Genomic DNA, 115,343 nt, shown 5'->3' with positions numbered 1-115,343 from the left:
TGGTGAACAAGCCGTACATGAACGTGCCAAACGTCAGAATCTTACGGCGACCGAACTTATCGGACAGCGGGCCTGCGGCGAACGAGCCGACCACGATGCCGATAGTGGACCAAGATGACAGAGCGCCCTTCAGTGCATCGTTTCCTGCGGGACCGAAGAACTCCTGCATGATCTGCGTGTTCGTATAGCTGATGATCATGTAGTCATAGCCATCGAACATCATTGCGATGCCCACGAGGAAAAAGATAGAGATCGTAAACTTACTAACTCCGAACGAATCGATAAACTGGGAAATGGTGAATTTCCTAGCCGCTTTGGAATCTGCACTCATAAACCGCTCCTTGTAACGTTCCACTTAAGCCTCAATCCCCTAGCTTCAGTGGAATCTTATAAGCGCGTCGCTTTGACGAAACGGTGCCGTCCGACGGCCTCCTGAAAACAACTGGAAAACGAGAGGCCGTCTCGCCATGCGCATCGATAAAAGTGCCGTGCGCTTCAATCCGTAGAGCCCTCTTATTCCCTTGGATCGAATTGCGCACCGCCTTGACGAGCGACATTGGAAAGGAAAAAGGGTCTCGGCCCCCTGGAGCCTGAGACCCTTTTCTGAAACAAGGCTACTAACCCTCGAGCTCCTTCAAGATCTTCTGATCCTGATTCAGGCGCTCAGACTCCGAAATGGGCTTGAACGTAGCGTTCTCGATGGACTCGTCGAGTGCTTTCTCCTTCTCGGCACCGCACTTCTTGCATACCGTTGCATCTGCGGCGTTAAAGGTGTTGCACTCGGTGCACTTCCACAAGATCTTCCCCAACGGAGGCGGACGGAATCCGCCTTTTTCCTGACGAGCCATAGCTCTCCTCCTTCAGTCCGGTTATTTCGTGAAAAGCACCATCTTGGGCTTTTCAGCCGCCTTAGCAGCCAGCTCTTCCACCATGCCGTAGTACATTACGCCAGCCTGGCAGTGATGTACGCAGTTGGGAAGGCGGCCTTCGGCCACACGGTCGGCGCACAGATCGCAAAGATCGGTCGGCAGGGGAAGATACGTCCACTCCCACTTGCCCGTCAGATTCTTCACGGGACCATACTCGAGCGTCTTGATACCGTACTGGCCAATCGGAAGATCATGCGTCTTCTTGCAGGCAACCTCACAGGTGTGACAGTTGGTGCAGAATTCGTAGTCGATCAACAGACCGTACTTAGTCTCCTTCGAATCGGGTGTAGTCATAGCCCCCGAAACCTCCTCCCTTGGTGACGATTGCGCTCGGCGAGCAATCGTTTTCAGGCGTTACCTTGTAGCACTTGCACAGCGTGCTCTTGTACGGAGCGCCGTAGTGCGTCGGACCGTAAACGCCCATCGTGGTCAGGTTATTGCCGTTGCAGTCGAACACGCCGTACAGGTTGGGCTCGGCAGCCTCCTGCTCGGGGAACCACCAGCCATGGCGAGCACGCACGAGGTTCGGCATCAGGCCAGGAGCGATATGCGCCTGCTGCTTGCACTTGCCGCGCTTGTTCTCGAACCATACCCAGTCGCCCTCTTTGATGCCCTGCTCCTTCGCGATCTCCGGAGAGATATCGGCGATAGCGGTGGGATGAACCTCGCGCATCGTCGGCAGCTGGCGATGCTCGGAGTGGAACAGGCCGATGTGACGGTGCCCGGAGGTGTAGATGTACGGGTACTCCTTGTACAGCTCGGGAGTACGGTACGGGCTCTCGTACGGCTCCATGTGATGCGGCAGAGGATCGAAGCCCCACACGTCGAACAGCGGAGAAGACACCTCGTACAGACCGGTCGCGGTAACGAAGCCCGGCTGACCGTCCTCGCGAAGCAGACCCTTCTTGTACTTCTCGTACGTCTCGTTCCAATCCCAGTAGTCGTAAACCTTGTGGGTAAGGTCCTCGAACGTGTAGTCAACGCCAAGGCCGTCGTCCTGAATCATCCACGTCAAGAAGTCGCGGGTGGTCTCGAACTGGTTGAAGAACTCAGGGTTGAAGCGCTTGCCAAGGTCGAGCACAAGTTCTTCGTCCATCTTGCACTCGAAGTAGCGGCCAGCCGAAGCAGTCAACGTACGCAGCGGCTGCCACCAAGAGCGGAAGGAATCGCGCTCAACCGACATGGCGACCGGAAGAACAAGGTCGGCGAACGCCACGGCGGTCGGGGTCAGGTAGTAGTCCACCACGACCGTGTAAGGAACGTTCTTCCACGCACGGTACAGACGCGGGGCATCGCCGGACATGTTGGCGATGGGGTTGGTGCCGTGCACCCACATCATCTGAGGCGGATACGGAACGCCGGTCTCCATGGCTTCGAGCAGCAGATCGGGCGGAATGAACGGCGTGTAGCCAGCCTTGTGAATCGGGGACTGGTCGGTGCCGATACGGCGATCAAGCATCTCCTGCGAGATGAACTCAAGGCCGCAGCCGTACTTCTTGGAGCTGTTGTAAGCGTAGCGAACGAGCACGTTGCCACCGGGAACGTCGAGGTTGCCGCACAGCGCCGTGATGTCGGAGATGGCGAACGAAGCCTCCATAGCGGAGATCTGCATGTCGATGGCAAGACCCCACTGGATTGCGCCGGGGCTTGCAGCAGCGAACATACGGGCTGCGTCGATAAGATCCTGCTCGTCGATCCAGCAGATCTCGGCGCACTTGTCGGTCGGGTAGTCCTGCAGACGCTCGACCAGGTCGTCGAAGCCGTAGCACCAATTCTCAACGAACTCGTGATCGTACAGATCCTCGTCGACGATGACGCGCAGCATGCCCATGGCAAGAGCGCAGTCGGTGCCGGGACGAACCTGCAACCAGATGTCGGCCTTCGAGGCAAGCCACGTCAGAGCAGGGTCGACAACGATGAACTTCGTGCCCATGCGCATGAGGTCGATCAGCCAGTGGCCGACGAAACCGTCAGGGTTGGACGCCAGAGGCTCGTTGCCCCAAACGATAACCACTTCAGGCTGCTTCCAATCAGGGTTGTCGTAGCGATCCGGGTGAAGCTGGGAAGCGTCGAGGATCCAGCAATCGCCGTCCTTCATGAGGTTGGCAGTCATACGAGGCTGATAGCAGGAGTCGGCAGAGAGGAAGCCGAACGACATGTTCGGGCTGCCGAAAACCGCACGCAGGCACATGGCGCCGTGCCACATGGCGTTACGACCCGTACCGGAAAGAGCCACGATGCCCTCGGGCCCGATACCGTTGTAGTCGTCGTGAATCGTCTTGCAAATCTTCTTGTACGTATCTTCCAACCAGTCGAACGCTTCTTCCCAAGTGATGCGCTTCCACTTGTTCTCGCCCTTTTCTCCGTCGCGGAGAAGAGGCCATTTCAGTCGGTCGTTGTTGTAGATAGCCTCAACCATGTCCAGGCAGCGCAGGCACAGACGTCCCTGGTTGTACCCGAAGTTGGGGTCACCTTCGATCTTCTCAAGCTTGCCATCCTTGACGTACGTAAGCACGCCGCAGCCGTTGTGACACCCAGGTCCGGTCCAGACCGAGGTGCGGGTCACTTCATAACCATTCTCAAACCAGCGCCAGTCTGTTTTGTACAGATCATGGTTGTATTCGTTGATCATGAAAATCCCCCTTTCATTAAGAGATGCCAACTGATAGATGAAACCCTTATTCTTCAGAAGCTCCTTTTGCCCTTCCCGCCCGTCCCGTCGACAGCCTCGTTCTATCTTGGAACGCGCATAAAGCCTTGTACGATTCTCCTCTTCACTCGTCATCGGAGCTTCTTAAAGACGATCAACGCTTCCCCTGCAAACCTGCGTTCTTGCAAGCAGCGGAAACCTTCAAGCCCGCTGCAACTACGCAGTAGGAGGCTTGGGAGCGCCAGGAGCCGCAGGGGCACCGGGAGCCTTCGGAGCACCGGGAGCCGCAGGGGCACCACCGGGAGCCGCGGGAGCGCCGGGAGCGGGCGCCTCGGTCGGAAGATCATTCCCGCACTTTTTGCACTTGTCATTCTCGGGCGGGTTGAACGTGCCGCACGACGGGCACTTCTTCATCATGTCATCGAACGATGGTGGTCTGAAACACATGGTCGTTCCTTCCTTTAGCGACTTCTTTTCTTTGGTTCTCAACGAAGCATTTCGCAAGTCCAAGTGAATGGCATGGGGTGCATCCACGAGACGAAATTTAGCAGCCCGAAGTTGCGGCTCCCTACCCAAATCGGTATGAAAAAGGGGCATCTAGTACCATGGGTTATACGTTCTAGTACAAAGATATTGATGCTTTGACCTGGCGTTTCGTCTTTACATCACCAAAGACCCCATCACGCTTCGTGCAGCAGGGAAAGAAAAGCCCGGCAGCAAGGACCATCGCTTTGACGCGTAAAAAAGGCGCCGGCGGCTCTCAGGCCACCGACGCCTTTTCTGCTTGGCGCCAACCCTGGCAATCAGCTCGAGCGTCGCTTGGGCAGACTCCAGGGGAACGGACGGATCGAAAGGACTAGCCTTCGTCGACGATGGCGGTATCGACGATCTGGCGCATAGCCTTCACGCGCGCGGCAGCTTGGCACGCTTCGTCGACCTTCCCGTTCCTCTCGATCTCCGCAAGGAACGCTTCGGGGTTGTCGGCGGAAAGGTACTCGGTCAAATCCTCTTTGGCAACGGCAAGCCCTTGCCGTTCAATCAGCTTGTCAAGAACGACGTTGAGCGACAGGTTGTACGCCACGTCGGCGCGAATCTTTTGCTCGTACTCCTCTTCGGTCAGCTTCTCTTGGCGAAGATACTGGACCTTGGTCATGCCGCTTGCGCGCAGACGGTCGTCGTACATGGAACGAGACGCCTCCATCGCCTCCGTCACAACGGCTTCGGGCACCTCTCCTTCCAGACGGGCGATCAGCGCATCGTTGCAGCATTGCAGCTTGTAGTTTTCAAGGCCCATGCGGGACGTTTTCTCAAGATCCTGCTTGATGGACGCCTTCAGGTCCTCCATGGTGGACATTCCCTCGAAATGATCCCGCACCCATGCGTCATCCAGATCGGCAAGCGACTTGATGCTAGACCCCTTATGAGCCGAAGCGACAACGAACGAAAACAGCTGGGCTTCAATATCCTCTTCCGTCACCGCGGGGATGGAGGGCAAGGAGATGCGAACCGGACCGTAGTCCGACAGTTCGAAATCCGCGGGATCAAGTTGAAACGTAGTGCTAGCCATCGTGTTCTCCTATCAATCGAGTGCAAGTTGCTTTACAAAAGCCGGCGCAGACGTACGGGATTTCCCTATGCCGCCTTCGCGTTCTTCTCAGTCTTTGACAGCTTTCCTTTCTCCGAGCTTCGCCCCCTGCTTTTCGATGTCTTCCCTTCGAAACGTCTCGATAAGCGTGAGCATTTCTTGCGACGAATGCACCCCGAGTTTGTGATAGATGTTCGCGATGTGGGTTTTAGCCGTATGCATGGATATGACCAGCTCCTGCTGAACGTATTCCGCATTGCGGCCCTTTGCGATAAAGAAGAATATTTCTGTTTCCCGCGGCGAGAGCTTGTACAGTTCAGCAATCCGCTGGCATGTGCGTCGCCAGGGGGAATCGACGTATCCGCCCTCGGGTTTGGCCGATTTGCCGCGCGAGGCCGGCTCGCCGTCTTCCGAGGACGCGGCTTTAACAGCCGGCGCCTGAGGCTTTTGAGACGAAGATGCACGAGCTGCGTCGTCGGCAGAGGTCGGCTCAGGCTGCGAAGCAGGCGCGGCAGCCTGCGCATCCGCTCCGTCGGAGGCAAGCTCCTCCCATTCATGGAAGGGCGTGAGCACGGTAGCCACCAGCATTGCGATCGCGACGCCGCCCACGCCGATGAGCACCAGCCATCCGTGCTGGTCCATGAAAAGCATCATCAGCTGATCGCCCACGATGCAGCCTACCGCCAAGCACAGGTAAGCCACCACGCGGCCGCCGTCGACAAGCAGCAGGGAATCGGAGCGCAGGCGCTGGGCGATCCCGATGCCGATGATCACGCCGCCGAAGTCGAACAAGTTGAAGCCCGCCAAGATGACGCATTCCGCGGTTAGGGCGCCGAAGCCTTCCCGGAAAAACGGCAGCAGCACGATGCCTACGACGAACAGCAAAAGGGAGTAGCGATGGATGGCGTCGATGGACCGGCTTTGCTTCGAATGGAGCGAGGAGGCTATGATGCACGCGCCCGCCAACGCGATGCCAACAAGAATCAGGGGGTCGTTGGCCATGAGCAGCAACGTGCCGTCAACAAGATACGCTCCTTGCAACAACCCGAACGCAAACGCATAGACCATCGTCGGAACCGATGTAAGCGCGAATTCTCGAATCGCTTTGCGCGAAAGAGGGGCGAACGCATCGGAGAAGCCAGTTGGCGGCAACGGTTCCGCCGTCCTCCAATTGGCCATCAGCGACGTAATGGCCACCAGAGGCAGCAGCACCGCCGCGATCAGGCCGATAGGTTCTTGCAGGCTGCAGACGAGCAGGGCCACCAATCCGCCGAAGATCATGTCGACGGCAAACGAGCGGGTCAGGTAGTTTGCAGCAGCTCGCACGTAATAATGCAGCCACAGGAACATCAACAGGGCTTCCGAGACGCCAAGCAGCACGACCGTGCCCAAACGAAGGGGCACGGGGAAATCCATTGTCGTGGCGGAGACGATAGTGGCAAGGGTGGCCAACGCGCCCGCAGACACCAAGAGGATCTTCGAAGGAGCGGTTCTGTTCTTGCGAAGCATGCGCTTTCCAACCAGAACCAAGATGCCGAACGTAACGGCTAGAGTCAGATACAACGTAACCTGTCGCTGAAAAAAGAGGGATGGCGCGTTGATTGCGGCGGTCCCAATGAAAAGAGGCGTGAATAAAACAAGATAGTGCCAACCGAGCAGAGCTTTGAAACCGATCATCTTGAGCGTTTTGGTATACGCCTCGTTCGCTTCCTCAACCATTTCAACTTGCTGCGAGCATGCTACACGATTATCCAACCCCATAAGCGCCCTCTTTCCCCGTGAAGCCAGCGACCCGAACCACCGGCCCATGTCATACACTTTATCCACCTACCCCTGAGGGATATATAGCCAGAAGTACTAAAACCCTCGTTTTAGTACCCTCGTCAGTACAAATGCGCCTATTCTGAGTGATACGTTTATTCGTGCGAAGCGGTGCGGTGACCGTATAGGAAAACCAATTTAGTCAATGATACCCCCCCCCCCCGCACGCACAAGGCCTATTCCAACGCGTTTCCTTGCTCGCGCGCGTGCGCACCAAAAAAATCAACAAGCACGGCGTTGTTGGATGGAGCCGCTTTCATCAGGTCTCGTCGATAGGAGAACGCACATGCCGGGAGGATGCTGGATATGCAATCCAATGTGCGGGAAATGCCAACCTGCACCCAAAAAGTCCGGAACGTGCCCGGATTGCGGCACATGCACCATCTTCGACAGGGTCGACATCGTCAACGGCGTCGATCTGCACTGCAAAAAGTGCGGCAAGGACATGAACGATCTTGTTCGGCCCCAGCCGGTTCGCTGCAACTACAGCGGCTTGATCTGCGCGTATCCCTGCGGCAAAAGCTCTTCGCCACGGCACGACCACGGCAACCAACCATGCAAGCGAAACACTCCGCCCAGCAAAGAATGGTTTGATGCGCACCCCGCCTAGTCAGCAGCATCGGGAATCGTGCGACGGCGCCGGCAAGTTCCATCGCACAGCGTTGAACGAAAAGGAAGCCGCCCTCACGGACGGCTTCCTTTTCGTTCAACGTACCGGGAAACGCGCTAGTCTTTCGCAAGCGCCTCTACGACGAAATCACGGGACAGCTCGGCGCCCGGCGTACCGGAATACTCCGTCATCAGATAGAACAGGGCTTTGCGAATCATGCTGGGAGGCTCCCCCAAACCGTGCGCAACGTAATCGATCGCTTCCTCGGAAAGCACGGGGCTTTTCCCTTCTTCGTAGTACATGGCAAGAAGGGTCCTCACGTAATCAACCAGGCCGGCACCATCGAGGGCTTCGATGCGGATTTCTTCGAAATCGTCCAAAACGCCTTCGAACTGGCTTAAATCGAATTCAGAAAGCGGTTTGTCAGACGAGATGACGGTATCCAAACCATGACGCTCGCGCTCTTGGAGCAACAACCTGCACAACATGGGTCCCACTTCTTCGTCCTCGAAGAAGCCCTCGAAGTCGTCCAAAAACAGGACTTCGTGTTTTCCCAGGTCATCGAAGTAGCCGTCATAGACATTTGCCCGCATGGCCTCCGGCAGTTCTTGACAGGGACGATACAGAACGCGCTTCGTGGAAAGAAGGTCCTTGTCCAGCTGCCGTGCGCGCAGCACCGTGGTCTTGCCCGATTCTTTCGGACCTACAAGGAAGAGCTTTTCCGGCTTCCCATGCGTTTGCGTGATATCGATGATCCGCTGGAAAGATTCGCGGTTACCATCTGAGAAGATAAGTTCGTCTAAGGGCGTTAACATGGGAGATCCTCTCTCAATCGCAGAATATGAAATGTAGCATCCCCATGCCAGCCGCATCGCGGTTGCTTACATACTAGCACAGAAACCGAAGGTGGGAAGAGCCGGGAACAAGGGCCCGAGCTCATCACGGGCGATCAGGAGCCCAGAACGCGCAGCGGAGAATAGGCAAGCGGAGCGGTTGCCGCTCGAGATTTCCTGGCAACGAAGCGCAGGCGCCGGTAATCCGCCACCCAACACCCACTGCTCTCATTCCACGACCGCTCCTCGCACGCTTTCTCGTAGTCCTCCAAAACAAGCTCTCTGTCTTCGGGGCGATACAAGGCCAGGCTCTTCGCGAAGCGGGACTCAGCCCACAAGCGCAAGCCGTCGCGACCGTTCTCCAAAGGCGTTGCTTTGTCGAAAGCGCTCATTGCCACAACCTCGAATCCGGCGATCTCCAAAGCACGTCGGTACGCTTTTTCTTTTGGGAAGCAGAACTGGCAAACGTAATCGCCGCTGTGCTTGCGTATCGCCTGCGCATAGCCGTCTTCAAGAGATTCCGCATTGCCGAACGCCCCCATCTCCCCCACCAGCAAACCGCCGGAAGGCAAGCAGCAAGCCACGTTCTTCAGAAGGGAGATCTGGTCGGTCACAAGGTCGAACGCTCCGTCCGAATAAACGACGTCCGCCAACTCCGGGCGCCGATCGCCCGAAGCGCGCGCAACCATCGAAATGCTTGCGACGGCAACGCAGCCGTACCGCTCCAACTCGGTCGAGCCCAAGCTCTCGTCGCATGCAACGTTCAGGATTCGAAGGGCTTCCGCCTTTTTCGCGGACAGGTTCGCAACGGCTTCCAAGACATCGATGAGGGGGCTTCCCTTCATATAGGGTGCCACCGATTCAGCAAGATTCCCGCTCCAGTCCATCTGCCCGCTCCTTACCGTCTTGCCTCGACCTCCCCTTTCAGCAAGGAGCATAGCGAAGCCCCGACAACGCCGCAAGGCAAATGGCGCAACGCAGCTCAAAGTGGTACCCCGAGTATGACCTCATTTTGAGAAAATACCCTGATTAGCCCATGCGTCATCGCGAGATGTTCTCTATAGTCAAATCAAGCCGCACGCTGCAGCCCGCGTCTCGCATGAAGAGCACGACCCTCTGATCATCCCCGTGGTCACCCGAGCATGCTCACCCCCATCGAGTTCGAGATCCCTGCATCGTGCGGCTCTCGTTTTACGGCGGCTCGATGCAGCCGATCCCGGACGAGCCGTGCTGTCACGATTGGGACTGGCGGGACGAGACCTCGCAGCCTTGCGTTCGCACTGGCTTCGAGGGGCCGGGGGCCTGCGGGGGCGGGGCCTGCGAAGCCGACGACCTTGCGGGGTCGGGGGCCTTGCGGGGTCGGGGGCCTTGCGGGGCCGGCAACCTTGCGGGACCGACGCCCTTCTGTCAAAACGGACGAGTTTTGCGGCGATTTTTCGCCTTGTCGGGGCTATGCCGCTACAAGTGTTTTACATCGTGCCTGATCAATGGGCTGTCACCTTGCATTATCCTTATCTGAGGACCAGCAAAACTCGTCCGTTTTGACACGGGCGCGCGAGGACGTGCGGAGGGTCGGCGCTACCGGCAGCAACAGGCGCGCGAGAGCGCCGCCGTATGCTTCGCGTGAATTTCCAGGCGAGCATCAGGAAATGATACAATCAGACTCTACTATCGATGCGATCTTCAACCTCGAATCTCAAAGGAGGACGCATGAACGAACCAGCCTCCATCCCCTACCTTGCCCTCGACAAGGACGTCGAGGCGATCATCCTGTCCGATCGAGCCGCCGGAAGGCGGAACCCGCATGCGTTCGACGACGCGGCCATCGCGCGCCGCGAGCCGAATCCGCATGACGAGGCAACCCTTACGCGCCCCGCCTTCGCGCGCGATATCGAGAAGATCATCAACGTGCCCGCCTACAACCGCTACGCGGACAAGACGCAGGTGTTCTCGTTCATCGAAAACGACGACATCTGCCGGCGCGGGCTGCACGTGCAGCTTGTCAGCCGCATCGCGCGAAACATCGGCAGCCTGCTGGGCCTGAACTGCGACCTCATCGAGGCCATCGCGCTCGGCCACGACGTCGGGCACACGCCGTTCGGCCATGCAGGCGAGCATTTCCTCAACAAGTGCTACCATGCGCAAACCGGTCGCTACTTCAACCACAACGTCCATTCCGTGCGCGTGCTCGACCAACTGTACCGGCGAAACGTCAGCCTGCAGACGCTCGACGGCGTGCTCTGCCACAATGGGGAATTCGCTCAGCAGGTGCTGCGCATGGGCGATACTGCTACGTTTTCCCAGTTAGACGAACTGGTGGAAGCCTGCAACGCCGACGAGTCCACCATCAAGACGCTGCGACCGTCCACGCTGGAAGGATGCGTCGTGCGCGTGAGCGACATGATCGCCTACGTGGGAAAGGATCGCGCGGATGCCATCGACATGGGCGTGATCGATTCCCTCGACGTATTCGACAGCACGGTCATCGGCCGCGACAACGCCCGCATCATCAACAACCTGACCGTAGACATCGTGAACAACAGCTACGGATCCGACCGCATCGCCATGAGCGAAAACGTGTTCGGCGACCTCAAACGCGCAAAGCGCCAGAATTACGAGATCATCTACGAACGCGAGGGCATGGTGCTCGGAGCGGGAAACGTGGTGGAGGAAATGTTCGCGGAGCTGTACGAGCGCCTGCTGAGCGACCTTAAGGCGGGCGACGAATCGTCGCCTGTGTTCAAGCATCACGTATCGAACCTCGTAGCGAAATCCCGCACGGTGTCGGCCGAGGAATACCTGGCCACGGAGCCCAATCAAATTGTCGTAGACTACATGGCCTCGATGACCGACAGCTATTTCACGGCTTTGCATGCGCACCTGTTCCCCAAAAGCAACAAGCAGGTCTTCGGACGCGGCTACTGCGCCGATTTGAGCTGAACCGAAAGGACGCCCATGAAACTTGTCATCGCATCCGATCTGCACGGCTCGGCCGCCGCCGTGCGAACGCTTGCCAGGAGCATTGAAGAAGAGACGCCGGACCGCATCGTCTTGCTGGGAGACCTTCTCTACCACGGGCCCCGCAACGACCTGCCGCAAGGCTACGCGCCCAAAGAGGCGCTTGCCGTACTGAACCAGATGGCGGATTTCATCGTGGCCGTGCGCGGGAACTGCGATGCGGAAGTCGACCAGATGGTGCTTGATTTTCCCTGCATGGCCGATTACGCGCTGATCGAAGCAGATGGACGCCTGCTGTATTGCACGCACGGCCACCTGCCCGGAAAATCCCCCGATGACGCTCCGGCGCTGCCGAAGGGGTCGGCGTTCCTATCGGGCCACACGCACGTCAAAACCCTTGAGGAGCGCAACGGCGTGCTGTTCGTCAATCCCGGCAGCACCTCGATCCCCAAAGACGGAAGCGCCAGCTACGCCGTATACAACCAGGGGGCGTTCACGCTCAAGAGCCTCGAAGGGGAAACGATCCGCGAGCAACGCTGGTAAACCGGCAAGACGCGAGGCGAAGCGAGAGGCGGCACGGGGCGCAACCCCGGCAGCGCCCGCATCCCGCTTCACCCCGAGCCCCGCCGCGCGCTACGACACCCGACCTCGATCCACCGTGTACGTCGCGTCGGCCACCGACGCCGTCGACGCACGGTGGCTTACCAGCACGATGGTCTTTCCCTCGCGGCCGTCAAGCAGCGCCTTGAGCACGGCCGCTTCGTTCAAGCTGTCGAGGTTCGACGTCGGCTCGTCCAACAGCACGAACGGCGCATCGTGCAAAAACACGCGCGCCAGGCCGATGCGCTGGCGCTCGCCTCCTGACAGCGTATCGCCCAATTCGCCTACCGGTGTGTCCAAACCCCGGGGAAGCCGCTCGACCAGGCTGGTCAACGACGCCTTGTCGCATGCCGCTTGCAGTTCGTCTTCCGTCGCATCCGGCTTCGCAAGCATGAGGTTGTCCCGCACGGAGCCTGCGAACAGGTGGGTTTCCTGGGTCATGTAGCCCTGCAGCGCGCGCAGGCTTTCCGTGTTCACGCGGCGCACGTCGGTGCCAGACACCTCCACTACGCCGCGGGTCGCATCCCAGAAGCGCATGAACAGCTTGCACAGGGTCGACTTGCCCGATCCGCTCCTGCCGGCCAAGTGCACGATCGATCCCGGCTCGATGCGCACGTCCACGTTGTCGAGCACCGCGACGTCTCCGTAGGAAAAGTCCACGCCACGCGCGCTTGCGCCCAAGAACTCCGACACGTCCGCACCGTCGAGCACGTCATCGGTCTGAGGACGCTCGTCCAGAAGATCGAGAACCCGCGCGCCGCTGGCCAGCGTCTGCTGCAGCGTCGAGCCCAGGTTCGCCACCGCGATCACCGGCCCGAACGACGACATGAGCGCCGACGAGGCGACGATGGCGGCACCCGGAGAGAGCTGGCCCTTCGCCACCAGCGTACCCGCAGCCAGCACCATGACAACGTCGAGCGCCAGCACAAGCGCGTTCACGCCCGCCAAAGCGACCGAAGCGCGCCCCTTGAGGCGAACCTCGTCGCACTCCAACAGCTTCGTGCGCTCAGCCAACTCGCGCACGCGATCGCCCGCCCGCCCGAACTGGAGCGTTTCACGCAGTCCGCGCAGGCTGTCCAACACGAACGCGTTCATCGACCCCAGCCCCTCGCGCACCGCCTGACCGCTTTCTCCGGCAGCGAGCGACGACACGAACGGAGCCACGACGCCCACCAGCGCATACGAAGCCAAAGCCAAAACGCCCAGCAACGGCGAGAACCAGCCGATGAACGCCGCCATGCCCAAGGACACCAGCAGCGCGATCAGCGCAGGCGACAGCGTATGCGCGTAGAAAACCTCCAGGAGCTCGATGTCCGACGTGACAAGCGACACAAGATCGCCTTTGTCGCGGCCCTCGAGCTTCGCCGGCGCCAGACGTCGCAGCGCAGCGAACACCTTGTCGCGCACGAGCGCAAGCAGCTTGAAAGCAAGATAATGGTTGCACAACTGCTCGCCGTAGCGCAAAGGGCCGCGCGCAACGCCGCACACCGCCACCAGGACCAACGCCGTCCCAAGCCCCACGCCCTGCGGCAGCCCCGCCGCATCGGCCAGCGCGAACGCAGCCAGAACCGTAAGGAAAATGGCAGCGCCGAAGCCCAGCACGCCCAGCACCGCCGCTAGCACCATCCACGGAAGCAGCGGTTTCACCAGGCCCACAAGCCGCATCATCACGGCCAGATGAGAGCGGCGCGGCGCAGTTGCGAACGAAGAAACGGCCAATGACGGCGCATCTTCCGCACTCGAGGGCGTTGCTTCCCCGCCTTCGGCATCGCCCGCACCGTCATCCCCGTTCGCACGCGAAGCTTCGCCTTCGCTCGCGCTGGCGAACCGCTCCAATGAAACCTGCTGGCGCCACAAACGTGCGAACGCGCCGTCACGCGCCAGCAGTTCGTCGCATGCGCCCGATTCGGCCACGCGGCCATCGTCGAGGACGTAGATGCGGTCGGCCGACGCCACGGCGGACAGCCGGTGCGTGATCATGATGACGGTTTTTTCGCGCGCAAGGGCATGCACCACGCGCACGATGGCGCGCTCGCTTTCGGCATCGACGTTCGACGTCGCCTCGTCGAACACGTACACGGGCGTATCGTGCAGAAGGGCGCGCGCCAAAGCCAAGCGCTGCCGCTGTCCGCCGGAGAGGTTCGATCCCTGCTCGGTTACAGGAGCATCGAGCCCGCCCGCCGCGCGCACGAACCCGTCCGCTCGACAGCGCTCGAGCACCGCCCACATTTCGGCATCGCTTGCCTGCGGGTCGGCCATGAGCAGGTTCGATCGCACGGATCCTTTGAACAGGTAGCTTGCATACGAAACCACGGTCACGGTGCGCGCCGCCGATGCTTGCGATACGCAGCCAAGCGGCACCCCGGCCAGCTCGACCTCCCCGGTGAATCCCGCGTTGCGTCCGCACAGAACGCCCGCGAGCGTCGACTTGCCCGACCCGCTTTCGCCCACGATGCCCGTGAACGACCCCGCCGGAGCGTCGAAATCCACGTCCGAGAGAACCGTTCGCTCGCCGTCGTACGAATACCCCACGCCACGGCACGTCACGCCCGCCTGTTCCGATTCGACGACCCGCGACCCTCGCGCCGTCTCCGGCGCGTCCAGAATCGAGAACATCTTGTCGGCGGCGGCCATGCCGTTCATCGCCGTATGGAAGAACGACCCCAAGGTGCGCAGCGGAATGAAGAACTCGGCCGACAGGAAGATCACCGCGAACGCCGCGAACAGCGGAATCTCCCCGTTCGCGAACTGCACGAGCGCAACCACGATGCCCACCGCCGCGCCGCCGTACGCGAACACGTCCATCACCGTAACCGAATTGAGCTGCATGCGCAGAAGGCGCATGGTAGCGCGGCGAAACGTCTCGGCTTCGTCGTTCATCAAGCGATGACGCTCCTCATCGGCCCGGTATATCTTGAGCGTGGTCAGCCCCTGCAAGTTCTCCAAGAACGATTCGCCCAAATCGGTGTACGCGCCCCAGTACTGGCGCATGGCACGCTTGGCGATCTTCTGCACCGCGACGATGGAAAGCGGGATCAGCGGCACGCACGCAAGCAAGGCCGATGCAGCGGGAAGGCTCAACGGCGCCAAGCAGGCGAACAGCGTGAGCGGCGCCAGCACGGCGTAGACCAGCTGGGGAACGTACTGTCCGAAGTAGCTTTCAAGCTGCTCGCAGCCCTCCACGCTCACCTGGACCGCTTCGGCAGTGGACACGCGCTCGGAGTACGCAGGCCCCATGCGCACCAGCTTCTCGTACACCTGCTGGCGCACCTCGCGCTTGGCGGCCTGCGCAGCGGCAAGCCCGCAACGCTGCGCGCCGGCCAAACACGCCATCCGCACCGCGATGGCGGCGGCTCCCGCGCATCCCAGGCCGATCAGCCAAGAACCCAGATCCTTCACGCCCTCGAACCACGCTTGCACGAACAAGCCGATGAACACCATGAGCGCCACGTTCGCGGCGAGAGCCGCCCACTGCAGCGCGACGTTGACAACAATGGGCCCGCGCGCGGCGGGCACCATACGCAAAAGACGCATGCTGAACACGAACATCTACCTTTCAGTCGACTCGACGGGTCGCGACGGCACATCGACGTTCGACGGCGCCGCAGGGGACGGCCGGTCGGTCTTGACCACAAACCCGAAATACACGATGTGCGCGATCCACACCGCAGCCACCACGATGCGGCCGACCGGCACGTTGGCCATGAGCGCGAACGAAACCCCCAGCACGACGGTAAGCGGGCCGAGCAGCAGGAGCTTCGCCTTGACGGTCATCGTGCGCTTGGTGGCGTACCCTTCGACAACCGAGCGGTAAAGCCTGGTCGAGCGGAACCACGCATTCACCCGCTCGGAGCTGCGAGCGAAGCAAAACGCCGCCAGAAGCAAAAACGGTGTCGTCGGCAGAATCGGAACCACGGCTCCAAGCGCGCCCAAGCCAAAGCTTGCAAGCCCCCCGAAAGCCCATAACCGTTGTCCGATCCTGCGTTTCTTCATAGACGAGCATCCTTCGCGTCGCACCAACCACGTCGCCCGAAGCCGGACGACCCTTTGTTATCCAAAACTAACATAGATAGGATACGAGACAACCGCCATATTGTAAACCTTGGCTAATTTCCTCAACGCGAAGGACCGTGCACCGGGCGACGTTGCCAGCCGACCGGAGAAGGCGGAACGAGGGAAAGCGGCGGCTGCGCACGTCATTGCGCAGCCGCCAAGCTCGTCAGAACCAGCCCGGCAGAGCGCGCGGCCACGAGTCTGAAACGCAAAAAAGCCGCGCCCTCCGAAGAGGGCGCGGCGTCAGGCACGTTTCACGAAGGTGAATCTTTACGCGTTGTCGACCTTTTTCTCAGGCACGAAAAAGATGAACACGAGCGAGCTGATCAGCAGCAGGAACGGGTAGAACAGAAACGGAATGATCTGGAACGCCGACAGCGCATATCCCAGCTCAGCCGTAGCCGAAACGGCCACGAGCATCTGCGCGCCGTACGGGATGACCCCTTGGAACACGCAGGAGAACGTGTCCAAAATGGACGCGGTCTTGCGCGGCGTGATGTCGTACGTCTTCGCCATGTCGGCCGCGATGGGGTTCGCCATAACGATGGCAACCGTGTTGTTCGCCGTGGCGATGTCCATAGCGCCTACCAGCAAGCCCATGCCCAGCTGACCGCCCTTCTTGCTCTTGAACAGGCTCTTGATGCCGTTCAGCAAAGCGGTGAAGCCGCCGTACTCGCGAATGAGGGCGCAAATCGCGCTTACCAGCACGGCCACCATGGTGGTCTCGAACATGCCGGCGGCGCCCGAGCCCATGTTGGCCAGCAGGTCGGTGGGAGCGGTCGCCCCGGTTGCCATCATGATGAGGGAGCCGGACACGATGCCCAGCAGCAGCACGATGAACACGTTGATGCCCACGATGCCGCCGATCAGCACGATCAGGTACGGAACAAGTTGGATCAGATCGTACTCATGATGCACGGTCCCGCTGATGTCGGCGCCCAGCGACAGCACCAAGATGATGACCAGCGTTGCAATGGCAGCCGGCAGGGCGATCTTGAAGTTCTCGCGAAACTTGTCCTTCATCTGGCAGCCCTGGCCCTGGCACGCCGCGATGGTCGTATCGGAAATGAACGAGAGGTTGTCGCCGAACATCGCGCCGCCCATGACGCTGGCCACGCACAGCGGCATGTCGAACCCCGACGCAGCGGACACGGCCACGGCGATGGGCGTGATAAGCGTGATGGTACCCACCGACGTTCCCATGGACAGCGACACGAAGCAGCTGACCACGAACAGAACAACCACCGAATACTCAGCAGGGATAACGGAAAGCAGCAGGTAGGCGACGCTTTCCGCGCTATCGCGTCCAACGGTGCCCACGAATATGCCGGCAGCCATGAAGATGAGGATCATGGTGACGATCGTCTTGTCCCCGATGCCGCGGCCCATGATGACAAGCTTGTCGTCGAAGGGAAGCTTGCGGTTTTGGAAGCAAGCCACCATCAGCGCGATCAGGAAGATCACCACGATGGGAATGTTGTAGAACCCCATGGATATGCCCAAAACGTACTCGAACAGCACGCCTAGGCCCAGATACAGCACGAGGAACACCCCGATGGGCAGAAGCGCCTTCACGTTCCCCTTTTCCATGCACGAACCCCTTTCCAATTGGAACAATCCGCTTATTGTACCCTAGCAACGCCGATTCAGGCCGTGCAATATCCCCAAACCGCGCAAGGTCAAGTGCTCGTCGGCGCAGGTCACGCGCTGCGAAAGCGCCGCCATCGTCTGCGCGTCCTCGCCCGTGGTAACAACGGTCGTCTGGTACCCCAGCTCGCGCCACACGGCGTCCACCAATCCGTCGATGCGAGCCACCTCCCCTATCACGACGCCCGACTGCATGGCTTCGCGCGTGTTCTTCCCGATCACCGACGCCGGCGTGCGAAGATCCACGACCGCCAGCTGAGCAGCCGCATCCGATACCGCCCGTGCAGAAAGCTTCAGACCCGGAGCGATGATGCCGCCCACGAACACGCCCTCGGCGTCGACCACCTCGAAGTTGGTCGTCGTGCCCAAATCGACCACCAGAAACGGCGGCTCGTACGCGGCCTTCGCGGCGGCAAGGTCGGCTACGCGGTCGGCCCCCAGCTCGCCCGGATCGTTGTAGCGCATCTTGACCCCCGTCTTCAAACCGGGGCCCACCACAACCGGACGTCTTCCCGTCAGGCTCTTCACGGCGGCAATCCACGCGTCCGTCAAACCGGGAACCACCGACGCCACGATGCCGTCGTCAACGGAAACGGGATTGTCGAGCGTCGCCAGAAACGAGGAAATGCGAACGCGGACCTCGTCGGCCGTCATGCGCTCGTACGTTGTAGCCGTCCAGGTAGCCGTCAGCTCGCCCGCTTCGAACAAGCCCAGATTGGTCACCGAATTCCCCACGTCAACAGCCAACACCGACTGAGGCGCGCGCGTACGCTGCCCGGCTCGACCCTCGCCCATAGAAGCCGCCTTCCTTCATGAATTACACAATCACGCGAATTTAACGATACTCGTCGCGCGCCGCACCGATTATACTGTACGCGTCCGATCAGTAACCCGACTTCCTAAAACGCAAGGGGAAGCGGATATACGAAAAGGAGAAGGATATGGACTCTGTCAAAGGGCAGCTGACGCTGCGCGGCGTTCTCATAGGCTGCGTAGGCTGCGTCATCATCACCGCGGCATCGGTGTACACGGCCCTCAAAATGGGGGCGCTCCCCTGGCCCATCGTGTTCGCGGCCATCATCTCGCTGTTTTTCCTGAAAGGCCTCGGCCGCGGAAAAGCCAGCCTCAACGAAGCGAACGTCACGCATACGGTTATGTCGGCCGGCGCCATGGTAGCGGGCGGCCTCGCGTTCACCATCCCCGGCATCTGGATGCTGGGCTATGCCGACGAAGTGGGATGGTTCGAAATGCTCCTGGTTGCGCTGTCCGGCGTGATCCTGGGCCTCATCTGCACCGTTATGCTGCGGCGGCACTTCATCGAAGACGCCGAGCTGGAATACCCCATCGGAGAAGCGGCTGCGCAAACGCTCATCGCCGGCAACGCGGGAGGCAAGGTGGGCCTCAAGCTGTTCGGCTCCATGGGCCTTGCCGGCGTCTACACCGCGCTGCGCGATTTCTTCGGCGTGATTCCGGCCATGCTGTTCGGCAACGTAGCCGTTCCCGGCGTTGCGTTCGGCATCTACAACTCGCCCATGCTCTTGGCCGTAGGATTTTTAGTGGGCACGGGCGCGGTGATCGTATGGTTCGCCGGCGCGCTGTTCGCGAACTTCGGCATCATCGTAGGCGGATCGGCAGCCGGACTGTGGGACGTCGCGTCCGGGCAGGGCATCGTGTCCAGCTTGGGCATGGGCGTGATGATGGGCGCCGGCTTGGGCGTCATCTTCAAGAACATCCTGCCTAAGGCATGGCAGATGATCAAGAACACGAAAGGCTCGTTCACCGTGGCCGCCAGCCCCGCGCCCTCGAACCTTTCAAGCGACGACCCGGCAGCACGGCGCCGCATCCGCCTAAGCGCGGGCATTGCCGCATGCGGCGTGGCGGCCGTGGCGCTGCTCATCTGCTTCGGGCTGCAGCTCGGCCCCGTGCCCGCCGTCATCGTAGTGACGCTTGCCTGGGTGGCTACGGCCATGAGCGCGCAAAGCGTCGGCCAAACGGGCATCGATCCCATGGAGATCTTCGGGCTTATCGTGCTTCTGGCCGTGGCGGCCGTATCGAGCGTGCCGCAGGTTCAGCTGTTCTTCGTCGCGGGCATCGTGGCCGTCGCGTGCGGCCTGGCCGGTGACGTGATGAACGATTTCCATGCCGGCCACGTGCTGGGAACCTCGCCGAAAGCGCAGTGGATCGGCCAGGCGATCGGCGCCGTGCTGGGCGCGATCGTGGCCGTGGCCGTCATGGCCGTGCTGGTGAGCGCCTACGGGCCGGAGTCGTTCGGGCCCACCGGATCGTTCGTGTCGGCGCAGGCTTCGGTCGTGGCCACCATGGTGTCGGGTATCCCGTCCGTACCGGCGTTCGCCCTTGGGCTTGCGGCGGGATTCGCGCTCTACCTGCTGAACTTCCCCGCCATGATGCTGGGCTTGGGCATCTACCTGCCTTTCTACATGTCGCTTACGGCGTTCATCGGCGCCATGGTCAAGGTGGTCTACGACGCCGTCTGCAAGCGTCGCCGCGCCAAGCTCTCCCCTGACGAGCGCGCCGCGAAAGAGAAGGAGCAGCAGGAGACCGGTCTTGTGGTGTCGAGCGGCGTTCTGGGCGGCGAGTCCATCGTAGGCGTGCTGGTGGCATTCGCCGCCGTGTTCGCCGGAATGGGCGCGTAACGCCGAGCGCGCAGCAACGACGCGACCTGCGGCATCGACATCGCCGCAGGTCGCGAACCGCCGGCTGCGACCTGCAACCGCAGCCGGCGGTCGCAGGTCGCGCTCGCGGGTCGCAGCCCGCATTGTCGCCCGAAACGTACGGTTTTCTCGCCGAAACCGTACGTTTCGGGCGACAATGTTCGTCTTGCGAACCGAATGTCCACCATCCGCCCGCGCTGATTCTGTGAAATGATAGGTCAAGGTCTCATAGGGCGAATGGTGGTGAGATGCGATGAAAGCCAATGATGCAGAACTTGCCGGGCTGCTCTTGCAAGCCGAGCGTGCGGGAAAATGCCTGGTTCCCTCTTGCGATCGCGTTCGGGCGATCTTGCGGAGGCGCGCCGAATGCTGCGCAGTCGTTCGTCCGATGCGAGGCGTGTATGCAAGCTCGGCGTGCTGGAATGGGCTTTCAAGGTTCGATCAGGCGCTCTACGTGCTTCGCACCGTGCAGGAGCTGCATCCGGATTGGGTTTTTTGCCACGAATCGGCTGCCGTTGCGTTCGGCCTGTCCGTTTCGTACAGCAGCCTGGACGTGGTTCACGTTGCAACGTCCCGGTCGAGGCGCAACGTCAGCTCGACGAACGTTCGATGGCATGTGATTTCGGGCGACGAGCCCGTGGTCGTTCGCGGGCTTCGGGTAACGTCGCTTTCACGGACCGTTTTCGACTGCATGCGCACTTCCGGCTTCGAGCAAGCGCTTGCCGTTGCCGATAGCGCGCTGCGCATGAGCGGAAAACCATCGAGCTGGTTCGTTTCCCGCTTCAAGCGCTTGGGAAGCGGCCATGCGCATGTTGCCGATGCCGTTCGCACGATGTACCACGCCGACCCTTTGAGCGAAAGCGGGGGCGAATCCATTGCGCGCGCCGTGATGATCAGGCAGGGCTTCGCGCTTCCCGAGCTTCAGGTCGCTCTGCCGCAGCCCTTGCATGCGGGACGGTTCTATCGCGTCGATTTCCTTTGGACTCGCCTGGATGGAGGCAGGGTCCTCGGAGAGTTCGATGGGATGCAGAAATACGAGAACGCGGAGCTGCTCGGCGGCCGGTCTTCGTTGCGGGCGCTTGCCGATGAGCGTCATAGAGAAGCCCAGATTACGCTGTACGGCATGCCCATCGTCCGATTTTCGTACAAGGACGTGATGGACCAGGCACTTTTCGTGAAGCCGCTCGAAAGGTACGGGATTCCTCGCAGCACCGAAACCGCTCTTGCCGAGCGGAAGCTCGAACGCTCTCGCTCGGATTCGGCGCAGGTTTTCACGGTGCGCAGCTTCGAGGACGGCCCTTTCGAGCCTTTTGGCGCCTAGCTCAGGAAATTGTCGCCCGAAACGTACGGTTTCGACGAGAAAACCGTACGTTTCGGGCGACAATAGGTCACGAGGATCGTGAGCAAGGACCGACGGACGCGAAACGGGGAGACGCGCACCTCGGGGTACGAGAACCGAACCAGAAAGCAGAAAGCGGGCCGAAGCCCGCTTTCACGTTAGTTGAACTTGAAGATCTTCTGGGCCATGCGATAGCCGGTGATGCCGATCTTGCGGCCCAAGCCGGTAGGCAGGTTCGTGCCCATGTTGAGCGCGCTGCGGCGGATGCGGCGGTACACGTCCGAATCCTGGCGTTTCAGGTAATCCCAGATGGCCTCGCGCTTGTCCTCCGCCTCATCGGTGTCGATCATGCGCAAGAAGATGGAGCAGATGCACATCATCATGGACAGGTAGTTCTCCATGTAGCGCTCAAGACGCTTCTCGGGCACATCGTCGGGCAGGCGCACGGCGTCTATCATGGTGCGCGTCACGCGCAGCTGCTGATCGATGCGCCCGATCATGACGCTTTCGTTCACGCTCTGGTCTTCGCGACCGATAAAGTACCGATACATGTCCAGATCGCGATAGTAGATGGTCTTGACATGCGGCAGCGGCACGTACACGAAGATATTGTCCACGTAGAACGTGTGCTTCGGCAGCTCCAGCCCGATATCTTTCAAAAGCTGGGTGCGGTAGATGACCGAATGCATGAGCAGGTACTGGCTGGGCAGGAAGTGACCCACGTCGGCCCAACCGAACACGCGTCCCTCGGGAAACACGTTGCGATAATGCATGACGGTGCGCGACCCCTCGTGCACCTTCTCGTACACGTAGTTGCCGATTACCAGGTCAACGGCGTTTTCCAGCTCGCACTGGAAGCGCAGGTAGCCCATGATCTCCGACATGGCGTGCTCGTCGAGCCAGTCGTCGGAATCGACCACCTTGAAGTAGCGCCCCGTCGCGTTCGCAAGCCCCGTGTTCACCGCCTGGCCATGGCCGCCGTTCTCCTGATGCACGGCACGGATGATATCCGGATACTTCGCCGCCCAGGCGTCGGCCTTGGCGGGCGTCTCGTCCTTGGTCGAACCGTCGTCCACGATGATGATCTCGATATCGTCGCCGCACTTCAGAATGGATTCTATGCACTTGTCCATATACGCCGCCGAGTTATAGCACGGAATGGCGAATGAAATGGTCTTCATGGTTCCTATCCCCGTCGTCTTGGTAGAGCGCGGCGGGAGCGTACCCGCCGCGCAATCGATGCCTGTTACCCCGCCAGCTGATCGGCCAGCGCAAGCGCGCGGCCGATGATGACGTCCATATTGTAGTAACGATACTCGGCCAAACGACCCAACGGGTAGAAGTTCGCAAGCGGCTTGGTCAGCGCAAGATAGCGCTCGTAGTGAGCGTTGTTTTGGTCGTTGATGATGGCGTAGTACGGAATCTGCTTCTTCGGATCGTCGTAGGAGTGACTGTACTCCTTCATGATGGTGGTCTTGGGAGCCGTCTGGCCCGTCAGATGCTTGAACTCGGTGATGCGCGTGTAGTCCTCGGTCACGGTGAAGTTCACCGTTCCGCACGGAAGGACCTGCTCTTTGTCGTGCGTTTCGTACACGAAGTCCAAGCTGCGGTACGGCAAGCGCCCGAAGCGCGAGAGGAACAGCTCGTCAAGCGGGCCCGTATAGACGATGGGACCCTCGAACGCCTGATCCTTGACGTTAATAGCCGTGAGCGGAGCGTTCTCGTCGCCGCTCTCGAACTCCAGGTCGAACACGCTTTCCGCTTCGGTGTTCAGGCATACCACGATGTTCTCGTGGTCGAGCATGCGCTCGAACAGCGGCGTATAGCCGTCTGCGGGCATGCCCTGGTACGCATCCTGGAAATAGCGGTTGTCGCGCGACACAAACACGGGCACGCGCGCGGTCACGCTGGGATCAACCTCTTCGGGCGTGAGGCCCCACTGCTTCTGCGTGTAGTAGAGAAAGACGTTCTTGTAGATGAAGTCGGCGATCTCGGTAAGCTCGGGATCGTCCTGCGCGCGCAGCTCGTTGATGGTGACCTTGCGCTCGTCGCCGAACGTCTCGATCAGCTTTTCGGTCAGCTTGGCAGCCTTCTCCTGACCGAACGCGATTTCCATCGAGTTCTTGTTGAACGGCACCGGCATGTACGTGCCGTACCAGTCCGCCAGAACCTCGTGCTGGTAATCGCGCCAATCGGTGAAGCGGCGCACGTAATCGAAGGCGCGCTTGTCGTTGGTGTGGAAGATATGCGGCCCGTAACGGTGCACCAGGATGCCCGCTTCGTCCGCCTCGTCGTACATATTGCCGCCTATGTGGCCGCGCTTCTCGATGATGAGGACGCGCTTGCCGGCGCGCTCCGCCAACTCGCGCGCCACCACGCTGCCGGCAAAACCGCTGCCCACAACGATGACGTCGAAATCAGACCTGTCCAGATCAGTGAACTTCCGGTACTGCACACCCATGAAGCTGCCTTCCTTGTCCTTCCCGCCGGCTCATCTGCGCCTGCGAGGGAATCCTATGGTTGAGACGCGCGCTTTGCCGCGCCAAATATGCCGCACGTTATTTTACCGGGAAGGGTCGGGGCTGCGTGGATTATCATATAAAGTGGATAAATTCGGAAACGAATGCGAGCGCGGCCGCAGCGCTGGAAGCGGCAATTTGATACTTGATCGTAAGGACGGTGCCATGAGTTCATTTCTCGATTCCATGCTCGCCCGAGCCACGGAGAACAAGCAAACCATCGTGCTCCCTGAAGGCGACGACGAGCGTACGCTGGCGGCTGCGGAGCGCATCCTGGCCGACGGCGTGGCCGACCTCGTCATCCTTGGCGACGCGGCCGCCATCGAAGCCTCCGCATACCGACTCGACGGTGCGCGGATCGTGGACCCGCGCACGTCCGAGCTGCGCGCCGAGCTTGCAAGCCAATTCTACGAGCTGCGCAAAGCGAAGGGCATGACCCCCGAAGCCGCCGACGAGAAGCTGAACGACGTGCTGTACTTCGGCGTCATGATGGTGAAGGCCGGCCTTGCCGACGGCATGGTGGCCGGCGCTTGCCACTCCACGGGCGACGTGCTGCGCCCCAGCCTGCAGATTCTCAAGACCGCACCGGGCGTGAAGCTGGTCAGCTCGTTCTTCATCATGGTGGTTCCCAACTGCGATTTGGGCCAGGAAGGAACCTTCCTGTTCAGCGACTGCGGCCTGGAAGTGCAGCCCGACGCCGAAAAGCTGGCGCATATCGCGGTGAACTCCGCGAAGTCGTGGAAAACGCTCATCGGCACCGAGCCCACCGTGGCGATGCTCTCGCATTCGTCGTACGGCTCGGCGAAGAACGACGACGCCGCCAAGGTGGTCGAAGCTACGGCCATCGCCAAGGAGCTGGCACCGGAATTGGCTCTTGACGGCGAGCTTCAGCTCGATGCTGCCATCGTTCCCTCCGTGGGCGCATCGAAGGCTCCGGACTCCCCCGTTGCGGGCCGCGCCAACGTGCTGATCTTCCCCGACCTGGACGCCGGCAACATCGGCTACAAGCTGGTGCAGCGCCTGGCGCGCGCCGAGGCGTACGGCCCGGTGACGCAGGGCATCGCAGCCCCGGTGAACGACCTGTCGCGCGGATGCACCGCCGACGACATCGTGGGCGTCATCGCCATCACCTGCGTGCAGGCCCAGGCGAAGAAAGCCGCCGAATAACCTACCGGAACGGCACCTGCAATCGACGGTAAAAAAAGGCGACCCGTAGGTCGCCTTTTTTATCGGGTGCTTGCACTGAACGCGCTAGATCAGCGGCTCGTTCGCCTTCTCGTGCACGATGTCGAAGGTGTCGCGAGCGATCATGTACTCCTCGTTCGTGGGAATGATGATGATCTTCACCAGCGAGCTGTCCGTCGAAATCTCGCGCTCGAAGCCGCGCTGGCGGTTGCGCTCCTCGTCCAGGACGATGCCAAGGGGCTGCAAGCCCGAGAAGATCATGCGGCGCATCTTCTCGCAGTTCTCGCCCACGCCCGCCGTCAACACGATGGCATCCACGCCGCCCATGACGGCGATGTACTGGCCAATGTACTTTTTCACCGAGTTCGAGTACATGTCGTAAGCCAACTGCGCGCGCTCGTCGCCCTGCTCGGAGGCGTCGCGCACACTGCGCAGGTCGTTCGAGATGCCGGAGATGCCCAGAAGACCCGACTTCTTGTTCATCAAGTCGTTCATCTCGGCGCCGGTCAGGTTCTCATGCTCCATGACGAACGGCACGATGGCAGGGTCGATCGCTCCGCAACGCGTGCCCATCATGAGGCCGTCGAGCGGCGTGAGCCCCATGGACGTGTCCACGGCCACGCCGTGGTCGATGGCGCTGATGGAGCAGCCGTTGCCCAGGTGGCACGTGATCAGCTTGAGGTCCTCGATCGGCTCGTCGAGCACCACTGCCGCGCGCTCGGAGATGTAACGATGGGAAGTGCCGTGCGCACCGTACTTGCGGATGGCGTACTTCTCGTACAGCTCGTAAGGCAAGGGGTACATGAACGCCTTCGGCGGCAGCGTCTGGAAGAACGACGTGTCGAACACAGCCACCATGGGCACGTTCGGCATGTGCTTTATGCACGCATGAATGCCCATGAGCGCGGCGCCGTTGTGCAAAGGAGCAAGCTCCGCCAACTCGTCGATCTTCGCGATCACCTCGTCGTCAATGAGGACGGACCGGTCGAAGTACTTCCCGCCCTGCACGATGCGATGCCCAACGGCGTCGATTTCCGAAAGGGAATCGATGGCCTTGGTAGGTCCCTCGGTCAAAGATTCGAGCACCAACGCCATCGCGTCGTCATGATCGGCCATTTTCGCATCGATGACCTGCTCGTTCTCGTCAAGACCATGCTTGTGAAAAGCCTCGGCGGAACCCACGCGCTCGCAGATGCCCTTCGCCAAAAGCTCATGCTGCTCAACGTTGACCAGCTGGTACTTCAAGGAAGATGATCCCGCATTGATAACTAGGACGTTCAACGATCTGCCTCCTTATTTACTATTCCCAAGGGATATATTTTAGGCGCATGCGCAAAAGGCCGTATTCAAAGGAGGCGTCCTATCGGCAAGCGGCGCGCCGTTCACCGAAAACAAAGCCGGGCCTTTATGCCGGATACAGCAAGAGCCGGCAAGGCAGAAGGGCATCCCCCACCTTACCGGCTCCGTCTTGTCGGCCCTGCGCCCTTGCGGGCGAAGATGCTACTTTTGCGAAGGATCGCCCGAGTTCATGGGCGCGCCGCCCAAAACGTGCACGTGAACATGGTGCACGGACTGCTGCGCGTCGTCGTTCGTGTTCACGATCACGCGGTAGCCGCTCTCGGCGATGCCCTTGAGCTCGGCTACTTTCTTGACCGTGTTGAACAGGTACCCCATCTCATCCTCGGGAATGTTGTCGCCGATGTTGTCGTAGTGGTTCTTCGGCACGATGAGTGTGTGCACGGGCATCTGCGGATTGACGTCTTCGAACGCCAGCACGCGATCGTCCTCGTACACCTTGGTCGACGGGATCTCCCCCGCCACGATCTTGCAGAACAGGCAATCCTCTTTGATCATGCTGATCCCTCTTTCCGGTTCGAGCGTATCTTGGGAACGTCGCCGACGACGGCGCGCCCCGAAACCTATCGGCTTCGCCAAGCGTTCGGGATGGGGCCTCGCAAGATCCTTGGAACAAAGCGACGGTCTTGCGAACCCCACCCCGAGCGCAGGAACGCATCAAGACAGGCTGGTGTCGCGCGCGCCGTCGTCGGTGTCGGCCACAAGCTCGCCCATGAGCACGTCCACCTTTTGCTGCGCCTCGGTCAAACGGCCCTGCAAAGCGCGCAGAAGCGACACGCCGCGCTCGTAGCTTCGCAGGCTGTCCTCCAGCTCGAGCGAATTGCTCTCCAAAACGCCTACGATGCCGTCCAACTCTGCCATGGCCTCGCGAAACGACAGCTCCTCGATGGGCTTCGGTTCGGTATTCTCCATCATGACACGTCCTCCCAAACTACGACTTCGGTATCGATTCGATGCGTGTTCTCCACGCGGCAAGCAAGCACGCCGTCGGACACCGACACGTCCACCAGCGAGCCGACAGGAGCCGCTTCCACGCTTTTCACCACGCCGCCCTCGGCGGTGCGCGCGATGGCGTAGCCGCGACCCAGCACGGCAAGCGGCGAAAGGTCGTTCAAGCGGGCAGCGGCAAGACCGGCCTGCTGCTCGAACCGCGCAACAACCGCATTGCCCGCAAGGGCAAGCCGATCGCGTTCGCGCGCAAGGCGTTCGCGATCGCGCGCCACGTTCTGCGGAAGGACGCGCGCAAGGCGTTCGCGCTGACGCTCCAATCGCTCTTGATCGCGCTCGAGGTTCGCGGGGATGGCGCGGAACAAGCGCTCCGCAGCCATGTCAAGCCCTTGCGCCTCGGCCGCGAACAGCAGGTTTGCATCGCGCAGCACGGGCCGGGTCGCAATGCGTCGCACCTCGGCCGTCGCTCGCTCCACGGCGCGCCCGGCGCTCGCGGCAAGCGATCGCGAACGAGCCTCGAGCACGTGCTCCAAGCTTTCGCGCGCCGGGCTTACCGCTTCCGCGGCAGCCGTGGGCGTAGAGGCGCGCACGTCGGCGACCATGTCCGCAATGGACGTGTCGGGCTCGTGCCCGATGCCGGTCACCACGGGCACGGGGCATTTCGAGATCGCCCGCGCAAGCCCTTCGTCGTTGAACGGCATGAGGTCTTCGAACGACCCGCCGCCGCGCACCACGAGGATCACCTCGGCGCCCGCGCGCAGCACGCAGCGCATGCCCTCGACGATATCCTCCGGCGCACGCGGACCTTCCACCGGAACACCCGCCAAAACGACGCGCGCTACGGGAAAGCGACGCCGCAGCGTGCGCAGCACGTCATGGACGGCCGCGCCGCGCGGTGAGGTTACCAGGCCGATCGTCAGGGGAAACGCCGGAACAGGCTGCTTGCGCTCCGGCCGCATGAGCCCTTCGGCCTCCAGCTTGCGCGCCAAGTTCGCCACCTGTAAGCGCAGGTTGCCCTCGCCCGCCAACGCAACGGAGAACACGTCGAAGTTCATGCGCCCCTTCGCTGCGTACAGCGTGAAGCGACCGGTCAATTCCACCAGCTGCCCCACGCTCAACTGCACGCCGGACGCCTGGTAGCGATTGACCCACATCATGCAGGGCAGAGCGGCGCTCTTGTCCTTGACGGTGAAGTACACCGCCTTGTAGCCCGGCTTGTTGGAAAGCTCGGACACTTCGCCCACAAGCCGCACCGTCACGCCTTCGAGCGCGCTTTTCGCAAGCGACATCGCGGCGGAAACGGAAAGCGCCGCCGATTTTTCCTGTTCGTCCATGGATCGACGCTATTCCTGGCGCTGGTTCAGCAGCCACAGAAGCTGCAGGACGGAGGTGAGGGCGGCCGCCACGTAGGTGAGCGCGCACGCGCGCAGCACGCTGAACGAGCCCGCCTGTTCGGACTGCGGCAGCGCAGCGGTGTTCATGTACACCATGGCCCGCTTGGAGGCATCGAACTCAACCGGCAGCGTGACCAGCTGGAACAGCACCACAGCACCGTACATGACGATGGCGAGCGTCTGCATGCCCATGCTCTGCATGAAAATGCCCAGCATCAGCAAGAAGATCCATGCGTTCGAAGCCAAGTTCACCACGGGCACCAGAGCGCCGCGGATCTTCATGGGCGCGTAGCCCTGCGCGAACTGGTACGCATGGCCCACCTCGTGGCAAGCGGTAGCCGTGGCGGTGATGGAACGTCCGTCGTACGAATCGGGGCCCAGCGTCACCGAGTTCGTGCGCGGGTCGAAGAAGTCCTGGCCGGGACCGCCCCGATGCACCTCGACGCCCGTGATGCCGTAGTACTGCAGCATGCGGCGCGCGGTTTCAGCGCCGGTCAGGCCCGTGGAAATGGGCACGTGCGTGTACTTCTTCAGCTGCGAATTGACGTACCACGTGGCGAAGCCGCCGATGGCAAGCGTAACGACGATCAAGAGGATATACGATGTGCTCAACTCGAAACACTCCTTCGAAGGGGTAGCTTCCGCGGCCGCTCCGGCCGCTGCATCTCTTACCCTTTCAGTATACAAGACCCAGAAATCACGCTGAAAACAAGCCGAAAAGCTATGTGAAATCACCAAACGTCCGTCACCGTTTCGTGAACTGCAAGATGCGGGGCCGAGCCCCGCAAAGCAGGCGCTTACGCGATGCGGTCCACCTTGAGATCGCCCCCGTCGAGTCTGAGCGACAGCTTGCCCTCCAAAAGCTCCAAAAGCTCCTCGCCCACGAGCGAGCGACGCCATCCGCGCAAAAGGTCGATGTTGTCGCGATAGCCGCGCGCGACCCGCGCAAGGTCGTCGTGGCTCGCCAAGGTGGGAAACGCCACGCCGCTTTCCTTCGCACGCAAGCGCACGACAGCCGTCATCATATCAACCTGCGCGTCGACGTTCGGCTCGTTCTTGCTGCACCGATCGACGTCGGGCCAGGAATCAGGCGGTGCGTCCAGCGCGGATCCCATGAGCGAAACCACCGCGCGCGCCTCGCGCGTCGACAGCTTGTCGGACATGCCGCGTACCATGAACAATTCGTCGATGGAACGCGCCTCGCGCTTGCACGCTTCGACGATCTGCTCGTCGGTGATCACCCATTTGCGCGGCACGTCGCGGCGCTGGGCCTCCAGCTCGCGCCAGGCCGCCACTTCGCGCGCCGCCGAAAGCTGGCGCCGCGACAGCTGCGAGACCCGCTTGAGGCGGCGATAGCGGCTGCGCTCGTCAGTCGCGTACTTGGCCGGGTCGCTCATCTCCTTGAAGTCGCGATCGAGCCACGAAAGCCTGCCCTTTCGCTCGAGCTGCGCGCGCATGCGCGCGTACATGCGCGGCAAGTACAGCACGTCGTCGGCCGCGTATTCCAACTGGGATTCGGACAAGGGCCGACGCGACCAATCGGTGAACGAGTCGATCTTCTTGAGCGTGACGCCGCATTCCGTCCCCACCAGCGCGGCGTAGCCGATCTGCTGCGTGTGGCCCAGAAGGGCCGCCGCCACCTGCGTGTCGAAAATCGGCCGCGGCAGCACGCCCACTTCGCGCAAAAGAATCTCCAGATCCTGAGAACCCGCATGGAACAGCTTTACGACGCTTTCGTTTTCCAGCACCGGCTTCAGTGCGCCCAGATCGCCGACGGAGAACGGATCTACGATAACGGCTTCGTCGTCGGTGGCCAGCTGAATAAGGCACAGCTTGGCGTAGTAGGTTTTCTCACGAAGAAACTCCGTATCGATCGCCAGGACGCTCGAACGCATGGCGCGCTCGACGAACGCCACGAGGTTTTCTTGGTTTGCTATGTACACCGGGGGTTCCTTACCTTGTGTTTCACGCTCTATGTTGTACCATGCCATCATAGCAACTGAAAGGGAATCTGTGAAACTGCTCGTCATCAACAATCTCTCGTCCGGGTTCGGAGACGGCTCCGTATACGACTTCATCCGCTCCGCCGTCCAAGACGGCGACGAGGTGTGCGTCCGCTCCACCGACGGAACGACCCCCGTGAGCGCGCTGCTCGACGACGCCGCATCCTACGATGCCGTGGTTGCAAGCGGCGGCGACGGCACGGTGGCGACGGTCAACTATCTGCTGGCGAACACGGGTGTGCCCGTTTTGCCGTTTCCCGCGGGAACCGCGAACCTGCTTGCGCTGAACCTCTCCTCGCCTCTTGAGCCGCACGCCTTGGCGAAGATGATCCGGGAAATGCGCACCCTCGACTTCGACATGGGCGAAATCGAGGTGGCCGACAAGCGGTTCGGCTTCGGCATCATGGCCGGAGCAGGCTACGACGCCGCCATCATGCACGGCGCCGAACCTGCAAAGCGCCTGTTCGGACCTATGGCTTATCTTTCGGCGGCCATCGCGAACCCGCTGCCGCAAACGTCGCGTTTCACCATCGAGCTGGACGGCGAAACCGTGCAGAGCGAGGGCGTGGGCATCCTTTTGGTGAACTTCTCCCGCATCCAATTCGACATCGCCGTCACGCACGAGAACAAGCCGCGCGACGGCGTGTTCGACGTAGTGGTGCTCAAAGCGCAGAACGCCTTCGAGCTGATTCCGGCGCTGTTGGCGGGAATCCTGGATCGAGGGGGCGATTTTCCCGATCGAACGGGCGCCCTGGAAATCCACCGCGCGCGCACGGTGCGCGTAGAGGCCGATCCGCCCATGGAAGTGCAGTACGACGGCGAAGCCACCCGCCTCACGACCCCCTTCAGCGCGCGCATGATGCCGCATGCGGCACGCCTCATCGTGTCGGAAGAAGGCTACAACCAGTTCGCGGAATAGCTGCTTCGCGCCTTGCGCTTATCGGCTTCGACGCGCTTCCGCGCCAGCATCGGGGACGTTTCCTCGCGAACCCTGCAACCTCACGACCCTTGCGAACCTTGCGAACCTTGCGCCCCGTTGCGAACCCCGCAACCCCCGTGAACCTCACGAACCCTGCACCCCCGCAAAACTCGCCCGCGTGTCAAAACGGACGAGTTTTGCGGGGGTTTTTGCGCTTTCGCCCGAAGGTTGTGCGCCGAGGTTTTTTATCGTCCCAGGTCACAGAGTCGACGGTTGCTTTTATTCTCGTTTGAGGACCAGCAAAACTCGTCCGTTTTGACACGCACGGCAACATCCACCCGGCATCGCGCACTCCAACGCAGCAACAGCACCCGGCGGCGCATCCGCCAGCACGGCAACATCCACCCGGCATCGCGCACGCCAGCGCGACGGCGCGCGCAAAACGGCCGTGCAGCTTGTTGCAGCTGCACGGCCGTTCGCCAGCGAGCCATCGGGAAGGGACAGCCCTACTTGTCCTTCGGCACCTCGTAGGTGGGATCGTCGCCGGAAACGTCCTCCACGTGCGCCCCGATCTCAAGCGGTGCGCTGAACGATTCCCCGGCCGCGGCAGAACCGGCCATCAGCTCTTTGAACGATGCGGCGTCCTCGCCCACCATCGGCATCATCACGTACACGTTGTTGCCGATGATCACCGGACGGACGCGATCGGCAACGGCGTCGCGCGCCGCGTCGGCCGGCTTGCCGGAGGCCACGTCGGCAGCCGCCTCGCGCTTGAGCTCTTCAAGCATCTCGGTGCGCACGTTTTCGATCTGAGCTGCCGTCTCGTTCTTCCAGCGCTCCTTGCGCCACGCAAGGAAGTTCGCGTTGTAGCGCATCTGGATAAGCTCGAGCACGATGCAGAACACCATGGCGAAGTACACGATCAGCTTCTCAAGCGGCATGTGCAGAAGCTCGATGCCCGTATGGAAGCCGGCGCTGTCGATGACGAGCAACCCGCCGATAGCCACGATGAATGTGAGCGCGAGCATCTTCATCTCGGGATGACCGTTGATGAAGTTGGAGATGGGGTCGATGAAGATCATCATCAAGAACACGGCCGACATGACCGCGATGATCATGATGATAAGGTGGTCGGCCATGCCCACCGCCGTGATGACCGAGTCGATGGAGAACACCAGGTCCATGACCATGATGGTGCCCACGGCCTGCGGCAGCGCGATGCGGTGCAGCGCCTTGTGCTCTTCGCAATGCTCGGCCTTGACCTCGGTGAGCTTGAGCGTATCGCGCAGCTCGGCGATGCCCTTGTAGATCAAGTACCCGCCGCCGATCAGCAGAACCAGGTCGCGCACGGAGAATCCGTGGGTGTAGGGGCCCAGGTCGACCGTGAACAAAGGCTCGGTCATGTGCACGAGGAACGAGGCGAAGCACAGAAACACGATGCGCATGACGAGCGCGCCAGCAAGGCCGAGCTTGCGACCGATGTGCTGCTTGTCCTCGGGCAGGCGGTTCGTCGTGATGGAGATGAACACCAGGTTGTCCACGCCCAGCACGATCTCCAGGAAAATGAGGCTGACCAAGCTGATCCAAGCCTCGGGTGATGCGAAGATTGAAAGATCCACGGGTTGATTGCTCCTTCTGCTGCTTCTTCGGTTGCTCGTCTTTTCCCAGGGAAGGCGCAGCTCACAAAAAAAGACTCATGGCGCGGCTGCAGATGCATGCGAACCGCGCCATGAGTCTCGTTAATTAAGACACGCCAGACCTTTCGGCCATGATGTTGAACGTGTCGCATGCGCGCTAAAGCCGCATGCCAACTACTCCCCCACGGGCGGATCGTATCCTAACACGAGGTTCCCACGTCGGCAATGCTATACTACGCAATGCACAAAATCATCCCGGACGAACCCGAGACCTCCTGCAGGAGATGCCATGCAGTTCAATTTCTTCAACAAGCGCAACGACTACGTCGAAAGCGACGGTCCCGTCCGCTACCTGGACGCCAGCGGCCTTCAACGCCCGCTCGACATGCCGCGCTCCCAACTGGCCATCATGGGCCTGTTCGTGGCGGCAGCTGCCGTCATCGGCGGATTCATGCTGTTCAACGTGCTTGACGAGGTGCAGGGCAAAGCAGCCCGCGCCCAGGCGAGCGTCGAACAGAACCTGGCTCGCGAAGTTACGTACGACCTGCCGGTTTTGCCCTCCGTCATCCAAAACGGCGACAACGCCAGCATCAAGCAGGGATTCGTGGACGCCGGCGCAACCATCTACGACACCACGAGCGAAGAGGAAGCCGCCGCCGGCAACATGGATATCATCAAGCTGCCCTCCGACGTGAGCGAGCTTGACGCGGGTGTCCTGTACAGCAAGGGCATAGCGAACCTGAGCGCCGCCGAAGCCGCGCTGCTGCTGAACGGGTCGTGGACCCTCGAGGTCGACCGCAGCGAAGGCGTTTCCATGCGCGTCACGTACGCGGACTTCACGTCGGGAACCGTGGAAGCGGCCGTGCAGGCGGCCATCGCCTCTGAAGGATTCGACCCGGCCACCACCCCCGAGGGCGGCGCGGGCGTCGACGAGGTGGGCAACACCTTCCAAACCGGCACCGTCGACGTAGGGGGCACCGTCTACACCTGGAAGGTGTCCGCCATCGCGCTTTCCAGCGTCTACGACATCTCCGGCCTGCCCGACACCGCCGTGTACGTCGGCGTACGCCTCACGCTGTAGCAGGCAAACCACAGGAAGACGGGGTCATCGACCCCGTCTTTTTCGATGCCGGGCTTCGTTTTCCCGTTTCGCCCTTCCCTAATATCCTCGCAAAAGAATAGAAGAAAACCCTCGCAACAAGGCGGGTTTATCCCCTCCTTGCACTCGGACATACCCCGATAGGCACCGCGCCCGTTCAAGCGCATGATACAGGGTACGAGGAGGGGATTTCATGAAACTATCGAGCGTCATAGCGGGCGCATCGGCCGCCATCGTGGCCTTCCAGGCAGTTGCCTACGCCTCTCGCGGCGAGTCCAGCTTGCTGCGCCCTCCGGGAGCGCAGGGCGAATCCGATTTCATGGCGCGCTGCATCAAATGCGGCAAGTGCATCGAAGCGTGCCCGTACCAAGCGCTCAAGCCCGCAGGCAACGAAGCCGGCATGGCCGTCGGCACGCCGCGCATCGACGCGCGCGACCAGGCGTGCCGCCTTTGCGAAGACTTCCCCTGCGTCGACGCCTGCCCCACCGGCGCGCTGCGCGACGTATCTGCGCGCTCCGACGTGCGCATGGGCGTAGCCGTCATCGACGAGGAAGGCTGCATCGCGTTTCAAGGCATGCGCTGCGAGGTGTGCTACCGCGCCTGCCCCCTTATCGACCAGGCCATCGTCATCGACTACCGCATGCGCGAAGGCGACGCCATCCACACGCTGTTCGCCCCCGTCATCGACGAGGACGCGTGCGTCGGCTGCGGGCTGTGCGTCGAGCGCTGCGTGGTCAGCGAGCCGACCGTGCCCATCCGCATCGCGACCGATGCGGAACGCGCGCGAGGCAATCCGCAGTAACGAAGCTGCGAACGAGGTTTCACACCGTCCGGACGGCGGTTGAGGACACGAATGCAACGGGAGAGAAACGGGAGAAGGAGGGATGTCATGGACATCTCAAGACGAGGGTTCGTCAAAGCCACGGCCGTAGCGCTGGCAAGCGCCGCGGCGGCGGGCACCATGTCGTCGCTCGTTGGATGCGGCAGCAACCAGCAGGGAGCGTCTTCGGGCGAGGGGCAGAAATTCACGTCGGTGTGCCGTTTCTGCGGCTGCGGCTGCGGGGTCATCTGCGAAGTGAAGGACAACAAGCTGGTGTCGGTGACGGGAGACCCGGACAACCAGTCCAACAAGGGCCTCAACTGCGTCAAGGGCTACTATCTGGCAAAGATCCTGTACGGGGACGACCGTCTGACCGTGCCGCTTATCCGCGACGACAAGTCCACGAAGGGCACCGACGACGGCCTACGCGAAGCCACCTGGGACGAGGCGCTCGAACTGGTGGCGGGCAAGCTCAAGGACACCTGGAAGAAGGACAAGAGCCGCCTGGCGTTCTGGGGATCGGGCCAGCAGCCCATCACGGAAGGCTACGCCACCGCCAAGTTCTGGAAGGCCGGCCTGCTGTCCAACAACATCGACCCGAACGCGCGCCTGTGCATGGCCAGCGCCGTGGTCGGCTTCATGAACGTGTTCCAGACCGACGAGCCGGCCGGCAGCTACAGCGACCTGGACGAAGCCGACGTGTTCGTCACCTGGGGCGCCAACATGGCCGAGGCCCATCCCATGCTGTACTCGCGCCTGACCGCGCGCAAGCTCTCGGGCACCAACGTGAAGCACTACGACCTGACCACGCTCAAGACGCGCACGAGCGCAAGCGCCGACAAGGTCATGGTCTTCAAGCCCAACACCGACCTGGCCATTGCCAACTGCATCGCCAACTACCTGGTGCAGAACAAGAAGTACGACGAAGCCTTCGTCAACGACCACTTGCAGTTCAAGCAGGGAACCGAGAACATCGGCAACGCCATCGACGACGGATACGATGCCAGCGACGTCGGCAAATCGGTGGACAAGGTGGAGCCCATCACGTTCGAGGAGTACGCCGCGCGCCTGGAGCCCTACACCCTCGAGTACACCGCGCAGCTGTCCGGCGTAGCCGCCGAGGACCTCAAAGAGCTGGCCGAGGTGTTCGCCGACCCGAACAAGAAGGTCATGTCGCTGTGGACCATGGGCGTGAACCAGCACAACCGCGGCACGTGGATGAACCACAACATCTACAACGTCCACCTGCTGTCGGGCAAGATCGCGCAGCCCGGCAACGGCCCCTTCTCGCTGACCGGTCAGCCCACCGCCTGCGGCACCGCGCGCGAAGTGGGAACCTTCAGCCACCGCCTGCCCGCCGACCTGCTGGTAGCCAACGCGCAGCATCGTCGCTACACCGAAGTCATCTGGAACCTGCCCGAGGGCTATCTGGACGAAATCCAGAAGCCGGGCTTCCACACGGTCAAGATCTTCCGTGAAATGTCCAAGGGCAACATAGACTTCCTGTGGTCCGCGCACAACAACTGGGCCGTCTCCATGCCGAACCTCACCCGCTTCTTGGGCAAGGGCGACAAGACGGGCGTCATGGACACGTTCGTCGTGGTGAACGAGGTCTACCCCACCCTGTCCACGAAATACGCCGACGTGGTGCTCCCCGTTGCCATGTGGGTGGAGCGCGAAGGCCAGTTCGGCAACGCCGAGCGCCGCACCGCCGTGTTCGAGAAGGCCGTCGACCCGCCGGGCGAGGCGAAGTGGGACCTGTGGGTCATCATGGAGGTAGCGCGCCGCGTGCTCGACGGCGAGAAGATCGACGGGCAGGATGCGTTCGACCGCCTGTTCGGCGATATCTACGACAAGAGCGCCGCTGATTTCAAGGGCGATTCGCGCGAAACGAACCGCGCCATCTGGGAAGAGTACCGCATGTTCTCGAACCCCGATCTGAACGAGAAGGCCCAGGCCATCAACAACGACGTCGACGGGAAGTTCGAAGCCAAGCTGAAGATGGAGAACAAGCAGCTTGCACCCTACGACGAATACCTGACGCATCACGGCCTGACCTGGCCCGTGCGCGAGGTGAACGGCACGTGGCTGCCCACGAAGTGGCGCTTCTCCACCGGCAAGCAGGAGGACGGCTTCGACGAGGTGGGCGTGGCCCAGTACGGCAAGGAAGGCCTGGCCGGCGGCGTGAGCTTCTACAAGTCCGCCAAGATGAAGCCCTCCGTGGTGTTTCGCCCCTACGAACCGCCCGCGGAAGAGCCGGACAAGGAGTACCCGTTCGTGTTCTGCACGGGCCGCCTGCTGGAGCATTGGCACACCGGATCGATGACGCGGCGCGTGCCCGAGCTGGATCGCGCGCTTCCCGAGGCGCTGCTCAACATGAGCCCGGAGGACTGCGCGAAGATGGACATCAAGGACGGCGATATGGTCAAGGTGAAGTCGCGCTTCGGAGAGTTCGAGATCAAGGTGTCGACGGCTGGACGCACCGAGCCTCCCGCCGGTACGGTGTTCGCGCCCTTCTTCGCGGAGGAAACGCTGATCAACCTGGCCGTGCAGGATACGTACTGCCCGCTGTCCAAAGAGCCCGACTACAAGAAGACCTGCGTGTCCATCACGAAGGTAGAGAGGTGAAACCGATGAAGAAGAAAGCTATCGCCACCGCCCTCGTGCTGACCATGGCCCTTGGCGCAGGCGCGCTTGCCGGGTGCGCGACCGAGCGCGCAGGCTACACCGGAAACGACGACATCCCGCCGGGAGCGGCGCCGCTTATGCCGCCCACGCACGTCGGACGCGCGGACAACCTGGGAGCAGCCGGCTGTTACGGCTGCCACGGCGCGAACGATCTGGCGAACCCCATGCTGAACGGGGCAACCGCTCTGCCCGACGACCACTACAAAGACGGCAACGTGGAAACGAAGCAGATCGAACCCACGCGCGAGCAGTGCATCACCTGCCATCCGCAGGGGTAGCGCGCGCGTCGAAACGGCTTGCCCATCCCCGCGTCTGCACATTGCCATGAGCAGACGCATTCCCTCCCCGCCCGCCTCCCCTGTTGAGGGGAGGCGGGCACCGGAAGGACAAAACGAGTAAGGAGAGCACCATGGTCATCTCGAGCCTGGTCATCGAAACGGCGCCCGCGCGGACCGAAGACGTCGCGCGCGAGCTTGACCTGCGCGAAGGCGTGGAGGTTCACGAAGTGAACGGGTACAAGATCGTCGTCACCATCGAGGCCGAAACGGTCGACGCGTCGCATGCCGTCGCAAGCGGGTTCATCGGCATCGAAGGCGTCACCGGCATCAACCTGGTGTACGCGAACTTCGAGGACGACCCCACGCTTGCCAAGGTCGGATCGCGATGAGCGACGCACGGACCGCATCGCGCGGGTTTCGCTGGACGTGGCTGCGCCGCAGCGCGCAGGTGGGCGCCCTCGTGCTGTTCGCGTTGCCGCTGATCGCAGCCGGATGGGGTCTTTTCGGCCTGTTCGCCGGAGGCGAGGAAGCGGTCCCCGCGCCCGCGCAGCTGCCGTTCTTCGGGAGCCTGTCGTCGTCCTCGATCTTCGGCATCGAAGTGCTCGACCCGTTCGCCATGCTCCAAACCATAGCGGCGTCGAAGACCTTCGCGCTTGACTGGCTGTTGGCCGCCTTGCCCGTTCTTGTATTGTACGGCCTGATCAGAGGCAGGGCATTCTGCGGATGGATATGTCCCGTGAACCTGGTGCTCGAGCTGGTCGACGCCCTGCGCCGCAAGCTCGGCATCGAAGTGCGCGAGGCGCCCGTGCCCCGGCGCGCGAAGCTGTGGATAGCCCTGGCCGTGCTTGCGCTGTCCGCCGTCACGAGCATTCCGGTGTTCGAAGCGTTCTCGCCCATCAGCGCGATCAACAAGGGCATCCTGTTCGGTGCCGTTACGGGCCTATGGGTGCTGGGCGCCATCGTGTTGGCGGAGCTGTTCTGGGGGCATCGCGTATGGTGTCGCTCGCTCTGTCCGCTTGGCGGCTTTTACCAAGCCGTCGGGCGCGCAGGCCAGGTGAACGTACGCCTCGACCACGCAGCCTGCATCCACTGCGACACCTGCAAGAACGCCTGCCTGTGCGACCCCGCCATATTGGAGCCCGTCTTGGCCGAACGCGACGTCATCGTGCGCGCGGGCGACTGCATGGCCTGCGGATCGTGCATCGACGCCTGCCCGACGCGCGCGCTCTCGTTTTGCGTGGGCCGCAGCGCAAAGCCCGCGCGCCCGAACGCCGAAGCATAGGGCGCGCACCGCATGCGGGACCGCCCAGACGGCCCCGCCGCGCTTTCGCGCTACACGTTGAGCAGCTTGTGCCTGAGCGCGTAATCCACCAGGTCGGCACGGGTCTTCAAACCCAGCTTCTGGTAGATCTTCGAACGGTGCGCCTCGATGGTCTTCACGGAAAGGTATATCTGCTCCGAGATTTCCTTGTTCGTGAAGCCCTTGGCCAAAAGCTGAAGCACCTCCAGCTCTCGATTCGAGAGCTGCTGATAGGATCGATCTTCTTCCTCTCCACCTTTGACCAGCTGTTTCGTAAGAAGCGCCGCCATCTTCGGATGAATGTAGCTGCCCCCTTCAGCCACGGCATGCACCGCCGCAAGCAGTTCTTCGGAGCTTGAGTTCTTCAGCACGTAGCCTGCCGCGCCGCCGCGCAAGGTGTAGAACAGGTACTCCGGCTCGGCGAACATCGTCAAGATGATCACCTTGGTGCACGGAAAATCCTTCGTGATCTTCTCGCACGCAACCAGCCCGCTTTGCCCCGGAGGCATCGAGATGTCCATGAGCAGGATGTCGGGCTTTTCGCGCGCGACGATGGCGTACGCTTGCGCGCCGTCCGCCGCTTCCGCCACTACCTTGAGGTCGGGGTCTTGCTCCAGGATCATCTTGAACCCGGCGCGCACCACCTCGTGATCATCCGCAAGCATGATACGTATCATGCGTCCACCTCCTTGCCCTCGACAATGTTCATCGGCGAAACGAGCGTGACCTTCGTGCCGTTCGGACCCGACTCCATGGTCAGCATCGCGCCGATGATGCTCGCACGCTCCCGCATGCCGGAAAGTCCGCAGCCGCTCCCCTTGATCACGGGCCGTTCGGTATCGAAGCCGCAGCCGTGGTCGATGACGGACACATGCAGCCATCCGTCGGAATCTTCCAACGTCACGTATATCTTATCGGCCTCGGAATACTTGCAGGCGTTGAGTATGGCCTCTTGGCAGATACGGTACGCCTGCGTCTCGAGCGCTTGATCGAACCGGCTGCGCGACAACGACCCCTCGAACACGATCTCGGTGCCGTACGTTTTCTCGTACACCGACGCTTGGGAGTGCAGCGCCGCCATGAACCCCAGATGATCAAGGGTTGAAGGGCGCAACTCGACCGATATGTTGTGCAGCTCGTCCAAAATGCGCCCGATGTTGTTGTTGGCTGACGCCAGCACTTCCGCGCCCGCCTGGTCGACGTGCCCTTCCAGCAGCTTGAGCGAAAACGAGACGGTCAGCAGCTCCTGGGCGATGCCGTCGTGCAGCTCGCGCGATATGCGCTTTCGCTCGTCCTCCTGCGCCGCGATCACGCGCGACAGGTCCGAGCGCACGAAAATAGGGTTGTGCTGCGTGTCGACGCGCTTCTCCGCCGCAATGCTCTCGAAGTCCATGAAATCGGTCGAGACCACGTCCATCCCAAGAAGGGAGCCGTCCAGATTCAGGATCAAGTCTCGGTACACCTCTTGATGATGGTCGCTCACCGAGCGAAACGCCGTCAGCAGCACGGCGACCACGCGCCCCTTTCTGGTCAGGGGAAGCGCGCAAAAGCTGCGCAGGTCCTCGGCGAACACGATCGGGTACGACGAGTACTCGCGCGGATCGATCTCCTCGTCGATGTCCGTGAACATCATGGGCTTGCCCGCTTTGATGGTGATGCCGCCTATGCCGTGGCCGGGCGCCAGCACGATGCGCCGATGACGCTCGCCTGTCGCACCGGCGCTGTACACCCATTTCAGGGGCGCGCCGATGAACGCCGTCAAGCCCAGCGAAACGAAATCGAAGCCGTACGAACGCTTGATGTCCTCGACCAGGCGCGCGTACTCCGCGCACGTGCCCGCCAGCTCGCATTCGCTGAAATTCGATGCCCCCACGCGCATCCCCCGTCCACCCTGCACGCAAACGTTACATTCAGCGTTTCATTATCCCCTACTTTGCCGGGAATTGCACGGACGCTCCCGTCGGATGCGCCCGACTCGTCAGCGACGAGCGTAGTCGGCCATACGGCATGCGCCCGCCGCCCCGCAGGCGCGTACGACCTGCTCGCTTTCATCCGTTATGCCCCCGAGCGCCAGTACCGGGATCCGGGCCCGCTCGACCACGTCCCGCAGAAACGAAGCGCCGCCGAACGGCGCGCCCGGCTTGCACGAAGGAGCGAACACGGGACTTGCTATCAGCAGGTCGGCGCCGAGCGCTTCGGCTTCGCTCACTTCCGCCACCGCATGCACGTTGGTCCCCACGCACGAAAAGCCTGCGGGGCGGCCTTGCTCGCGCAGAAGCGGCAGCGGCAGATGGACGGCCGAACAGCCCATGCGACGCGCGACGTCGACCTGCGTATGGGCCGCAAACGCCATTCCGGCGCGGGCGCATGCCGCGGACACGTCTTGCGCGAGCGCTTCGTACTCTTTCGCGCCCAGGTCTTTCTCGCGCAGAATGACCAGATCGACGCAGCCCTTCAGCAACGCCACGTGATCTGCGAGAGGCCGGGCGCACGAGCGCCTGTCCGTGACGAACGCCCGCACGAAAGCCCCGCTGGCAAGAACGTCCGCAAGCTCGATGGAAGGCCGCATCTCACACCCGCACGTAATCGTTCGCAACCGGCTCCAAGCCGTGCGCGCGCAGAGCCGCCGAAACGGTCTTCACGTCGCGGTCGTCCGCTATCTCGAACTGATCGTCGCCCGCCGACGCAGCATGCTCGTCTTCGGCAGCGGCGTGCTCGCCGACGCCCGTCGACACGCCGGCGGATATCTTCGTTGCCGCAATGCCCATGACCCGATCGCGGAACCCCTGCCGCTCGCGCGACGATATGGTTATGCCCGCCTGGGGCAGGAACAGGCGGTACGCGCACATGACCTGCAAAAGCCTGCGCTCGCCCACGCCGCGCGAGCCCAAGCTCTCGTTGCCCGCGATAGGCCGCAAACGCGGACAGGAAAGCGAGAGCTCCGCCGCCGGGTACGCGCGTTGCAGAAGCCATGCGTGCATCCCGCACGCGAACGCGTCGCGCCGCGCATCGCCCAATCCCAGAAGCGCGCCGAAGGCCACGCCCCGCATGCCCGCGCGCAGCGCGCGCTCCTGGGCGTTCGCGCGGTACGGGAACACGCGCTTGCGGCCGGCTCGGTGCAGCTTGCCGTACAGAGCGGGATCGTAGGTTTCCTGGAACACGGTCACGTAGTCCGCGCCGCTTCGATGCAGCAGCGCGTACTCGTCCTCGTTCAGCGGATACACCTCCACGCCCACCGTGCGGAAGCGCTCCGACGCAAGCCGGCACGCTTCGGCGATGTAGGCGGGGTCGGTGCGTTCGCGATCCTCCCCCGTGAGCAGCAGGACGTCCTCCAAGCCGGTTTCGGCGATAGCGTCAAGCTCGCGCACGATGCCGCGCTGGTCGAGCTGGGCGCGGCAGATGTCGTTTTTGCGATTGAACCCGCAGTACACGCAGTGGTTGTTGCAATAGTTCGCCAGATACAGCGGGGTGAACAGGTACGCCGTGCTGCCGAACCAGCGACGGCGGACGCGTTGGGCGGCGGCGGCCATCTTCTCCAAAAACGGCTCGGCTGCCGGAGAAAGCAGCGCCCCGAAGTCTTCAGGGGAAAGCCGCTCGGTCGCCAAGGCGCGGCGGACGTCAGCGGCGGTCACGGATGCGAAATCGAAGGCGGACGCCCGCTCGAGCACTTCTGAGATGACCGGGGAGTCAAGCGCATCCATGTCGGGAAGGTACGAAAGCGGGTCGATGCCGCAATCGCGCGCAACGTCCGACGGATCGGCCGCCTGCGCGCGCGAAAAGCCAGGGGCCTTCCAACCAGGTTCGCCCCATGCGGGCGCGTTCAAGCGTTGTTCGTCTTGCACGGCGCCCCCTAATCCGCCAGGAACCCGGTCAAAGGCGACGAGGCCTCGGCACGCTCGAGCACGCGCCCGAAACCCGCGCGGTACGCCGCCCGACCCGCCTCGATCGCATGCTTGAACGCAGCGGCCATGAGCGCGACGTCGCCGGCGGTTGCCACAGCCGTGTTCGCCATGACGGCGGCCGCCCCCAGCTCCATGGCCTCGCACGCCTGCGAAGGGCGCCCGATGCCGGCGTCCACGATAACGGGCACGTCCACTTCGTCGATGATGATCTTGATGAAGTCGCGCGCGGCAAGCCCCTTGTTCGACCCGATGGGCGCGCCCAGCGGCATCACCGCAGCCGCGCCGGCGCTCACCAGGTCGCGCGCCGTGGTAAGGTCGGGGAACATGTAGGGAAGCACGACGAAGCCCTCGTTCGCCAAAAGCTCCGTAGCGCGCACCGTTTCGGCATTGTCGGGCATGAGGTACGCCGCATCGCGGATGACCTCGACCTTGACGAAGTCCCCGCAGCCCATGGCGCGCGCCAGGCGAGCGATGCGCACGGCTTCCTCAGCCGTGCGCGCGCCCGACGTGTTCGGCAGCAGCGTCACCCCTTCCGGAATGGCGTCCAGGATGTTGTCTTCCTGTCCCGTGTTGGCGCGACGGACCGCCAGCGTCACCATCTGGGCGCCGGCGTCGCGCACCGCAGCCTCCACCAGATCGAGGTTGAACTTCCCCGATCCCAAAATGAAGCGCGACGTGAACGTGCGCCCTCCAAGCGACCATGCATCAGGTTCGTACCCCATAGATGTTTCCTTCCCAACCGCGCCGAAGCCCGCAGCTTGGCGCAGCGCACATTTCTTGTTTCTTTATTTCTTCGACTATTCCTCAAGCCCCAACGCCAAGCGTACGACCACCAAAGCCTGCTGTGCGGCGCACAAGGCCACGCGCGGCGCGTACAGCGCCGCATCGGCGACGTCGGACGAGCCGTCCCCGCAGACATACAGCCTTCTGCCCGCCCGCCGCGTGACCATCCGATCAGCCGGGTCCGCGCCCGCCATGCCGCTTCCCGCCACCACGATCGTGTCCGTCGTTTCGCCGAGCAGGGCGTTCACCAGGGCCGCCTTGCACTCCGCGACGTCGAACGCTTCGCACACGATGCGCTCGCGCTCGAACAGCCGCGCAGCGTTCGCCGCGTCGACCCGCACGCAATCGATATCGACCCCGATGCGCGGATCGATGCGCGCAAGCTGCTCGGCAAGCGCTTCGGTCTTCGGATGGCCCAGGTGCTCGCGAAAGTAATGCTGCCTGTTCAGGTTGCTTTCGTCCACCACGTCGAAATCGACCAGATGAAGCGCGCCGACGCCCGATCGCGCCAGCATGACCGCGATGTTCGATCCCAGGCCGCCAAGGCCCGCAACGCCCACGCGCGCCTGCCGAAGCCGCTCGCGCGCATCCGAGCCGATACGCGCCGCCAGCGCGTCCTCTCCCGTTTGCCGCGCGTCCATCAGCCGCCCCCGACGAACCGCACCACTTCGAGCGCGTCATCGGGCCCGAGGATAGCCGTCGCGTACGCATCGGGCGACACGATGGCCTCGTTCAGCTCGCAGGCAACCCGCCATGCGTCGAACCCGTCGAGCAACAAGACGTCGGCAAGCGACATGCCGTCGACGTCTTGTCGCTGCACACCGTTCACTTGCGCCATTCGCTCCCCTTTCTTTTTCCGGTCGTCATCAGTCCAAGACGCAAAAAAGCGCACACGAAGAGAACCGCACCCGAGGTGGTGCGCCCCTTCGTACGCGCTTGCGTAGTCTGAGAACGTAGGATAGCGAAAGAGCGACGCTCGCGCAATGCCAAGCCGGCAAACGGCGGCGGCGCGTAGATCGAGATAGGGCGAGATGGGGCGAGATGGCAGCGTGCGGGCTGCATGAAAAAAGCCCGGCGAATCACTTCACCGGGCTTTGCATGTAATGGAGCGGACGACGGGGTTCGAACCCGCGACCCCGACCTTGGCAAGGTCGTGCTCTACCAGCTGAGCCACGTCCGCATGTTAGCGTATTGCTTTTTCAACTCCACCGCTCTTTCAAACGATGGAGGCGACGCCCGGATTCGAACCGGGGGTGAAGGCTTTGCAGGCCTCTGCCTTACCACTTGGCCACGTCGCCATCTTAGCCTTCCGTCATTAAAAGGCCGGCCAAAACTTTTCGGCCTGGCCGGCCTTGCACTGACGATGGAGCGGACGACGGGGTTCGAACCCGCGACCCCGACCTTGGCAAGGTCGTGCTCTACCAGCTGAGCCACGTCCGCATCGGCGAGGAAATATATTACGTGAACTCCCCTAGTCGCGCAAGCCCCAATTTCAACTTTTTTGAAAATTCTTAGAAAACGGCTGGTACATAAGGCGATCGCGCGAAGGCGCTACGCTCTGAAGCCATCGAGCCGCCGTCTCATCAAAGCTGCCGCCGCCACGCAAGCCACCGAGGACGCTTGCGGACAGCCGCGCACTCGCCCGGACCTTCTGTCAAAACGGACGAGTTTTGCTGGTCCTTAAGCAAGGATAATCACAGGCAGTAAGTCTCTGACCAGGCATGATGAAAAACACCTTTCGTCGCATCACTTCGGCAAGGCGGAAAATCGCCGCAAAACTCAACTTTTTTGACACAAGGCCGGCGCCGGTCGGTTCGTACCGGATGGGCAAGGTCGCAAACCACTACCGAAGGCGGGCGCCGGGAATTCAACAGCTGGGCGCGAATCGGGACCTGCGATAGAGAAGTCGAGCTTCCGCCGGCGCGCTTCGGAACCGCCCTTCTCGGGGTCCCAGCCGAGGGACACGCTCACCTCGTACCTTTCGGGCTTCCCGGGATCGCTGATCAGCTTGACGGTTCCCTCTCCGTGCGCCACCGCGCTCACCTCCCCTCGCTTTTTTCAGGGGATCGACCCCTACCGTAAGGGGCATTTTCGTCCGGCGGGAGAGGGATTCTCGTTTTCACGGCTTTCGACCTGCATCGATGCGCCGTCGCGTGAAAACCAGGAGCGGATTCGCCCCTCAGGGTAGGGGTCAGGGCGACCATGTCGTTCAAATTGCACATTCCAGCCCCCTTAACAGGGTTAATGCGCAGTTTGGCGGTTTGACGGCCTTTCCCCGCATGCAGTTCGTGCAAATCGTCCGCGTCCGGGAGGCGAAGGGGGTTCACCTCCCGGACGCGCCGCTAACGGGGCAGGGCAAATAAAAAAGCACCTGCGACCTGCGCAAGTGCTTTCTGCATTTCATGGTGGGCGATACAAGATTTGAACTTGTGACCCCTACCGTGTCAAGGTAGTGCTCTCCCCCTGAGCTAATCGCCCATGAAAACTCGGCGTTGGAATCTCTTCCGTGCCAGCGAGCAAATAGTCTACCAGAACTCGCCGACATGTCAAAGAACTTTTTCAAAAAAGTTTCCAACTTTTTTCGCACCTGGCTTCGCACCCGATCGAGCATTCGAACCGAGCCGCACATTCAGCCCGTTCAAGTTAGTAGTTTGTCAATGTCAGTCAGCATTCTAACACGTTCGTAACCGCTGTCGGACTCGGTATCGTGCCGGTCGATGATGATCGGGCGAATACCGGCCGCGCACGCACCGTCGCCGTCCGCATCGGGACGATCGCCCACATGCACCACCGCGTCCGCGCACACGCCCAGCTGCTCGCACGCAAGATCGAATATGACCGGATCGGGCTTGCGATATCCCACCACCGCCGAAGACACCACGGCATCGAAGTACGGAAGCAGCCTCAGATCGCGCAGAAGCCCCTCCAAGCCCGCATCCCAGTTCGACACCACCGCCAGCGCCAGCCCCCGCTTCTTGAGCGCCCTCAAGCAGTCCATGACGTCGGGATACAGCGCCCAATGATCCCCCTTGCGGTACGCTTCGTGCACCGACTGCGCCATGCCCTCGGCATCATGGGAAATGCCCGTCAAGTGGCACACGTAGCGATACTGGTCCATCCAGATGGCAACCGAGCCCTCATGGGAACACCAGAAATCGCCGTCGCGCAGGTATTCGGCCTCGTAGTAGGCATCCATTGCCGGCATGTGAGGCTCCACGTCCCGCACGGTCAAAGCGTGGCCGCGCTCCTGAGCCACCCGCGCAAACGCCTCCGCAACCGAAGGGCTCGGGTACAAAAGCGTGCTTCCCACGTCGAAGAACACGGCTCTCACGGCCGAGAATCCCCCGCTCATTCGCTATGCCCGTCGTCGGGCTCCACATGCACGAGCACGTCCACCACGTTTTCGAACCGTCGGCGCACAGCCCGCTCCACCTCGTCGGCTAGGTCGTGCGCGGCCGCAACGGTCATCTCGGGCGCAACAAGCACGTGCAGGTCCACGTAAATCTCCCCCTCCGTGCCGCGCGTGCGCACGCGGTGGGCGTCCTGCACCCCGGAAACCGCCAAAGCGGCCTTGCGCACGTCCTCTTCCGGGATGCGCGCATGGTCCGACAAGGTTGCCAGCGCATGCTTGAACACGTCGTAGGCGGTTGCCAGGATGGCCACGGTCACGATGAGCGCCATAATGGGGTCGGCCATGGGAAAGCCCAGGGAAACCAGGGCCAACCCGATGATGACCCCGATGGAAACCAGCGCGTCGGACAAGGTATGGCTCGCGTCAGCAGCCAGGATCTCGCTTTTCAGCAGCTTTCCCTGCTTGCGCTCGTACACGGTCACGCCCAGGTTCACGGCCAGCGTGCCGATCATGACCGCGAAGGACAGCGGGCCCACCTCGGCGGTGTACGTTTGCGTAGCCAGCTTCCCCACCGCAGAGCTTCCCACCTCGAACGCCGCGAGCAAGAGCAGAACGCCGATCACCAGGCTGGCGTACGTTTCGAACTTGGCATGACCGTAGGGATGCCCCTCGTCGGCCGGGCGCGCGGCAAGGGCGATGCCCACCAGGCCCACCACGTTGCCCGCCGAGTCGAATACCGAATGGATGCCGTCAGCCTGCATGGAGGCCGACCCGCTGTACGTTCCGTACAGGTACTTCGCCGCGGCCACGGCAAGGTTCAAGAACAGGATGCCCCACAGAACGCGCCTGATGGAGCGCATGCGATCGGACACGGGGCTTTTCGTCGTCAATGATCGGGCCATGGTTCGTCCCCTTTCAAAGGATGCGCGCAAATGCAAAAAAGGAGAGCCACTCGGACTCTCCTTCTAGCTTTACTGGTGTCGGAGGCGGGATTTGAACCCGCACACCCTATACGGGCACTAGCACCTCAAGCTAGCGTGTCTGCCGTTCCACCACTCCGACTTGTTGCGAAAAGCAACGGTGGTTATTCTACCCGAACCTCTTCGCGTTGTGAAGGGGAAATTTTGACGAATTTTCACCCCTTGCCGCAACGGCCGAAAAAGAAGGCGGATCCCCCTCCCCGACGCACATGCGCCGGGGACGTCCGCCTCGCACGGCGCGAAGACCCGCATTGCGCAATCGATCCCCGAAGAGCGCCTGCAACGCGAAAAGGCGCCTGTTACGGCGCCCGTTCATACTGCTTCGTTCCCGCTGAAACCACGCACGCCGACCACGGCCGGCGCAGCGTGCTACCTCCCCGCGATCGTGCCGTGCGGGTAGATGATCATGAGCACGATAAGCGACAGCAGGAACACCGCCGCCAAGACGATGGTAATGCGGTCGAGGTTCTTCTCGACGATGCTCGTGCCGGTCTGCGTGGAGTACACGGAGCTGGCGATCATGTCGGAGATGCCCGTGCCCTTGCCGGAATGCAGCAAGATGAAAATGATGAGGCCGATGCCCGACAGAACGAGCAGGGCGATCACGATGATGAGAAGCGGGTTCAAGGTTCGTCTCTTCTTTCGTTCGGAATCAAACGGTATGCAAGTTGCCTAGTATAGCGAAACGCGCCGCCAAGGGCAAGCAGCAGCGCGTTTCGCCACCGAGGCGGGAGCCGACCCGGCCGACCTGCGCCCGTCCACGTCGGCTCCCGCTATCGCGAAGCTACGCCAGCAGGCTTCTTCCCGTCATGGCTTCAGGGGCCGGCAGCCCAATCAGCTCCAGCAGCGTGGGCGCGATGTCACAGAGCGCGCCCGGGGATCCGTCGAGCGTGCGCCCGGTTCCCGCGAAGTCCACGAACGCCAGCGGCACGAGCGCCGTGGTATGGGCCGTGAACGGGCTTCCGTCTTCAGCGAGCATCTTGTCGGCGTTTCCGTGGTCAGCCGTGATCAAGGCGATGCCGCCCGCCCGCTCGACGGCGGCGAGCACCTGCCCCACGCCCGCGTCCACCGCTTCCACGGCGGCTACGGCGGCGGGGATGACGCCCGTATGCCCCACCATGTCCGGGTTGGCGAAGTTCACGATGTACACGTCGGCCTCGCCGGCATCGATGGCGGCAGCCAGCGTGGACGCCACGCCGGGCTCGCTCATTTCGGGCTTCAGGTCGTACGTAGCCACCTTGGGGCTGGGAATGAGCGCGCGCTCCTCCCCCGCCTTCGGCTCTTCGCGGCCGCCGTTGAGGAAGAACGTCACGTGCGCGTACTTCTCGGTTTCGGCGATATGGTACTGACGAAGGCCGGCGGCTGCCAGCACGTCCGCCAGCACGTCTTCGGGAAACTCCTTCGCGTACGCCACGGGAGCGGCGATCTCGGGGTCGTACTCGGTCAGGCAGACGAACGAAACCTGCGGAACCCGGCTGCGCTCAAAGCCGTCGAACGAAGCATCCACCAGGGACCGAGTCAGCTCGCGCGCGCGGTCGGGACGGAAGTTGAAGAACACCACCGCATCGCCGTCGCACACGCCGCGATCCGAAAGCGCCACGGGCTCCACGAACTCATCGGTGACGTCGGCGGCGTAAGAGTCGGCCATGACCTGGGCCGGCGTGCGATCGACGCAAGGTTCGGCCTCCACGATGGCGCGCCACGCACGCTCGACGCGCTCCCATCGGTTGTCGCGGTCCATCGCGAAATAGCGCCCGGAAATGCTGCCGATCCGCACATCGCACGCATCGTCGGAAAGCTCCGCCGCCACTGCTTCCAGCTGCTCCACGAAGCCCGAACCGCTCTTGGGCGGCACGTCGCGCCCGTCCATGAAGCAATGCACGACAACGTTTCCAACGCCCGCCGCCTTGGCCGCGCGCATAAGGGCGTACAGGTGCTCGTTGGAGGAATGGACGCCGCCGTCGGACAGCAGGCCCATGAGGTGCAGGGCCGCGCCCGGCGCCGACGCCGCGGCGAACGCGTCGTTGAGCACCGGATTGGCCGCCAGCGACCCGTCCGCGCACGCGCGGTTGATGCGCGTAAGCTCCTGGAACACCACGCGGCCGGCGCCTATGTTGAGGTGTCCCACTTCGGAGTTGCCCATCTGGCCGTCGGGCAAGCCCACGGCCTCGCCCGACGCTTCGAGCTTCGTCCAAGGACGATGCGCGAACACGTCGTCCAAACACGGCGTGCTCGCCAGCGAAATGGCGTTGCCGGGACCGGGCTCGGCCAAGCCGAACCCGTCCATGATGATAAGGCAAGCCGGCAAGGTCGTGTTGGCGGGCCTCATCGCAGGCACGCCTTGATCAGCTGGACGAACGACGACGCCTCCAAGCTGGCACCGCCCACCAGGCCGCCGTCGATGTCGGGCTGGGCCAGCAGATCGTCCACGTTCCCGACGTTCATGGAGCCGCCGTACAGCACGCGCATCTGCTGCGCGACGTCCTCGCCGTACAGGTCGGCGAGCGTCGAACGGATGGCCGCGCATACGGCCTGCGCCTGTTCGGGCGTAGCCGTGCGGCCCGTGCCGATGGCCCAGATGGGCTCGTACGCCACGACGCACGTTGCGGCATCGCGCACGTCAACGCCCGCGAACGCAGCGCGCACCTGGGCGCAAACGTACTCCTCCGTCGCCCCCTCGTCGCGCACGGCAAGCGACTCGCCCACGCACACGATGGCGTACAGCCCGGCTTCGACGAGAGCCTTGACCTTCCGGTTGACGTCCTCGTTCGATTCGCCGAACAGCTCGCGACGCTCGGAGTGGCCCACGATGGAGCACGCGCAGCCGATCTCCTTGATCATCGGCACCGAGATCTCGCCGGTATAGGCGCCCTTGGGCTCCCAATACACGTTCTGGGCGCCCACGGCAACCTTCGCCTTGTCGAAATCGAGAACCGTCTTCGCCGGCTTGAGGTCGATGAAGGGCGGGCAGATGAGGATGTCGACGTCCTCGCCCCAGATGCCCTTGTCGTACTGGTTGGAAATCTCCTGCGTGAGCACGACGGCCTCGCCGATCGTGTTGTTCATCTTCCAGTTGCCCGCCATAAGAGGGGTTCGCTTCATACGTACCATCCTTTCAGATAGAGGAAACGCGATGGATGCGGCCAGCTAGCGCAATGCCTCGACGCCGGGGAGCTTCTCGCCCTGGACAAGCTCCATGGACGCGCCGCCGCCGGTGGAGATGAAGGTCATCTGCGCCGCCAGATCGAACTTGTTGACCGCGGCAACGCTGTCGCCGCCGCCGATGACGGTGTCGGCTTCCGCATTGTCGGCCACCGCCTGCGCCACGGCCTTCGTGCCGGCCTCGAACGCCGCCATCTCGAACACGCCCATGGGGCCGTTCCAGAACACGGTGCCCGCCTCGGCCACGGCCTGGGCGTACAGCTTCGCGGTTTCAGGTCCGATATCGAGGCCCATCATAGCATCGGGAATATCGTCCACCGAAACCGTGAGCGTTTCGGCATCTTCGGCGAAGCGGTCGGCACACACCACGTCAACGGGAAGCAGCAGCTTCACGCCGCGCTCGTCCGCTTTGGCGATCATGGCCGCCGCGCGCTCGATCCAATCCTCTTCCTTGAGCGACGAACCCACCTGCTTGCCCTGCGCCAACAGGAACGTGAAGCACATGCCGCCGCCGATGACGAGCGTGTCGCACTTGTCCATGAGCGCGTCGATGACCTTGATCTTGTCGGACACCTTCGAGCCGCCCAGGATGGCCACGAACGGGCGCTTCGGCTCCTCGAGCATGCCGGTGAGCGTGGCCACCTCGCGCTGCATGAGGTAGCCCGCGTACGCGGGGAGCAGCGCCGCGACGCCCGCCGTGGAAGCGTGCGCGCGATGCGCGGTGCCGAACGCGTCGTTCACGTACACGTCGCCGAGCTTTGCCAGCTCTTCGCAGAATGCGGGGTCGTTCTTCTTCTCGCGCTTGTCGAAGCGCAGATTCTCCACCACCAGCACGTCGCCGTCGCGCAGGGAGGCCGCCTTGGCCTGCGCGTCCGCGCCTACGGTATCGGTGGCGAACACCACGGGCTTGCCCATGAGCTCGGAAAGCTTCTGGGCGGCCGGGCGCAGCGTGAACGACTCTTCGAAGCCCTCGCCCGACGGACGGCCCAGATGGCTCATGAGAACGACGCGCGCGCCTTGCGCGACAAGCTTCTCGATCGTGGGCAGCGCCGCGCGGATGCGCGTGTCGTCGGTAACGACGCCGTCTTTCACCGGCACGTTGAAATCGACGCGCACGAGCGCGCGCTTCCCCGCCGCGTCCAGCTCGTCGATGGTCTTGATGTCAGCCATACAACCCTCTTCCACAGACTAATGATACCTATTGATTTCCGTTGCCCGGCGTCGCGTTCCGGCGCGCCATTTCGCTGGCGATTGCCTCGGTCGCCGCCGCCGTTCGCTCGGCAGCCCTCACAAGCCGCACCGCCATGACGATCGCGAAGATGGCAACTCCTGCCGCAAGCAGGAACGGAACCGTCAGCAGCAGCAGCTCCGGAGCGCCCATTCCCAGCACCCTCATAGCGTGCTCCTTTTCCTCGATTCGCGCGAAGCGCGAAAACAACCGGACAGGTTGGCGCAGTAAAACAGCGAGGGGCGCTGCGGTGCCCGAGATTCGCGGGAGGACGCGGGCGAAGCGTACTTGGGTACGCGAGCCCGCGGCATCGTGCGAAGATCGGGTGCCCCAGCGCCCCGCAGCGTCGAGCGGTTCCGCCGGCCGTCAGGCCGACGGAGCGAGCATTTCTCTACAGCAGGATCTTCACCAGGTCCTTGACGCGGTTGGAGTAGCCCCACTCGTTGTCGTACCAGCTGATGCACTTGACGAAGTTGCCTTCGCCGCCCATCACCATGGTCAGCTTGCTGTCGAAGATGGAGGAGTGCGGGTTGCCCACGATGTCGATGGACACGATGGGGTCCTCGGTGTATTCCAGCACGCCCTTCATCGGGCCTTCGGCGGCAGCCTTCATGGCCGCGTTGATCTCCTCGATGGTGGCGTCGCGCTCAAGCTCGACCGTCAGGTCGACCATCGATCCGTCCGGCGTGGGAACGCGCGTAGCGAAGCCGTCCAGCTTGCCCTTGAGCTCGGGCAGCACGAGCGAAACCGCGCGGGCAGCGCCCGTGGTGGTGGGGATCATCGACACGGCTGCGGCGCGAGCGCGGCGCAGATCCTTGTGGGGAAGGTCGAGGATCTTCTGGTCGTTGGTGTAGGAATGGATCGTGTTCATGTAGCCGCGCTTGATGCCGAACGTGTCCAGCAGCACCTTCGCGAAGGGGGCCAGGCAGTTCGTGGTGCACGAAGCGTTGGAGATGATGTGATGCTCGTCTTTGTTGTACTGATCGTCGTTCACGCCCATGACGATGGTGATGTCCTCGTTCTTGGCGGGCGCGGAGATGACGACCTTCTTGGCGCCGGCGTCAAGGTGCGCCTTGGCCTTCATGCCGTCCGTGAAGAAGCCCGTGGACTCGACGACCACGTCGACGCCCAGCTCGCCCCAAGGCAGGTTGGCGGGCTCGCGCTCCGAGAGCACCTTGACCGCATGGCCGTCGGCCACGAAGCCGTCCTCGGTAACCTCGACGGCGTCGAAGGCACGACCGTGGATGGAATCGTACTTGAGCAGGTGGGCCATCGTCGGAATATCGCCAAGGTCGTTAACCGCCACGACCTCGATCTCGGGATCGTTCGCCATCGCGCGGAACGCCAGGCGGCCGATGCGGCCGAATCCGTTAATGCCTACTTTGATTGCCATGCGTATCCCCTTTCATAAAGATACTCAGTTTCTCGTTTACGGCACGAACCGATAATACAACACAAGCACTCGCCATTCTACCCGCGCACCTCTTTCGCCATCTGCTCGATCCGGCGAACGCGGTGGTAAACGGCGCTTTTGGACAGCGGAGGGTTCGCTCGCTCCCCCAACTCTTTGAGGGTGGCGTCGGGATACCTGACCCGCAGCTTGATGAACTCCTGCAACGCCGGCGGCAGGTTCTCCATGCCGTGCGCCTCCAGCACCATGCGGATCGCGTACAGCTGGTCAACGGAAGCGTTGGCCGCTTTGGCCTGATTCGCTATCTCGGCGTTGGTCTGCCGGTTCACGTCGTTGCGCACGCTCTTGATGACGCGCGCGTTCTCCATGGCGAGCGCGCTTTGATGAGCTCCCGCGAAGGCCAGAAACTCCAGGATGGCCGCGCCGCTTTTAAGGTAGACCATGTACGAGCTGCGCCGCTGCATGACGCGCGCGTTGATGCCCTTGCGCTCCAGCAGGCTCACCAGGCTGTCGGCCAAGTCCTCGTTTTCGACCGTGATCTCGAAATGGAAGTCGCCGCGCGGATCCGAGACGAACCCGCTTCCCAAAAACGCACCGCGCAAATAAGCCGCAGTACAGCATTCCTTCGCCACCAGATCCGAGGTGAGCCCCATCATCAGGCCGCCCTCGGCGGAAAGCACGCCCATGTCGACGAGCGATTCCGCCAAGCGCGCCTGGGAAGGCACCTCGATAAGGTAGTTCGGCGTCTTGTGCAGCACGCTGCGGCGCACCGTGAGGTTCGTCTCCAGGTGGTACAGCTCGTGCAGCAGCTTGATGACCAGGCGCGCGACGGACGGGACGTCCGTCGCGATCTCGATGCGGTACTTGCCCTGCCCGCTGAAGAACAGCGTGCCCTCGATGCGCACGAGCGCCGCCAGCGTCGCCTTCTCGCAATGCGAGCAGGTGGGTGGAACGCGAGCCAGCTCGTCTTTTACTTCCGCCGTGAACGACATAGGCGCAACACCCCCGAAAACGCTTCCCGCAACGCAGCCGGATCATGCCAGGTAGGCCGCAACGCATCCACCAGGTTGCGCGCGATGACCACCGGGCCGCGCGCCTGGATGGCCTGCACGTCCTGATAGCTGACGCGCACGGGACGCACCCGCTGCGACAGCTCCAAATCGCCCATGTCCGATGTCGAAGCGTGCTCCGGCTCGGCACCGGCCAAGGCACTGAACAGGCCCGTCGCCGGACTATCGGGCCGCAACGGCACCTGCGTATGCACCAGCACGTAATCGAGCAGCCCGCGCATGCCGTGATCCATGAGGGCATCCACGTGCTCGCGGGCGGCAAGGCCCCACGTCTCCCCCTGCATGTCGGCGAGCGAGCACACGAACAACGTGCTGCCCTTCGATGCGCGTATGGCGTCCACCACGCCGGGAACCAGCAGGTTCGGGATGATGGACGTGAACAGGGAACCCGGCCCCAGCACGATGAGGTCCGCGTTGCGAATGGCCTCGAGCGCAGGCTCGTAGGGCACCACGCCGCGCTCGGCGCGAAGCCGCACGCATTCGAGCGCGGTGCGCGAATGGCACGCCACCGCCTGACCCTCTAAAATGCGCCCGTCGCGCGTGCGCGCGGCAAGCGACACCCGATCGAGCGTTGACGGGTACACGTGCCCCCGCGCTTGCAGCAACCGCTCGCATATAGCGATAGCCTGGGGAAACGACCCTGCCGCATCCTCCAATGCCGACAGCATGAGGTTGCCCAGGGTGTGGTTGCGCGCAAACGAGAACCGATACTTGAACGCCTTGGTCAAAGGGTCGCTCGGATCGGCCGCCATAGCGGCGATGCACTTGCGCACGTCGCCGGGAGGCGTGACGTCGGCCTCTTCGCGCAGGATGCCGGTCGATCCGCCGTCGTCGGCCATCGCCACGACGGCGCTCGTTTCGACGCCCATCGACAGCAGCGTGCGGATGGACACCGGCGCGCCCGTGCCGCCGCCTATCACGACGGCGCGCACGTGCTCGTCGACGGCGGACGCCGCGCTCGGCGTGCCCAGCGAGGCGAAAGCGGCCGTCAGGGACGGATCATGCGAGAACGGTTGCGTTGCCATGCAAAGCCCTAGCGCCCGGCGACCGGAGCCGCAGCGGCGGAATCCGTCACCAGCAAACCGTCGGCCCCTTCGGCCAGCTTGAGGTCGCGATGGGCGATGCTCACGCGGTAGCCCTTCGCCTTGAGGTAGTCGGCCGTGGCCTCCGCCAGCGCCACGCTGCGATGCTGGCCGCCCGTGCATCCGATGCCGATGGCCAGCTGCTGCTTGCCCTCGGCCACGTAGCCCGGCATCACGCAATCGAGCAGCGCGCGCCAGCGCTTCTGGAACTCCTCGGTCTCGGGGCGGTACAGCACGAAGTCGCGCACCGGCGCGTCCAGGCCCGTCAAGGGGCGCAGCTGGGGATCGTAGTACGGGTTCGGCAGGAAGCGCACGTCCATGACCAGGTCGGCGTCAAGAGGCGCGCCGTGCTTGAACCCGAACGAGTACACCGTGACCTGCAGGCCCGTGCGGTCCTCGCCGGGTGCGAACAGAGCGCGGATGGTGGTGCGCAGCTGCGGCGGCAGCATGTCAGTGGTGTCGATGACGTGATGCGCGCTCTCGCGCAGCTCGAACAGCAGGTCGCGCTCGCGCACGATGCCCTGAGCGATGGACGCCCCGTCGGCGGAAAGCGGGTGACGGCGGCGGCTGGACTTGTACCGCGCGATCAGCTTCTCGTCGTCGGCGTCCAGGAACAGGACGCGGTAATCGAGCCCGCGCTCCTTGAGCTTTTTGAGCTCGCTTGTCAAGCTGGCGAAGAAATCGCGGTTGCGCGCGTCGCACACCACGGCCAGGCGTCGCCGCTCGTCGGGCTGGCCGGGCATGCCGGTAAGCTCGAGCAGGTTCCCGATCAGGCTGGAGGGCAGATTGTCCACGCAGAAGTAGTCCAGGTCCTCGAACACGTGCATCGCCTCGGTGCGGCCGGCGCCGCTCATGCCGCTCACGATGACGAGCTCGGGCATGTGCTCAAGATCAACCGTCGATTCGCTCATCAGCAATCCCTTCGTCGGTACGGGAGCGCTCGCCCGTGCTGGCAAGCGCGTCGGATTCGCATTGCTGCGCGCCGCCCACGACGCGCACGTCCTTTCGCTCCCTATTATACTGCTGAAGCACGCGGTACAGCTCCTCAGCCACCTCTTCGGGCACAAGGCGCGCCGCTTTGATGTCGTCAAGGGCGGCGTCTTTGAGGTTCTTAAACGATTTGAAGTGCTTGAGCAGCGCCTTTTTGCGCACGGGTCCAAGGCCCGTCACGTCGTCGAGGATGGAGGCGGTCATGCCCTTGCCGCGCAGCTCCCGGTGGAACGTGATGGCGAAGCGGTGGGCCTCGTCGCGCACCTGTTTCACCAAATACAGGGACGCGGAACCGCTCGGCAGCACCACCGGGCCCGTGTCCTGCCAGGGAACGAACAGCTCTTCGTCGCGTTTCGCCAGGCCGCACAACGCAATGTCGCGGATTCCCAGCTTGTCGAACATCTCGAGCGCCGCGGACAGCTGCGGCTTGCCGCCGTCGAGGATGATGAGATCCGGCTTGCTTCCGAAGCGCTCGTCCGCCATGCGCTCGGGCGCGTAGCGGCGGCTCATCACCTCCTGCATGCTCAAAAAGTCGTTCGCCTCGTCGAGCGGCGTCTTGATCTTGAAGCGACGGTACTGGTTCTTGTCGGGCTTGCCGTTCGTGAACACCACCATGGAGGCCACCGTGTAGGAACCGTGAATGGTGGAGATGTCGAAGCATTCGATGCGCAGGGGAGGCTCGTCGAGGGCCAACGCGCTTTCCAGCTGAAGAAGCGCCTCGTTGATGCGCTTGTCCTCGTAATTGGTGCGCACTTTGTAGCGCATGAGCGTGTGCTTCGCGTTCGTCTCGGCCATGCTCACAAGCTCGTGCTTCTCGCCTTTGCGCGGCGCCGTGAACCGCACCTTCGCGCCATGGGGGCTTGCCAGCTTCTCGGTGAGCCATGCTTCCATAGCCTCTTCGTCCTCGGGCTCGTCGCGCACGATGATCTCATGCGGAATGGACGTGGTGGCGTCGTAGTAGCGCAGCAGGAACATGTGCAGCAGGTCGTCGTCGGGCACGTCTTTGCCGCGGTTCAGCACGAACTCGTTCGAGTTGATGATACGGCCCTCGCGCACCATGAACACGTGCACGCCGGCGATGGTCTCCTCGCGGAAGATGCCCACCACGTCGGCGTCCAGGTTGCGCGTGGACACGGCATGCTGCTTGTCGGTCAGGCTGTTGATGGTGTCGATGCGCGCCTTGATGCGCGCGGCGCGCTCGAAGTCGAGCTCTTCGGCCGCAGCCTGCATGTCGGCGGTCAGCTCGTCGACGAACTCCCGATGCTGCCCGGACAAGAATCGTCCGATGCGCTTCACGTTGACCTGGTACTCTTCGGGCGTCACCGCGCCGCAGCACGCGCCGGGCCCCAAGCCCACGTGCGCATCGAAGCACGGGCGCGCGTCGCTTGCCATGAGCGCGAGCGGGTTCTTCTCCAGCCTGCGCTTGAGCTGACGCCAATCGGCGCACGATGTGGCGCACAACGGCACGACGCGCCGCGCGATGTCCACCATGTCGCGCGCGGCGCGGCTGTCGGTATAGGGGCCGAAGTACTTCGTGTCGGGCTTGTGCTTCTCGCGCGTGTACTTGATGGCGGGAAACACGTCGCCTTTCGTGAGCGCGATGAACGGGTACGACTTGTCGTCTTTGAAGTCGGCGTTGAAGAACGGGCTGTGCTGGTTGATGAGGTTCTTTTCCAGCACGAGAGATTCGTGCTCGTTCTCCACCACGATGTAGTCGAAGCTGTCGATCTGGTCGACCAGCAAGGGTATTTTGGCGCGCTCGTCCTGGAAGTTCACGTACTGGCGCATGCGCGCGCGCAGCTGCTTCGCCTTGCCTACGTAGATGACCTGGCCGGACTTGTCTTTCCATAGGTACACGCCCGGCAGCGCGGGCACGGCGTTGAGCTCCTGCTTGATGCGTTCGAGCTTGGCCGTTGCCGCCCGGCCTTCCGGCAAGGTCGGCTTCCCGTCGGCCGAGGCGGCGGAGCCGAATTCGCGCGTCGCCTGGTCGAGGTCGCAGCGATGCTGCTCGCGCTCGATGCGCGAGCGCTGTCCCGCCGGCTGATCCAGGTTGTCGAAGCCAAGGGCGTCGCCGTCGTCGAGTGCGGAAAAGCCGGCCGAATCGGCAGCTTCCCCTTCTTCGTTCGCAGCATTCGTCTTGATGGGTTTGTCGAGGTATTCGTCCATGAACGGCAGTATAGCAAAGCCCCGTTGCGCACCGGCCGAGCCGCCGCCGCGCGAACAAACGATTCATGTTTGGGAGCGGGCCGTCAACGCGGCCCGCGCACCGCTATATGAACGGGTGGAACGCCTCTATCAGAACCGGGACCATCGCCGAGCAGATAACGCCGTTGAGCACCGAGAGCACCACCGTCTCGCCGTTCGTGCAGCGAATGAGCATGGGCAGCGTGGTATCCTCGCTCGTTGCGCCGGCGGGCGCGATGCACGTAGGGTAGTTGAGGTGCCGGGCGATCCAGGGGATGCAGAAGAACGACACCAACTCGCGCAGCAGATTCGACAAGAACGTGATGCTGCCCACCTGCGCGCCGGCGATCTCGGTCATCATGACGCCCGACAAGCTGTACCAGCCCAATCCCGACGCGATGGCGCCTCCCGTCGGCAGGGAAAGCCCCGTCAAGGGAGCGCACAGCAAACCGCCCGCGATCGATCCGACCACAATGCCGAAGGGAATGATGAGCACGCGCACGTGATACTGCCGCAGCTTGCCCAAAAGGCCGCGGCTGCCGCCCACGCTGATGCCCACGAACAGCATGAGGCCGTACAGGATCAGGTCGGAATGGTCGGCCAGCGCGTCGAGCGGCGCAAGGTGCACGCCCGCCAGCCCGTAGGCTATCCCCAGCACAAGCGCCCCCACCGCCATGCCGATCATGACGGCTTCGCCGTTGCCGGCAGGCTCCCCCGCCGCCGGCGCCTCCTGCGCAGCGGCCACGTTCGGACCGGCCGCTTTGCGGGTTATGTCGCTCATGAGCCAGTTCGTCAGGCCGTACACGACCAAGGTCGAAAGAGCCACCGGCACCAGGCAGAACAGGGCGCTCGCCCACCCGACGGTGCCCAGCTCCTCCAGAAACGTGTCGCGCCCTCCCAGCAAAGCCCCCATCGAGAAGATGAGCAACGCCGTGAACAGCAGCGTCAGCTTCTCGTTCGCGCCTTTGAGGCGCGCGGGGAACACCGTTGCGCCCACGAGCACGCCCACGGCCATGATGACGAGCACTTCCAACCTTGATCCCCCTTTGCTGCGAAAGCATCCATTGTAGCGCAAAGCGGCGCTACGGGGTTTCAGGTTCGCGGGGCATGCGCTCGGTTCGCGCCGCGAAGCCGCGGGGCTTCAGGTTCGCCGGGAGCGCGGTCGGCTCTCCTTCGCCGGAGGCGCAGCGGCGCGGACCCGCCCGCGCCCCATGCGCACGGCTACCGCCAGCTTGGCGGCGCCGCCCGCAGCAAGGAGCGCCGCGCTTGCCCCCAGCACCGCAGCCACGTCGGGAGCGAACGTGAGCACGTCGCGCCACGGCACCCCGCGCAGGATGGGAAGCGCCAGAACCGCAAGCGGCGCGACGACGTGCAGGACGACGGCGCGCGCGACCAGCATCCGCCTCGCGCGCAACCGCAGCGCCGGCGACGCCTGCGATACGTACGTCACGCGCATGCGGCGCGTCCACCGCCGCAGCAACCCCAGCGGCGCTGCGCTCGCCAGCAGGACACAGGCGTACAGCACGTCGTTGCGCGCATGCGCCACCCGCACCCACGAAGCGTCGACCGGGTCTGGATCGGCGCCCACCGCCGCAGCCACCACGCCGTTCGCCAGCTCGAAGAACAGGTTGTCGCCGCCCGCATGGTCGCTCGCATCGCCCAGCACCACCACGCCCAAACCGCGCTCGGGCAGCAGGCACATGCTTGCCACGTAGTTCTCCACCTGCCCGTCATGGGACAGCACCGTCTCCCCGTCGTCCCAGGAAAACGACGTCCAGCCCATGCCGTAGTACGTGTCGCCTTCGGGATCGGGAACGCGGTCCATGAACATCGACTCGATTCCCTGCGGCGAGATCACGCGCTCCCCCGCGTCGCTTCGCCCGCCGTTGAGGTACATCCGCAGATAGCGCGCCATGTCGGAAACGCTCGCCGCCACGTAGCCCGACGGAGCGGCTCCCCACGCCTCGTCGCTTGACGCGTGCGCGAACCCATCGGCTACGGGCACGCCGAACCAACCGCGATGGCCAGGCGCCATGCCCTTTTCCCGCGCGATCTCGCCATCAGCCGTCGAGCGGTCCATCCCAAGGGGAAGAAGCACGTGATCGCGCAGGTACGCCGCGTACTCCTGCCCCGAAGCCGCTTCGACGATGCGGCCGAGCAAATCGTAGTTGGCGTTCGCGTACGAGAACGTCCCGAACGACGCGCCCTTGCGCGCATCGGCGAGCGCATCGTAGTACCCGAACCCGCTCGTCTGGTTGAGCAGGGATCGCACCGTGACCTCGGACGGCACGCCGTACTGCGGCACGTACAACGAGGCCGGCGCATCGAGGTCCACCTCCCCCGCCTCCACCAGCTGCATCACCGCAAGAGCCGTGAACGACTTGCTAAGCGACCCTATCGTGAAAAGCGCCTCGGCATCCGGGCAATCCCCCAGCGTGCGCAGGTACCGGACGCCCGAAGCATCCACCACGGCCACGGCAACGCCCGGCACGCCCGTGCGGGACGCGTTGTCGTCCAGGTAGGAATCGAGCCGAACCGCAAGCGCGCCGCCTTCGGGCTCCATCCCCTGGGGAGGCGCTTCGTCGGCCAAATCCCCCAGGTCGCCGCCGTCTTCGACGCCAAGATCCGCAGGCTCGTCGGAGGGCGCCGCAAGATCGGGCTCCTGGTCAGGCACGTCGGCGACAGGTGCGCAGCCGACAGCTGCACCGATGCACGAAAGCGCCAAAAAGGCCGCAATCGCCGCACGCCTGCCGATAATCGCCATCCCGTTCGCCATCACGATCGCACCCGGCTTCCTAGAAACTGTCGTATACGAATTGAACCGGTTGGGAAAAGCCGGAGAACACGATGAACCAGGCGAGCAGGACGACCAGAGCGACCACGGCTGCGCCGGCCGCCGCAACCAGCAGCCCGGGACGCCGTCGCACCGCGTCGCGCACACCGTCCGCCCACCGAAGAAGCCGGCTCACGATGCGCTCCCGTCGGTCACGCCGGCAAGCGAGGCGCCCGCATCGCCCGCCGAAGCCAAGCCCTCGGCCCGGCCGAAGCCGGCCCCGCCCAGAAACGCATCGTCGCGCCCGTTCGCGAAATCGTAGAACGCCTGCTCGATGCGCACCCAGCCGCGCCAGCCGGGATGCACGGTATCGCACAGAAAGTACTTCTCGTACTCGCAGCTGGAGAAGTCGGCGTACGCAGCCCCCGCCGCATCGCACGCGCCGCGCACGCGATCGTAGAACGCGCTGCGCACATCGGCTTCAACTCCCTCGCGGTCGTACCAGGCGCCGTGCATCGGCAGAATCACCACAAGCGGCTCCAGTCCCGTTTCGCGGCACACGTCCAAAAAGCACGAGAGGTCGTCGTATTCGGCATTCGCCTCCGTGAAGTTCTGCCCGCGTTCCACGTTGTAGCGGGAGTTCTTCTGCCAATAGGCGTCGTAGATGCCGTACGGGTTGGTGGTGCAGGCGGCGGCGCCGGATGCATCCGCCTGCGACAGCAGGGCCCTCCAGTCGGGTTCGCCCGTCGGGTTGCCGATCGCACGAGCAGCGCTCTTGTGCGGAGCCTGCTCGATCACCTGAGGCAAGCGGCTGCGAATGCGCGCGTCCTCCGCAAGCGAATACGCCGCATCGTTCACGGCGTCGAACGGCGTGTCCCTGTTGGCCGCGGCAAGCTGCCCCGCGTTCACCCCAAGGGCCGCCATGCGGGATCGAACGTAGGCCTTCGTTTTCTCGGACAGACGCGGGTTGTCCGCGAACTGCCGGTACAGGCTGTACGAGAACTTCGAGGGGAACTTCGCCTGCGCCCCGTTGCCCTTGAAGAACCATTGCGGCGACACCACGATCATGACCTTCTTGTTCTTGACCTTGTCGCCGTACGCACCGGCCGCAACAGCTTGCCATAGGCTTTGATCGTACGCTTCGCCGACGAAAGTCAGATCCACTCCGGTCACGTTCTCGCCAAACACCGCCTGCGGGCACTGCGCGACCTTGTCCTTCGAAATGTAGAACTCCGACGATCCGAACGCCAGGTGGCCGTCCGCGCTCATCGAAGACAGCGTGAACGCGGTGCTCTCGGACTTCACGCCCGAATACACGTAATCGTAGAGCCGTGTCGGATCGTGATCGGTTTGCCGGGGCAGCCCCCAGGCGCAAAACCCCGCGACCGCCAGCACGGCTGCGAGCAGCGCCGCAACCACGCCGCGCAGCAAGGCCATGCCCGTAAAGCCGGTCGATGCCCCTTTCGCCATGGTCCCGCCCGCCTACAGGCGGATCTCCACTTGGCGAATGATCAAATCCACCGTGTTCATCTCGTCGCGCTCCACCTCGGTAGGGGCAATGGACACGCCGAACTCCTCCTCGATGGTCACCAAAAGCTCGATAGCCCCCATAGAGTCCAAAAGGCCGAGCGCGAACAGATCCTCGCTTCGGCGCTCGCGCACCTCGTCATCGTCGCAGATATCCTCCAAAATGCAGAGCATGCGCTCCTCAAGCTGATCGTGCGTGACGCTACCCATTGATCGCTCCTTTCACGAGCATCGTTGCCTGCCCCGAGAACAGCGCGAACCCGATCATCACCAACTGCAGCGTGACGAACCAGGACAGCGCCTTGAACCAGGGTTCTTTCTTATGCTGCTTGTAAAACTTCGATTTCTTCTGAAACGCCTCCGTACCCGCCAGCAGCAAGCCGTGGTACAAGCCGTACAAAAGGTAGTTCGGCGTCAGGCCGTGCCAAGCGCCCATAAGCACCATGTCGAGCACGAAGCCCCAGCACGCCGTGGTCAGGCGGCTTTCGAACCAGCGCTTCTTGAGCGCCAGGCGCGAAAACCGCATGAACACGAAGTCGCGCAGCCAAAACGAGAGCGTGATGTTCCACCGGTTCCAAAAATCCTTGATGTCGATCGACGCGAACGGCGCGCGGAAGTTGCGCGGCGTGCGAATGCCGAAGCAGTAGCTAGCGCCCATCGCCATGAGGCTGTACCCTGCGAAGTCGAAGAACAGGTACAAGCCGTACACGTACGCGGTCTGCACCTGCGCGCCCAGCTCCGCAAGAAACGGGCCGCCGCCCCATGCGGTCGGTGCGTACAGGCGATGCAGCCACACCGCGATCACGAACGTGTACGCCATTCCCACGAGCAGCAGCAGGATGCCGCGCGCGAGCAGGCCCGCGTACTCGTCGCGCGTCCGCACCGCGTCGGCATCCTGCGCGAAACGACGGGAACGGTCGATGGGGCCGGACGTGAACACGGGGAAGAACAGCAGGAAGTACACGTAATCGAACAGGTTCATCCGCTCGATGAGGCCGTCGCGAATTTCGAAGAGCACCTGCAGCGCCTTGAACGTAATGTAGGAAACGCCCAAGAAGCCCAGCAGATTCTGGTCGAACACCGCGCCCGCCTTCGCGGACACGAGCGGCACGAGCGTGACGACAACGGCCGCATAGAAGCGCGCGTTCGACTTCGGGTCGGCCGAAAGCCACCGCATGCACGCTACGGCCGCCAGCACGAACCCCGCCGCGAGCGCAAGGCCGGCGACGTCCTTCGAGAACAAGCACGCCAGCAGCACTACGGACACCGCCAGGCCGTAGCGCTTGAGCGGCTTCTCGCGCAGGCCGAGGAAAGCCGCGCCCGCTACCGCTGCGGCCAGCGCCACGAAAAAGCTGGGGTCGGCGTAAAACGACATGCGCGCGACCCGTTACGCCTCGGCCAGGGCTTTTCGATCAAGCTTGCCGTTGCAGGTCAGCGGCAGCTCGTCGAACAGCTTCACGGTACGCGGCACCATGTACGCAGGAACGAGCTCGGCCAGACCGCGCCGAATCTCCTGACGAGCGTCGAAGGCGTCGAGCGCAGCAGCCGAAGCGTCCAGCACCACGCATGCCTTCAGGTGGGAAACGCGCCCGCGGCGCAGCACCGGCACTACGACAGCTTGCTTCACCTGCGGCAATGAAACGATGTTCCTTTCCACGTCCTCAAGCTCGATGCGAAACCCGTTCACCTTCACCAGCGCGTCGAATCGCCCTTCGCAGTGAAGCACGCCCTCCTTGTCCAATCGACCCAGGTCGCCCGTGCGATACGCCCGCATTTTGCGGCCGTCGGAACGCAGCGACCACGAGAACGCTTCGGCGGTTTTATCGGGATTGCGGTAGTAGCCTTTCGCCACCGTGTCCCCCACGATGACGATCTCGCCGCTTCGCCCCGGCTCGCACGGCGCCCCCGTTTCGGGGTTCACGATGCGCAGCTCGGTCCCCGGACGAGGACGCCCCACTGGCAAGGGGGCCGCATCCGCAAGCTCGGCGGGACCGATTTCGGCGTACGTTACCGCCACGGTGGACTCGGTGGGCCCGTAGGTGTTCACGACGAGCGCCTGCGGAAACCGACGGACCAAGTCCTCGGCCGTCGCATGGTGCAAGGTCTCCCCGCAAAAGAGAAACATGCGAACGTCGGAAAGAAGCGCCTGGTCGAACGAAGGATCCGCCAGGCATAGATCGGCGAACGACGGCGTGGAAACCCACACCTGCACGCCCGAGGCGCGCAGGTCCTCGAACAGCATGCGCGCATCCTCGGTTTTCTCGCGCGAAACCGCGTGCAGGCACCCGCCGGTCGACAGCGCGCCCACCACTTCGTACTGCGACAGATCGAACGAGTACGGCGGCTGGTCCAGGAACACGCGCGCACCGTCCGACACCACCGGAAACGTGCGGAGCCACCGCATGAAGTTCGCCGCGTTGTCCGCGCTCACCTCGATGCCCTTGGGTCGCCCGGTCGAGCCGGACGTGAAGATGAGGTAATGCGTCTCCTCGCCGGAAACCCAGCAGGAGCGGTCGGGAACGCTCGCACGGTCGAACGGCAGACGCGCAACCTCGCGCGCATCCACGACGCGATCCTCGCATGTCAGCTCCCGCAACGCGCAAGGCAGCTCCACGGCGGTCAACAGCAACGGTTCCCCCAGCTGGGAAGCGATGTCGGCCAACCGAGACGCCGGCATCTCAACATCGACGGGCACGAAGGCGTGCCCGCTTTTCAAGCAGCCCAGAAACCCGACGATCATCAAGGGGCCCTTATGCCCCAGGACGACGACCGGCTCGCGATCGCCCGAACGCTCACGCAGCGCGCACGCCACGGCATCGGACATAGTCCACAGCTCGGCATAGGTCATGGTTGCGTCGTCTGCACGATAGGCCAAAGCATCCGGCGTCGTCTGCGCCCATCGCTCGACCTCCAGCAAAAACCCGTTCTCGTTCGCCATACGCTCGCCTCTTCTCTCGCCCCGTTGCGCGCCAAGCCGCCCCATGCGACCGGGGTTCAAGATAGACTTCGAATATCTACGGCGCATCGAGGTCACAGACTGAGCACAAATCGGTAACCGAACCGACGCTCAAAAAGCTGCGCCTTCACATGCTGCGCACGACAGCGAATCGACGATGCGCGCAGCGGGTCGACAACCGCGCAGCACGCGCCTTGGGCTTCGGGCCTATGCGGAAGCGCGCGGGTTCGCAACCTGGGATGCCTGCCGCTATACTGAACCAACCCAAGAGAAAGCAGGTCCATGAAGCCCACTGTGTACATCGACGCCGACGCCTGCCCCGTCACCGCCGAGGCCGTCAACATCGCGCGAAACCGCAACATCCCCGTCGTTATCGCGGGCAACTCAACGCAGAACCTGCTTCGGCACGTGCGACGAAGCGACCCCCGGCAGCCCACCGACGGATTCTGGGTCGACACCCTTGCCGTGGGCATCGGCGCCGATGCGGCCGATTTCGCCATCGTGCAGGAACTGAAGCCCGGCGATATCGTGGTGACGCAGGACATCGGCCTTGCGGCCATGGCGCTCGGCCGCAGCGCGCGGGCCATCGGCGTGCGCGGGCGCGTGTACTCGCGCGCGACCATCGACGCCGACATGCAGATACGCCACCTCGAGAAGAACGTCCGTCGACAAGGCGGCAGGACGAAGGGCCCTGCGGCGTTCGAGGACGAGGATCGCGAACGCTTCGCGGCGAACCTGCGGCGCCTGGTGGACGAGTCGCTTCGCGGCGGGGACGAGCGCTAGCGCAACGTCGACGGCAGCAAGGCTCCGGAAAGCGAAACCGGGCGGCGCACCCCATCCCGCCGCCCGGAAACCGGCAAGCCGCACCTATTCGGAAACGTCGGCGCTACCATCCTCAAGCGCTTTGAACGCGGCTTTCATAGTGGGGTTGTTCCTGGTCAGACGCTTGATAGTCAAGTCCTGCGCCTTGTTGTTCGCCAGGCGCAGATTGTTCTCGGAGGAAAGCAGGGCCTCTTTGGTTTTCTGCAGGTGCGCGATGGTCTTGTCAATCTCGTCGATAGCCGTCTGAAAACGGCGGCTGGCCAGGTCGTAGTTGCGCGCGAAACCCGATTTGAACGTCTCCATCTGCTCTTCGAAGTTCGTGATGTCGATGTTCTGGTTGCGCACCACGGCCAGCTCCGCCTTGTAGGCAAGCGAGTTGAGCGCGGCGTTGCGCAGAATGGAGATCATGGGCAGGAAGAACTGGGGGCGAACGACGTACATCTTCTCGTACCGATACGACACGTCCACGATTCCCTGGTTGTACAGCTCGCTGTCCGGCTCCAAAAGCGACACGAGCACCGCGTACTCGCATCCCTTCTTCGTGCGATCGGCGTCGAGCTTCTTGAAGAACTCGTCGTTTCGATGGTGGCGGGACGGGTCGTCGGATTCGTTCTTCATCTCGAACATGATGGACACGATCTCGTTGCCCGCCTCGTCGCACTCCCGGAAGATGAAGTCGCCCTTCGAGCCGCCGGATGCATCGTTGTCCTTCTCGAAGTACGCCCGCGGGAACGCCGTTGCGCGAATCTTGTTGAACTCGGTCTCGCAATGCTGCTCAAGCGACTCGCCCACCATTTTGGTGGACAAGCGCGCCTTCATGTCGCGATAGCGCTCGATCTCGTTTTCCTTGTACGCGATGATGTCGTCTTTCGCCTTCAGCTCAATGGACAGCTGCTCCTTGAGCGCGCTTTCAACCTGGATGCGCTCGGCGTCCTTGAGCGCCACCTGGGCGGCCAGGGCATCGCGCTCGCGTTCGATCTCGGTGCGCGCCTGCTGCACGGCCAGCTGCTTCTCGGTTTCGCTGGCGTGCTGCTGCGCGGACAAGCGCTGTTCGAGCTCGACGATGCGAGCGTCCTTCGCCGCCGCGATGTCGGCAAGCGCACGCTCGCGCTCGGCCTGCGCGACGCGCTCCCGAGCTTCGTTCTCGCGCTTCGCCGCGTCCAGTCTGGCCTCCAATTCGGCAATGCGGGTCTCCTTCTCGGAAGCCTTCGCCTGCGCCGCTCCCAAAGCCTGCGCCACCGCCAGCTCGACAGCCTGCTTCTTTTCGGTTGCCAGCAGCTGCTCGTGCCGTTGCACTTCCTTGTCGAATTCGCTGTCGCGCACCTGCTTCATGATGGCCGCGAAACCGGTCTCGTCAACCTGAAACACCGTTTGGCAATGGGGGCACTTGATCTCGTTCATGCACGCTCCTTATCTCTTGCCCCGATTCTACCCCATCGATTGTTTTCGAGAGGGTCGCAATGGGGACAGTCGAGCAATTCATCGTTGAAATTCGCAACGAGCCGGACGTCCCGAATCGCTTCGATCGCGACCTTTCGGCGCACAGGTTTGTTTCGAATCGTTTAAATAATCATTGCGCGCGGTCGGCTCTCTTTATAATGATGCTATTGCGTACTGCATTTCCCAAAGGAGGTCCGAATTGAGTTACGTCGATCGAGTTATCGAGCAGGTCAAGGCGAAGGACGCCAGCCAGCCTGAGTTCATCCAGGCCGTCACCGAGGTGCTGCGTTCCCTCGAGCCGGTCATCGAGGCGCATCCCGAGTACGAGGCCGCTGGCCTGCTCGAGCGCATCGTGGAACCCGAGCGCGTGATCATGTTTCGCGTCCCCTGGGTCGATGACGCGGGCAAGGTGCAGGTCAACCGCGGCTTCCGCGTGCAGTACAACAGTTGCCTGGGGCCCTACAAGGGCGGCCTGCGCCTGCATCCGTCCGTGAACCTGGGCATCATCAAGTTCCTGGGCTTCGAGCAGATCTTCAAGAACAGCCTGACCACGCTTCCCATGGGCGGCGGCAAGGGCGGCTGCGACTTCGACCCGAAGGGCAAGTCGGACATGGAAGTCATGCGCTTCTGCCAGAGCTTCATGACCGAGCTTCAGCGCCACATCGGCGCCGACACCGACGTGCCGGCTGGCGACATCGGCACGGGCGCACGTGAGATCGGCTACCTGTTCGGCCAGTACAAGCGCATCAAGAACGTCTGGGAAGGCGTGCTTACCGGCAAGGGCCTGTCCTACGGCGGATCGCTCGCCCGCACCGAGGCGACCGGCTACGGCCTGATCTACTTCGTGCAGGAGTACCTGGAGTGCCACGGCGACTCCTTCGAGGGCAAGACGGTGTCGGTCTCCGGCTCCGGCAACGTGGCCATCTACGCCACGCAGAAGGCCCAGCAGCTGGGCGCCAAGGTAGTCACGCTCAGCGACTCCACCGGCTGGATCCACGATCCCAACGGCATCGACGTTGCCCTGGTCAAGCAGATCAAGGAAGTCGAGCGCGCCCGCATCTCCGAGTACGCGAAGCGTCGCGAAGGCGTGGAATACCACGAGGGCCGCGGCGTGTGGAGCGTGCCCGTGGACATCGCGCTGCCCTGCGCGACCCAAAACGAGCTGTTCATCGAGGATGCACAGCAGCTGGTCGCGAACGGCTGCAAGGTGGTTGCCGAGGGCGCCAACATGCCCACCACGATGGACGCGACCGATTACTTCCTGGACAACGGCGTGACCTTCTGCCCCGGCAAGGCCGCCAACGCCGGCGGCGTGGCCACCTCCGGCCTGGAGATGTCGCAGAACTCCGAGCGCCTGTCCTGGTCGTTCGAGGAAGTGGATGCCAAGCTGCAGGGCATCATGAAGAGCATCTACCACGCAGCCGACGACGCCGCGCGCGAGTTCGGCCACGAAGGCAACTACGTCATGGGCGCGAACATCGCCGGCTTCAAGAAGCTCGCCGACGCCATGATGGCGCAGGGCGTGGTGTAAGCCGCAGCATCCAGCAAAAGCGAAAGCCCGGCCACACTGGCCGGGCTTTTTCATGTTCCCGTGGTACCCGACGCACGGAGATCGCCCATTACAGTTAGACCTGGCTCTGCCGGGTCTTTTCTTTTCCAGCTCGATCCGCAAGCGGATTACGATGAAGCAGACCCTGCGGGGTTGCTGGCCGACCCGCCCCGGATGGCCCTTCGTCCCTGCCTCTCGCGAAGGCCCGGGGGGTGTTGCCACCGGGGACGGGCGCCGCGGCGAAGGCTGATAGAAACCTGCCGGCCCGAAAGGGCGCGGCTCTGTAATGTGGGTGCCGAAGCTGCGGCCCGCGCGGTCAGCCAACATGCCGAAAGGATAGCATCATGGAGGCCGCAAGGACAATCTGCATCGGATTCGACGTGGGCAAGGCGGCGCATCGGGCGTGCGCCGTCTCCCGGGCGTCCGGGGAGATACTCTTCAACAAGGCGCTTGAGAACAGGGAGGGCCCCATAGACGAGACGCTCGCGCTCGCGGGCGAAGGGGCGCTCGTCGTCGTCGACCAGAAGCGCAACATCGGGGCCCTCGTGCTCGAGCGCGCGAGGGCCGCGGGCATGGAGGTCGCCTACCTGCCGGGCCTGGCGATGAAGCGCGCCCGGGACATGTTCCCCGGTGCCGCCAAGACCGACGAGATAGACGCCGAGGTCATCGCGCGCACCGCCATCGGGATGCCGTGGTGCCTGCGGCCCGTGGCCGAGGACGCCGGCAGCGGCGCCGAGATAAGGCTGCTCGCATCGCAGCGGCGCTTCCTGACGAAATGCTCCACGCAGTCGAAGAACCGCCTGCGCTCGGCGCTGCTCGAGGTCGACCCCGCCTTCGAGGCGGCCGTCGACCTGGGGGCGGCGTGGCAGGTGGGCGTCCTGTCCAGGTTCGGGGGCGCCCCCGGCATAGCCGCGGCGGGCAGGAAGGGCTACCGCACCTTCGCCGTGAAGAAGTCGGGGGCGCCCGAGGCGGCGGCCGACGGGCTTTGGGACGCGGCCCTGGCTTCGGCGAAGTCGGGCAGGCCGCACACGGCCGCGGAGGACGCGGCGGTGAGGATGCTCGCCGAGCGGATAGAGGAAGACCTCGCCAGGGCGGCATCCGTCAGGGAGTCCATGGACGCGCTGCTCGCCGGCGACGCCGTGTACCGGGCGCTGCTCACCGTTCCGGGCATCGGCCCGAAGACCGCCTCGGCGCTCGTCGCCGGAGTCGACATCGGCCTGTTTTCGAGCCACGACAAGCTGGCGTCTTTTACCGGGCTCGCCCCGAGCAACAGGCAGTCGGGCACCTCTCTGGACTCGGCGTCGTCGTCGAAGACCGGCAACAAGGAGCTCAAGAACCTGCTCGTCTTCTCCTGCAACTCCCTCGTCGGCACTGACAACGAGTTCGGCCGCTACTACGATGCGTGCCGCGCGCGGGGAATGCGGCACAACAAGGCCCTCAAAGCCGTGGCGCGAAAGAGGCTGAAGGTCATCTTCGCCGTCATGCGGGACGCCCGCCCGTACGTCCGAGCCTAGTCCTCGGCCGAATCGCCGAAGAAGAGCCCTGCCGCCGGGGTTTGCGCGAGCATGCCCGAATCAAACGGCCCGATCCCGAAAAAGCAATTGACAAAACCATAGAAACACCCCCCCCCATCGCGCAATCCGTGCGCACGACGTCGAATTTCGCGCAGTCCTGTCAAAACGATCGAGTTTTGCGGCGATTTTCCGCCTTTTTATGATTGCTCGCCAACACACGATTTTCATTGTCCCAGTTCAGAAGCTTATCCGCTTGCTTTATCCTGGTTTGAGGACCAGCAAAACTCGTCCGTTTTGACAGATGGGCCCTACGCGTCCGAAAACCGATCGAAAGTCGGCAGCGTCCCGAAAGCCCTTCACGGCAACTCACAGCACTGCGGCTCTCAGCATGCGGCACGCTTGCGCGAAACCATCGTACGGACGAACCCGCTCGCCTAAAGCAGCAGCAAGCTGACGCGCCTCCTTGTCGAAGCGAGCAAGATCCATGATCTGGTGATTCGTCATCGTGCGCACCGACACCCCCAGATGGGACAAGTCATCGCGACGTTCCGAATCCCTTGCGATCCGAGAAGGACCGGTATGGTACTCGTCGCTTTCGTACTCAACGTCGAGCTTCGCTTGCGACCAGTACAGATCGCATAAGTAGTATCCCTTTTCGGTGCAATCTCGCCGCGCGTCCGGCACATCCATTCGATAATTCAATTCGGGATGCGAAAGCGCATAGCCGCCCATTCTTCGCGGAAGGCAAAGCAGCAACGTCAAAGCCGTCTCGCGCGGCGAAGCGGAACAGGCGACCAAATGCTTGAGGACTCTTCGAGCCGCAGCCGCGCCAGGAATTCCCCGTGCAGATTCGACGTATCGAGCAAGGGCCGACGCCGTGGTCAAAAGCATGGGCCTCCCGTACCGCGTGCGCCCATCGCAGTTGCGCGCGTACGTTCCGCACAACTCGAATCCCAAGGCAAGAAGCTCCAACGCAGGCAAGACGGAAGCCATCTGCACGAAGCACAGCTCCGGCGAGCTCGCGTACAAATCTTCGTCCAATCGCACGAATGATCCAGGAGGAAACGGGCGCGCATGAACATGGCAGCGCACGCCGACGCGGTCGATCCGATCGCACGTACAGGGCACGACCACATGCACGGGCGATTCGCGAGAAACGCGCCCGAGCGGCAATCCGCTTTCAAGAAGCAGGGAATCCCCGCGAGCGCGATCGACATCTACGGCCTTGCGGCCCTGGAAAAACGCCGCGGTATCGGCATCGCGGCTGCGAGCCCGCGCCGCCTTGTCCGCATCGCCGATAAGCTCCGACGATCCGACGGGATGCCGAACGCGTTTTCCAGAGCAGGGCACCCGAAGGCGGGCATCGAACCTTCCCGACCGCCAACATTCCAACGCTGTTATATGGCTTATGTATATAGTCATATATTAAGACTAGCAAGGGCAACGCCCCTCATGTTCGCGGACAATCGTTTCGTTATCTTCACGTTATCTTGCGCTGGATTCCTGCTAGATTCCCGCTAGACCCGTGCTAGATTCCTGCAAGGTTTTCGCAAAACCACGCCCAGAAGACGGCAGGCGTGCATCCGCGCCGATGCACGCGCAGGCAAAGGCGAAAGCGGGATCGCGGCTGAAAGCAAACGGCGAACGGGCGGGCCGAGACGAGCGCGCAGCTAGAGGAAGGCACGCGGGTCAAAGTGGACGCACGGCTGGAAGCAGGTACGCAAGCTGAAGCAGGCGCGCAAGCTGAAGCAGGTCCGCAGGCTGAAGCAGGCGCGCAAGCCGAGGCGAGCGCACCGGCTGAAACAACCGTGCGGACCGAAGCGGAGCACGCAGACCGGCGGAACGGACAGCTTGCAGGAACGCGTGCAGTAGCAGAATGTATTTGACACGGTCCGCTGTCAAAACGATCGAGTTTTGCGGCGATTTTCCGCCTTCTCGAGGTTGTTCGCTGATGCGTGATTTTCATTATCCCAGTTCAGAAGCTTACCGGCTTGCTTTATCCTGGTTTGAGGACCAGCAAAACTCGTCCGTTTTGACAAAACTTCGAACTGAAGATGGGGTCAGCGAGGACTGCAAGTCCCCGAAGCGCAAGACGGAGCCGGGCACGTCGCAAGCCTCCGAAACTGGAACGGAACCGGGTACGCGGGCAGCGCCCGTCCTCGCCGCGCGACCGCCTCCTAAAACAACACGGGACCCGGCGCGAAGCCGGGTCCCAAAACATGCAAGCTTTTCGAGCGAGCGCTTACATCATCGTCTGAATCGCGACGAACAGCGGGGTGAACGTCAGCGAAACGATGGTCATCAGGTTGATGAGGATGTTCATGGACGGACCAGAGGTGTCCTTGAACGGATCGCCCACGGTGTCGCCGACAACGGCGGCCTTGTGAGCATCGGATCCCTTACCGCCATGATAGCCCTGCTCGATGTACTTCTTCGCGTTGTCCCACGCGCCACCGGCGTTGGACATGAAGATGGCCATGAGCATACCCGTGGCAACGGCGCCGGCCAAAAAGCCGCCCAGCATAGCCGGGTTGAAGCAACCGATCGCGACCGGCACGATAATGGCAAGGCAACCGGGAAGCATCATCTCGCGCAGCGCGGAGCTGGTGGAGATGGCCACGCACTTGTCGTACTCGGGCTCGGCCTCGTACTCCATGATGCCCTTGATCTCACGGAACTGGCGACGCACTTCCTCGACCATGGCATGAGCAGCGCGGGACACGGCGCCCATGGTGAGGGCCGCGAACATGAACGGCATCATGGCGCCGATGAAGATACCGGCAACGATCAGAGGATCGGTGAGCGTCAGCTCGAAGTTCGGAATAGCATGGTGCATCGTGGCCTGGTAGGACACGAACAGCGAGATAGCGGACAGGCCCGCAGAGGCAATGGCGAAGCCCTTCGCGATGGCAGCGGTGGTGTTGCCCACGGCGTCCAGCGCGTCGGTGCGATCACGCACTTCCTCGGGAAGTCCGGCCATCTCGGCGATGCCGCCCGCGTTGTCGGCAACAGGGCCGTACGCGTCGACGCCAATGGTGATAGCGGTGTTGGAAAGCATGCCAGTTGCGGCAAGACCCACGCCGAACAGGCCGACGGCAATGCCGCCCTCAGCCGAGGCGAGCGGGAACGCAAGGTTGCCGAACGTGTACGCGCCGATGATAGCCAAAGCAACCAGCACGATCGGAGCGATGGTGGACAGCATGCCCGTGCCGATGCCCTCGATGATGACCGTGGCGGCACCGGTGTCGGCAGCCTCGGCGATCTTGTGGACCGGCTTGTACTTGTCGGAGCAGAAGTACTCGGTGATCTTGCCGATGGCAAGGCCGGCCACCAGGCCGCACAGCACCGAGCCGAACAGCCACAGCGGCTGCGCCTCGACGGACTGGGAGTTCCAGATGGAGAACAGGCAGAAGATCACGACGATCTCGATGCCGGCAGCCAGGTACGTGCCGCGGTTGAGCGCCTTGTGCAGGGCAGCGCCTTCCTTGGTGCGCACGGCGAACAGGCCGATGATGGACGTGAGAATACCGGTTGCCGCGATGATGAGCGGCGTCACCAGGGCCCACACGAGGTCGCCCGTGGCGAAGTACCCGCCCAGCGCGCCGAAGGTGGCGGCCAGGATGGTGGGGGCCAGGATGGCACCCGTGTAGGACTCGAACAGGTCGGCGCCCATGCCGGCCACGTCGCCTACGTTGTCGCCTACGTTGTCGGCGATGGTGGCGGGGTTGCGGGGATCGTCCTCGGGAATGCCCGCTTCCACCTTGCCCACGAGGTCAGCGCCAACGTCGGCGGCCTTCGTGTAGATGCCGCCGCCCACACGGGCGAACAGCGCAACAGCAGAAGCGCCGGTGGCGAAGCCTTCGACCATGCCGATGTTGGTGTGCATCTGAGCAACCTCGACGATGTCGATGCCGAACACCAGCAGGATAAGCCACAGCGACAGGCCCAGCAGGGCGAACGACGCCACGCACAGGCCCATGGTGAGGCCGGACTTGAAGCTGATGTTCAGGGCCTTGGCAACCGACTCCTCGGCAGCGTGAGCGGTACGCGTGTTCGCGCGCGTTGCCACGTGCATGCCAACGTAGCCGGCGGCCGCAGACATCACGCCGCCTGTGACGAACGCAAGCGCCGTAATCGGCGACAGGAGCGTCGCCATAGCAACGGCCACAACCACCATGAAGATCACGAGCAGCTTGTACTCGCTCATCAAAAACGCCTTAGCGCCCTGCTGGATCTTCAGGGAGATGTTATTCATCTTGTCCGGACCCGGATCCTGCTTCAGAACCCACGTTCCGAGGTAGGCTGCCATGCAAATGCCGATGAGGGCGCACACGGGAGCCATCCATGCGACTGCAGTAGTCACGTGTCTCCTCCTTTTTTCGACCAATACGATATGCGACCTTTTCGCCGGGCATTCGAGCGAGAAAGTCGCAACCGCTTTATTCTAGAGGATTTGCAGATAATGTGAACCCGTAATCGAGTTTTTTTGGATACATGAAATTGCAAGCGTTTCACCAGGAATCAGGCCGCGCATCGACAATCAGGGCGGATTCAAGCTGCAAACGAAGCGATATCCGGTATACTTCGCCTTTTCACATCACCGACGATGCATGCATCTGAACCACGCGAGGAGCACGTTATGCCCGGTATACGCCACGCACGCGCCGCACAAGACGCGGTGCGTGCGCTTTTCGCCCTGATCGCGGGCGCCGTCGATCGCTTCCGATCCCTGCCGTTCGCGAAAAAGGCGCGTCCCTTCGTTCTTGCGCTTGCCGTGCCAACGGCTTTCCTGCTGCTCGAAGTGCCCTACAACGCGAACCTGCTTTCCATGGATCCTTATTATGCGGGGTTGAACCTCGTCCTCTTGGCGATCCTTTTCGGCATCTGCTACTTCGTCGGGCAGCGCTCCCGCGCGGCTGTTGCGGCGTTTCTGCTGGCTTGCCTGGCGGCCGGAACGGCAAACCACTTCGTCATCCTGTTCAAAGGCCAGCCCGTCGTGCCTGCCGACCTGTTCGCCCTGTCCACGGCCGCATCGGTGGGATCGGGCTACTCCTTCGAGCTTGACGCGAGCCTGCTTGCGAGCATCGCGCTGTTCTTGGGGTACTGCGCCGTGCTGTTCCTGATGCCGAAGCAGCGGCTCTCGTTCCGACGCGGCTTGACCAACGCCACGTGCGCGCTTGTGCTAGTTGGAGGCTTCGGATGGTCGCTAGCCGCCGTCGACATCGAAAAAGCCTTCGATTGCACGGTGGACGTATGGGGCGTCAAGGAATCGTACGCCGAGCAAGGATCGGCGCTTTGCTTTCTCAAGCGCGTCCAAGACCTGAGCCCCGCCGAACCCGACGGATACGCGACCGCGGCCATCGAGGACATGCTGGACTCGTACGCAGACGCCACGGCCGTCCCGGAAGCGCATGCCGGCGAACTTGTCGAACAGCCCACGGTCATCGCCATCATGAACGAGACGTTCTCCGACCTGTCGCGCTACCCCGGCCTTGCCGACACCGAGGCCCGCCCCGCCCGGTTCCACGAGCTTGCCGCCGAAGCGCTCGAGGCCGGCGAAGCCTACGCCTCGGCCATGGGAGGCGGCACCTGCAACAGCGAGTTCGAGTTTCTGACCGGGTCGAGCATGGCGCACCTGGGCGGAGGCGTGTATCCGTACGTGCTTTACGACCTGGACAAAGCCGAAAGCCTGGTGTCGTACTTCTCATCGATGGGCTACGCCACGCACGCGCTGCATCCGGCCGAGGGCACGAACTGGAGGCGCGACCGAATCTACGCGCAGCTGGGATTCGACCGATTCAGCGACATAGCCTCCTTCGACGGCGCGGACACCTTGCGCGGCCTGGTCACCGATCGCGCCACCTACGACTACGTGCTGAACCTGTTGGCGGAAAACGAGCAGCCTCAGTTCATCTTCGACGTGACCATGCAAAACCACGGAGGCTACGACGTGGGCGGCCTTTCCGAAAAAATGAGCGTGAGCGTTCCGCTTCCCGACGGAACCACGTCGCCCGAGCTGAACGAGTACGCAAGCGTCATCCACCAGGCAGACCAGGATCTGGCGTATCTGACAGAGCAGCTGAACGCGCTTGAGAGGCCGGTGGTCCTCTGCTTCTTCGGCGATCATCAACCCGGTTTCAGCGACTGGCTGTTCGAAGCCACGCACGAAGGCGTGTCCGCAGACGATCTGGGGCTCGATGCCGTGCAGTCGCGCTACGCTGTACCCTACCTCATCTGGGAAAACGACGCCGCACGCGCAATCAAGCAACAGCGTGGAAACCCTGTCGAGGACGAAGCCGACGCCCTCGCCACAGGACCGGTCGAGCAACGGTCGAGCCTGAACTACCTGGGCGCCAAGCTGGTGGACTCAGCAGGCCTTCCCACCACGAACTACCAGCGCTTTTTGCTGTCGACCAGCGAATCCATACCCGCCGTCAACCTCAACGGCTACCTGAGCGCCGACGGCACCTGGCACTGGCTCGACGAGGAAGCGGACGCCGAAAACCTGCTAGACGCCTACGCCTGGATACAGTACGACAACCTGTTCGGCTAAGGTCGAGACAACGAACAAGGCGGGAGACGATACCGTCCCCCGCCTTGCGCCATTCCCCGTTTTGCTCGCACAACCCTACAGGTTATCCCTCACCCATTGGATGTTGCCCTGCACGGTGGCTATGAGCTCTTCAAGGTCGTCGAACTTGCGCATGGGTCGCAACCAGTGCAGGAACTCCACCTTGATGGGCTTTCCGTACAAGTCGCCCGAGAAATCGAGCAGATGCACTTCGCAGGTGGCCGTCGCGCGATCGGCGAACGTAGCCGCCACACCCACGTTGACCGCAGCCTTGTAGCGAGCGCCGTCGACCACGGCCCACGCGGCGTACACGCCGTCGCCCAGCGGGCGCAGCTGATCGTCCGCCACCAGGTTCGCCGTCCGAAATCCCAGGTCCGCGCCCTCTCCGCGCCCGGGCATCACCGTTCCCGTCATGAAGTACGCGCGTCCTAGAAGCCGGTTCGCTTCCTCGATGGCGCCGTCGGCCAAAAGCAGGCGGATGCGCGTGGCCGTTATGGGCGCGCCGTCTTCGCTCTTCAGGCTATGAGCGCGCACGTGCGTGCCCTCGACAGAGCCCCACGCATCCAGGTCGTCCACGGTCCCTGCCGCGCGAGCTCCGAACTTGAAGTCGAATCCCACGTGCAGAAACGCCGGCGGCGTACCGTCGAACGTCTGCACGAGAAAGCGCTCGGGCGAAGACGCCGCGAATTCCCGCGTGAAAGGAAGCGCTACCACCGCGTCCACGCCGGTTTGTGCCAGCATGGCCAAGCGCTCGTCGTTCGTCATGAGCTTCTTGAGCCGATCGGGGTGAAACACCTCGTCAGGATCGATGTCAAACGTCAGCGCCACGCTGCGTCCGCCGCTTTCGCGCGCCGTCTCGCGCGCGCAGTCAAGCAGGAACCGATGCCCGCGATGCACGCCGTCGAACACGCCGAACGCGCACGACGCGCCGGAGAAGAACGCATGGTCGAAAGATTCGTCCGCCCTATAGATCTTTGCCACGAGACACCCCCGTCTGAAACACGCAGCGCGCCTGATACGCATCGCGCGCCTGATCGTAACCGTACAGCGCAACCAATTTGTTGTCGGCAATCACCGCAACCGTCTCCCCGTCCTTCGGACCCGTGCAGCTTTCGCGCACGCCCGAGGTGCATGCGCACAGCTCAAGATCGGCCGTCGAGCGACGCCGCTCGTACAGGGGATGCGCCGAAGCAGGCAATGGAGAGCCGTTCGCCACCTTCGTGACAGCCGCATCCTGCGCGAACAGGAAGCGCCCGCCCAAAAGCCGAATGGGATCGAGCGCGGCGCGGTCCTTGAGCTCCGCGAGCACGTCCAAGCTGACGCACTCTTCCAAGTCGAGCGTCCCCAGGCGCGTCCGCTCCAACGCGGCGACGTGAGCCGGGCAGCCGAGCGCCACCCCCACGTCGCGCGCCAATGCGCGAATATAGGTGCCCTTCGACACGTGGAACGCCACGTCCCAGGTGGGAAGCTCGTCGCCGCGGCCCTCGCGCACCTCGAGCAAGCGCGCCTCGTACACCTCGATGTCGCGCGGAGCCAGGTCGATGATGTTGCCCGCACGCGCAGCTTCGTAGGATTTCTTCCCGTTCACCTTGATGGCGGAATACGCCGGCGGCAGCTGCTTGCTAGCCCCCACCAGTCCCTCCACGAACGAAGCGGCGAAGACGGGGTCGGTCACGCAAGCCGGAACGTCGCCCGTCCGCGTCACGCGGCCCTCGGCATCGTCGGTATCGGTCCCCACGCCGAACGCGATGGTCACGCGGTAGTGCTTGTCGTGCGCGGTCAAATACGACCCGAGCCTGGTGGCGGGGCCGATGCAGATGGGAAGCACCCCGGTTGCCATGGGATCGAGCGTGCCCGTGTGCCCCACGCGACGCTCCCCGAATATGGTCCGGCATCGATTCACCACGTCATGCGAACTCATGCCGCCGGGCTTGTTGACCCCGACGACCAGCGAAAGCCCCGATGTTCCCCGCTTCACCCCGTGCACGCCCCTTCGCCAGCCTTGGCCCCAACCGTCTTCTTCAATGCGGCGTCCACCAAGGCCACCGCTTCGTCCAAGGAGCATTCGAGCGTGAATCCCGCAGCAGCCCGATGCCCTCCCCCGCCGAACGTGCGAGCGAGCGTCGCAACGTCGGTGTCGTCCTTCGCGCGCAGGCTTCCGCGCACGACGTCTCCCTGCTCGCGCAGCATGCAGGCAACGCGCACGCCCGACACTGCGCGCAGCGCGTCGATGATGGGCTCGGCGTCGGCCTTCACCGCGCCTGCCGACTCGAAGTCGTCAAGGGACAGCCAGCTCATGGCGTACGCGCCGCCAGCTCCAAACCGCATGCGGCCCACGGCGACGCCTTCAAGGCGCACCGAGGGGAGCGAGCGATTCTGGAAGATGGCCCGCGAAACGAACGCCGGGTCGGCGCCCGCTTCGACCATCTGAGCCGCGGCGCGCATGGCGGCCGCGTCGGTGTTCTGATACTGGAAGCGCCCCGTGTCCGTGACCAGCCCCGTGTAGCAGCACAGGGCGACGTCTCCCGAACGGTCGACGCCGAGCAGCCCCGCCACGTCCCACACGAGCACGGTGGTAGACGCCGCGTCCGGATCCACGTACACCAGGTCGGTCATCGTGGTATCCACCGCATGGTGATCGATGGTGACCGCAAGGTCGCATTGGTCGCGCAGCGCGGCCGCAGCCTCGGCGATGCGCTCGCGCGTGGGCACGTCCACGGCCACGAACGTGCGCGCAGGCCCTTCGTACAGCTCGGCCGGAACAAGATCGTCGGCACCAGGCAGGAACCGCAAGCGCTCGTCGATCGGCTCGTTTTTGGCAAGCACGCACGTCACGCGCTTGCCAAGCTGCCGCAATGCGGCAGCGAGCGCAAGCTGCGACCCGATGCAATCCCCGTCGGGGCTCACGTGCCCGCACAGCACGAAGTCATCGCGCTGCTTGAACGCCGCGGCAAGCGCCGCAAGATCGGTATTCGTTTGGGGGGTAACGGACATACGGTCTCCCTGCTATTCGTCGGCCGATTCCGCCACCTGCGCGCGGGCGCGCTCGTCTGCAAGGGGGTCGGCGTCGGCGGGCACGTCCGCATCGGTCGGCTCGTCCACCTTGTTGCGCGCGGCATCGCGCTCGAGCGCCGTAGCAATGCGCTCGGCCTGGTCGACGCTGCGATCCAGCAAGAAGCGCAGCTCGGGAGCGATGCGCCACGACAGCTTGCGAGCCATGAGCGAGCGGATGCGGCCCGACGCCTTGGAAAACGCCGCCGCCACGTCCTCGTAGCGCTCGGGCTCGGTGGTGTAGAACACGTTGCACACGCTGCGGTCGTAGCTGACCTCGCAGCCCGTGATGGTCACGAGCTCAAGGCGGGGATCGGATATCTCGAACAAAAGGATGCTCGCGATGACCTCGCGGGCCTGCTCGTTCACCTTGCGGTTGGAAGAACTCTGTTTCATGATGCCATCTCCTTCCGAAGAGGGGTTATGCGCAAAACGCGCTCGTCAAGCCCAGTGTAACGTGGAACGTTTGACGAGCGCGCAGATTATTGCAGTGACGGAGAACGGTTACTCGGTCCGCTCGACTTCCTTGATCTGGTAGCCTTCGATGTGGTCGCCCACCTTGAGGTCCTGGAACTTCTCGATGCCGATGCCACACTCGTAGCCCTGCTTCACGGACTTCACGTCGTCCTTGAAGCGACGCAGCGAAGCCATGACGCCCTCGAAGATCACCGTGCCGTCGCGGACGATGCGCACCTTGTCGTCGCGGTTGATCTCGCCCTCGATGATGTAGCAGCCGGCGATCGTGCCCACCTTCGGCACCTTGAACGTGTCGCGCACCTCGGCGATGCCGGTGTCCTCTTCCACGATGTCCGGGGACAGCAGGCCCACGCGCGCCGCATTGATCTCCTCGATAGCCTGGTAGATGATGCGATACAGGCGGATGTCCACCTTCTCCTTCTCGGCCTGCTGCTTGGACTTGCCGGTCGGGCGCACGTTGAAGCCGATGATGATGGCGTCGGAGGCCGAGGCCAGCGTAACGTCGGTCTCGGTGATGCCGCCCACGGCCGAGTGCACGATGTTGATACGCACCTCGGACTGGTCCATCTTCTCGAACGCGTCGCGCAGCGCCTCGATGGAGCCCTGCACGTCGGCCTTCACGATGAGGTTCAGGTCGGTCTGCTTGCCCTCCTCGATGCGGCTGAACAGATCGTCCAGGCTCATGTGGGACTTGGCGTCCTGCTCGGCCAGGCGGGCGCGCAGCGCGCGCTCCTCAGCCAGCTTGCGCGCATCGCGCTCGTCGGCGAACACGCGGAACTCGTCGCCGGCGGTGGGAACGCTGTTCAGACCCAGAATCTCCACCGGATCCGCCGGAAGCGCCTCGTCGACGTGCTTGCCGCGCGGGTCGACCAGCGCACGGACGCGGCCGTGCGACGTGCCGGCCACCACGACGTCGCCCGGATGGAGCGTGCCGCGCTGGACGAGGACGGTGGCCACGGGGCCGCGGCCCTTGTCGAGGTTCGCCTCGATGACGAAGCCGGAAGCCTCGGCGTTGGGGTTCGCCTTGAGTTCGAGCACATCGGCCTGCAGCAGGATGGTTTCAAGCACGTCGTCGATGTGCAGGCGCTTCTTGGCCGACACCTCCACGAACATGTTGGAACCGCCCCACTCCTCGGGGATGATGCCGTATTCGGTAAGCTCCTGGCGCACGCGATCGGGGTTGGCGCCCGGCTTGTCGATCTTGTTCACGGCCACCACGACGGGGACCTCGGCGGCCTTGGCGTGGTTGATAGCCTCGATGGTCTGCGGCATGACGCCGTCGTCAGCGGCAACCACCAGGACGATAACGTCGGTGACCTGGGCGCCGCGAGCGCGCATGGCCGTGAACGCCTCGTGGCCCGGCGTGTCGATGAACGTGATCTGACGGCCGTCGATCTCAACGACGGACGCACCGATGTGCTGCGTGATGCCGCCGGCCTCGCTGGCCACCACGCCGGTGTCGCGGATGGCGTCCAGAAGCGACGTCTTGCCGTGGTCGACGTGGCCCATGACGGTGACCACGGGCGGACGCGACTTGAGGTCCTCGTCCTTGTCGTGGTACACCACCGCGTACTCCTCTTCGGGAGACACGACGCGCACCTTGCGGCCCATGTCGTCGGCGATAAGCTCCACCAGGTCGTCGCTCATGGACTGCGTCAGCGTGAGCACCTGGCCCAGCATGAACAGGCGCTTGATGATGTCGTTAGGCTGCACGCCCAGCAGATCGGCGAACTTGCCGACGGTCGAGCCTTGCGGGATCTCCACCACGGAGTCGTCGAGCACCAGCTCGGGGTCGAGACCCTTCTCGATGGCCTCCAGCTCCAAGCGCTCGCGCGTCTCGGCCTCGCGCTTCTGCTTGCGCTTCTTGCGGCGGCCTTCGCCCTCGCTCGACGTAGTTGCGGCGGCAACGGCGGCGCGGGCCTCGGCCAGCACCTTGTCGCGCTGCAGCTTCTCGGCCTGCACGGCCATCTGGGCATAGCGGTCCTCGGGCTGGGTCTGCTGCGCCTCCAGCTCGGGAACGATCTGCTCCACGTGGCCGCCCTTGCGGCCGTGCTTCTTGGGAGCACGGTCGGGCTTGCCCGACTTGCGCGCGGAGGACGCTTCCTGCTTCTGCGCCTCGATGCGCTGCTTCTCGGCCTCGATCTGCGAAAGCAGCGAGTCGAAGCCGGACGCCTTCTTGGCGCCCAGCACCGGAGCGGGCTTCTTGGGGGCCGGAGCGGACTTGCCGCCCTTGCCGCTGCGCTGGCGCAGCGCTTCCTCGACGGCCTGCTTCTTGGCAACCTCGGCGGCCATCTTGGCCTGACGGGCGCGAGCGCGGGCTTCCGCAGCCTCGCGGGCTACGCGCTCCTTCTCGCTCTCGATCTGGCTGGCCAGGCTCTCGAACGGCGACGACGCCGGCGCTTTGCGCGGATGGTCGCCCTCGTCGTGGGAGCCGCCCTCGTCGGACGGGCCCTCTTCGGCGCGACGGGCGCGCTCGGCCTCGCGGGCGGCGCGCTCCTGCTCCACGGCTTCGCGGCGGGCGCGCTCTTCCTCGGCGCGCTTGCGCTCGGCCTCGGCGCGCTCTTCCGCCAGCTTCCTGGCCTCTTCGTCCTCGAGCTGGCCCGCACGCTGCTTGATCTCGGGCTCGAGGTTCTTGCGGATCTTCTCAACGTAGGCGTCGGCGAGCATGCTCGCATGGCTCTTCGCAGGGATCTTCATCTGTTGCAGCTTGTCGAGCAGCTCTTTGCTCGACATATCGAATTCCTTCGCCAACTCATGTACGCGCATGCTGGCCATATACCACTCCTCTACTTCTTAATTCGCTTCGCGCGAGGCCGTTGCGACGTCGGCAGCGATCCGTTCGTACTCATCGCCGCCGAGCGTCGTCTTGAGCGCCCGGTCGAGCTTTTTCTTCTTGCATGCGGCGGCGAAGCATTCTGCGGAGCAAACGTACGCCCCCCTGCCCGGCGCACGGCCGGTCCCGTCGAACGACACGGTGCCCGAAGGATCGCGCACGATGCGCAGAAGACCGGCTTTCGCCGCCGGCGTTCCGCATGCGATGCAGCTGCGCTGCCCCTTAGTCGTCGTCGTGTTCATTCGCAAGGCCGCCTACCTGGTAACTCTTAAGCCTCGTCGAGGTCCGCGTGGACGCCGCAGTAGCGGCTGCCCGGACGAGCGTGGTTGCGGCAGCGAACGCCGTCCTCGCCCACGTACGAGCACAAGCCCGCCTCGTCGTCCACGTCTTCCTCGTCGATCAGCATATTGCCCTCGGAGGGAAGCTGCTCGCTTGTAAAGCTTGCGCTCTTGATGTCGATGTGCCAGCCTGTCAAGCGCGCGGCAAGGCGGGCGTTCTGGCCCTCTTTGCCGATAGCCAGCGACAGCTGGTCGTCGGGCACGACCACCGTGGCGTAGTGGTTGTCCTCGTCGATTATGACGCGCGTCACCTTGGCGGGCGACAAAGCGTTGGCCACGTACACGGCCGGATCCTCTGCCCACTGGATGACGTCGACGCGCTCGTTGCGCAGCTCTTCGACCACCATGCGCACGCGGCTGCCCTTGGGGCCGACGCACGCGCCCACCGGGTCGAGGTTCGCCTCGCGCGAAGCCACGGCGATCTTGGAACGGGCGCCCGGCTCACGCGCGATCGACTTGATCTCCACCATGCCGTCGTAGATCTCGGGGACCTCGATCTCGAACAGGCGACGGATCAGATCGGGATGCGTGCGGGACACGACGATAGCCGGACGGGCCTGCTCGCCGCGCATCTTCGGCGCATCGGAGTTCGGGTCGCGCACTTCGATGATAAGCACCTTGAGGCGCTGGTTGTGACGGTAGTGCTCGCCCGCCGGGCGCTCGTTGCGCTCGTTGGGGCTGCGCTTGACGTCGTAGTGCGGAAGCTCCGCCTCCACGCCGTCGCGAATCTTGATAATGGTGAACTCGGGCGTGCCCTGCAGCACCGTGCCCGTGACCAGGTCGCCCACGCGGCTGGAGAACTCCTCGTAGATGGACTGACGACCCGCTTCGCGCACGATGGAGGCGATGACGCCCTTGGCGTTCTGCGCGGCGATGCGGCTCACGTCGGCCGGCGTGACGTCGCGCTCCTCGAACTCAAGGTACTCGCCGGTTTCCTCGTCGGGCTCTCCCACCGGAACCAGCTCGTACACGTAGATGTGCCCCGTCTGGCGATCGATGGTCACGCGAGCGTCCCACTCGAGGTCAAGAATGCGCTCGTAGCTCTTCGCCAGAGACACCTCCAGGCGCTCGATGAGATAGAACTCGTCGATCTTGCGTTCGTGGGCCAGCGCCTGCAAAGCCTCGATCAATTCTGAACTTGCCACGTCTTCGCTTCCTTTCCTCTTAAGCTCAAGCCTTCGAGCTGAAATCGATCATGCCCTTGAGATGGGCGCGCTTGATGGTGTCGAGCGGGATCTGCACGGAGGAGCCGTCCACGTCGAGCGTCACGACGCCCTCGCCAGCCCCCTGGATGGTGCCCGTCCACGTGCCGCGGCCGTCGAGCGGCTGCGCCTTGACCACGGCCGTCTGCCCCGCATAGCGCGCGAAGTGCTCGATCGTGCGCAGCGGGCGGTCGATGCCGGGCGAGGACACCTCGAGCGTGTAAGCCCCGGGAAACGGGTCCAGCTCGTCCATGATGTCGTTGATCCACGCCTGCGCGGAGGACAGCTCGTCAAAGCTCACGCCCTCGGGCGTGTCTATGAACACGCGAATGGTCGGAGCCTTCTTGGCGCCGACGACCTCCACGGTCACGACCTCCACGCCCTCCTGAGCCGCACGGGGTTCCAGCGCGTCAAGCAGCTGTTGTTCCTTTTTGCTGAGCACGCCTTCTCCTTTCTGTGCCCTAACATACAAAGAAAGCGGGTGAAACCCACTTTCTCGTCTGCGAAAGTATGGTGCGCGCCGTCGCGCGCTTGCTGTTCTGCAATGCGCGAATATTTATACCATACGGCCCGCGTTTTGCCTAGTCTTGCCAAGAAGCTGCCCGCAAGTTCCCCACATTTTGCGCGAGGGCCGCGCGAAGGGGCCCGCGCAGCCGAATCCGGACCCCTGCCGGCGAAATCGCCGAGGGACCGGCCGTTTGGGCGCAGGCACGGCGTACCCGTCATCCTGCAATTCAAACGGACGAGCCCCGGCAGCGATTCCGCCGGGGCTCGAAGCCCGGCTACACGTCCGCGCGAGCGGAATCCTCCACGTTCATGTCCATGGTCTGGAATCGGTTCTGCATGTACTCGTTGTCGAAGTGCTTGGCGTAGAACTGCTCGATGGGCGTCTCGGGAGCCTTCCCCGCCATGCGCTGGTACCAGCAGTCGATGGACTGGATGCTCATGATGCCGTCCACCAGCATGAGCGCCGCGCACACGGCCGTCACGCCGTAGCGCCAGTTCCACGGGATCATGTTGATCAGCTTGAGCAGCTGCGGCAACAAGAGCTTGATCCACGCCATGCCCAAAACGCCCCACATCACCATGAACACGAAGTTCGTGCGCCCGTCGATGGACAGGAACGATCCCGTGTAATCCCATGCGCGGATGCCGAAGGCGAACTCCATGATCCAGCTGGTGAAGAACTCGAACGCACCGCCGATGACGGCGCTCACCAAAAAGACCACCCAGATAGGCTTGTCATGGAAGCGGTTGAGCGCGATGGTCATGAGCAGCGCGCCGAAGCCGTAGATGGGCGAGAACGGCCCGAACAGCATGCCGGCGCGGTCCTGGTACTCGTGGAACAGAATGAAATGGTAGATCGTCTCGATGACAAGACCCAGGATGCAGCACACCACGAAGATCCAGAACAGGTTGAAGAAGTTCAGCGTGATGAATCCTTTTTTGGGCTTGCGCTGTCGCGCGACCTTGCGCTCCTGGGCGCGCTGCTCCTTGTCCATCTTCTTGAGCTTGTGCTGCAGCCGACGCTCCTCTACCAGTTGCGGGTCGAGGTACGCGGTCACCGCAATGAGGATGACCAGCTGGATCAGGTACCCGATGTGATGGGCGGAAAGGCCGAACAGCATCATGGTGCCGATGATGGACAGCACTGTCAAAGCAACCAGCGTGTTGGCCGCGGCCGCCGCATGCTCGCGCCGGTTGCGGATCAGGCGGTAGCCCAAGAACACGAAGAGCACGGCGGTGACCACGAGCACCACCATGAGGGCGGAGAAGATGATCACCGACGCCATGCGGTAGCCTTCGCCGCCGATGCCCTGGACGAACGCCAGGACCACCGGGATCAGATCGCCCAGCGACGTCAGGCCGCCCAGCATGCACAGCACGCCGAACAGCTTCAAAAGCCAGGGCATGCGCCCGTCTTCCTTGTTGTTCCCCTCTTGCATTCCCATTCCTTTCGATCGAGCGGCGCCGCCGTCTTCGACGGTCGGGCACGCAGCCTTCTTTCTACTGTGCAGCCGCTTCACGCTTGCGTTGCAGGGTCCTCGGAAGCCGAGGCGCCGGCAAGCACGCGACGAAGACGCTTGAACCCTCTGAAGAACCGATAGTTCAGTATATCAACCGCGCCGTCCACCAGCCCCATGTCGACGCCCGACATGGCAAGCGTGCGAAGCGGCGTGTCCATGACCATGCGCTCGGCCGCCGCGCGCGCCGCAGGGTCGCTGCGCGCGAGCAGCTTCAGCTCGTGGCGCAGAATCCAATGCACGGCGCATCCCACGAGCGACGCCTTGAGATCCCCTACCGTCGCATTGGGCGTGTAGGGGCGCATGGCAACGATGACCTTGGGATACGGCTTGGCGTACAGCGCCCTGAACGCCTCGTCGGCAAATCCCGAGGCATGCACCGCGCGATACGCCTGCGGCACCGCTTGCCCCGCGCGGGGAACGCCCGCCACGTCAAGGGTGACGCGCAGTCGCACGTCTTGGCTGGAAGCGGACACCCGCACATCGTAAGCGCCCTCGAACACCTCCCAAGAGGACGTTTCAGGATCGTAATGCGCGAACGCCCGTCGAGGAAGCGCCAGTTCGACACGGCGCTCCTCGCCCGGCTCAAGCGCTACCTTCGCGAACGCCTTGAGTTGCTGAACAGGGCGGATTCCCGCGTCGTCGAGCGGCGCCACGTACAGTTGCACGGCCTCCCTGCCGAACCGATCCCCTACGTTTCGAACCGTGCAAGACACGGCGAACCCATCGTCGACCGCCTCGATATGCAGGCTCTCGTACGAGAAGCGGGTGTAGGACAGCCCGTGCCCGAACGGGTAGGCCACCTCCACGCCGGCGGCATCGTAGTACCGGTAGCCGGAGAACACGCTCTCCCGATAATGCGCCTGCCTTCCGGTAGCCGGGAAGAAGTCCGCGCACGGCGTGTCGACCAGGCACACGGGCCAGGTTTCCGCAAGCTTGCCCGAAGGGTTCGCGCGACCGAGCAGCACGTCGGCAGTCGCCTTCCCGCCGCAGCAGCCCGCCAAGTAGCTCAGCAGGATGGCGTTCGGACGGTCGCGCCAAGGAAGCTCTACGGGCGACCCACCCTGCAGAACCACCACGGTGTTCGGGTTGGCCGCGCACACGCGCTCGACCAGGCTGTCATGGCCTTCGGGCAGACCCATGTGGGAGCGGTCGGCTCCTTCCGACTCCGATGCGTCCGGCAGCCCGACGAACACCACAGCCGCATCGCAGCGCCGCGCGACCGCGGCGGCCTCCTCAAGCTGAGCCTCGGTTGCCGCGCCCGTTTCGCGATCGTAGCCTTCAGCGTACGAGCATGCGGCTTGGGCGGCGACCAGCTCGTCGAACGCGCAGTCGAGCGAAACGGGGTTGATCTTGGACGACCCCGCCCCCTGGTAGCGCGGGTGCTTTGCGAACGCGCCGATCACCGCGATGCGCGCGCCCAGCTCAAGCGGCAGGGCGCCCTCGTTCTTCAAGAGCACCGCCGACTGCTCGGCAACCTCGCGCGCAACCTCGAGGCGCGCGTCAAGGTCGCGGATCCGGACGATGTCGCGCGCACGCTCGTGCTTGTCGTGCAGCTGAAGCACGCGGCGCACGGCGTCGTCCAAGCGCTCGCGGGATATGCGGCCCGCGCGCACGGCGTCAGCCACGTCAAGGCGATAATCGGGGCGAACCCCGGGCATGACCAGGTCCAATCCCGCCGGCAGGCTGTCGGCGTTCGAGCTTTCGGCGCCCCAGTCGCACACGTAAGCGCCGTCGAAGCCCCACGCCTTGCGGCCAACCTCTTCCATAAGCCAAGGGTTCTCGGAGCAATACGTGCCGTTGATCAGGTTGTACGCGGTCATAATGGTCCAGGGCTTGCCCTGTTCCACAGCCAGCCGGAACGGCTCCAGGTACAGCTCGTGCAACGCCCGCTCGTCCACCACCGAATCGGAGATGAGCCGGTGCGTTTCCTGGTTGTTGCACGCGAAGTGCTTGAGCGACGCGCCCACGCCGCGGCTCTGCACGCCTTGGATGTAAGCCGCGCCCAGCGTGCCGGCCAGAAAGGGGTCCTCGCTGAAATACTCGAAGTTGCGACCGCACAACGGGCTGCGCTTCATGTTCACGCCGGGGCCCAGCACCACGGCCACGCCCTGTTCGCGCGCCTCGTCGCCTATGGCCTCCCCCATGCGCCGCAGCAGGTCGACGTCGAACGAGCACGCCGAGGCGCTGGCCGTGGGAAAGCACACGGCGGGATCGCTTTGGGAAAGCCCCAGGTTGTCGGCCGCGCCCGACTGGTGACGCAAGCCGTGCGGGCCGTCGGACACCTCGATAGGGGCAACGCCCAGCCGAGGGCAGCCGCCGAGGACCCAGTAGCCCTCGCCGGTCAGGCATGCGCACTTCTCTTCGAGCGTCATCTGCTCGAGCACCGATTCGACGTCCATAAGGCATCCTCTCCTTGCGCCCTGCTACGACAGCGGTTCCGGACCGGCGTCAAGGCCGCCGTGGGCCAGCGCATCGACGAACACGCGGTAATCAGCTTCGTTCTGGTCGGCGTAGGCGCGCGCGAAATCAGCTACGGCCCGGTCGAACGAACCCGATGTTCCCAGGTAGCCTGCGATGGCGCACCGATCGCCCGTGCGCGCATGAGCGCGTGCGAGCGTCCAGCCGCACAAACGGCCCGTGGCCTCGATCTCGGCGGCGGGCGCCGTTTCAAGATCGGTCGACGTCTTCCAATCCCAAAGCTGCCGTACGTAGTAATCGCGCTTGCGGCCCGTCTCGTCCGGCGCGCTCGTCCATCCGAGCAGCACGTCCCCCGCAGCCTGCATGAGCCGCTGCCCCTGCACCACGCGCTGGCCGTGGGACGCCCATCCGCTGGGTCCGCAATAACGCTCGAGCACCGAAGCCTGCGCTTCTTTCACCTGCAGCACAAGCGGATCGCGCACGTCTCGACCCACAAGCGCGATAATCCACGCTCGCGTGCCCACGCTTCCCACGCCCACCACCTTTTGGGCGGCGTCAAGGTATTCGTACTGATCGAACAGGCAGCATCGCTCGGGCGCAAGGCTTTCACGGTACCCCTCCAGAAGCTCGATGAGCGAGGCGGCCACGCGATCGGCCTCGGCAACGGACGAGAACCGATCGAGCGGAACCACGTTGGGGGGATCGAACGCGATGGTCGCTCCTGCTTCGCCCACCTGCACGAACCGGCCAAACGCACGGGCGCTCGTCTTCGAGAAGGCGCGTTCGAGCTGCTTGCGCACGCGGCGCTCCTCCTTTGCGGAAGCGCCCTGCAAGGCATGCGACAGCACCTCTTCCACATCGAGGCGCGCGCTGTGCACGTCAAGGGCCCCTTTGCGCGCGAACGAGGCCATGGCCTCGCGGTAGGCCGCCGTCGCAGAGCGCACCGCAGCGCGACGCCAACTGGGCTTGAAGCCGCGGTTGCGCCCGCATATTTCGATGCTTGCAGCCAGGCGCTTGACATCCCACTCCCACGGCGCGGGCGCGGTTTCGTCGAAATCGTTGACGTCGAACACAAGGCGCCGATCAGGTGCCGCGAAACCGCCGAAGTTCGCTATATGCGCATCGCCGCACGCCTGCACCGCCAAGCCGGTGGAAGGAGTGCGCGCAAGGTCGGCCGCCATGCCCGCCGCGTTGCCGCGGAAGAAGGCGAACGGAGACGCGCTCATGCGCAGATGGCGCTCGGGCAGCAGGTAGCGCAAGCGATCCGCCTCTTGCTCCCTCAAAAGGTCGATGACCTGGGAGCGACCCGCCTGCACGGACCAGGCGGCATGGGATGCGCGCGGAACGGCGCCGCGCAGGGCCTTGCCGCGGGAAAGCCCGCTTCCGACGGCCGCGCTGCAATCGCAATCAAGCTTCATGGGACCATCCCTTCCGAGCGCGCGAAGCGCTCTGACCGCATACTGCCGCTTCGTGCAAGGCGCAGTGGAGAGTACAGTATAGGCGAGCGGCGCTCTGCCGGCCGCCTTCCGCGAAACAGGGCGGATCAACCGCGAAATCGGTCACTTCGGCAACGTGGAGCCCGACCCCCTTCCCCCGCAGGCGGCATCTACGAAATACCGATGGTACGCCTCGTGCATCTTGCGCTTCTCTTTAACGCGCACAGGAACGCGAGTGCCGTCGCGCAGGACGAAGTCGTCGCGCACGTCGGCGATGTAGTCCATGTTGACCAGGCAACTGCGATGGCAGCGCAGGAAGCGGCCGTCGTCGAGCTGATCCTGTACGTCGCCAAGCTTGGCGAAACCACGATAGCAAGCGCCGTCCACCGTATGCAGCAAGACCGCATGATCGCGGCTTTCCAAATACAGGATGTCGCCGTAGGGAATGTAGCGACGTCCGGTTCCCACGCGAAACGCCAAGCGGGGAACGGAAGACGGCAGCACTCGGTCGAGCACGCGCTCGATCCCCTGCTCGCTTACGGGCTTGATCAGGTAATCGGTTGCGCGCACCTCGTAGCTGTCCACGGCGTGTTCGCGCGATACAGTCAAAAAGACGATATTCGTGCTCGCACCGGCGCTGCGCAAGGCGCGCGCAACGGACAGGCCGTTCTCTTGCTCCAGGTACACGTCCAAGAACACGAGATCGAAAGGCTGCTTCGCGGAATCCGCGATCAATTCCCGACCTGTGGCGTATTCTTCGCAGCTTGCGCGGGCGCCACGCGCCGACAAAACGCGATCGAGAACCGTGCGCAGCTCGGTGCGGCACACGTCCTCATCGTCGCAGATCGCTATCCTCAACTCGCCTTCCCGCCTTCCTTGCAAAGATGCAGCCGCCTGGCTTTTCCTATGAACAGTTTACTCGCAATTTAGCGGCACACCACTATTGACATGCGGCTATCGGCAACGAATCCGCCGCGATAGAGCATGCGGGAACCGGCACGGCAAGATCGAAACGGGTCACAGGCCGCGTTCTTTCGCCCCATTCCCAAGCTTCAATACAAGGCGCACGACGACCGCGTCCTCGCCCGAATCGATGACCAGCGCGCCGTCGTGCGCCTCGACGATCTGCCGCATAGCGGGCAGGCCCCATCCGTGATCGCCCCCGTCGGACTTGCTCGTGGCATCGAACGATGCATCGGCGGGCATGACGTTCTCGCACCGTGCAACCAGTCGGTCGCCTTCGACGCACATGGCGAAGTCCACGTAGGGACGCCGGCACCCCGCAAGGCGCGCGCGATCGCACGCCTCCACTGCGTTCGACAGCAGGTTGGACAGCAGCACCGCAAGCTCGGTGTCGCGCAGCGGCAGCTCCTCGGGGACGCGCACGTCGCACCGCACTTCAACGCCGCGCTCCTGAGCAGGCGCCAAATACCCCGTCAGAGCCGCGTTCACCACCAGGTTGCCCGAATAGCGAACCGGAGCCGCGGCGTCATGGCCGGAAGTGAGCTCGTCCAGATAGGATCGGCACCGATCCAAAGCGCCCTCTTCAAGCAGGCGCCGCAACGTCTCCACGTGATGGCGCAGATCGTGACGGGCCATCCGGGTAGCCTCCTCGGCACGACGCATATGCAGCAAGCTGTCCTTCGCCGCACGCGCCTGCACGGACAGATCCCGCACCCGCTCCTGCGCGGCGCTCATCCTTCTCACGCGAACGACCAGCATGCAGGCGAACACGGCTACCATGGCCAGCGCCGCGTATTCCTGCTGCCAAAGGCCGTACAACGGCTCGTACGCGTTGTTGTCCAGCAGATTCGCCCCCAAAGAAGCGCCCAGGACCGCGCATGCGCACAGGACGTAGCGCGCTTCGGGGCTGCGCGACCCCAGGCCAATCGCGGCGCAGACCGTCAGCATGACCCAGCAGGCCAGCCTGAGCAGGGTCTGATACGCGCCGTACGCTTCGATGGTGACCGGCCAAAGCGGAATGACCGCAGCCACCCACACGAGCGTGACCAGCGGCAAGAAGAGCATCGCTCGACGCGCAACGCGTGCCCACGACCGATCGAGCGCCCCCGTCGAGCGCGCCGCCACCGACGCCGCGCACACGAACACCGCCGTCCAGGCCGCATCCTCGACGGCGTAGACCCACGGATCCCCCAAGCCCAAGCGCCACGCGATCCCCCGCCAGCCCGCAACGGACAGCGCAAGGCACAGCAGGCCGAAATCCCGTACGACCGGGTCTTCCCCGCGGCGCCCGTACACAGCGAACGCGAACAGCGCCGAGACGAGCGGAAACAGCACGAGCACGCCCGATAGCAGGGAGTTCGCCAGCTCAACCTGCGCGATAGCCTGCGCCGAACCGATAAGGGGCGGGTACACAAGACCGCTGTAGTAATGGGATTGGTTGCGAACCTCCAGCACAAGCTCGGTGTGCTCGCCCACGATCAAGGCCGCTTCCGGACCCGTCTTGTCCGACGCCACCGAAATCCCGTTCGCGTACAGCGTGTAGTCGGTGAACACTTCGGGCAGCAGAATGACGAGAGAGCGCTCGGCGCGCGGCCCTTCGTAGCGCACGTCCAAACGGTACGTCGCGCTGCCGAACGCCGACGTGCCATTCGGCAGGTACGAGAAGTTCGAGTACTGCCCGATGAACGTCTCGATCGGAGCGGATCCGTCCATGGAAACAAGCCAGCCGTCCACGAGCGGGACGGACCGAGCCACGTCGTCGTCGGAAAGCGCGATCGAACCGTCGTCCCCGTACGGCGGAGGCGCAGCGTATTTGTTATCATGGAAATACGTAAACGAAAGCAAGCAGCCAACCGCAAGGAACACGACCGCAGCAGGGACGAGCGCACGGACGATAGCGCGAACCGACATGGTGCCCCTCCCCCGAGACGACAGGATCCTCGTGCCACATCATACCAGAAGCGAATCGAAGGCGGCGGCGTTCGGTTGCTGCGCCCTTGCCGCATGCGCGGCGCTCGCGATAGGATGCGCATGCCCGAGCGCAAATCAAGCCTGGGCGCACGAGGGCGTCGCGCTCTCGGATCGCTCGTTGGGAGGAAGCGGCGGGGTTCTCGGCGGCGGGATCTCGGGGAACGGCACCGCATCCCCGACCGTCGAGCAGCCGTACGGCCAGATTGTCAGGATCATACCGGGAAGGGGCATGACGACCGTCTTGTTTCTGCCGGCGCTCCCCATCGATCCCGGATGGGGGCAGGTGAAGCACCCCGACCTGCAGGTTCTGTACCTGGATCGCCGCTACGCCGACGAACCTGAAGACTCCTGGGAGCGCTGGGGCGTCTACACGTGGAACGAAGACCACCTGATGTACGAAACGCCTGAAGGGGATGGCATCAGGGCCGTGTACGACGACAACTTCGCCAATCCGTCCATTCGGCATTGCGCAGTCTTCCATCGCTCCGAAACCGTCGACTACCGCGACTTCTACCTTCGCGCCACGGCCGTCGTGCTCCAAGACGGCGAAACCGTGGAGACGGTCTTCGAGCCCGCGCTCATCACCTACCCCGAAGGCTCGCGTCCCTCCGACGACGAGAACGGCCTCACGCCGCCTCCTTCGGTCGTCAATCCGCCCGAAACCGATTCGGGAGGCACGGGCGGAAACATTGGAGGCGTAGGACAGGGCGAAAGCGAGCGCGTCCATCCCGAAGGCGGGCCCGAAGCGCCGGAGAGCAACGGGCCTGCCGCGCAGGAGGCATCTGAGCCGACGGGCGCAGGCGGCGTTCGCGCGAGCGACGCGCCCCAGGAGCGCACCGCGTCCGAGCCTGCGCAACCGTCGGTCGCCCCGGCACCCGAAAAAGCCTACGCCGCACAGGAACCAACCGTCGAGCCTGGCGCCGCCGCAACCCAAAAGCCAACCGTCGAGTCCGACGCCGCCGCAAGCGAGGTCGCGGACGAGCCCGCCGGCCTGCCCGGATTCGCCTGGGCCTTGGGCCTGACGGCCGGGGTCGTGGGCATAGCCGGCGGCGCGATCGCCGTCATGCGCGCCAAGCGCCGCTAAACGCCGACGCCCTCCGCGAACGCGCAGCACGCGCCCTCGGCAACCTCCACGATACCAAGGTAGTAGCCTTCGGGGGCGGCGCTTTCCACCGCCTCGCGCAGCGCCGTCGCCCAAGAAGCCGGGTGCTCGCTTGCGAAACGCGCCAAACGGCGCCCGTCGCCCGCGGGGCGCTGGCCCGTCGCCATCTCCCTGCAAGCCGCAGCCAAGTAGAGCAGCTCCAGGCCAAGGTGGTCGGGGTACTGGTTGCTCGGCCCGCGCACGGCAAGGCCCGCGTCGCGCAGCAAAGCGCGCATCTCGAAGGCCGCATCGCCGAAGCCCGCCTCCCCTACGCGCCCGCGCACGGCGTACATGGTTTCCCAAGGCGGCGCCGCAGGCTTGGGCGGGCCGATGAACAACCGCGCGTACTCCACGTCCACGCGCTCGACGGCGGCATCGCGGCACGAGGAAGCGCCGCGCGCATAGCGCTTCAGCCGATCGACCCCCAAAGCAGCCCGATCATGACAGCGAAAAGCGCTGCTCAGCTGCTGGGAAAACGCATCCCAGAACGATTCGTGCAGTCCGATCGACGTTTCGGTGGTCATGGGCCGCAGCAAGCTGTTGCCAAGAAACGCGAACGTTTCCGCCCGGCTACGCCATACGTCCCGCCAGGTCGAGGTTGCCGCAAGCACCGACGCCGGCCACTCGGCGCATTCCATCATAGCTACTCCTCTGCTCCTAAACTACGCTCCCAAGCCTTGTCGTCGGCCTCGGCGGGAGCGGGGTCGTAGCGCAAGAACACTTTCGCCAGCAGCAAAAACGCCATGACGCCCACGGCCACCATGCCCACGACGATCAGGATCTCGGGCAGCGTAGGAGCGTACGAGCTGGTCACGGCCCAACCGTCCATGCCGTACAGGCCCCTTGACGAGCTGGACCCGCTCACCAGGCCCGGAGCGCCCGACACGTTCGGGAATATGAAGCTGGTGAACAAAAGCCAGATGCGCTTGCAAAACACGCCGACCACAACGCCTGCCGCCGCCAACGCGACCAAACCGGGGCGTCGGCGATTGCGCGCGAACACGAGGATGCAGAACGGAACGACCACGCCCACGATAACCTCGATCCAGAAGAAGGGAGCGGTTGCGCCCCACACCATCTGGCCGAACACCTCCATGCCGTGCTCGGTGCCGGGATAGGCCATGGTCAGCACCTCGCATCCCACCATATAGCCGTCCACTGCGATGCACACGGCAAGAAGGCCCGCCAGGTTCGCGATAAGCTTGCGCGACGTGGCGAACACGCGCTGCCGGTTCATCCACAGAAGCGACAGCAGCAAAAGCGCCAAGCCCGAATCCATGGCCGACGCCACGAACAGCGGGGCCATGATGGTGGAGTACCAGCCTTCGCGCGCAATCTGCAATCCGAAGATCCACGCCGTCACCGAGTGCACCAGGATAGCCACCGGCAGGGCGAAGCGCGATACGATGGCCACCTTGTCCTTCGCACCGGGCTTGCGCGACGTCATGAAGTACAGGTAGACCAGGTTGATGACCAGATACGTGCTGATCACGCATATATCCCATAGAAGCGGCGAAACGAAGTTGGGCGTTACCAGCAAGTTGAGCAGGCGCACGATGCCGCCCAGGTCGATCAAAACGAACGAGCCCGCGATGCAGATGCACACGAGCGATACCAAGATGGCGGGAAGGGCCACCTTCTTGTACTCCGCCACGTGGAAGATCGACGCCGACGAAGCCACGATAAGGCCGCCCGCGGACAGCCCCACGAAAAACATGAAGCAGGCGATGTACAGGCCCCATGACGTGCCGTTCGACATGCCCGTGACGCCCAACCCGCCGACGAACTGGTACGCATACGCGCCCACGCCGACGGCCGCAAGGGCGGCCAACACGGCGAAGGCGATTTTATAGGTTCTTGTTAACTGCATGTAGGTTTCTCCTTAACGCACGGATCTGCGCAGCCGCTCGGGCGGCGCGACGCCGCAACGTCGCGCCGCTCGGCCAAGCGATGCGATCTAAAGTCCGATATAGAAAAGCTGCGGGCGCGTGCCCTTTTCTTCGAGCAGATGATGGGCTTCGGGCGAACACGCCAACTTCGAGATGTCGCTGTCGGGATCGTCAAGGTCGCCGAACGTGCGAGCGCGCGCCGGGCACACGCGCACGCACATGGGAATGTCCCCGTCGTCGGTGCGCTCCTTGCACAGCGTGCATTTTTCCATCACGCCCTTGGCGCGTACGGGAACCCGCGCGTCACCGTAGTTGAAGGCAGGCTCGCGCACCGGCTCGTCCCAGTTGAACACGCGAGCGTTGAACGGGCAGGCCGCCATGCACATGCGGCAGCCGATGCACTTGTCGTAGTCGATTTCCACGCGCCCCGAAGCATCCTTGTAGGTTGCGCCCGTGGGGCACACCTTCTGGCAGGCGGCGTTCTCGCAATGCTGGCACTGCACGGGCAGGTAGACGCGCGTCAAGTTGGGGTACTGCCCCACCGCGCCGTCGATGACGTCGCAATCCTTCGTCAGGATGCGGTTCCACAGCATTCCCATGGGCACGTTGTTCTGCATCTTGCAGGCGTTCGCGCAGGTATGGCAGCCTACGCAACGGTTCAGGTTGATGGCGATAGCCAGTTTCGTCATGGTTGCCCCCTTACGCTTTTCTGATCTCGACGAGCGTGTCGGAGAACGGGATGACCGGGCCGCACAGCAGCTCGTCGCCGCGCTCTACCGCAGCATCGTTGGTAACGGATTGCAGGTTGCCGCGCGCCAGGTAATCGGCCGTAGCGCCCTCCACCAGGCGAACCGACCCCGATCGAATGGCAGGATTGCCGTGAACGCGCACCTCGAAGCTGCCGCGGTCGTTGAACACCTCCACGACGTCGCCCGTAGCCAGGCCGCGCGCGGAAAGATCGGCGGGATTCGCGTCCAGCGTGGGCTCGAAGTACTGCTGGATCCACTTCGCGTCGTTGAACTGGTTGTGGATGTGAAAGCGCGTGCGAACGTTGGCCAGCTGAAACGGGAACTCGCTGCGCAAAGGGTTCTGCGCGTTCGCCTCGAGCGTCGGCTCCCATTGGGGAAGCCCCTGCCCGAAAGGCACGAGGTTCTGGTAGTACAGGTCCAGCCTTCCCGAAACCGTGTCGAACGCGAAGTCGGCGTACTCCTGGCGCGGCTTCTCGATGCCGGGCAGGGGCCACGTGCCGTGGTGCTCGTTGATCTGGTCGATGGTAAGGGAGGCGATCCGCGGATCCTCGGCGCCCGAGAGAATCACCGACGCCAGCTCGGTCGAGTCCTTCGGCAGCGCGTCCTCGCAGCCGAGCCGCTTCGCGAACTCCTTCTGGATCCAGAAATCGGTGCGCGCTTCGAAAAGCGGGTCGATCACCTTGTTTTGCAGCACGATCTGGTTGTACCCCACCTTCACGGCGCCCACTTCGGCATCGAGCTCGAAGCGCGTCGTGGCGGGCAGCACGTAGTCGGCCCACTTGGCGCCTTCGGTGAAGTACGGATCGATCGACACGATCAGGTCGAGCGTGCGCGCCCAGTCCTCGGTTTTGGACATGTTGGCGAAGTGCTGGGCCATGAAGTCGCCGCAGCAGATGTAGGCTCTCACGCTGTTGGGCTTCGTGCGCATGTCGTAAGCCGCCATCTCGTCTTCAGAGGGAGCCAGGGAATCCGGCAGCTTCCACGATCCCAGCGTTGTGGAATGGCCGTTCCAGCATCCGCCCACGAACACGCCGACATTCGCGCCGGGCTTGCAGATGTTCCCGGTCACGCCAGCTAGCACTGCTGCGGCATGACCTGCGATATCGGCGTTGCCCATCTTGTCGTTGCCGCCCCATCCTAGCGCAAGCGACGACGGTCCTTTGGCGTACGCGCGCGCAAGCGACTCGATCTTTTCAGCGGGAACGCCCGTGACGCCCTCGGCCCATGCCGCCGTGAACTCCTTCTGGGTTTCGACCAGCACGTCGTAGGCGGTCCGGGCGCGCACGCCGTCGATCACGACCTCGCCGGACAAAGCCGCCGAGACGCCCGGCTGGTCATAGGGAGCGGGCCGGCCCGTAGCCGAATCGATGACGAAGAACGGGTTTTCAGCGCCCGTCTGGGGCTTTTCCACCTGAGGGTCTTCCGCATGCTGGCGCACGAGCTGCCCCGTCGAAGCATCCACCAGGAAGGGCAGCGACGTGTGGGCGGCCATGAACGCCCGATCCGCCAGCCCTTCGTCGAGGATCACCGACGTCATGGCAAGGAACAGGGCCGCGTCGGTGCCCGGCTCGATAGGCACCCACTCGTCGGCCTTGCCGGCCGTGGTCGAGAAATGAGGGTCCACCGACACGATGCGCGCGCCGGCCTCCTTCGCCTCGAAGAACAGGCGAACCTGGGGCAAGCTGGACTCGCAGAAGTTGCATCCCACCATGAGCACCATGCGGGAGTTCACCCAATCGCGCGCCTCGCCCGTGGCCATGGCGAAACCGCCTCCGTAGCCGATGGCGGGGTCCAAGCCGTTGCCCATCCCCACGTCGATGCCGGCATTGCCGCCGGTCTGCGCGCCCAGCAGCGACGCGAGAAACGGCATGCTCGCCTCGCTCGACGAGGTGACCATGACCGCCTGCTTGCCGTGATCGCGCTGGATGTCCTTGATGCGCGAAACGATGTCGTCGAGCGCTTCGTCCCAGCTTACTTGCACGAATTCGTTCGATCCCCGCTCGCCTACCCGCTTGAGGGGCGTCTGCACGCGCCCTGCCCCGTATATATGCTGCACCTCGGAGATGCCCTTCAAGCAGATCGTTTCGTAACGATCGTCCACGCATGTGTTCGGTTCCACCTTCACCAGACGGCCGTCGCGCACCGTGCATTTGAGCGGGCACATGCCGCCGCAATGCTCCTGATGGTACGTGCAAGCCGTATGCTCTTCGCCCGCCGCCGCGCGCTCGGCGCCCGACGGGCCGATGCCCGCGTACGCCGCTGCGGGCGAAAGCCAGCTATCGGGCGTGAACATGTCGGCCCCTGCCGCGACCAAGCCGCAGGCGGCGAGGGACCCCGCGAGGAAACCGCGCCTCGTCAACTCCATGTACTTCTCCTATCGTCTTGCTTGCATTCGGGTTGCGCCAAGCCCTTCGCACGCCGTGCCGTCCCCCTGGCCCTCGTCCGTCGCGCAACCCGCACCAGGCCGCAGTGTAGGAAACATGAGGGAACGCGTCTTTATTCCATCCGCCGAAATACGCGGCCCAAGCTTTGTGCATAGTGAACAAAGGGGAGTATCATCCCAGGTGAAAAGATGCTGTAGCAAAGAGCGGGCAGCGAATCGCACCGCGTTTCACCGAGCGATCCGCAAGCCTTGAACCCCGTTCGAAGGGCGGAAAAGACCGGTCGCCCGGCAGCGCTTCGGCTCGAAGGAGGCACTATGCGCTTCAACCTTGACCTTGTGCGGGACGAACTGGCCGACCTCTCCCCCGTCGCGTTGTTCGACCACTCGACGCACCTTGACCTCGATCGAATAGAACTGCTCGAAAAAGCCAGCGGGCCTCGGGCGGGAAGCTTGTTCATCGCAGAGGCGGAAACGCTCGCTCAGGTCGATCTCGAAGCGTTCGACAAGGGGGCGCTTTTGATCTTGGGCCCGGACCTGCCGGACACCCATGCGCTGCCGCTGCCTGCCGTGCTGGTGCCCGACCCGTCCCGAACGCTTCAGGCAAGCGCGCTGCTGGCGCGGCTGCTTGAGTTTCGCATGCGCCTCGATGCCTGGTCGGAATCGCTTTTGGAGGCCATGGCGCGCGACGCGTCGCTGCAGGAGGTCATGGACGTGGCGGCCACGGCGTTTCGCAACCCCCTCATGGTGTCCGATTCCGCGCTGTACTACGTGCTGTGCGCCGGGCACCTTCCGAACGACTTCCATGACGAGCTTTGGACGACCGCCATCGAAACGGGCGTGTGCCCCACCGAGCTGTACTTCGACCTTTGGATGAGCAGTTCCGAAAACGCCTTCCACTGCGATCGGGCCTACTTCGTGGAGAACGCGCCCCGAACCGGCCATTCCTACCTGGTTCGCAACCTGCTGCACGACGGCGCGTACCACGGCTGCTTCGAGCTGGTCGACGCGAACGCACCGTTCACCCAAAGCGACCTGGTGCTCGCGGATCACCTGGGACGACTGCTCGTGCTGATCCTCCCCCGGCAGATCTACCCCCAGCTTGACAAGTCCTCGAAGAACCCGATCGACGAACTGCTTGCCGGCAACGCCGTACGCGGGCGCGTGCTGGCCTACGAGCTTTCGAAGTTCGGTTGGTCCGTCGACGACCCGTACTACGTCTGCCGCTTCAGCGGATCGGCGCGAAGCGAGCGCTCGGAAGGGCCCCACCGCCAAACGCTGAGGCGGATCGAGCGGCGGTACCCGCGCGCCCGGTTCCTCGAGGCCGAAGACGATGCCTACCTCATGGTCGCCCGAGAAAAGGACTACCCGCTTGACGAAATGCGCGAGCGCCTGGAGGAACCGGCGGCCGACGACGGATTGCCGGCGCGCTTTCTGGCGGGGTTCTCGTCGGTGTTCTCCGACTTCCACTTCCTGCGCACCGCCGCGCAGCAAGCGAGCTTCGCCCTGAACCTCGTCGAGGACGATCCGTCCACCGGGCGGAATCTTCGCACGGTCACCCGATTCTATGACGATTGCTGGTTCGACGACCTGTCCGATCGCCTGAACCTGACCGGGGACGCCCGTTGGCTGCTCGATGACCGCGTCGTGCAGCTCGCGCGCATCGATGCGCGCGAAGACACGCGGTACGTAGAAACCGCGCGGGCCTACCTTGAAAGCGGATGCGGCGCCACGCATGCCGCCGAGGCCCTGTTCGTCCATAGAAACACGCTTTCGTACCGGCTGAAGAGGATACGAGCCCTCAGCGGGATGGACCTGGAGGACCCCTCGACCGCCGGCACGGATCTGCTCAGGATCCTCCTGTCATGCAGGATCGTCGCTTGAGGTCCCGCGCCGCCTGAGGGACGCACGGGGCGCGCCGCAGCATCGCCCCACGCCGTGCAACCGTGCGCGTGGGCGATGTTTTTACCCAAAAGACGCGAAACGTGGCGATACCGTGGCGGCCCGTATTTCGTGGTATCGTTCACCTGAAACAAATCCCGAAACCGCAAGGAAAGCCATGCACGCCACCCGCATCCGCACGAACCCCGACCTGTTCGAAATCGAAGTTCCGTTCGACAACATCAGCACCAGCGGAACGAACTGCTATCTGGTGCAAGACGGCGACGACTCCCTGGTAGTCGACACGGGAGCCCCCACCGAAGACGGGTACCGCGTGCTTCATGCGGCTCTGGAAGAGCTTGGCGTGAACCCGGCCAGAACCTCGTACTTCCTGACGCACCTGCACTACGACCACGTGGGCCTTGTGGACCGCATCGCCCCGGCGAACGCAACCGTATACCTGAGCGCGGAGGGGTTGCAGATGGCGCGCGACGGCGGCGTGGAAGAGCTTCACGAGGACTTTCGGCGCCTGGTGGAAGAGGGCGTGCCGCGCGCGGATGCGGATGCGCTCGTGCGCTCGGTGTCGGGTCCGCGCGTCATCGACATCGATCGGTGCGCGCCGGTGGTCGTGGGCGACGGGGACGTCATCGACGTTGGAAGCTACCGCCTTCATGTGGTGGCAACGCCCGGACACACGCCCGACCACCTGTCGCTGTACGAGCCGCGAAGCAAAACGCTGATGGGAGGCGATCATGTGCTGTTCGTCGTCTCCCCCGGCGTCACCGTGTTCCCCGACGGATCCGACAGCCTGCAGGCGTACCTGGACAGCCTCGATCGCGTGAGCAACATGGAAATCGAGACGCTGCTGGTATCGCACGGCAAGAACCGCCCCGATTTCCACGAGCGCATCGATTGGCTGAAACGCCATCATCTGGAAAGGCTCGACGAAACCGTCGGCATCATCGAGCGCGAGCCGGGCCTGCTGGGCCAGCAGGTGGTGCGGCGCATTCGCTGGAACGTGCCGCACGAGCGCTGGGACGACATCTCGCTCATGCAGCGCTGGTGCATCCTCATGGAGGGCATCGCCATCCTCGACCACCTCGCCGCCACCGGACGTGTGACGCGATCGAAGGACGGCGACGCCCGCAACGTCTACTTCCCTGCTGCGATCAGCTCCTGAGCCATTTCGCGCAGCTTGAACTTCTGCACCTTCATGGACGGCGTCATGGGGAAGTCATCCACGAAGAACACGTGCTTGGGCACCTTGTAACGCGCGATGCGCGGGATGGCGTAGGCGCGCACGTCCTCTTCGGTCATGTTCTCGTAACCGGGGCGCACGCGAACGAACGCGCCCACCAGCTCGCCGAGCTTCTTGTCGGGAATGCCCACCACCTGCGCATCGAGCACGCCGGGCATGGTGAGCAGGAAGTTCTCCACCTCAAGCGGATAGACGTTCTCGCCGCCGCGGATGATCATGTCCTTGACGCGTCCGGTCACGCGGTAGTAGCCGTCTTCGTCAAGGGTTCCCAGGTCGCCCGAATGAAGGTAGCCGTCCGCGTCGATGGCGCGCGCCGTTTCCTCGGGCATCTTGTAGTAGCCCTTCATGACGTTGTAGCCCTTGCAGCACAGCTCGCCCGGCTGCCCGACGCCGCACTCCTCGCCGGTTTCGGGATCGACGATCTTCACCAGCACGGGCGGATGCTTGCGCCCTACCGTCTCGCACTTGTGCACGATGTCGTCGTCGGCGCTGGTCTGCGTGAACACGGGACTCGTCTCGGTCAAGCCGTAGCAGATGGTGATCTCCTTCACGAACATGCGGTCCATGACCTCGCGCATGGTTTCGGGCGGGCACGGGCTGCCCGCCATGATGCCCGTACGCAAGCTGGTCAGGTCGAAGGAATCGAAATCGGGGTGGTTCAGCTCGGCGATGAACATGGTGGGCACGCCGTACAGCGCGGTGGCGCGCTCCTTGTGGACGGCCTGCAGCACCAGCCCCGCGTCGAACTCCTCCACGATGATCATGGTGGAGCGATGCGTGAGGTTGGCCATCACGCCCAGCACGCAGCCGAAGCAATGGAAGAACGGCACCGGCAGCGTCACGCGGTCCTCGGGGCCGAGCTTCTGGCCTTCGCCGATGTAGAAGCCGTTGTTCAGGATGTTGCGATGCGTGAGCATGACGCCCTTGGGGAAGCCCGTCGTGCCGGAGGTGTACTGCATCATGACCACGTCGTTGTTGTCGAAGTGCTTCTCCGCCTCTTCGAGCGCGCTTTCGGGCACGTGCTGCCCCAGCAAGATGAGTTCGGGCACGCTGTAGCAGCCGCGATGCTTCTCCGGTCCCATGTAGATGATGTTCTTGAGGAACGGATAGTTCTCGGTTTCCAGGTGCCCGCGCTGCTGCGCGAGCGTTTCGGGCACCAGGTCGCGGATGATCTTGAGGTAGTCGACGTCGCGGTACGCATCGATCACGCACAGCGCCTTCATGTCGGACTGCTTCAGCACGTAGTCCAGCTCATGGCTTTTGTACACGGGGTTCACCGTGACCATGACCACGCCGATCTTGGCAGTTGCGTACATGAACGTCAGCCAGTCGGGAATGTTGCGGGCCCAGACGCCCAGGTGATCGCCCGGTTCCATGCCGATGGCCAGCAGGCCGCGCGCCAGGTTGTCCGTGCGCTCGTCGAAATCCTTGTACGTCCAGCGCAGGGAGCGGTCCGGGTACACGACGAACTCGTGGTCGGGGTCGATGGCCACCTGGTCGCGGAAATAGCGGCCGATGGTCTTTTCGGAATGCAAGGGATAATCCGCAGAGCCGGCAAGGGCTTCGGATGCAATGGGTTCAGGCATGCAGGTCACTTCCTTGTTGTAAATCGAGCACGGGCAGCGAAGGCGGCGGGCCTACAGCGGCGTGTACACGACGGCGAGGAACTTGGCGTTCTGCCCGTCGTGCGCGCGCACCTGGTGAGGCACGATAGAGTCGTAGTAGATGCTCTCGCCGGGATGCAGCACGTAGACTTCCTTGCCGTACTCGATCTCGATGCAGCCTTCCATGCCGAACAGCCATTCCTCCCCTTCGTGGCCGACCAGCTCATGGTCGGTCTCGCCGGAGGGCGTGACGGTGATGACGAAGGGATCCATGTGGCGCGACGGACGCCCCGCCGCCAAGCTGAAGTAGCTCAAATCGCCGGCATCGCTGGCTGTTTGGAGCGACTTCACGCGCTCGACCTCGATCATCTGCTCGCGATCGATGTACGCCGGACCCAAGTTCTCGTCATCGTCCATGAGCGTGCCCAAGCGAACGCCCAGCGCGCGGGTGATTTTGATGAGCGGAGCAAGCGAGGGCGGCAGCTTTCCAGCCTCAAGACCTTCGACGATCTCAACGTCACAGCTGCAACGATCCGCCAGGTCCTGCACGGACAGGTGATGCGCCTCGCGCAGCGTCGTGATCTTGTTTCCCAGCTTGTTCTCATCCATCATGCCAGCTTCCTCTCTTCATGATCGTTTTACCAAGGTAAATGGTAGCCTATGATTCGCTCTCAACCAATCGCGAAATAGGTTTTACGGAAGAACGGACATGCAAAACGGTTTAGCGTCGCAAGCGTCACAGATCCCGCGCGCGACGCGAGCTCAAAAACTTGGGCGCGAATGGGAGCCGCCATGCCGCAGAGAACTTGCGAAGCGCATGGCGCACGCGGCGCATCGTGAAAAAGCCGCCCCTGAAAAGGGCGGCTTCGCGTAGTGCGGAACCAGAGCGGAGGCTAGTTCTTGAACAAGGCGTGCTTGAGCTCTTCCTCGTCTTTGATGGAGAGCGACGTTTGCAGCACGTCGCCGCCGAAGGGCCTGATGGCCTCGACGAACTTGTCGGTGGTCATGCCGCCGACCACCATGAACACGGCGGCGCTGTCGTCGACGGAAAGCAGGTTGCGCACGCGATCCTGGAAATCCTTGTCTACGCCGTGCTTGACGATAGCGCCGGTCAAGGCGCCGATGCCGGCTCCGATGGCCGCGCCGAACACGGGCACGAAGAAGAGCACTCCGAACAGAACGCCCCAGAACAAGCCCCATACCGCAGACGTGCCTATTTTGGAATCGGGGGTGACCACGTCGTACTTGCCATCGGCGCGGCGGGCGATCACCGCCACGGACTGCAAGCTCACGATAAGGTTCTTGTCGAGATCGAGAATCTTCTGGTAAGCGGATTTCGCCTCCATCTCGCTCGGATACCCGAGCACAACGAGCGTACTCATGCTTGATGCTCCTTTCTCTGGCTTTCATCGAGCCCTCACTGTACGCGCATGCGGCACCGCAGCAGCGAACGCTTCGGCTTTGGCACCCGTTCGGAACCGTTGCGAAACGTCGCCGAAACCAGCTGCGCGCCTGCGATCGTCCTTCCCCTCCCTATCGCGCTTGCACCGCGCGAGGCCGAAAAGCAACCGGGCCGCAGCGCGATGCTGCGGCCCGGTCAGGCGAAACGGTACGGGGATCGGAGCGGGAATTTCCGATCCTAGCCGAAGCGGTACTCCACGCCCATGGTGGGCTGGGGGTTCTCCCACTTCTTCACGATGGTCGACCCGCAGGCTATGCGGCAGGTGCCGCACTCCAGGCAGCCGGCGTAGTCGAACGACTTCGCACCCGACTCGTCGACCTTGTAGAGGGCCGCCGGGCACACGCGCACCAGCTTGAGGAACTCCTCGTCGTCGGGGTCGTCCACCAGCTCGATGTGGGCGTTCTCCTCGTCCACCTCGTACTTGTCGAGGGCAAGGAACTCGTCGACGTTGACGGTGATGTCAGCAATAGCACTCATAGGGCCTTCGTCGCTCCTCTCACTTCGCGAGCGAGCTTGAACAGCCCGCGCTTCTTCACGATGGGCATCATGCGCTTCACGAGCGGCTTCTGCGGCGCGCCGTCCACGCTGAACATGGCGTTGAAGATCTCCTTCACCATGGCGGGGTAGTCGGTGAACATCGAGTCCCAGTGCTCCATGACGTGGGGCCACTTGCTGAAGGTGCGCAGGTCCTTGATGACGAACGAGTCCTCCATCTTGGCCTTGTAGGAGGACAGCCCCGCCTCGGAGACGTCGCCCTTGTCGATGGCCTCGACCGCGGCCTCGGCCGCCATGCGCCCGCTGGCCACGGCGAAGTCCATGCCGCGCACCTGGTAGCCCATGTTCATGCACAGGCCCGCCGTCTCGCCGGCGATGACGCAGCCGTCGAAGACGTACTTCGGGATCATGTTGTAGCCGCCCTCGGGCACCATGTGGCCGGAGTGCTCGACCAGCTTCGCGCCGCGGATGACGGGCGCCACGGCCGGGTGGTTCTTGAAGTCCTCGAGCATCTGGTACACCGGGTACGGGTTCGACGCGTCGGCCGCCGTGGAGATGGTGGCCACGAGGCCCAGGCTGATCGAGTCCTTGTTGGTGTACAGGAAGCCGCCGCCCACGTTCCCGTGCGTGCAGTCGCCCACGAACAGCATCGCCGCGCCCTCGCCCTCCGGGCACAGGAAGCGGTCCTCGATCTGGGAGGCCGGCAGCTCGAACACCTGCTTGATGCCCACGGCCATCTCGTTCGCCTTCGGGCGCGGGTTGCCCAGGCACTTCTCGGACAAAAGCGGGTTCACGCCCTCGGCCAGGATGACCACCTGCGCGGTGATCTCGTCCTCGCCCGCGCGCACGCCCACCACGCGGCCCGCCTCGTCCTTGATGAGCTCCTCCACGGCGATGCCGCAGATGTACTCGGCGCCCGCGTCCTCGGCCTTCGAGGCCAGCCACTGGTCGAACGGCGCGCGCAGGACGGCGTAGGAGTCCTTGCCTTCCTCCGCCAGTTCGTCGCTCGTGAAGTCGACGGCCATGCTCGAGCGCGCGTCCAGAAGCGCGATGCGCTCGTGGGTGATCTTGCGCTCGAGGGGCGCCTCCTGCTCGAAGTCCGGGAAGACCTCCTTGAGCGAATGCGAGTAGATCCGCCCGCCCGTCATGTTCTTGGCGCCGGCGAAGTTGCCGCGCTCGACCACGAGGACGCTCTTGCCGGCGGACGCGGCCACGTAAGCGGCCACGGCCCCGGCGCACCCGGACCCCACGACGATGATGTCGAAATCGGTCTCAGACACCTTTCATCCTTTCTCGTCTTATGAAAATCAACAACACACCAGCTTCACCGCAAAAGCCCGCTCGCTCGCCTGACCAGCAAGGTTCGAGCTTCTTGAAGCGGGAGGCCTCCATGAGCCCTCCCGCGGATCGAAGCTTTCTACAGCGCTGCCGTCAAAGCCGGCAGTACATCCTTGATGTCTCCCACCAGGCCGAAGTCGCACTGCTTGAAGACCGGCGCGTTCTTGTCCTTGTTGATGGCGAACATCGTGCCGGCGCGATTGCAGCCCACCATGTGCTGCATCTGGCCGGAAATGCCGCAAGCCACGTAGACCTTCGGCGACAGCATGAGGCCGGACACGCCAACGTAGGTCTCGGTGGGAAGCCAGTCCACGCCCTCGGTCAGCGGACGCGAGCAACCCAGGCCGGCGCCCAGCTTTTCGCACAGCGCGCGAGCCAAGTCAAGCTCGGACTCCTCCGCGAAGCCACGGCCCGCAGCCACGACCACGTCAGCCTTGCCCAGGTCAACGCCGCTCTTTTCGATGGGCTTGGAGGACACGAGCTTCACCGGATTGGCCGGGGCAACCCAGGCCACGTCCTCGACCGCGTTCGCGCCGCTTGCCTCGGCGCCTTCGAACGCGCCAGCGGAAACCGTGTAGATGGCCACGTCGCCCACAGCCTTCTGCACGCGCTCGGCCACGCCGCCGAAGTACAGGCTCTTCGCGCCGTCGGCGGCGAATTCCATGACGTCGGTGATAACGGCGGCGCCCGCATGCGCGGCCAGGCGGCCGGCGATCGTCTTCATGTGACGCGTGGGCTCGACCAGCACGACGCTCGGCTGCTCGGCGTCGAACACGGCGATCACGGTATCGGCGGCGTCGTCCAAAACGGAGCCTTCGGGTACGGACACCTTCGCAACTTTGTCGGCAACGGCAGCGGGCGCATCGCCAAAGGAAACGAGGACGACCTCATCGGCCATGGTGCGGGCTCCGGCAGCAAGCTCGCGGGCAGCGTCGGCGCGCTCGGCAATAACAAGTGCTTTCATGGGTATGCTAGCCTTTCTCTCGGACAGCGGATTATCGGAAGACGGAACCTACAGGGCGGCCTTGAGGGCTGCAGCGAACTGCTCGATCGCGCCATCAGCCGAAGCGTCGAGGATCTCGAGCTTGCGGTCGGCCTGATCGGGAGCCTTGCAGGAGACAACGTCGATAGCGCCGTCGACAGCCGCCTCGGCACCGGCCACGTTCATCGGCTTCTTGCCGGCAGCCAGGATGTCCTTCATGCCGGGAATGCGGGGCAGCGCGATATCGGGCGACACGGACACAACGGCGGGCAGGGGCACCTCGACGGTTTCGACGACGTCCTCGAGCGTACGCTCGACGATGAGCGACGAGCCCTGCGCCTCGATCTTCGTTGCGCCGTTCACCACAGGAAGGCCCAGCTTCGCAGCCAGCTGCACGTCGACCTGCTGCGCGTAGTTGTCAGCGGAGCCGTCGCCGCACAGGATGAGGTCGAACGCGCCCACCTTGCCGACCAGAGCAGCCAGCGCCTCCGCCGTCGCGCGGGCATCCATGTTCGCGTATGCATCGTCGGCGGCCATGAACAGCTCGTCCACGCCGCGAGCCAGCACGTTCTTCTTCAGCTTGGAGTCGTCGATGGAAGCGGGGCCCGCCGTCATCGCAACCACCGAGGAGCCGTCGTTGGCTGCGGCCAGCTGCGCCGCGGCCTCGAGAGCGTTCAGATCGTACGTGGACACGATGCCCTTTGCCTTGGAGTAATCCAGGGAGCCGTCCGCGGACACCTGGATGTCCTGATCGTCGGGAACCACCTTGAAAGCAGCAACGATTTTCATCCTGTACCTTTCCCTTCTCGTTTGCCTTTATAAAGCGTTCGGACGCGACCCGCCGTCTTCGAGGGGAACATGCGGCGGATTCGGCGCGTTGAGAGCAGTTTGCACCGCTCGCCGCGCGGCGTCATCGCAAGATCGCCGTGAAAGCATCATTACTTACAATTTGACTATGCCTGCGCGCCCGTCCGCGCAGGTTCCATCGCCCGCGCGGCGCCACGGCGCAACGCCGCGCCCCCGCCGCGGGAAGCACTGCGCAAACGCGTTTCATAGCCCCTGATCAATGGCATCATTACGTATCCCTACTACTTTTTTTGCGATGCACCGATTTTTAAGTATCGCCGAATTACCATGCGCCTTGCGATGCAACGGCATAGCTGCGATCGCTAGTATTCAGGGCAGTTGTTCGAGCGAGTAAAACACGACGGCGGCACGCTGCAATCGAGCCGAATCACGTGCGGAACATCGCTCGGCGCCACGCGCGGCTTCGCGCGAAATCGCAACCAGTCAAGGAGGAGCAATGGCAGATTACTATGGTACCGACACCGTCGTATCCGAACTTCGCGAGGACGGTCTGCTGATCATCCGCATCAACCGCCCCGACGTGGCAAACGCCCTTAACGGCGTCACCTCCAAGGCCATGGAGAACATCATGAACAACGCCGAGACCGATCCCGCCGTGCGCGCGATCATCGTCACCGGCACGGGCAAGGTGTTCTGCGCGGGCGAGGATCTTTCCGAGCTGAGCGAAGGCGGCGAGTGCCAGACCGTGACCGAGCATGGCTTCGGCGGCCTGACCGCGCGCCTGTGCTCCAAGCCCGTCATCGCCGCATGCAACGGCTCCGCGGCCGGCGGCGGCATGGAAATCGCCCTGTCCTGCGACATGGTGGTTGCCGCCGAGAACGCCAAGTTCGGCTGCACCGAGGTTGGCCTGGGCATCATCGCTTCCACGGGCGGCATCGTGCGCCTGGCGCGCGACATCAACCGCAAGGATTGCATGGAGCTTCTGCTGACCGGCAAGAAGATCAAGGCTCCCGAGGCCAAGGCTCTCGGCCTGATCAACTACGTCGTGCCGGCCGAAGAGGTCATGGACCGCGCTATCGCGCTGGCCGAAGAGTGCCTGAAGAACGCTCCCCTCGCCCTCAAGTGGACGAAGAACATCGTGCACGCCGCCGACCAGATGTCCGAAGAGGATGCCATGCGCTACTCCGACGCCGCGTACCGCTTCCTGGAGAAGACCGCCGACGGCATCGAAGGCCCGGCCGCTTTCGTCGAGAAGCGCACGCCGGTTTGGCAGGGCAAGTAACTCCCCTTTATCAATCCACTCGGTCCGCGCGGGCATTCGCGCGGCCATCCGCCACGTGCCCGGGCTGCGCAGCCCGGGCACGTTTCATTGGCGGGACGGAGCAAGACGAACGAAACGACCGAAGCGCCAAGGGCGGCGAAGCGCCAGAGCGGGCAACGGGCGCGCCGCAAGACGACCGGGCGACTACTGGGGCGACGCTTCCTTCGCCCTGCCCTCGCCTCGCCGTCCCGCGCCGCCGGGCGCCGGGCGCCGTCAGCTTACTCCACGTTCGACATCACGCCGCCGTACATCTTGTACCCGACGGCCTTCGATTCGCAGTAGACGCTCTCGACGTTCAGAGCAGCCTTGGCCTTTTCGATAAGGCCGATCACCGCTTGGTCGCTTCCGTGCACGCTATCGAACACGAGCGTATCGTTTTGGATAATGGTGCCGTCTTCGGCGGCATAGCCGCCTTCAGCCTCGTACACCGTGTAGCCCGACCCTGCTTCGACGAACAGCGGGATGAGGATGTCCTTCGCCTCGTCCATCGTAAGCACCTGCTTGCCGGCATCCTTGTCGTACAGCCCGAAGTACAGGCAGTACACGATCTCCTGCTGGTCGGTCACGCCGTTGACCAGCGACGGCGGCTCCTGCGAAGCTCCCTGCGCGCCCGTGCATCCGACCATCACCGAAGCGGCGAGCGCCGTTGCGCACACGCACGCGCACAGCTTCCCAAACGTTTTCGTCTTCATAGCAGCCTCCCTTGTCTCGATGCGGCCTATAGTAGCACCGAGCCACGACGGCTGCGACCGAAACCAAGCGAGCGAAGCATTTCGTCCGCAAGAAGGCCGCTACGAGGCCTTTCCGCGTCCGGCGGCATCGTCAAGTTCGCCTGTAAGACGCTCTTTGAGCGTCAGCTTGCGCGGGGCGAACGGATGGGGCAAAGGCACGTCGCGGCCGATGGAGCGCATCGCGACGTCCCACAGCACCCGGTTGCCGCAATAGTACAGGTAGCGTTTTCTTATCTGGGGGATCTTCCGCTCGTCGAAGCGCCCCGATTCGGCGAACCCATCGAGGATCGCGTCGCTTTTCTCTTTCGCCACGGCCCTTCGCCACGCGAGCACCGCATTCGCCACGAACACGCCCACCGTATAGGGCAGCACCAGCGCCCGAACGAGCGCGATCATGTCCTCGCGCCGATAGCTTGAAAGCGCCGCAGCCTGGCCTCCCAAAAGGCTCGCGTCCAGCGCGCGGCCTTCGCTCGAGGCAACCCATTGCTGCACGTCGGACACCCACACCCCCGCGAACACGATGGCCGCGCCCGAGAACACCGCCGCCGCCAGCCCCATTCCCTTGAGCCACCAGCGAACGCTGCCCATCCAGTATTGGGGAACCGTATAGGTGTACAGCAGCAGCAAAAGCGCCGCGAACACGATCGATGCGCCCACGATCAGCGGATCTTGCTGCAAGAAGTAGTCGGTAGCCACCTTCAGAACGCTTTGAACCTGGTACAGCCAGGAAAACCCGCCCGCCAGCATGGTTTCGGCGGACAGGCCCCAATCCTGCACTACGGACATGACCCAGGAAAGCAGCATGCTGGCAACGGCCACGATGATGAAGAACGCCGGCAACGTGACGGACACGCTGGCCATGCCGCGCAGAAAGGCGCCGTCGAACCGCAGCGCAAGAAAGTAGAACAGTAAAAACCCGCCCATGAGCACCGCGGCGAACGCCAGGTACGTGGCAAGCGTAGAGGGAATCGCCACGCCCGGGAAAAGCGAGAGCACCGCGCGAACGATCAGCGCGAACACCGTCGCCGCCACGATGGAGCCGCAGCTGAGGACCCACGCTCGCTGCACGCGATCGCGGTCGGTGTCAAGCTCGTCCACCCCGTTGCGCTCCACGACGTCGACAAGCTCCAGGTTATGAATGCGCCGCATTGCGCATGCCGTCTTCAGCGAGAGCGCAACCGAAAGCGGCAGGAACAAGGCCAGGCCGACCCAGGCGGGCAGCGCGGCGCAAAACGCCGCGAACAGAAGCACGGGAATCCCCCATCGATACCAGCTGTCGAACGGACGCGCAACCCAGGCGCACATGCGCCGCAGGCACGCCATCGCAACGCGCTCGATGTCTTTGATAGTCGAATTCATACCAGCAGTGTACGATCGGGCGCAAGGGCGAACAAGCAACGCCACGGAAACGACGGAAGGCCGCCCGCGCTGCGACGAGGCAGTCGGCAAG

General features: G+C 63.5%; 97 protein-coding genes and 5 tRNA genes (1 of these 102 cut by a window edge). 20 read left to right on the top strand and 82 right to left on the bottom strand.

What is annotated here, in order from left to right:
* From LG373_RS04045 to LG373_RS04005, 9 genes are all read right to left on the bottom strand, one after another.
* A protein-coding gene (locus tag LG373_RS04045) for an MFS transporter (RefSeq protein WP_225749077.1) crosses the window boundary here: on the bottom strand, positions 1 to 331 show its 5' portion. It extends 1,070 nt beyond the left edge of the window; the window shows 331 of its 1,401 coding nt (coding positions 1-331); its start codon is at positions 329 to 331; its stop codon lies beyond the left edge, outside the window.
* A gap of 286 nt (positions 332 to 617) precedes the next feature.
* Positions 618 to 848, bottom strand: coding sequence for a zinc finger protein (locus LG373_RS04040; protein WP_114567992.1), 231 nt, complete (start codon positions 846 to 848; stop codon positions 618 to 620).
* 21 nt (positions 849 to 869) lie between these two features.
* Positions 870 to 1,223 carry a 4Fe-4S dicluster domain-containing protein gene (locus LG373_RS04035; protein WP_225749076.1) on the bottom strand — a complete coding sequence of 118 codons (354 nt, stop codon included), beginning with the start codon at positions 1,221 to 1,223 and terminating at the stop codon, positions 870 to 872.
* On the bottom strand, positions 1,195 to 3,561 hold the full coding sequence (locus LG373_RS04030; RefSeq protein WP_114567994.1) for a molybdopterin-dependent oxidoreductase: 2,367 nt from the start codon (positions 3,559 to 3,561) through the stop codon (positions 1,195 to 1,197). Before LG373_RS04030 ends, LG373_RS04035 begins: the two co-directional genes overlap by 29 nt.
* 234 nt (positions 3,562 to 3,795) lie before the next feature.
* On the bottom strand, positions 3,796 to 4,026 hold the full coding sequence (locus LG373_RS04025; RefSeq protein WP_181792633.1) for a hypothetical protein: 231 nt from the start codon (positions 4,024 to 4,026) through the stop codon (positions 3,796 to 3,798).
* Between the two features lie 409 nt (positions 4,027 to 4,435).
* Positions 4,436 to 5,146, bottom strand: coding sequence for a hypothetical protein (locus tag LG373_RS04020; RefSeq protein WP_225749075.1), 711 nt, complete (start codon positions 5,144 to 5,146; stop codon positions 4,436 to 4,438).
* Between the two features lie 87 nt (positions 5,147 to 5,233).
* Positions 5,234 to 6,925, bottom strand: coding sequence for a response regulator transcription factor (locus LG373_RS04015; protein ID WP_181792631.1), 1,692 nt, complete (start codon positions 6,923 to 6,925; stop codon positions 5,234 to 5,236).
* 786 nt (positions 6,926 to 7,711) lie between these two features.
* The gene (locus LG373_RS04010) at positions 7,712 to 8,410 is read right to left on the bottom strand and encodes a hypothetical protein (protein ID WP_114567998.1); all 699 of its coding nucleotides are present in this window, start codon (positions 8,408 to 8,410) and stop codon (positions 7,712 to 7,714) included.
* Between the two features lie 134 nt (positions 8,411 to 8,544).
* The gene (locus LG373_RS04005) at positions 8,545 to 9,315 is read right to left on the bottom strand and encodes a class I SAM-dependent methyltransferase (RefSeq protein ID WP_225749074.1); all 771 of its coding nucleotides are present in this window, start codon (positions 9,313 to 9,315) and stop codon (positions 8,545 to 8,547) included.
* A gap of 823 nt (positions 9,316 to 10,138) precedes the next feature.
* Here LG373_RS04005 and LG373_RS04000 point away from each other — a divergent pair.
* Together LG373_RS04000 and yfcE are read left to right on the top strand one after the other, a co-directional pair.
* Positions 10,139 to 11,368, top strand: coding sequence for a deoxyguanosinetriphosphate triphosphohydrolase family protein (locus LG373_RS04000; RefSeq protein WP_225749073.1), 1,230 nt, complete (start codon positions 10,139 to 10,141; stop codon positions 11,366 to 11,368).
* Between the two features lie 15 nt (positions 11,369 to 11,383).
* Positions 11,384 to 11,929 (top strand): phosphodiesterase, encoded by a 546-nt coding sequence (gene yfcE / locus LG373_RS03995; protein ID WP_225749072.1) that lies wholly within the window; start codon positions 11,384 to 11,386, stop codon positions 11,927 to 11,929.
* Positions 11,930 to 12,019: 90 nt separating this feature from the next.
* On the opposite strand, the gene cydC is transcribed toward yfcE, so the two are convergent.
* From cydC to LG373_RS03975, 4 genes are all read right to left on the bottom strand, one after another.
* Positions 12,020 to 15,529, bottom strand: a complete 3,510-nt coding sequence (cydC, locus tag LG373_RS03990; RefSeq protein WP_370632844.1) for a thiol reductant ABC exporter subunit CydC — start codon at positions 15,527 to 15,529, stop codon at positions 12,020 to 12,022.
* Positions 15,530 to 15,535: 6 nt separating this feature from the next.
* Positions 15,536 to 15,979 (bottom strand): YbaN family protein, encoded by a 444-nt coding sequence (locus LG373_RS03985; RefSeq protein WP_225749071.1) that lies wholly within the window; start codon positions 15,977 to 15,979, stop codon positions 15,536 to 15,538.
* A gap of 330 nt (positions 15,980 to 16,309) precedes the next feature.
* Complete coding sequence (locus LG373_RS03980; protein WP_114566880.1) at positions 16,310 to 17,629, bottom strand: Na+/H+ antiporter NhaC family protein; 1,320 nt, start codon at positions 17,627 to 17,629, stop codon at positions 16,310 to 16,312.
* 42 nt (positions 17,630 to 17,671) lie between these two features.
* Positions 17,672 to 18,481, bottom strand: coding sequence for a type III pantothenate kinase (locus LG373_RS03975; protein WP_225749070.1), 810 nt, complete (start codon positions 18,479 to 18,481; stop codon positions 17,672 to 17,674).
* 146 nt (positions 18,482 to 18,627) lie between these two features.
* On the opposite strand from LG373_RS03975, the gene LG373_RS03970 reads away from it, so the two are divergent.
* Both LG373_RS03970 and LG373_RS03965 read left to right on the top strand, forming a co-directional pair.
* Positions 18,628 to 20,340: an OPT/YSL family transporter gene (locus LG373_RS03970; protein ID WP_225749069.1), complete on the top strand. Its 1,713-nt coding sequence runs from the start codon at positions 18,628 to 18,630 to the stop codon at positions 20,338 to 20,340.
* A 406-nt stretch (positions 20,341 to 20,746) separates the two neighbouring features.
* Positions 20,747 to 21,679 carry a hypothetical protein gene (locus tag LG373_RS03965; protein ID WP_225749068.1) on the top strand — a complete coding sequence of 311 codons (933 nt, stop codon included), beginning with the start codon at positions 20,747 to 20,749 and terminating at the stop codon, positions 21,677 to 21,679.
* A gap of 176 nt (positions 21,680 to 21,855) precedes the next feature.
* Here LG373_RS03965 and LG373_RS03960 read toward each other — a convergent pair whose 3' ends face one another.
* A complete protein-coding gene (locus LG373_RS03960) occupies positions 21,856 to 22,878 on the bottom strand; it encodes a glycosyltransferase family 2 protein (protein ID WP_114566884.1) in 1,023 nt (340 codons plus the stop codon).
* A gap of 65 nt (positions 22,879 to 22,943) precedes the next feature.
* On the bottom strand, positions 22,944 to 24,158 hold the full coding sequence (glf, locus tag LG373_RS03955; RefSeq protein ID WP_114566885.1) for a UDP-galactopyranose mutase: 1,215 nt from the start codon (positions 24,156 to 24,158) through the stop codon (positions 22,944 to 22,946).
* A 223-nt stretch (positions 24,159 to 24,381) separates the two neighbouring features.
* Here glf and pta point away from each other — a divergent pair, with 223 nt between their 5' ends.
* Complete coding sequence (pta, locus tag LG373_RS03950) at positions 24,382 to 25,383, top strand: phosphate acetyltransferase (RefSeq protein WP_114566886.1); 1,002 nt, start codon at positions 24,382 to 24,384, stop codon at positions 25,381 to 25,383.
* Between the two features lie 84 nt (positions 25,384 to 25,467).
* Here the strand turns inward: pta and LG373_RS03945 are convergent, their stop codons facing one another.
* The 6 genes from LG373_RS03945 to rnd all read right to left on the bottom strand — a co-directional run bounded on the left by LG373_RS03945 (position 25,468) and on the right by rnd (position 31,042).
* The gene (locus LG373_RS03945; protein ID WP_114566887.1) at positions 25,468 to 26,682 is read right to left on the bottom strand and encodes an acetate/propionate family kinase; all 1,215 of its coding nucleotides are present in this window, start codon (positions 26,680 to 26,682) and stop codon (positions 25,468 to 25,470) included.
* A 219-nt stretch (positions 26,683 to 26,901) separates the two neighbouring features.
* Complete coding sequence (locus LG373_RS03940; RefSeq protein WP_114566888.1) at positions 26,902 to 27,255, bottom strand: histidine triad nucleotide-binding protein; 354 nt, start codon at positions 27,253 to 27,255, stop codon at positions 26,902 to 26,904.
* A gap of 159 nt (positions 27,256 to 27,414) precedes the next feature.
* Positions 27,415 to 27,672 (bottom strand): exodeoxyribonuclease VII small subunit, encoded by a 258-nt coding sequence (gene xseB, locus LG373_RS03935; RefSeq protein ID WP_114566889.1) that lies wholly within the window; start codon positions 27,670 to 27,672, stop codon positions 27,415 to 27,417.
* Positions 27,669 to 29,039 carry an exodeoxyribonuclease VII large subunit gene (xseA, locus tag LG373_RS03930; protein ID WP_114566890.1) on the bottom strand — a complete coding sequence of 457 codons (1,371 nt, stop codon included), beginning with the start codon at positions 29,037 to 29,039 and terminating at the stop codon, positions 27,669 to 27,671. The genes xseB and xseA overlap by 4 nt, the downstream gene beginning before the upstream one ends.
* 9 nt (positions 29,040 to 29,048) lie before the next feature.
* Positions 29,049 to 29,711 (bottom strand): zinc metallopeptidase, encoded by a 663-nt coding sequence (locus LG373_RS03925; protein ID WP_114566891.1) that lies wholly within the window; start codon positions 29,709 to 29,711, stop codon positions 29,049 to 29,051.
* 185 nt (positions 29,712 to 29,896) lie between these two features.
* On the bottom strand, positions 29,897 to 31,042 hold the full coding sequence (gene rnd, locus LG373_RS03920; protein WP_114566892.1) for a ribonuclease D: 1,146 nt from the start codon (positions 31,040 to 31,042) through the stop codon (positions 29,897 to 29,899).
* Between the two features lie 70 nt (positions 31,043 to 31,112).
* Here rnd and LG373_RS03915 point away from each other — a divergent pair, with 70 nt between their 5' ends.
* Complete coding sequence (locus LG373_RS03915; RefSeq protein WP_225749067.1) at positions 31,113 to 32,021, top strand: diacylglycerol kinase family protein; 909 nt, start codon at positions 31,113 to 31,115, stop codon at positions 32,019 to 32,021.
* 506 nt (positions 32,022 to 32,527) lie between these two features.
* On the opposite strand, the gene LG373_RS03910 is transcribed toward LG373_RS03915, so the two are convergent.
* The gene (locus LG373_RS03910) at positions 32,528 to 33,640 is read right to left on the bottom strand and encodes a TerC family protein (RefSeq protein ID WP_114566894.1); all 1,113 of its coding nucleotides are present in this window, start codon (positions 33,638 to 33,640) and stop codon (positions 32,528 to 32,530) included.
* Positions 33,641 to 33,947: 307 nt separating this feature from the next.
* Between LG373_RS03910 and LG373_RS03905 the strand changes: the two genes are divergently transcribed.
* From LG373_RS03905 to LG373_RS03880, 6 genes are all read left to right on the top strand, one after another.
* Positions 33,948 to 34,739, top strand: coding sequence for a teichoic acid transporter (locus tag LG373_RS03905; RefSeq protein ID WP_225749066.1), 792 nt, complete (start codon positions 33,948 to 33,950; stop codon positions 34,737 to 34,739).
* Between the two features lie 211 nt (positions 34,740 to 34,950).
* Complete coding sequence (locus tag LG373_RS03900) at positions 34,951 to 35,559, top strand: 4Fe-4S dicluster domain-containing protein (protein WP_225749065.1); 609 nt, start codon at positions 34,951 to 34,953, stop codon at positions 35,557 to 35,559.
* An 87-nt stretch (positions 35,560 to 35,646) separates the two neighbouring features.
* Positions 35,647 to 38,205: a nitrate reductase catalytic subunit NapA gene (gene napA / locus LG373_RS03895; RefSeq protein ID WP_225749064.1), complete on the top strand. Its 2,559-nt coding sequence runs from the start codon at positions 35,647 to 35,649 to the stop codon at positions 38,203 to 38,205.
* Positions 38,206 to 38,210: 5 nt separating this feature from the next.
* Positions 38,211 to 38,543: a hypothetical protein gene (locus LG373_RS03890; RefSeq protein WP_114566898.1), complete on the top strand. Its 333-nt coding sequence runs from the start codon at positions 38,211 to 38,213 to the stop codon at positions 38,541 to 38,543.
* A 131-nt stretch (positions 38,544 to 38,674) separates the two neighbouring features.
* Complete coding sequence (locus LG373_RS03885; protein ID WP_114566899.1) at positions 38,675 to 38,932, top strand: chaperone NapD; 258 nt, start codon at positions 38,675 to 38,677, stop codon at positions 38,930 to 38,932.
* Positions 38,929 to 39,825 carry a 4Fe-4S binding protein gene (locus LG373_RS03880; protein WP_225749063.1) on the top strand — a complete coding sequence of 299 codons (897 nt, stop codon included), beginning with the start codon at positions 38,929 to 38,931 and terminating at the stop codon, positions 39,823 to 39,825. The genes LG373_RS03885 and LG373_RS03880 overlap by 4 nt, the downstream gene beginning before the upstream one ends.
* A gap of 50 nt (positions 39,826 to 39,875) precedes the next feature.
* Here LG373_RS03880 and LG373_RS03875 read toward each other — a convergent pair whose 3' ends face one another.
* The 31 genes from LG373_RS03875 to dltA all read right to left on the bottom strand — a co-directional run bounded on the left by LG373_RS03875 (position 39,876) and on the right by dltA (position 67,225).
* Positions 39,876 to 40,520 (bottom strand): response regulator, encoded by a 645-nt coding sequence (locus LG373_RS03875; RefSeq protein ID WP_370632843.1) that lies wholly within the window; start codon positions 40,518 to 40,520, stop codon positions 39,876 to 39,878.
* Positions 40,517 to 41,722 carry a GAF domain-containing sensor histidine kinase gene (locus tag LG373_RS03870; RefSeq protein ID WP_225749062.1) on the bottom strand — a complete coding sequence of 402 codons (1,206 nt, stop codon included), beginning with the start codon at positions 41,720 to 41,722 and terminating at the stop codon, positions 40,517 to 40,519. The genes LG373_RS03875 and LG373_RS03870 overlap by 4 nt, the downstream gene beginning before the upstream one ends.
* Positions 41,723 to 41,821: 99 nt before the next feature.
* Positions 41,822 to 42,412 carry a thiamine phosphate synthase gene (locus LG373_RS03865; RefSeq protein ID WP_225749061.1) on the bottom strand — a complete coding sequence of 197 codons (591 nt, stop codon included), beginning with the start codon at positions 42,410 to 42,412 and terminating at the stop codon, positions 41,822 to 41,824.
* Position 42,413: 1 nt separating this feature from the next.
* A complete protein-coding gene (gene thiH / locus LG373_RS03860; protein ID WP_225749060.1) occupies positions 42,414 to 43,685 on the bottom strand; it encodes a 2-iminoacetate synthase ThiH in 1,272 nt (423 codons plus the stop codon).
* 8 nt (positions 43,686 to 43,693) lie between these two features.
* The gene (locus LG373_RS03855; protein ID WP_225749059.1) at positions 43,694 to 44,467 is read right to left on the bottom strand and encodes a thiazole synthase; all 774 of its coding nucleotides are present in this window, start codon (positions 44,465 to 44,467) and stop codon (positions 43,694 to 43,696) included.
* 75 nt (positions 44,468 to 44,542) lie between these two features.
* Positions 44,543 to 45,169, bottom strand: a complete 627-nt coding sequence (gene thiF, locus LG373_RS03850; RefSeq protein ID WP_225749058.1) for a sulfur carrier protein ThiS adenylyltransferase ThiF — start codon at positions 45,167 to 45,169, stop codon at positions 44,543 to 44,545.
* Positions 45,169 to 45,366 (bottom strand): sulfur carrier protein ThiS, encoded by a 198-nt coding sequence (thiS, locus tag LG373_RS03845; RefSeq protein WP_225749057.1) that lies wholly within the window; start codon positions 45,364 to 45,366, stop codon positions 45,169 to 45,171. The genes thiF and thiS overlap by 1 nt, the downstream gene beginning before the upstream one ends.
* A 266-nt stretch (positions 45,367 to 45,632) precedes the next feature.
* Positions 45,633 to 45,708 (bottom strand) — tRNA-Gly (locus LG373_RS03840).
* Positions 45,709 to 45,752: 44 nt separating this feature from the next.
* A tRNA-Cys gene (locus LG373_RS03835) sits at positions 45,753 to 45,826 on the bottom strand.
* A 66-nt stretch (positions 45,827 to 45,892) separates the two neighbouring features.
* Positions 45,893 to 45,968: transfer RNA gene (locus LG373_RS03830), tRNA-Gly, on the bottom strand.
* 963 nt (positions 45,969 to 46,931) lie between these two features.
* Positions 46,932 to 47,006 (bottom strand) — tRNA-Val (locus LG373_RS03825).
* A 160-nt stretch (positions 47,007 to 47,166) separates the two neighbouring features.
* Complete coding sequence (locus LG373_RS03820; protein WP_114566908.1) at positions 47,167 to 47,880, bottom strand: HAD family hydrolase; 714 nt, start codon at positions 47,878 to 47,880, stop codon at positions 47,167 to 47,169.
* Positions 47,877 to 48,782, bottom strand: a complete 906-nt coding sequence (locus tag LG373_RS03815; RefSeq protein ID WP_225749056.1) for a cation diffusion facilitator family transporter — start codon at positions 48,780 to 48,782, stop codon at positions 47,877 to 47,879. The genes LG373_RS03820 and LG373_RS03815 overlap by 4 nt, the downstream gene beginning before the upstream one ends.
* A gap of 73 nt (positions 48,783 to 48,855) precedes the next feature.
* A tRNA-Leu gene (locus LG373_RS03810) sits at positions 48,856 to 48,942 on the bottom strand.
* Positions 48,943 to 49,229: 287 nt separating this feature from the next.
* A complete protein-coding gene (secG, locus tag LG373_RS03805; RefSeq protein WP_114566910.1) occupies positions 49,230 to 49,487 on the bottom strand; it encodes a preprotein translocase subunit SecG in 258 nt (85 codons plus the stop codon).
* A gap of 157 nt (positions 49,488 to 49,644) precedes the next feature.
* Positions 49,645 to 51,189: a 2,3-bisphosphoglycerate-independent phosphoglycerate mutase gene (gene gpmI / locus LG373_RS03800; RefSeq protein WP_225749055.1), complete on the bottom strand. Its 1,545-nt coding sequence runs from the start codon at positions 51,187 to 51,189 to the stop codon at positions 49,645 to 49,647.
* Positions 51,186 to 51,962, bottom strand: coding sequence for a triose-phosphate isomerase (gene tpiA, locus LG373_RS03795; protein WP_225749054.1), 777 nt, complete (start codon positions 51,960 to 51,962; stop codon positions 51,186 to 51,188). The genes gpmI and tpiA overlap by 4 nt, the downstream gene beginning before the upstream one ends.
* A 45-nt stretch (positions 51,963 to 52,007) precedes the next feature.
* Entirely contained in the window at positions 52,008 to 53,192 is a 1,185-nt protein-coding gene (pgk, locus tag LG373_RS03790; protein WP_114566913.1) for a phosphoglycerate kinase, read from the bottom strand.
* A gap of 28 nt (positions 53,193 to 53,220) precedes the next feature.
* Entirely contained in the window at positions 53,221 to 53,418 is a 198-nt protein-coding gene (locus tag LG373_RS03785; protein WP_114566914.1) for a hypothetical protein, read from the bottom strand.
* 223 nt (positions 53,419 to 53,641) lie between these two features.
* Positions 53,642 to 54,643: a type I glyceraldehyde-3-phosphate dehydrogenase gene (gene gap, locus LG373_RS03780; RefSeq protein WP_114566915.1), complete on the bottom strand. Its 1,002-nt coding sequence runs from the start codon at positions 54,641 to 54,643 to the stop codon at positions 53,642 to 53,644.
* Positions 54,644 to 54,720: 77 nt separating this feature from the next.
* The gene (gene whiA / locus LG373_RS03775) at positions 54,721 to 55,653 is read right to left on the bottom strand and encodes a DNA-binding protein WhiA (RefSeq protein ID WP_114566916.1); all 933 of its coding nucleotides are present in this window, start codon (positions 55,651 to 55,653) and stop codon (positions 54,721 to 54,723) included.
* A complete protein-coding gene (gene yvcK, locus LG373_RS03770) occupies positions 55,632 to 56,756 on the bottom strand; it encodes a gluconeogenesis factor YvcK family protein (protein ID WP_216529500.1) in 1,125 nt (374 codons plus the stop codon). Before yvcK ends, whiA begins: the two co-directional genes overlap by 22 nt.
* Before the next feature lie 8 nt (positions 56,757 to 56,764).
* Entirely contained in the window at positions 56,765 to 57,724 is a 960-nt protein-coding gene (gene rapZ / locus LG373_RS03765) for an RNase adapter RapZ (protein WP_114566918.1), read from the bottom strand.
* A complete protein-coding gene (uvrC, locus tag LG373_RS03760; protein ID WP_225749053.1) occupies positions 57,705 to 59,969 on the bottom strand; it encodes an excinuclease ABC subunit UvrC in 2,265 nt (754 codons plus the stop codon). The genes rapZ and uvrC overlap by 20 nt, the downstream gene beginning before the upstream one ends.
* Before the next feature lie 103 nt (positions 59,970 to 60,072).
* Positions 60,073 to 61,014, bottom strand: coding sequence for a lysine exporter LysO family protein (locus LG373_RS03755; protein WP_225749204.1), 942 nt, complete (start codon positions 61,012 to 61,014; stop codon positions 60,073 to 60,075).
* 114 nt (positions 61,015 to 61,128) lie between these two features.
* Entirely contained in the window at positions 61,129 to 62,763 is a 1,635-nt protein-coding gene (locus LG373_RS03750) for a serine hydrolase (protein WP_225749203.1), read from the bottom strand.
* 19 nt (positions 62,764 to 62,782) lie between these two features.
* Entirely contained in the window at positions 62,783 to 62,956 is a 174-nt protein-coding gene (locus LG373_RS03745; protein WP_181792561.1) for a hypothetical protein, read from the bottom strand.
* Entirely contained in the window at positions 62,953 to 64,230 is a 1,278-nt protein-coding gene (gene dltD / locus LG373_RS03740; RefSeq protein ID WP_114566921.1) for a D-alanyl-lipoteichoic acid biosynthesis protein DltD, read from the bottom strand. Before dltD ends, LG373_RS03745 begins: the two co-directional genes overlap by 4 nt.
* Before the next feature lie 12 nt (positions 64,231 to 64,242).
* Entirely contained in the window at positions 64,243 to 64,497 is a 255-nt protein-coding gene (gene dltC, locus LG373_RS03735; protein ID WP_114566922.1) for a D-alanine--poly(phosphoribitol) ligase subunit DltC, read from the bottom strand.
* On the bottom strand, positions 64,490 to 65,662 hold the full coding sequence (dltB, locus tag LG373_RS03730; RefSeq protein WP_114566923.1) for a D-alanyl-lipoteichoic acid biosynthesis protein DltB: 1,173 nt from the start codon (positions 65,660 to 65,662) through the stop codon (positions 64,490 to 64,492). The genes dltC and dltB overlap by 8 nt, the downstream gene beginning before the upstream one ends.
* Before the next feature lie 12 nt (positions 65,663 to 65,674).
* Positions 65,675 to 67,225, bottom strand: coding sequence for a D-alanine--poly(phosphoribitol) ligase subunit DltA (dltA, locus tag LG373_RS03725; RefSeq protein WP_114566924.1), 1,551 nt, complete (start codon positions 67,223 to 67,225; stop codon positions 65,675 to 65,677).
* Between the two features lie 300 nt (positions 67,226 to 67,525).
* Here dltA and LG373_RS03720 point away from each other — a divergent pair, with 300 nt between their 5' ends.
* Positions 67,526 to 68,026: a YaiI/YqxD family protein gene (locus LG373_RS03720; protein WP_114566925.1), complete on the top strand. Its 501-nt coding sequence runs from the start codon at positions 67,526 to 67,528 to the stop codon at positions 68,024 to 68,026.
* 84 nt (positions 68,027 to 68,110) lie between these two features.
* Here LG373_RS03720 and LG373_RS03715 read toward each other — a convergent pair whose 3' ends face one another.
* Positions 68,111 to 69,466 carry a DUF2130 domain-containing protein gene (locus LG373_RS03715; RefSeq protein ID WP_114566926.1) on the bottom strand — a complete coding sequence of 452 codons (1,356 nt, stop codon included), beginning with the start codon at positions 69,464 to 69,466 and terminating at the stop codon, positions 68,111 to 68,113.
* 238 nt (positions 69,467 to 69,704) lie between these two features.
* On the opposite strand from LG373_RS03715, the gene gdhA reads away from it, so the two are divergent.
* Entirely contained in the window at positions 69,705 to 71,036 is a 1,332-nt protein-coding gene (gene gdhA, locus LG373_RS03710; RefSeq protein ID WP_114566927.1) for an NADP-specific glutamate dehydrogenase, read from the top strand.
* A 362-nt stretch (positions 71,037 to 71,398) separates the two neighbouring features.
* On the top strand, positions 71,399 to 72,568 hold the full coding sequence (locus LG373_RS03705; RefSeq protein ID WP_225749052.1) for an IS110 family transposase: 1,170 nt from the start codon (positions 71,399 to 71,401) through the stop codon (positions 72,566 to 72,568).
* A gap of 366 nt (positions 72,569 to 72,934) precedes the next feature.
* Here the strand turns inward: LG373_RS03705 and LG373_RS03700 are convergent, their stop codons facing one another.
* Positions 72,935 to 73,918: a hypothetical protein gene (locus LG373_RS03700; protein WP_225749051.1), complete on the bottom strand. Its 984-nt coding sequence runs from the start codon at positions 73,916 to 73,918 to the stop codon at positions 72,935 to 72,937.
* 892 nt (positions 73,919 to 74,810) lie between these two features.
* Complete coding sequence (locus tag LG373_RS03695) at positions 74,811 to 76,910, bottom strand: sodium-translocating pyrophosphatase (protein WP_225749202.1); 2,100 nt, start codon at positions 76,908 to 76,910, stop codon at positions 74,811 to 74,813.
* Between the two features lie 297 nt (positions 76,911 to 77,207).
* On the opposite strand from LG373_RS03695, the gene LG373_RS03690 reads away from it, so the two are divergent.
* Positions 77,208 to 79,121, top strand: a complete 1,914-nt coding sequence (locus LG373_RS03690; RefSeq protein WP_225749050.1) for an LTA synthase family protein — start codon at positions 77,208 to 77,210, stop codon at positions 79,119 to 79,121.
* A gap of 75 nt (positions 79,122 to 79,196) precedes the next feature.
* Here LG373_RS03690 and ribF read toward each other — a convergent pair whose 3' ends face one another.
* The 13 genes from ribF to LG373_RS03625 all read right to left on the bottom strand — a co-directional run bounded on the left by ribF (position 79,197) and on the right by LG373_RS03625 (position 95,795).
* Positions 79,197 to 80,120: a riboflavin biosynthesis protein RibF gene (ribF, locus tag LG373_RS03685; RefSeq protein WP_225749049.1), complete on the bottom strand. Its 924-nt coding sequence runs from the start codon at positions 80,118 to 80,120 to the stop codon at positions 79,197 to 79,199.
* A complete protein-coding gene (truB, locus tag LG373_RS03680) occupies positions 80,104 to 81,117 on the bottom strand; it encodes a tRNA pseudouridine(55) synthase TruB (RefSeq protein ID WP_225749048.1) in 1,014 nt (337 codons plus the stop codon). The genes ribF and truB overlap by 17 nt, the downstream gene beginning before the upstream one ends.
* Positions 81,114 to 82,133, bottom strand: coding sequence for a bifunctional oligoribonuclease/PAP phosphatase NrnA (locus LG373_RS03675; RefSeq protein WP_225749047.1), 1,020 nt, complete (start codon positions 82,131 to 82,133; stop codon positions 81,114 to 81,116). The genes truB and LG373_RS03675 overlap by 4 nt, the downstream gene beginning before the upstream one ends.
* Before the next feature lie 12 nt (positions 82,134 to 82,145).
* Entirely contained in the window at positions 82,146 to 82,586 is a 441-nt protein-coding gene (gene rbfA, locus LG373_RS03670) for a 30S ribosome-binding factor RbfA (RefSeq protein ID WP_114566934.1), read from the bottom strand.
* 108 nt (positions 82,587 to 82,694) lie between these two features.
* The gene (gene infB, locus LG373_RS03665; RefSeq protein WP_225749046.1) at positions 82,695 to 85,442 is read right to left on the bottom strand and encodes a translation initiation factor IF-2; all 2,748 of its coding nucleotides are present in this window, start codon (positions 85,440 to 85,442) and stop codon (positions 82,695 to 82,697) included.
* A gap of 18 nt (positions 85,443 to 85,460) precedes the next feature.
* Complete coding sequence (gene rnpM / locus LG373_RS03660; RefSeq protein ID WP_114566936.1) at positions 85,461 to 85,742, bottom strand: RNase P modulator RnpM; 282 nt, start codon at positions 85,740 to 85,742, stop codon at positions 85,461 to 85,463.
* 26 nt (positions 85,743 to 85,768) lie between these two features.
* The gene (nusA, locus tag LG373_RS03655; protein ID WP_114566937.1) at positions 85,769 to 86,983 is read right to left on the bottom strand and encodes a transcription termination factor NusA; all 1,215 of its coding nucleotides are present in this window, start codon (positions 86,981 to 86,983) and stop codon (positions 85,769 to 85,771) included.
* A gap of 25 nt (positions 86,984 to 87,008) precedes the next feature.
* The gene (gene rimP, locus LG373_RS03650; protein ID WP_216529720.1) at positions 87,009 to 87,482 is read right to left on the bottom strand and encodes a ribosome maturation factor RimP; all 474 of its coding nucleotides are present in this window, start codon (positions 87,480 to 87,482) and stop codon (positions 87,009 to 87,011) included.
* Between the two features lie 340 nt (positions 87,483 to 87,822).
* Complete coding sequence (locus LG373_RS03645; protein WP_216529721.1) at positions 87,823 to 88,986, bottom strand: putative ABC transporter permease; 1,164 nt, start codon at positions 88,984 to 88,986, stop codon at positions 87,823 to 87,825.
* 77 nt (positions 88,987 to 89,063) lie between these two features.
* On the bottom strand, positions 89,064 to 91,466 hold the full coding sequence (locus LG373_RS03640; RefSeq protein ID WP_216529722.1) for a glycoside hydrolase family 3 C-terminal domain-containing protein: 2,403 nt from the start codon (positions 91,464 to 91,466) through the stop codon (positions 89,064 to 89,066).
* 24 nt (positions 91,467 to 91,490) lie between these two features.
* Positions 91,491 to 92,903 (bottom strand): DUF2252 domain-containing protein, encoded by a 1,413-nt coding sequence (locus tag LG373_RS03635; RefSeq protein WP_216529723.1) that lies wholly within the window; start codon positions 92,901 to 92,903, stop codon positions 91,491 to 91,493.
* A gap of 141 nt (positions 92,904 to 93,044) precedes the next feature.
* Positions 93,045 to 93,779, bottom strand: coding sequence for a LytTR family DNA-binding domain-containing protein (locus LG373_RS03630; RefSeq protein WP_216529724.1), 735 nt, complete (start codon positions 93,777 to 93,779; stop codon positions 93,045 to 93,047).
* Between the two features lie 159 nt (positions 93,780 to 93,938).
* Entirely contained in the window at positions 93,939 to 95,795 is a 1,857-nt protein-coding gene (locus LG373_RS03625; RefSeq protein ID WP_216529725.1) for a sensor histidine kinase, read from the bottom strand.
* Between the two features lie 31 nt (positions 95,796 to 95,826).
* Between LG373_RS03625 and LG373_RS03620 the strand changes: the two genes are divergently transcribed.
* On the top strand, positions 95,827 to 96,939 hold the full coding sequence (locus LG373_RS03620; protein ID WP_216529726.1) for a hypothetical protein: 1,113 nt from the start codon (positions 95,827 to 95,829) through the stop codon (positions 96,937 to 96,939).
* On the opposite strand, the gene LG373_RS03615 is transcribed toward LG373_RS03620, so the two are convergent.
* The 4 genes from LG373_RS03615 to LG373_RS03600 all read right to left on the bottom strand — a co-directional run bounded on the left by LG373_RS03615 (position 96,936) and on the right by LG373_RS03600 (position 101,999).
* Positions 96,936 to 97,637, bottom strand: coding sequence for a molecular chaperone (locus tag LG373_RS03615; protein WP_216529727.1), 702 nt, complete (start codon positions 97,635 to 97,637; stop codon positions 96,936 to 96,938). The two genes, LG373_RS03620 and LG373_RS03615, sit on opposite strands and share 4 nt — an antisense overlap.
* A 2-nt stretch (positions 97,638 to 97,639) precedes the next feature.
* On the bottom strand, positions 97,640 to 98,866 hold the full coding sequence (nrfD, locus tag LG373_RS03610) for an NrfD/PsrC family molybdoenzyme membrane anchor subunit (RefSeq protein ID WP_216529728.1): 1,227 nt from the start codon (positions 98,864 to 98,866) through the stop codon (positions 97,640 to 97,642).
* Positions 98,867 to 98,953: 87 nt separating this feature from the next.
* Complete coding sequence (locus tag LG373_RS03605) at positions 98,954 to 99,574, bottom strand: 4Fe-4S dicluster domain-containing protein (RefSeq protein ID WP_216529729.1); 621 nt, start codon at positions 99,572 to 99,574, stop codon at positions 98,954 to 98,956.
* A 10-nt stretch (positions 99,575 to 99,584) separates the two neighbouring features.
* A complete protein-coding gene (locus LG373_RS03600; protein WP_216529730.1) occupies positions 99,585 to 101,999 on the bottom strand; it encodes a molybdopterin-dependent oxidoreductase in 2,415 nt (804 codons plus the stop codon).
* Positions 102,000 to 102,332: 333 nt separating this feature from the next.
* Between LG373_RS03600 and LG373_RS03595 the strand changes: the two genes are divergently transcribed.
* Entirely contained in the window at positions 102,333 to 103,898 is a 1,566-nt protein-coding gene (locus LG373_RS03595; RefSeq protein ID WP_216529731.1) for a CdaR family transcriptional regulator, read from the top strand.
* 175 nt (positions 103,899 to 104,073) lie between these two features.
* Complete coding sequence (locus LG373_RS03590; RefSeq protein WP_216529732.1) at positions 104,074 to 105,075, top strand: MBL fold metallo-hydrolase; 1,002 nt, start codon at positions 104,074 to 104,076, stop codon at positions 105,073 to 105,075.
* Here the strand turns inward: LG373_RS03590 and LG373_RS03585 are convergent.
* The 7 genes from LG373_RS03585 to fixA all read right to left on the bottom strand — a co-directional run bounded on the left by LG373_RS03585 (position 105,048) and on the right by fixA (position 111,823).
* Positions 105,048 to 106,739, bottom strand: coding sequence for an AMP-binding protein (locus LG373_RS03585; protein ID WP_225749045.1), 1,692 nt, complete (start codon positions 106,737 to 106,739; stop codon positions 105,048 to 105,050). The genes LG373_RS03590 and LG373_RS03585 overlap by 28 nt on opposite strands.
* A gap of 51 nt (positions 106,740 to 106,790) precedes the next feature.
* Positions 106,791 to 107,369: a helix-turn-helix domain-containing protein gene (locus LG373_RS03580; RefSeq protein WP_114566952.1), complete on the bottom strand. Its 579-nt coding sequence runs from the start codon at positions 107,367 to 107,369 to the stop codon at positions 106,791 to 106,793.
* A 281-nt stretch (positions 107,370 to 107,650) separates the two neighbouring features.
* On the bottom strand, positions 107,651 to 108,139 hold the full coding sequence (locus tag LG373_RS03575) for a DUF1269 domain-containing protein (RefSeq protein WP_114566953.1): 489 nt from the start codon (positions 108,137 to 108,139) through the stop codon (positions 107,651 to 107,653).
* A gap of 257 nt (positions 108,140 to 108,396) precedes the next feature.
* On the bottom strand, positions 108,397 to 108,696 hold the full coding sequence (locus LG373_RS03570; RefSeq protein ID WP_114566954.1) for a ferredoxin family protein: 300 nt from the start codon (positions 108,694 to 108,696) through the stop codon (positions 108,397 to 108,399).
* Entirely contained in the window at positions 108,693 to 109,994 is a 1,302-nt protein-coding gene (locus tag LG373_RS03565; protein ID WP_114566955.1) for an FAD-dependent oxidoreductase, read from the bottom strand. Before LG373_RS03565 ends, LG373_RS03570 begins: the two co-directional genes overlap by 4 nt.
* A 137-nt stretch (positions 109,995 to 110,131) precedes the next feature.
* The gene (locus LG373_RS03560; RefSeq protein WP_225749044.1) at positions 110,132 to 111,016 is read right to left on the bottom strand and encodes an electron transfer flavoprotein subunit alpha/FixB family protein; all 885 of its coding nucleotides are present in this window, start codon (positions 111,014 to 111,016) and stop codon (positions 110,132 to 110,134) included.
* Between the two features lie 48 nt (positions 111,017 to 111,064).
* A complete protein-coding gene (gene fixA, locus LG373_RS03555) occupies positions 111,065 to 111,823 on the bottom strand; it encodes a putative electron transfer flavoprotein FixA (RefSeq protein ID WP_114566957.1) in 759 nt (252 codons plus the stop codon).
* A 514-nt stretch (positions 111,824 to 112,337) separates the two neighbouring features.
* Here fixA and LG373_RS03550 point away from each other — a divergent pair.
* Positions 112,338 to 113,123, top strand: a complete 786-nt coding sequence (locus tag LG373_RS03550; RefSeq protein ID WP_114566958.1) for an enoyl-CoA hydratase/isomerase family protein — start codon at positions 112,338 to 112,340, stop codon at positions 113,121 to 113,123.
* 257 nt (positions 113,124 to 113,380) lie between these two features.
* On the opposite strand, the gene LG373_RS03545 is transcribed toward LG373_RS03550, so the two are convergent.
* Both LG373_RS03545 and LG373_RS03540 read right to left on the bottom strand, forming a co-directional pair.
* Entirely contained in the window at positions 113,381 to 113,854 is a 474-nt protein-coding gene (locus LG373_RS03545; protein ID WP_114566959.1) for a hypothetical protein, read from the bottom strand.
* Positions 113,855 to 113,953: 99 nt separating this feature from the next.
* Positions 113,954 to 115,252 carry a hypothetical protein gene (locus tag LG373_RS03540; protein ID WP_225749043.1) on the bottom strand — a complete coding sequence of 433 codons (1,299 nt, stop codon included), beginning with the start codon at positions 115,250 to 115,252 and terminating at the stop codon, positions 113,954 to 113,956.
* Positions 115,253 to 115,343 lie beyond the last annotated feature (91 nt).

Source organism: Paraeggerthella sp. Marseille-Q4926 (genome assembly GCF_916618935.1).
Taxonomy (GTDB): Bacteria; Actinomycetota; Coriobacteriia; order Coriobacteriales; family Eggerthellaceae; genus Paraeggerthella; species Paraeggerthella hominis.
The sequence above is the reverse complement of the archived record's forward strand: the minus strand, read 5'-3'. Positions and strand labels throughout refer to the sequence as shown.

Excerpts from the sequence above, each read along its gene's own strand:
- LG373_RS04040 (WP_114567992.1), bottom strand. The coding sequence starts at position 848 with ATGGCTCGTCAGGAAAAAGGCGGATTCCGTCCGCCTCCGTTGGGGAAG.
- LG373_RS04035 (WP_225749076.1), bottom strand. The coding sequence starts at position 1,223 with ATGACTACACCCGATTCGAAGGAGACTAAGTACGGTCTGTTGATCGAC.
- LG373_RS04030 (WP_114567994.1), bottom strand. The coding sequence starts at position 3,561 with ATGATCAACGAATACAACCATGATCTGTACAAAACAGACTGGCGCTGG.
- LG373_RS04025 (WP_181792633.1), bottom strand. The coding sequence starts at position 4,026 with ATGTGTTTCAGACCACCATCGTTCGATGACATGATGAAGAAGTGCCCG.
- LG373_RS04020 (WP_225749075.1), bottom strand. The coding sequence starts at position 5,146 with ATGGCTAGCACTACGTTTCAACTTGATCCCGCGGATTTCGAACTGTCG.
- LG373_RS04015 (WP_181792631.1), bottom strand. The coding sequence starts at position 6,925 with ATGGGGTTGGATAATCGTGTAGCATGCTCGCAGCAAGTTGAAATGGTT.
- LG373_RS04010 (WP_114567998.1), bottom strand. The coding sequence starts at position 8,410 with ATGTTAACGCCCTTAGACGAACTTATCTTCTCAGATGGTAACCGCGAA.
- LG373_RS04005 (WP_225749074.1), bottom strand. The coding sequence starts at position 9,315 with ATGGACTGGAGCGGGAATCTTGCTGAATCGGTGGCACCCTATATGAAG.
- LG373_RS04000 (WP_225749073.1), top strand. The coding sequence starts at position 10,139 with ATGAACGAACCAGCCTCCATCCCCTACCTTGCCCTCGACAAGGACGTC.
- yfcE (WP_225749072.1), top strand. The coding sequence starts at position 11,384 with ATGAAACTTGTCATCGCATCCGATCTGCACGGCTCGGCCGCCGCCGTG.
- LG373_RS03985 (WP_225749071.1), bottom strand. The coding sequence starts at position 15,979 with ATGAAGAAACGCAGGATCGGACAACGGTTATGGGCTTTCGGGGGGCTT.
- LG373_RS03980 (WP_114566880.1), bottom strand. The coding sequence starts at position 17,629 with ATGGAAAAGGGGAACGTGAAGGCGCTTCTGCCCATCGGGGTGTTCCTC.
- LG373_RS03975 (WP_225749070.1), bottom strand. The coding sequence starts at position 18,481 with ATGGGCGAGGGTCGAGCCGGGCAGCGTACGCGCGCGCCTCAGTCGGTG.
- LG373_RS03970 (WP_225749069.1), top strand. The coding sequence starts at position 18,628 with ATGGACTCTGTCAAAGGGCAGCTGACGCTGCGCGGCGTTCTCATAGGC.
- LG373_RS03965 (WP_225749068.1), top strand. The coding sequence starts at position 20,747 with ATGCGAGGCGTGTATGCAAGCTCGGCGTGCTGGAATGGGCTTTCAAGG.
- LG373_RS03960 (WP_114566884.1), bottom strand. The coding sequence starts at position 22,878 with ATGAAGACCATTTCATTCGCCATTCCGTGCTATAACTCGGCGGCGTAT.
- glf (WP_114566885.1), bottom strand. The coding sequence starts at position 24,158 with ATGGGTGTGCAGTACCGGAAGTTCACTGATCTGGACAGGTCTGATTTC.
- pta (WP_114566886.1), top strand. The coding sequence starts at position 24,382 with ATGAGTTCATTTCTCGATTCCATGCTCGCCCGAGCCACGGAGAACAAG.
- LG373_RS03940 (WP_114566888.1), bottom strand. The coding sequence starts at position 27,255 with ATGATCAAAGAGGATTGCCTGTTCTGCAAGATCGTGGCGGGGGAGATC.
- xseB (WP_114566889.1), bottom strand. The coding sequence starts at position 27,672 with ATGATGGAGAATACCGAACCGAAGCCCATCGAGGAGCTGTCGTTTCGC.
- xseA (WP_114566890.1), bottom strand. The coding sequence starts at position 29,039 with ATGGACGAACAGGAAAAATCGGCGGCGCTTTCCGTTTCCGCCGCGATG.
- LG373_RS03905 (WP_225749066.1), top strand. The coding sequence starts at position 33,948 with ATGCAGTTCAATTTCTTCAACAAGCGCAACGACTACGTCGAAAGCGAC.
- LG373_RS03900 (WP_225749065.1), top strand. The coding sequence starts at position 34,951 with ATGAAACTATCGAGCGTCATAGCGGGCGCATCGGCCGCCATCGTGGCC.
- napA (WP_225749064.1), top strand. The coding sequence starts at position 35,647 with ATGGACATCTCAAGACGAGGGTTCGTCAAAGCCACGGCCGTAGCGCTG.
- LG373_RS03890 (WP_114566898.1), top strand. The coding sequence starts at position 38,211 with ATGAAGAAGAAAGCTATCGCCACCGCCCTCGTGCTGACCATGGCCCTT.
- LG373_RS03885 (WP_114566899.1), top strand. The coding sequence starts at position 38,675 with ATGGTCATCTCGAGCCTGGTCATCGAAACGGCGCCCGCGCGGACCGAA.
- LG373_RS03880 (WP_225749063.1), top strand. The coding sequence starts at position 38,929 with ATGAGCGACGCACGGACCGCATCGCGCGGGTTTCGCTGGACGTGGCTG.
- LG373_RS03875 (WP_370632843.1), bottom strand. The coding sequence starts at position 40,520 with ATGATACGTATCATGCTTGCGGATGATCACGAGGTGGTGCGCGCCGGG.
- LG373_RS03870 (WP_225749062.1), bottom strand. The coding sequence starts at position 41,722 with ATGCGCGTGGGGGCATCGAATTTCAGCGAATGCGAGCTGGCGGGCACG.
- LG373_RS03865 (WP_225749061.1), bottom strand. The coding sequence starts at position 42,412 with ATGCGGCCTTCCATCGAGCTTGCGGACGTTCTTGCCAGCGGGGCTTTC.
- LG373_RS03855 (WP_225749059.1), bottom strand. The coding sequence starts at position 44,467 with ATGGGGTACGAACCTGATGCATGGTCGCTTGGAGGGCGCACGTTCACG.
- thiF (WP_225749058.1), bottom strand. The coding sequence starts at position 45,169 with ATGGACGCGCGGCAAACGGGAGAGGACGCGCTGGCGGCGCGTATCGGC.
- thiS (WP_225749057.1), bottom strand. The coding sequence starts at position 45,366 with ATGGCGCAAGTGAACGGTGTGCAGCGACAAGACGTCGACGGCATGTCG.
- LG373_RS03820 (WP_114566908.1), bottom strand. The coding sequence starts at position 47,880 with ATGAGCGGGGGATTCTCGGCCGTGAGAGCCGTGTTCTTCGACGTGGGA.
- LG373_RS03815 (WP_225749056.1), bottom strand. The coding sequence starts at position 48,782 with ATGGCCCGATCATTGACGACGAAAAGCCCCGTGTCCGATCGCATGCGC.
- gpmI (WP_225749055.1), bottom strand. The coding sequence starts at position 51,189 with ATGAGGCCCGCCAACACGACCTTGCCGGCTTGCCTTATCATCATGGAC.
- tpiA (WP_225749054.1), bottom strand. The coding sequence starts at position 51,962 with ATGAAGCGAACCCCTCTTATGGCGGGCAACTGGAAGATGAACAACACG.
- pgk (WP_114566913.1), bottom strand. The coding sequence starts at position 53,192 with ATGGCTGACATCAAGACCATCGACGAGCTGGACGCGGCGGGGAAGCGC.
- LG373_RS03785 (WP_114566914.1), bottom strand. The coding sequence starts at position 53,418 with ATGAGGGTGCTGGGAATGGGCGCTCCGGAGCTGCTGCTGCTGACGGTT.
- gap (WP_114566915.1), bottom strand. The coding sequence starts at position 54,643 with ATGGCAATCAAAGTAGGCATTAACGGATTCGGCCGCATCGGCCGCCTG.
- whiA (WP_114566916.1), bottom strand. The coding sequence starts at position 55,653 with ATGTCGTTCACGGCGGAAGTAAAAGACGAGCTGGCTCGCGTTCCACCC.
- yvcK (WP_216529500.1), bottom strand. The coding sequence starts at position 56,756 with ATGGCAACGCAACCGTTCTCGCATGATCCGTCCCTGACGGCCGCTTTC.
- rapZ (WP_114566918.1), bottom strand. The coding sequence starts at position 57,724 with ATGAGCGAATCGACGGTTGATCTTGAGCACATGCCCGAGCTCGTCATC.
- uvrC (WP_225749053.1), bottom strand. The coding sequence starts at position 59,969 with ATGGACGAATACCTCGACAAACCCATCAAGACGAATGCTGCGAACGAA.
- LG373_RS03750 (WP_225749203.1), bottom strand. The coding sequence starts at position 62,763 with ATGGCGAACGGGATGGCGATTATCGGCAGGCGTGCGGCGATTGCGGCC.
- dltD (WP_114566921.1), bottom strand. The coding sequence starts at position 64,230 with ATGGCGAAAGGGGCATCGACCGGCTTTACGGGCATGGCCTTGCTGCGC.
- dltC (WP_114566922.1), bottom strand. The coding sequence starts at position 64,497 with ATGGGTAGCGTCACGCACGATCAGCTTGAGGAGCGCATGCTCTGCATT.
- dltB (WP_114566923.1), bottom strand. The coding sequence starts at position 65,662 with ATGTCGTTTTACGCCGACCCCAGCTTTTTCGTGGCGCTGGCCGCAGCG.
- dltA (WP_114566924.1), bottom strand. The coding sequence starts at position 67,225 with ATGGCGAACGAGAACGGGTTTTTGCTGGAGGTCGAGCGATGGGCGCAG.
- LG373_RS03720 (WP_114566925.1), top strand. The coding sequence starts at position 67,526 with ATGAAGCCCACTGTGTACATCGACGCCGACGCCTGCCCCGTCACCGCC.
- LG373_RS03715 (WP_114566926.1), bottom strand. The coding sequence starts at position 69,466 with ATGAACGAGATCAAGTGCCCCCATTGCCAAACGGTGTTTCAGGTTGAC.
- LG373_RS03705 (WP_225749052.1), top strand. The coding sequence starts at position 71,399 with ATGGAGGCCGCAAGGACAATCTGCATCGGATTCGACGTGGGCAAGGCG.
- LG373_RS03695 (WP_225749202.1), bottom strand. The coding sequence starts at position 76,910 with ATGGCTCCCGTGTGCGCCCTCATCGGCATTTGCATGGCAGCCTACCTC.
- LG373_RS03690 (WP_225749050.1), top strand. The coding sequence starts at position 77,208 with ATGCCCGGTATACGCCACGCACGCGCCGCACAAGACGCGGTGCGTGCG.
- LG373_RS03675 (WP_225749047.1), bottom strand. The coding sequence starts at position 82,133 with ATGTCCGTTACCCCCCAAACGAATACCGATCTTGCGGCGCTTGCCGCG.
- rbfA (WP_114566934.1), bottom strand. The coding sequence starts at position 82,586 with ATGAAACAGAGTTCTTCCAACCGCAAGGTGAACGAGCAGGCCCGCGAG.
- infB (WP_225749046.1), bottom strand. The coding sequence starts at position 85,442 with ATGGCCAGCATGCGCGTACATGAGTTGGCGAAGGAATTCGATATGTCG.
- rnpM (WP_114566936.1), bottom strand. The coding sequence starts at position 85,742 with ATGAACACGACGACGACTAAGGGGCAGCGCAGCTGCATCGCATGCGGA.
- LG373_RS03645 (WP_216529721.1), bottom strand. The coding sequence starts at position 88,986 with ATGCAAGAGGGGAACAACAAGGAAGACGGGCGCATGCCCTGGCTTTTG.
- LG373_RS03640 (WP_216529722.1), bottom strand. The coding sequence starts at position 91,466 with ATGGACGTCGAATCGGTGCTCGAGCAGATGACGCTCGAAGAGAAGTGC.
- LG373_RS03635 (WP_216529723.1), bottom strand. The coding sequence starts at position 92,903 with ATGAAGCTTGATTGCGATTGCAGCGCGGCCGTCGGAAGCGGGCTTTCC.
- LG373_RS03625 (WP_216529725.1), bottom strand. The coding sequence starts at position 95,795 with ATGTCGGTTCGCGCTATCGTCCGTGCGCTCGTCCCTGCTGCGGTCGTG.
- LG373_RS03615 (WP_216529727.1), bottom strand. The coding sequence starts at position 97,637 with ATGATGGAATGCGCCGAGTGGCCGGCGTCGGTGCTTGCGGCAACCTCG.
- nrfD (WP_216529728.1), bottom strand. The coding sequence starts at position 98,866 with ATGCAGTTAACAAGAACCTATAAAATCGCCTTCGCCGTGTTGGCCGCC.
- LG373_RS03605 (WP_216529729.1), bottom strand. The coding sequence starts at position 99,574 with ATGACGAAACTGGCTATCGCCATCAACCTGAACCGTTGCGTAGGCTGC.
- LG373_RS03600 (WP_216529730.1), bottom strand. The coding sequence starts at position 101,999 with ATGGAGTTGACGAGGCGCGGTTTCCTCGCGGGGTCCCTCGCCGCCTGC.
- LG373_RS03595 (WP_216529731.1), top strand. The coding sequence starts at position 102,333 with ATGCGCTTCAACCTTGACCTTGTGCGGGACGAACTGGCCGACCTCTCC.
- LG373_RS03590 (WP_216529732.1), top strand. The coding sequence starts at position 104,074 with ATGCACGCCACCCGCATCCGCACGAACCCCGACCTGTTCGAAATCGAA.
- LG373_RS03585 (WP_225749045.1), bottom strand. The coding sequence starts at position 106,739 with ATGCCTGAACCCATTGCATCCGAAGCCCTTGCCGGCTCTGCGGATTAT.
- LG373_RS03580 (WP_114566952.1), bottom strand. The coding sequence starts at position 107,369 with ATGATGGATGAGAACAAGCTGGGAAACAAGATCACGACGCTGCGCGAG.
- LG373_RS03575 (WP_114566953.1), bottom strand. The coding sequence starts at position 108,139 with ATGAGTACGCTCGTTGTGCTCGGGTATCCGAGCGAGATGGAGGCGAAA.
- LG373_RS03570 (WP_114566954.1), bottom strand. The coding sequence starts at position 108,696 with ATGAGTGCTATTGCTGACATCACCGTCAACGTCGACGAGTTCCTTGCC.
- LG373_RS03560 (WP_225749044.1), bottom strand. The coding sequence starts at position 111,016 with ATGAAAGCACTTGTTATTGCCGAGCGCGCCGACGCTGCCCGCGAGCTT.
- fixA (WP_114566957.1), bottom strand. The coding sequence starts at position 111,823 with ATGAAAATCGTTGCTGCTTTCAAGGTGGTTCCCGACGATCAGGACATC.
- LG373_RS03550 (WP_114566958.1), top strand. The coding sequence starts at position 112,338 with ATGGCAGATTACTATGGTACCGACACCGTCGTATCCGAACTTCGCGAG.
- LG373_RS03545 (WP_114566959.1), bottom strand. The coding sequence starts at position 113,854 with ATGAAGACGAAAACGTTTGGGAAGCTGTGCGCGTGCGTGTGCGCAACG.
- LG373_RS03540 (WP_225749043.1), bottom strand. The coding sequence starts at position 115,252 with ATGAATTCGACTATCAAAGACATCGAGCGCGTTGCGATGGCGTGCCTG.